Consider the following 110520-nt stretch of genomic DNA (forward strand, 5'->3'; position numbering starts at 1 on the left):
CGCGACGACACCCCTCTTTTCGTCGTCGCCTCCCTCCTCCTCGTTCTCGCGCTGGCGACCTACCCCGCCGTCGACTGGTATCTCCAGTCGGTCGGCGTCGCCCCCCGCTTCGGCTTCTGGGACTTCGGCGCCTACGCCAACGCCGTCGACCGCTGGGTCGCCGGCGACTCCCTCTACGTCCGAAACGAGAGCGGCGGATACCACGGTAGTTACCTCTATCCCCCAATCGCAATTCTCGCGCTCGCCCCCTTCCGCCTCGCTTTCGGCTTCCGGCCTGCCGCCATCCTGTGGACGGCCTGTACGGTCCTTTTCCTCTGGGCCGCGATCCAGCGCCTCGTCGGTGCCCTCGGTGTCACGCTCCGGCGCTGGGAACGGGTCGCGCTCCTCCCACTCGTCGCTGGCTTCCAGCCGGTCTTCCTCGCAGTGAAGCTCGGACAGACCGCCGCCGGTCTCGCCGCCCTCCTCACTCTCGCCGCCTCGGCGTCGCTTCGGGGCCGCTCACGGCTCGCCGGCGGGCTCACCGCCTGCTGTGGCGTGGTCAAACTTCCCTACGCACCTGCCGGTGCCCACCTGCTCGGCGACCGTGATCGCTTCGTCGGCGCCGTCGCCGGCGGCCTCGCCCTTCTCGCGCTCTCGATTTTGCTGTTCGGCGTCGAGGCCCACCGGACCTTCTTGGACGTACTGGCCTGGGGCATCGAAACGGGACGTGTCGCCCGGTCTCCGCGCATCTGGCTCCCGCCGTACTACCGCCCGCTGTACGGCGTGCCGTACAGCCTGGCGCTCCGCCTCCTCGCCAGTCTCGCCATCGTCGCCGGCGCTCTCCGGGCGCCCGCCGACGCCGTCCGCGAGCTCACCGCCCTCGGCTTCGCCGCCGTCCCGCTACTCGCGCCGCTGACCTACACCTACTACTTCGCCGCCGCCCTCCCCGCCGGAATCCTGCTCTTGGCCGCCGAACTGGACCGCCCCGACGGTCGCCCGACCCTCCCTGTCGTCGGCCTCCTCCTGCTTCACGTTCACTCCTACGGACTCCGGGCGGCCGGCACCCTGACCCCCGAGTGGGTCCCCGGTCTCCTCATCCAGCCCGGGCTCTGGGGAAATCTCCTGCTCGTCGGCCTCGCGGCCGTCCGCGTCGCCGCCGCCGCTGACCTCGGCGGGGTGCACTCGCTCGTGCCCGCGGTCGGCCGACACGAGGACTAGCGGAGGAGTTCGGCCAACTGCCGGCGGCGACGGTTGAGGTCGACGTACGGATCGACCGCCTCGTCGCCCGCCAGTCGGTCGAGCGTCAACAGGACGTCCGCCCCCGCCCGTTCGGCGTAGGCACAGCAGTCGTCGACGGCGTCCCGACGGAGGGCAAGCGAGTCCAGCAAGCCGAGCGCGAGCGACAGCGCCGCGCCCGCCTCACCGCTCGGGAAAGTGGCGTGAATCGTCGAGAAGTCCGGGTTCTCGTCGATGACGCTGTCGGTCGCGTGCGTTCGCAGACAGGTCGTACAGACGACAGCCCGCTCGCCCCCACCTGGCGCGTGATCGTTGAGCGTCGCTGGCACGGGGAAGGCGAGCGTTTCGCCGCCACAGGCCGGACACGTCATCTCGGCCCCTCCGACGGGGACGGCCACCGCCGTCGTCGTCCCGGCTCACCGCCTGCGGTCGGATTGGTGCCGTCGTTCACGTTCTCCTTCTCCGCGCGCTGGACGGAAAAGCGTCGGTCCTCAGAGGATGAGCCAGAGGTTGACGCCGACGGCACCGATCCACGGAACGGCCAAGGCCACGAGCGTGAGTCGACCGGAGGGGGTCGGCAACAGAAACCAGCCGGTGACCCCAATCACCAGCGCCGGCACCTTGATGAACGCGAGGGCGGCGTACCCGAACACGTCGAGACCGAACAACAGGATCGGGTTGCGTTCGAGCAATCCCTGTTGCAACCCGTAGACCGTCAGTCCGATGTCTGCCAGCATCGCGGCGATCACGAGCGACCAGAGGTGTACGTCGCGCCGTTCGACCGACCACGAGGGCGACACCTCCCCGACCAGGTCCACTGTATCCATCCCATACGTATCGAGCAGTCGATGGAATAAGTGTTATTGCCGCTACGGGGTGTTTCGAAATCGTCCACCGGCGCGCGCTTCGAGCCTGGGACCCGCGGACGCTTCGGTAGCGCGGCAGGTGCCTCTCGCCGTCAGTCGCCGACTTCGACGACTTCGAGTTCGCTCTCGGCCTCGGTGGCCGCCGCCTCGCTTTCCTCCTCTTCTTTCTTCGCCTTGATCTTCTTCAGGCGGAAAATCTCCTCGCGCTCCTGTTCCTCCAGCTTTTGCTCGATATACTCCTTGTTCTCGTGGAGGTCGGGCAGAAGCTTGAACTCGAGTGCGTTGACGCGGCGCTTGGTGGTCTCGATTTCGGTCAGCATCTTCTTCATCGCCGTCTCCACCTCGGCGGCGAGGATGATCGATTCGAGGAGTTCCTCGTAGGCGTCGGCCGCCTCGTCGATGCGGGCCGAGGAGCCGAGCAGGCCGTAGCCACGCTGATCGAGGCTCTTTCGCACCCGCGAGGACTCGATCTGTGGCACGACCACGCCCATGATGTTCTTCGACTGGGTGGTGATCTCCGGGTGCTCCTTGAGCGCCGCGGCGGCGCCACGGACAGCGACGTCGCCTTCCATCGCCCGCGCCATGTTGATCTTCCGCTGTGCCGTCTCGTAATTTGCGTCGAGGTCTTCGCGGATGTCCTGGGCCTGATCCAGGATGTCCATGAACTCCATGATGAGGCCGTCCCGCTTCTGTTCGAGCGTGTCGTGTCCCCGCTCGGAGAGTTCGATCCGGTCCTCGATAGCCATGAGGTTCTTGCGAGTGGGTTTGACGTCCTCGGCCATTGGGGAATGGTTGTGGACCGAACCTCTTATCCTTTTACTGTTCGGCAGACCGCCAGCCCAGCCCCTTTCGCTCCGTTCGATCCATCCACGCCACCACGACGACGTGTGGTAGCGTCAACACGGCGATGAAGACCAGATACAGCGCCGCCAGTGTCTCGGGAGCGGTGTCTACCCCGGCGACGACGCCGACGCCGACGAGCAAGACGACAGACACGGCGGTCAGCGGAACGGCGTCTCGGCCCGTCCGTCGGAGCGCCGCGACCGGGCCACCCGTCGCGAGCGCGCTCCGTGCCCCTTCGTCCACCCCGACCAGCCGGACGATGTGCCGAAGCGAGTGCCAGACACAGAAGTACACCCCGACGGCGACGAGCGGTGGGACGAGCAAGAAGTACGCCCACAGGAGTCCCGTCTCGGCGGCGTCGCGGCGCCACCCCGCGTCGTCGCTCCGATAGCCCGCCAAGAGCGTCCCTACGGTCAGGGCCGCGAACCCGACTCCGAGTCCAAGACGCACGTCGGGCGCGGTCAGCCACGCCGCATCGAGGCCGCGGCCGAACAGCGCCACCCACGCGTCGATCACCGCGCGGTAGCGCTCGGGGTAGCGAAGCAGGGGAACTAGCATCGGCAGGCCACCCCGGACGAGCAACGTTCCCGCGCGCACGCCCGCGCTCTCTAGATGATCTCCCCCCAGCACGTCGAGCGCGTAGAGGTCACCCTGGCCCCAGTGGAACCACGTCAGGCCGACGAAGAGCGCGGCCGACGCGGCCGGCGCGACGACCCACAGCACGGTGTAGGCACCCCCGAGCAGGAGGTAGCCGAGACCAACCGCCGCCATCGACCGGACGGTCGGCGCCTGCCCCGCGGCCCGCGCCGGCGCTAGGTGGTCTACGGCACCGTGTGGCAACCCGAACAGCAGGAGGCTCGCGGCCAGCGGGAGATAGCGCACGACCGGTGGTAGCGACGCCTCCACGCCGACTGCCGACGCGAGACCGACCCCGAGGGTTAGGACTCCGACGACGACCCAGGCGGGCCAACAGCCCACGGTGCGCATGAACGCCGCCAGATCCGGGGTCGACACCGACTGCGATTCCCTCACGTCTCACCTCGTGTCGATGCCAGTCGCCGTCTCGTTTGCGTACCGGTCACGTACCCACCGGTAGAGCACCAGTCCTTGGACGACAAAGCAGTTCGTCACGAGGAAAAATAGCGCCTCCTCGACGGGAAGTCCCGCGAGTGTGCGGCCGGTCGTGTACTGCGCAGAGAGCACCCAGATCCCGTATTCGATGGCGACCCGGTCGGCCACGCAGAGATACGCCGCCGGCACGAGGACACCGAGCGCGACGAGTCGCCGCCGCGCCCACAGCTGTGGCGCGCCAACGGCCCACTGGAGTGCCAACACCGGTGCCGCCCACACGAGAATCGCCCCAAGGTAAAACGTCGCCGGCGTCCCGAGCGCCGCCCAGCCACCGACACCGATCACAGCCGCGAGCGCGAGGCCTACGAGTCGTGGCCGACGGGTACCCACGCCTGCCGGCCACGCCGGGAGCGACAGATGTGAGAGCCACAGCGCCGTTAGCCACGGCTGGACGACGATGAACAGGTACTCCTCGACGGGTGCGTGGCCGAGCGTTGCGAGCGTACTGCCCGGCGCGTACGACCAGACGCCCCTCGCGATGAGGTAGTTGTCCCACGGCGTCGTGTACACGAGCGCGGCGACGGTGATGACCGCGACGCCGGACCAGTAGTCGCGGCCACGGAGCGGGCGGACGGCGGTTGCCCGCCATCCCGCGAACGTCGTCGCGACCAGCAGGCTCATCGCCGGCAGCAGAAAGGCGAGGTGGAACTGCAGGTAGGTGGGTCCGGTCATCGATGGGTGCGTTTCGCGCCTGCCGCCGAACAGGTCGGCGGGAGTTGGCCCGGTCCGCGTATCGCTTCGGGAGTCCCGTCGTCGGCAAGCGCCCTCCGTCGGAGACACACGCCGTTCGGGGCGGCGCCGAAGTCCGGTGATGGCGGTTAGTCCGCCGTCGCCTCTTCTTCGACGCTCTCGTCGCCGCCGTAGTACTTCTCGATGAGTTCCTCGTCGATCCGGTTGAGCTCCGCCTCGGGGAGCGTCGAGAGGAGGTCCCAGCCGATGTCGAGCGTCTCGCCGATGTCGCGGTTCGTGTTGAACCCTTGGTCGACGAAGCCGCTCTCGAACTCGTCGGCGAAGTCGAGATACTTGTTGTCACGGTCCGACAGCGCCTCGCGACCGACGATGTTCACCAGGTCGCGCAGGTCTTCACCCTCCGCGTACGCGGCGTACATCTGGTCGGAGACGTCGGCGTGGTCCTCGCGGGTGAGGCCCTCGCCGATCCCGTCGTCCATCAGGCGCGAGAGCGAGGGGAGCACGTTCACCGGGGGCTGGACGCCCTGACTGTTGAGGTCACGGTCGACGTAGATCTGCCCCTCGGTGATGTAGCCCGTCAGGTCGGGGATCGGGTGTGTGTCGTCGTCACCCGGCATCGTGAGGATCGGGATCTGCGTGACCGACCCTTCACGGCCCTGGATCCGACCGGCTCGTTCGTAGAGTTGGGCCAGGTCGGTGTACATGTATCCGGGGTAGCCACGGCGTCCCGGGACCTCCTCGCGGGCGGCACCGATCTCGCGGAGCGCCTCGCAGTAGTTGGTCATGTCCGTCAGGATCACCAGCACGTGGTAATCCTTGTCGAAGGCGAGGTACTCGGCGGTCGTCAGGGCCATTCGCGGCGTGACCGTCCGCTCGACAGCGGGGTCGTCCGCGAGGTTCATGAAGACCACGGACCGTTCGAGCGCGCCGGTGCGCTCGAAGTCGTCCATGAACTCGTTTGCCTCCTCGGCGGTGATCCCCATCGCGCCGAAGATGACGGCAAACTCGGAGTCGTCGCCGCCCTCCTCTTCCTCGGGGACACTGGCCTGGCGGGCAATCTGAAGCGCGAGTTCGTTGTGGGGCAGCCCCGATCCGGAGAAGATGGGGAGCTTCTGGCCCCGAACGAGGGTGTTCATCCCGTCGATGGCGGAGACACCGGTCTGGATGAACTCCTCCGGGTACTCCCGGGCGTATGGGTTGATCGCCGCGCCGACGATGTCGCGGCGCTCGTCGGGTTCGATTGGCGGCCCACCGTCGATGGGTTCGCCCGACCCGGACAGCACGCGACCGAGCAGGTTCTCGGTCAGCTTCATCTTCAGCGTCTCGCCCTGGAAGCGGACGAACGCGTTCTTGTCGATGCCGGACGTGCCCTCGAACACCTGGATAGCGACGAGTCCGTCCTCCGATTCGAGCACCTGGCCGCGCCGGATTTCGCCGTCCTCGGTCTCGATTTCGACCATCTCGTCGTAGCCGATGGGTTTGTCGACCTCGGCGAACACCAGCGGGCCACTGATCTCGGTGATCGTCTTGTACTCTTTCATGTTAGTACAGCTCCCGGAGCTGTGCCGCGATGTCGTCTTTCAGTTCGTCCATGTATGCCTCGTAGTCCTCTTGGACGCCGATGCGGTTGATCCGCGGCAGGGCGTCGATGTCCGTAATCTCCTCGACGGGGACGCCCGCTTCGAGGGCGTCGAACGCCTCGTCGTTGAACGTCTTGATCGTCGTGAGGATCAGGTAGGTCTTGTCTGGCTCGCAGTACGTGTCCACGTCGTGGAACGCGTTCTGCTGGAGCCACGCTTCGCGGAGGTACCGTGCTACCTCGAGGGTGAGTTGCTGGTCCTCCGGCAGGGCGTCCTTGCCGACGAGTTGGACAATCTCTTGGAGTTCGCCCTCCTCGTCGAGGGTGTCGACCGCCCACTGGCGGACCTCCGCCCAGTCGTCGGCGACGTTCTCCTCGAACCACGGGTCGAGCTGTTCCCGGTAGAGGGAGTACGACTCGTTCCAGTTGATCGAGGGGAAGTGCCGGCGCTCGGCCAGGTCGGCGTCGAGCGCCCAGAAGCACTTCACGATCCGCAGGGTGTTCTGGGTCACCGGCTCGGAGAAGTCCCCGCCCGGCGGCGAAACGGCGCCGACGACGGAGATGGAGCCTTCGGTGCCGTTGATGTTGTCGAAGTACCCCGCCCGCTCGTAGAACTGGGAGAGTCGCGCGGCGAGGTACGCAGGGTAGCCCTCCTCGCCGGGCATCTCCTCTAGGCGCGAACTGATCTCGCGCATGGCCTCTGCCCACCGCGAGGTGGAGTCGGCCATCAGCGCCACGTCGTAGCCCATGTCGCGGTAATACTCCGCGATGGTGATGCCCGTGTACACGCAGGACTCGCGGGCCGCGACCGGCATGTTCGACGTGTTGGCGATGAGTGTCGTCCGGGCCATCAGCGGGTTCCCGGTCTGGGGGTCGGGCAGTTCCGGGAAGTCCTCGATGACCTCCGTCATCTCGTTCCCGCGCTCGCCACAGCCGATGTAGACGACGATGTCCGCGTCGGACCACTTCGCCAACTGCTGTTGGGTGACGGTCTTCCCGGAGCCGAACGGACCGGGAATCGCCGCCGTCCCGCCCTTGGCGATGGGGAACAGGCCGTCCTGCACCCGCTGGCCGGTCAGGAGCGGCTCCGTCGGCGTCTTCTTGTCGCCGGCGGGGCGCGCCTCGCGCACCGGCCACTCCTGTCGCATCCGGATCTCCTCGCCGCTGTCGAGTTCGACGACCGTCTCCTCGACGGTGAACTCGCCGGCCTCGATGGCGACGACCTCGCCGCCCTCGGAGTTCGGCGGGACGAGCACCTTGTGCTCGATGGTCACCGTCTCCGGCACCGTGCCGACCACGTCACCGGCTTCGACCGTGTCGCCTTCCTCGACCTCGGGGGTGAACTCCCACTCCTTTTCGAGGTCGATCCCGGGCGCGTCGACCCCGCGGTCGAGGAACGCGCTGTTCATCTTCTCTTGGAGTACGTCGAGGGGACGCTGAACGCCGTCGTAGATGGTGTCCAGCACTCCCGGTCCGAGGTCGACGGTCAGCGGGTCGCCCGTGTTCTCGACGGGTTCGCCCGGACCGACGCCGGAGGTCTCTTCGTACACCTGGATGGTCGTGATATCGCCTTCGATCTCGATGACCTCGCCCATCAGCCCTTCGTCGCCCACGTAGACGACGTCGTTCATTCGGGCGTCGAGATCGACGGCGGTCACGACCGGACCACTCACGCTGTCGATGATGCCGTCCTCTCGGACGGTCGTGTCTGCCTGACTCATGTTAGTCTTCCTCCATCAGATCGATACCGATGGCTCGCTTGATCTGCTCGCGCAGGCCGCCGCTGCCGGCGCCGCCACCCAGGGTGACGAGCACCGGTTCGATGCTGCCCTCGACCGCCTCTCGGGCGCTCCGAGAGAGATGCGCCATGTCGTCGTCGTGCATCACGACGATGCCGACGTCGTCGTCCTCCAGCGTCCGCATGACGGCCTCGTCGAGCGCGTCGTCCTTTTCATCCTCCGGTACGTTCTCGAACTTCCGTACGCCCGCGAGTCGAAAGCCCGTGGTGAAATCGGGGCTCCCGATGACGGCAATTTCCTGGCTCATAGGATCACCAGTTCCTCTTCGATCTCCTCCTCGGACAGTCCGGCCTCGCGGCCGCGGGCGATGGCGCGGATGTTGTCGACCTCGCGCTCCTTGGCGAGGATGTAGGAGACGATTGGCGCCACCGACAGCGGGTGGATGAAGCCGAGCCGATCCGAGTATTCGAGCAACGCGACGTCGAGCGCCCGCTCGAACGAGATCAGACTGTCGGCCGCCTCGAACTCGTCGAGCGCGCTGTCGAGGTCGTCGCCGTACGTGCTATCACGAATGACCGCGACGAGTTCCTCGACGTTCCCGCCAATGGCGCTCAACTGACTCGCGCCGAACAGCTGCCCCCCCTCGATGTAATACTCCGAGGGGTCGATGTCGGCCCCGCTTCGGGCCAGACGCAGCGCGTTCCGCGCGTTGCGGAAGTCGATCTCCGCTTCGAGGAACTCGCGGTAGGTCTGATTGGCCTCGCCGCCGGGCAGATCCGACAGGAGCTGTTCGTAGAAGACGCGGTCGACCGCGTTCTCCAACGGCACGAGGACGCCGGTCTCCTCGTACTCCTCCAGCGCCGCGCGGAGCGGGTCCGCGAACGTGGTGCGGTCGAGCAGGTCGATGACCTCCTCGATGGAGCCTGCGTCCAGCAGGCGGTCGAGCAGGCGGTCGTCCATCTCGCCCGCCCGGATGAGGTCCGTCTCGACGTCCGCGCTATCGGCCTCGGAGTAGATCCCGCGAAGCACCGTCTTGACGTTCCACGCGTCGAACTTCCGCAGGTACCGAGCGATCAGGTCGTACAGCCGACCGTCCGCCCAGTCCAGCAGATCGTTGAAGTGCTTCGCCAGGTTCCGGTTGAGCGCGTACTCGATGAGATCAACCCCCGAGTGTCGCGCTCCGAGCGCGTTGATCTCGCGCTCGTACTCCGATTCCTCCATGAAGCGGGCGATCTCCGCCGGCCCCATCCGAATCAGTTTCCGGTAGTCCTCGTCGTTGAACAGCACCGACCGCCGCGACCGAACGCGGGTGGTGACGTACTCCGGATTCGAACTGCCGGGGCTCGTGCTCATCGCTCGAACAGTCGGTTGCTCAGTTCCTTCAAGTTGTCCTCCCAGACCGTCTCGAGCAGCGAGTCGAAGGTGTTGTTCACGCGGACCCGCGACTCCTCGCTCTCGACGACGACGCCACCGAGACAGTCGTAGGTCCCGGCGACACCGAAGCCGTCGTAGTCCTCGAGCAGGTCTTCGAGCAGCGCTTCGTCGTCGGCGCGACCGTACACCGACACCGACTCGCCCTCGCCGAACTCCTCGGCGGCCGCGTCGAGCAGCGACGCGGTGAGCGACCGGCGGCGCTCGCCTTCGAGGTCGGCGAGGGTCTCTTCGACTGCCGTCCGCACGTCTTCGAGTGCGTCACGCCGGGCCTCCAGCCGGGCCTGCTTGGCCTCGAGCTTCGCGCTGGAGACGGCCTGTTCGCGTTGCTGGGTGATCTCCCGCTCGACCGCGGCCTCGCGTTCCTCGCGGATCTCCTCGGCGTCGGCCTCGGCATCCTCGACGATTTCGCTCGCCCGCGTTTCGCCCTCCTCACGGATCTCCTCCGCACGCGCGCGGGCCTCGTCTCGGATGTCCTCGGCGACTGTGTCCAAACTCATAGTGGAGAGAACTGGGGAGAGTTAGCTTGCCGCGCTGAACATCGCCTCGAAGAACTCGGCGGTGTCCCACGGAATCCCCGTCGTGAGGAACAGGGTAACCAGCGCCAGGATCACCAGTGTCTCCGGCAGGACCGTGAGGATCAGCCCACGGACGAACATGTCGTCGTCCTCGGCGACGGCGCCGACGGCGGCCGCACCGATACCTCGCTCCGCGTAGCCCGCGCCGAGCGCCGCCAGCCCGACCGCCAGCGCGGCGGCGGCCTGTGCGGGGATCAGCGGGAACGACGTGGCGTTGTTCTGCAGTACGACCGTCGCGAGTTGTGAAGTAGCTTCGAGCATTGGGGTCACTTCGGGTTTCCGAACAGGCACACGTCCGTATAGACTGGGCATAAAACTTCCCAAAAAAGACGGGCACTGTGGGCGTTGGAACCGCTGATTTCGGCCGAATCCATGAGACTCGTTCACAGCGCTCGCGCCCGTCGAGACGCAGCCACCGCTGGCGAGGCGAACGAAACGCGGCGAACGGAAGGGTGGCCGTCAGTCGTCGGTCGTGTACTGCCGGTCGTAGCCGAGCGGCTCGTACTCGCGGCCACCGCCCTCGTAGAACTTCCCGAAGAACTCGACGTACTCGAGACGCACCGCCTGCAGGCCGGCGCTCGTGACCCCGAGGGCGAGCACGAGCAAGTGACCGACCAGCAGGACGACGATGCCGAGGACCAGCATTCCCGGTCCCATGTTCATGAGCCCCTCGAACATCACCGTGCCGTGTCCGTGGGCCTCTCCCGAGTACATGAAGTGATACGCCCCGTCGCTGCTGGCGTAGGCTCCGAAAAAGAGGAGGTTGACCGTGAAGGCCATCCCCGCCTTCGCGAGCAACACCGCAGCGATCCGGGTGTACGACAGCGCGTTGACGAACACGTTGAGGAACTCGATGGCCTCGACGGGTTCGCCGACGATCAGCAACACGAGGCCGACGGCGAAGAGCACGCCGGCGACAATCCCGACCGTCGGGCCGATACCGAGGCCGCCCTCCAGTCCGACGATCTGCCACACGGAGTACAGCAGTTCCGGCTTGGAGGCCCGGGCGTGCTCGGAGAACACCCACACCCACAGGCCGTTGAGCATCAGCAGCCACGACCCGCTTTCGAGCACCGCGTGCTTCAGGTCGTGCAGTTGCGAGTTCTCGACGAAGTCGAACAGCCACCCGATGTTGAGGTGGAGGACGCCGACGAGGACGCTGATCACGAGCCACGCCTGCGCCCAGAGCAGGTAGGTCGGCTGGAGTCCCTTATGAAGCGGCGCGTGCCCGCCCCAGACGTACGTCGAGACCAGGTGTGTCCCGAAGAGTTCGCCGTAGAGGATGCCGAACAGTACCGTGAAGGCGCCGGCGAAGATGGTCACGCCGCCCATGCTCTGGAAGGCGTCGCTGTCGAAGTTGGTGAGGAGGTAGTAGCCGATCAGCGTGTAGACGACCCCGTAGCCGACGTCGCCGATCATGAACCCGAAGAAGGCCGGGAAGGTCAGAAAGAGCACGACCGTCGGGTCGAACTCGCTGTACCGCGGGCGGCTCACCGCTTGGGTGAGCACCTCGAAGGGCCGGACCGCTCCGGGGTTGTTCTGGACGACCGGCGGGTCGTCGTCGGCCATCACGACGCCGCCACCGTCGGCTCGCACCTCGTCGCCGCCGTCGGCGGTCGCCGCTCCCTCGGCGCCGTCGGAAACCTCCTCGCGAACCGCCTCCTCGCCGTGGGCGTCGAAGGTCGCCCGCTGGAGTTCCTCGACCTCGGCGTGATCCCCGACGGCCTCGGTGATCGCCGCGGCGAAGTCGGTGTACTCGTCGGTCGGAATCCACCCCTCGGCGACGAAGGCGTTGTCCGTCGTCGCAAAGGAGAGCGGGGCCTCTCGCTTCTGAACGTCGATTGAGAGTTTCTCCTCGGCGGCCAACAGGAAGCCCGCGGCGTCGAGTTTCACCTCTTCGAGTTCGTTCTCGGCGGTTCGGAGCTTCGATTCGAGTTGCTGTCGTCGATGTTCGAGCTCCGAGACGTACTCCTCGGGGGAGCCCTCGGCGTCCGGCACTTCGAGTGCGGTGAAGTCGACGCCGACCATGGCGTCCGTGATCACGTCGTCGTCGTCGGCCTCGGTCGGCCGGGCGAAGACGGCGATCACGCCGTTCTCCTCGAACACCTCGACGTCCGAGATGCCGTCCGCGTCGACCATCGCACGCTCGACCTCGTCGACGTTCCCCTCACCGACCGCCACGTCGAGCGTGTCGTAGCCGGCAAGCAGATCCAGGTCGATCCCCAGCGCCGCGAACGGTTCGACAGACGCGAGTCGGTCCTCGACCGTGCTGAGTTCGCTCCGAACCTCGTCGCGCTGGTCCTCGAGGTTGTTGACGCGCTCTCGAATCTCCTCGAGTTCCTCTTCGAGGGCGTCGTCGGTGACGATCCGTGTCGGGCCGGCGTCGGTGTCGTCCACGTCGAGGATGCTCTCGATGGAGCGGACGGTCACCAGCTTCTCGGAGGCCGCTTCGGCGCCGTCAATCGGGTTTCCCGGTTCGAACCCCTCCCAGGTCCCGTCGTACTCGGTGACGTGAAGCAGGTTACGGTCGTGGACCGCCTCGACGACATCGTCCATGACCGCCTTTGCCCCCGTCACCGACACTTTGCTCATCCGCTCAGGTCTGAGCATGCACCGCCTCCTCGAACTGTGCGATGGCGAACTCGACCGCCTCGTCCATGCGCTCCTCGGCCTGCGCGATGAGTTCCTCCCGGGTCGCCTCCCCGTCCTGCCGGATCTCCTCGGCTTCCGCCTCGATTTCGGCGGTCGCCTCTTCGAGACGCCGTTCGGCCATCTCGTCGGCCTCCCGTTCGGCCTCGGCGCGGATCTCGTCGGCCCGCTCCCGCGCCTCGGCGATCCGTTCCTCCCGGTCCGCCTCGGCCTCCTCGACGATCTCTTCGGCCTCGGACTCGGCCGCCTTGATCCGTTCGAGAACCTCTGGTCTCGGCATACTACTGATCCTTTGAACCTTGCAGCATCGGATATAAGGTGTTTGCGGAACGGGCCGGGTCCGGAACCCCCCCTCGCGACTCGGTACGCCGCCGATGGAGGCGTGCCCCGGCTCACGCCGACGTGTCCGCGATCTGTTAGCTAGACAGTTCGATAACCGCCAGTTTGAGGTCTTCCCGCAGGATCCAGATGGCACCGCCGACACCGGAGATCCACAGCCATCTGAAAAACAGCGCGGCGACGGACTGGTAGATTCCGTAGACGATCAGTGCGACCGCAATCAGCTTGAACACCCGCGATAGGGTCCGCTGGAGCCGCTTGTCCCCGTCGTAACAGGACTGACAGACCACCCGAGCGTTGTTCCGACGGGTCACGATGCTGAACCCCGAGAAGTCGAACCCACCGCTGATCCCGCGGAATCGAAGCGTCCCGAGCAGGGCAATCCCGGTCAAGAGGAACGCCGGCTTGAGCCCCAAACGTAGATACAGCGGCTTGCCGGCTACCGACGCCAGTGCGAGCCAGATTCCTCGGGGGAGCGCGTCGAGGAGCACCAGCGAGCCTGCAATCAACAGCAGCCCGACGATGAGCCGACGGACGCCGCCGGCGCCGTAGTCATCGAGTGTCACGTCGGTCACCCGGTTCGAACAGTCGCCACAGAGTGGGTCGCCACACTCGCCACAGACCTGTCCCGCCCCCCGGTCGCCGTGGTTCCGACAGGAGAGGGTGGATCCGCTGGCCATCACATCTCACCCCCGAAGGCTTCCTCGATTGTCGAGAGGAACCGCGAGTTGAGCTCCGCGTCCGCCGAGCGTGCGTCGATATCGAGGGTCGCCCGACCGGCGTCGTCGAGACCCCCTTTGGTCCGACGGACGAGGCGGTCCTCTGTCTCGTCGAACGTCGACACCTGCGCCTCCTCGCTCATCGCGGTGTACCGTCCGGTGATCTCCATGCCCGCGTACACGACCCCTTCGTCGCCGTATTCGCGTCGCACGTCGAGTTCTCCGGCGTCTTCGCCGCTCACATCGTAGACGCCCTCGCGTCCCTCGACCGGCGTTCCGTCGCCGGGCGGCGACCGTTCGGTGATGTTGATCCCGTTCCGGTCACAGACCTTCACGAGTTCGTTGAACAGTGCAACCGGGGTCGTCTGCATGGTGATCCGAGAACTGGATACCTCCTTCGACTCGCCACGGAGTGCCGACGGATCGATCTCCACCTCGGCGGTGATCGTCGTCTTCTCCGAAACCGTCGGCGTCGACTCCTGCCACTGCTGGGTCGACTCGCCGCTCTCGTCGAACAGTTCGGCGACTGTGACGCCGGACAGCGTGCGCCCGCCAAGTGTCGCCTGCAGTCGGGCGTCCAATCGGTCCACCTCCAGCAACTCGGAAATCGGACCGATGATCGCGTACCGCGCCGTATCACCGGGCTGAACGGTACGCGATCCCCACTTCACCTGCCGGCTCTGTGGATCGTACGACGACCCGTGTTCCGGGTCGAACTGGATCTGCGGAAACGTCCGTGACAGCCCGACCTGCAACCCCTCGACCCGAAGCGGCGCGGAGTCGGCTCCCGACTCCGTCCGGTGTTCGATATCGAGCACCAACGCCGCCTGCCCTTCGTACTGTTGTCGTCCCCGAAGGTCGTCGCGCTGTCCGTCCTCCTCGTTGCGAAGCACACGCAAGATCCGCTTGGCGTCACGGTAGAGTTCGGCACGTACGATGATCGGCAACTGGTCGTTCGGCAGCCCCGAGATATCGTAGCGCTCGGTCGCGACCCGAGCCGTGTCGTCCGCCATCGACTCCCGTGCCTCTGCAGCGTCCCAATCGAGATCGACCCCGACCACGCCGTCCTCGGGAATGCCATCCACGTCGATTGCCTTCATGACGTAGTCGTCTTGGAACGCGTCCTCGTCCTGTTCGAGCGGTGGTTCGCGCGCCACGCCGACATACAGCGTCGTCCCCGGATACGCCGACTCGGACTCCCCGCTTACGCCGCCCGTCAGCACACCTAGGGGATGGGCGGGCGGATACTCCCGGTCCCTGATCACTTGGTCGTCTGCTCGGTTGAACACGCGGATCTCCCCGTCCGTCGAGTGCTCGGACTGATAGGCCTCGTCAGTGATCGTGAGATCGAACGAGAGCCGTTCGAGTAACCGCACTTCGGAGACAGTCCGATGTACCTCCGCCTGATACATGCAATCGATGATCCATCCGCTGATAATTATGTTTTTTGACGGTGTCCCCGACGAAATACGCCGACAGCACCGAAAATCACCGATATCCTCAATCTGTCATATAGATAACTATATCAGCTGCCTTCGAGTTACAGATCACGGTGAGATCGGTCGCCCCACAACTCGCGATTCCGGCTGTTTCCCGCCCGGTTCGGATTCGACGGCCCGTCGCGGCTGGTCACTCCGTCAGCGGCATGAGGACGCCGAAAACCAGCGGCGACAGCAAGAACAGACACACGCCGAGCACCTCGGCGTCGAACAGCAGCGTCGCCTCCCATCCCGGAATCCCGAAGCCCATCGCGTGGGCTGCGAGTTCACCGAGCGCGCCGACCGCAAACAGCGCGAGGCCGAGCAGCGTCCCCCGTTTCGTCAGCGTTCCGTAGTCTAAGTCGCCGTACCGTCCGGTCATACGCTCTGGTCGGTCACAGCCGGCAAGAAGGTTCCGTTCCGCGACCGAAAGATCCACTACGGGTGATCCTCCATCGGTAGGTATGAACGCGACCCTGCTTGAACTGCTCCCGCAACTGTTCGAACTGCTGGCCTTCGGCCTCGGAAGCCTCGGCCTGTCGGCCGCTGGCCTCTACTTCGAGCAATTTGCCCTCGCCACCGCCGAGAGCGGACAGGTCAAACTCGGGGCGTGGCTCGGGTTCATGGGTCTCATGGCGTTTTACTTCGCCTACCTCATGGGGACCGACAAGTTCCGGCCGAAACTGGCGGCATTCCGGCAGCGCACCGCCGAGTAAGACGACCGTCCCAGACCCACCGTTTACTCGCTCGCAAAAGCTGGAGCAAAACTTACGCCAACGGTGTCCGCTCAACGACCGTCCCAGTCCCACCGTTTACTCGCTCGTTCGACTCGCTCGCAAACGCTGGAGCAAAACTTACGCCAACGGCGTCCGCTCAACGACCGTCCCGTCGACGGTCGGATACTGCTCGACGATTTCGCCCTCGCCGACGTCGCCCTCGTCGACCATCTCCTCTAGCAGCCACCACGCCAGTTCGACGTGGTCGGATTTGACGGTGTAGAACTCCTCGGGGATGCCCAGTTCCGAGAGGCGTTCCTCGGTCACCCACGTCTTGCCGTAGACGAGGGTACCGTCGTCGGTCACCTCGTCGAACTCCCGGCGGATGCTCCGGGCCATTCGCTTCAGGCGGCGACGGTGCTGGGCGGCGTCCTTGAACACCGAGGTACAGAAGTAGACGCGGTCGTGGTCGCCCATCACCTCCAGAATCTCCTCTTTGGGCGACTCGACGGCGCTCATGTGGCCCTCGCGGAGGTCGTAGCCAGCCTCCTGCATCCGCCGGTAGTTCCCGTCGGACATCTCGAACTCGTTGATGTTGCAGAAGTCCGCGGCGCCCTCGTCCAGAAATTCGAGGAACTCGGGTTCCGCACGGATCCCCGGAATCTCGAACGCCGGGGTGAGTCCCTCCTCGCGGGCGATATGGAGGATCTCTTCCCACTCGGTGCCGTGGAGGTCGCCCCACAGGTCCAGCGGCGGGTGAAAGCGAATCTCGTCGAGACCCGCCTCGGAGAGGCGGCGCATGTTCTCCCGCCCGCCGGTGATCCCGGTGTAGAGATGGGTGTGGTGGTCCTCACCGAACTCGTCTTTCAGCAAGGAGAGATAGTGGCAGGTGCGGTCCAGCGCCTCCTGTGGCTCGCCGCCGGTGATCGACGTGCCCAGCGCGTCCATCCGGTGGGCCTCGGTCAGCACGTCCGCGTCGGATTCGACCTGCCGCTCGTTGGCGTAGACCGTGTCGACGTTCTTGCGATTCTCACCTAGCGGACAGTAAAAGCAGTCGCGCTGATCGCAGTAGCCGTAGACGAACAGCACCATCTTCCCGCCCTTGGCACACTGTTCACAGCCCTTCGAGATCATTCGTTGTCGACAAGTCGCCCCCGACGCGGGAAAACCCGTCGGTCCGGCGTCGGGAGTCGAACCGACGGTTTACTTTCCCTGCCACCGTACCGGCGGCCATGCCGTACGATCCCGACAGCACAGCGGTGGTCGTCGTCGACATGCAGAACGGCTTCTGTCACCCCGACGGGAGCCTCTACGCGCCGGCGAGTGAGGCGGTCGTGGACACGGTGGCGTCGCTGGTCGAGGGTGCCCACGAGGCCGGCGCTCGCGTCGTCTACACGCGCGATGTCCACCCGCCGGAACAGTTCGACGGGACCCACTACTACGACGAGTTCGACCGCTGGGGCGAACACGTCCTCGAAGGCTCTTGGGAGGCTTGCCTCGTCGACGCACTCGACGTACACGCTGCCGATCATGTCGTCGAGAAACACACCTACGACGCGTTCCACGAGACGGAACTCGACGGCTGGCTCTCGGCGCGTGGAATCGACGACCTACTCATCTGTGGCACCCTCGCCAACGTCTGTGTCCTCTACACCGCCGGGAGCGCGGGCCTACGGGACTACCGGCCGGTCCTCGTCACCGACGCCATCGGGTACCTCGACGAGACCGACCACGAGTACGCCGTCGACCACGCCGACTGGCTGTTCGGCGAGACCACGACCGCTGACGCCGTCGAGTTTCTCCCAACCTGCTGACCCGATGGCAATAGTTATTATCTGAGCGTCGATGAGTTAATACATGACGGTGGTCAGCGTCTCGATGCCCGAGGAACTGGTAGAGCGGATCGACGCCTTCGCGGACGAACACGGCTACACCGGGCGGAGCGAGGTCGTTCGCGACGCCTCCCGGTCGCTCCTCGGTGAGTTCGAGGACAAGCGACTGGAGAACCGCGACCTCATGGCCGTCGTGACAGTCATCTTCGACTACGAGACCACGAACGTCGAGGAGCGGATGATGGGACTCCGACACGACTACGAGGGACTCGTCGCCGCCAACTTCCACAGCCACGTCGGCTCCCACCACTGCATGGAGCTGTTCGTCCTCGAAGGGCGTCTGGAGGCCATCTCTACTTTCGTCGGCAAGATCCGGGCGACCCAGGACACCCTCAGCGTCGACTACTCCGTGATGCCAGTCGACGAGTTCGGCCCCGTGGCATCCCCGGAGTGACGAGGGTCGGCGATCAGTTCGACGGTATCACGCCGACCCCGCCCCCGACTCGACGACGATGGCACCCTTCGCGCCGATGGAGCGGTGTGGCCCACAGTCGTAGCGGTAGGTTCCCGGCTCCTCGAAGGTGTGCTCGAACTGGACGCCCGGTTCCGTGTACACCTCGGTTTCGATGTCTGCGTCCTCGAAGCGGATCTGGTGGGGACCGCCCGTCCACACCCAGCGGACGGTCGTTCCGGTCGAGACGCGGGCCGCCGGCGGGGAGAACGTAAACTCGCTTTCCCCCTCGGCGGAGCCAACCGTGACGATGGGTGACTGGAAGTCCCGCCAGTCGACGACCGTCCCGTCGTAGATGTTCACGCCCGCCAACCACTCGTCGACGGCCGGATAGTCGCTCGACGGGGGGTCCGCGACGACGACGGCACCCCGCATGCCCGCGTCACGCGTCGGCTCCGAGACGTAGCGATAGGTGCCCTGTGTCTCGAATCGGTGACTGAACGTCGTCCCGTGAGACCCGACGGGACTGCCGCTATCGAACGTCCCGTCGACGGCGACGACGTTCGCGGGGTCGCCGTGGCCGCTCCACTCCCACGTGACGGTCGTGCCGGGAACGACACGAACCGCGGCGGGACCGAACGCGTCGTGGCCGTTGCCCACCCCGCGGCCGTCGCCCACCGTCACCGTCGGATCGGCGTCGGGGGCGTACCGCTCGACTGCCCCCTCGTAGCCGTTCGCGTCGGCTAGCCAATCGTCGAGACAGCCACAGTTCTGCTCGTGTTCGTGACCGCCGTCTTCGGTCGTCTGCCCTCGCGCCGTACAGCCGGCCATCGCGCCGGTTCCGAGGAGGGCGGTGATCACGAACTCGCGCCGGGACCAATCGGACGGATCGTGCATAGCTAGTACACCTCCCGCCACGCTTCACACGGGGGCGTAAAGTACCCCGGGGCGCGTTCCCGGATTCTCGAAGCGGGTCGGCCCCGCCCGATCCATTTTGTTCCTCCGGGTCCATCTCTCGCGTGTGACCGACCTCCGCTACCTCCCCGACGCCGACGGTGTCACGACGTTCGAGGCGACTGTAACCGAGGTGACCGACGACTACGTCGTCCTCGACGGGACGTACTTCTACCCGGGCGGCGGCGGCCAGCCCCCGGATCAGGGCGACCTGTCGTGGGACGGCGGGCGGGCGGCCGTCGTCGACGCCGAGAAAAACCACGGCGACGTACGCCACAACGTCGCCGACGTCGAGGGGACGCTCCCCGACCCGGGCACAACCGTCACCGGCCGGATCGATGCCGACCGGCGTGACCGACTCCGGCGGACCCACACCGCCCAACACGTCGTCTCGCGGGTCGTCCTCGACGAGTACGGGGCGGCGACGGTCGGCAACCGCGTCTCGGTCGACGGCGCCCGAATCGACTTCGAACCCGCCGACTTCGACGACGACGATTTGGCGACAATCGAACGTCTCACCAACCAGACTATCGAGCGGGACCTCCCCGTCGAGAAGACCGAGCGCCCGCGTGCGGCCGTCGAGGACGCGGTGCCCGAGGGGCGGACACAACTCGACTTGATTCCCGAGAGCGTCGACCCCCTCCGGGTCGTCGCCATCGACGACTTCGACCTGTGTCCCTGTGGCGGCACCCACGTCGACCAACTGGGCGAGGTGGGGACCGTCCGACTCACGAACCGCGTCTCGAAGGGGGCAGACGTCGAGCGGATCGAGTACGTCCTCGACCCGTAGGGGCCACGTATTTCGGGTCGGGGATCGTACCACCGGTATGCTCAGAGCGGTGCTGCACGCGTTCGGCTACGCGGTCGCACACGTCCTCTTTCTCGGTGCCGACACCCCAACGACCGTCGCCCGTCGCCTCCGACTGGCCTACCGCCTCGTCGGCGTCGACATCGTCGAGACGCCGGAAGTCGACGACGTACAACGAACGATCTTTCTCTGTCCCTACCGATCCCTCGGCGCGTCGTGGGTCGGGGAAAAGTGGCTCTGTCACGACGTCCTCGACCGCGTCGACGACGGCTACGTGACCTACCTCCGGCGCCACCGGGACATCGACTACCAGCGCCCCCGCGGCTGTGCCGACCTGGCGTACTGCGACGAGTCGGCGTACTGTTACTCGGAGGTGTCCGAGCGCGGGTAGATGGGCCGTGACCTCCGGGACCGGATCGCCGACCAGTTCTCCGGCCGCGGCGAACGGGCCGACATCTGGCGCGGATTCGACCGCCTGTTCGACACCGACGCCTTCCTCAACCTCGGCTACTCCCCGTGGTATCTCCCCCACGCCGTCGGGTCGAGTCAGTCGCGCCTCGCCGATCAACTCGGCGCCCGACTCACCGCCGCACTCCCGGCGACCGACGGCGTCCGCCTCCTCGACCTCGGCTGTGGGCGCGGTGGCCCCGCCGCCCGCCTCGCCAAGCGGTTCGGCTTCGACGTGGTCGGCGTCGACCTCGTCCCCTACAACGCCCGCCAGGCGACCGACACGGCCCAGTCGGCCGGCGTCGACGCGACGTTCGTCGTCGGCGACGCGACCCGACTCCCGCTTGCCACCGACGCGGTCCCCGCCTGCGTCGCGGCCGACGCGGTCGTCTACGTCCCCGACACCGCCGCCGTCTTCGCCGAACTGCGGCGCGTTCTCGAACCCGGGGGCGTCCTCGTCTGCTCCGATCTCGTGACGCGAGCCGACGACGCCGACGCCCGCCGCACGGTCGATGCCTTCGCCGACGCGTGGGACATGCCGCCGTTGCTTGCCGCCGACGAGTACGAACGTGTCGTCACAGCACACCTCGACGTCCACCGATTCGAGGACATCACGGCACACAGCGTCGGCCGATTTCGGACGTGGACCGCGCTGTACCTGCGACTGGTGGCCCTACTCGGCGGGCGTCCGCTCGCCGCTGCCCTCCGGCGCCTGGGTCTCGACCCGACGGCCGTCACCGAGCGGATCCGCCGGGCCCACGACGCCCTCCCGCATCTCCGGCACGTCGTGGTCGTCGCGCGGCGAGGCGCGGATCGATGAACCCAACACTGACCGCCGTCTACGCTCCGTCGATGGACATCCGGTTTCTGGGCGGCGCTCACGAGGTCGGTCGGAGCGCCATCCTCGTGAACGACGCCCTCCTTCTCGATTTCGGGATGCTGACGGGCAACCCGCCGCGGTTCCCGGTCGAGACACCGGAGCCCGATGCGGTCGTCGTCAGCCACGGACACCTCGACCACGTGGGTGCGATTCCGTCGTTGCTCTCCGGCGACAATCGACCGCCGATTCACTGGACGCCACCGACGTACGAACTCGCACTCACGCTCGCGCGTGACACGCTGAAGCTCCACGGCGGCACGTACCACTGTCCGTTCACGGAGAACGACGTCAAGCGCGTCACGGAAACCTCGCAAACACACGGCTACCGGGAGACGTTCGCGGCGGCGGGCCACGAGGTCACGTTTCACAACGCCGGCCACATTCCCGGCAGCGCCCACGTCACCGTCGACGACGGCGACACCCGCCTGCTCTACACCGGCGACTTCCACACCGACGACCAACGACTCGTCTCGGGGACGACCGCACGACCCGACGCGGACGTCGTCGTCTGTGAGAGCACCTACGCCGACGTCGACCACGACGACCGGGCGGCCGTCGAAAAGCAGTTCGCACAGAGCGTCAAGACGACGCTCTGGGAGGGCGGAACGGTCGTCATTCCGGCCTTTGCCATCGGGCGCACCCAGGAGATGATGCTCGTCTGTGCGGCGCACGACATCCCGTGTTACGTCGACGGCATGGGCAAGCAAGTCACCGAGATGCTCCGACAGTATCCCGCGTTCGTCCGGGACGCCGACGCGTTTCGGCGTGCGGCGTCGCACGCTCGATTCGTCACCGGCCGCGACGGACAGCGCAAGCGCATCACCGACCAGAGCGCCGCGATCATCACCACCAGCGGCATGCTGTCCGGTGGCCCCGCGATGACCTATATCCCCGCAATTCGGTCGAACCCGGTGAACAAGGTCACGATGACCGGCTATCAGGTCGAGGGAACTCCCGGGCGAAACCTCGTCGAGTCGGGGCGTGCCGAAATCGACGGCCGCGTCATGCCCGTGAGTGCACAGGTCGAACAGTACGACTTTTCGGCACACGCGGACCGGCGTGGCCTCCGTGCGTTTCTCGATTCGTACCACGACACACCGATCCTGATCAACCACGGTGACCGCTGTGAGACGTTCGCCGCCGAACTCGCCGACGATGGTGCCGACGCGACGGCGCCCGCCGTCGGCGACGAACTCTCCGTCTGAGCGTCGGGACGGGCCGGTGTCGGCTCGTGGCCGTTGTTTTCACTCCGCTGTAATTGCTGTGTGGTTTAACATGCATCATCTTTCCATAGGGGGATATGACCCAGTCGGGAACATCGAACGGCGGTGGCGGCGGGACGTTGCGCCGGAACTTCCTGAAACTCGTCGGCGGTGCCGCGGCCGGATCGGTCATGACACGGTACAGTTCGGACGTCGCCGCGGCGCTGGATCGGGCGACCAACGGCTCGAAGGAGGTCGTCTGGCTCCAGGGACAGACCTGTTCTGCGTGTACGATGTCGACGCTTCAGGGCACGTCACCGAGTCTCGAGGAGGCAATCACGGAGTTCAAACTGGATGTCACCTACCACCCGGAGTTGATGGCGGAGACGGGCCAGGCGGCAATCGATGCGATGAGCGACTCGCCGGACATCCTGATGATCGAAGGCGCCATCCCGACCAAGATTCCCTCCGCGGCGACGTTCGGACGGGACGAACGTGGTCGGCGCAAACCCATCGTCGACTGGGTGAAAGAACTCGCCCCCGAGGCGGAGTACGTGATGGGTATCGGCACGTGTGCCTGTTACGGCGGGTGGCAATCCGCCGAAAACGGTGCGCCGGCCGTCATGGACGACCCGGAGGACGGACCGTGGATGGACCCCAACGTCACCGGGGCCAAGGGCGTCCAGTTCACCCATCAAGAGGGCGACCAGGGCGTTCTCGGCCCCGACTTCACCTCGAACGCGGGGCTGCCGGTCATCAACGTCCCGGGGTGTATGACCCACCCCGACTACGTGCTGTTGACGGTGGCGACGCTGCTGAACGGACACACGCCCGAGTTAGACGAGTACAACCGGCCGGAGGCGTTCTACGGCCCGCTGGTTCACGATCAGTGTTCGCGCCGGGGCTACTTCGACCGCGGCGAGTTCGTCGACCACGTCGGCGAGGACTCTGAAAAGTGTCTCTACACCGTCGGCTGCAAGGGACCGTACTGCCACTGTGACGACTCGGTTCGGCTCTGGAACGACGGGACGAGCGTCTGTCGGAACGTCGGCGCGCCGTGTATCGGCTGTATGGAACCGGGATTCTGGGACAACATGACGCCGTTCTACGAACCCATCGAGCAGCAGGGTCTCGCGATGACCGACATCGAGACGGCGGGGCTCACGGCCGTCGGGGCCACCGTCGCCGGCATCGGCGCCCACGCCGTCCGCAAGGCGACGGGCTACGGCGACACCGACGACGCCGCGGCCGAGGGCGACCCCGGGGCCGACACCCACGACTGTGACTGTGACGACTGTGACTGCCGGAGCACGGAGGACTGACCGATGCCAGAGATTGAAATCGATCCGACGACGCGCATCGAGGGTCACCACAGCACGACCCTGAACGTGGAGAACGGCGAGGTGACGGAGGCGAAAAGCCACATGGACATGTTCCGTGGCATGGAACTAGTCGTGTTGAACCGGCCGCCGTCCGACGCGCCGGTGTTCACACAGCGGGTGTGTGGGGTCTGCTTTTCGGTCCACCGACAGACGTCGCTGCTCGCCATCGAGAACGCGGCCCGGAACGCGGGCGTGTTCGACGGTATTCCGGAGACCGCTCGGAAGATGCGCAACCTCCTCGAGAGCATGGCGACGCTGTGGAATCACGCGGTCCACATGTTCGCGCTCGTGGGACCGGATTACAGCGACGCTGTCGCCGACACGGGGTTGACGCGCCTCGATCCGATGGAAGGCGAGGGATACACGGCCGCCCTAGAGGCACAGCGAAAACTGCTCCAGGGCTTCGCCGAGTTCGGTGGGAAAGCGCCCCACCCTCTGACGTACGCGCCCGGCGGCATGTCGGCCAACCCCACTATCGAGAAACTCCAACAGATCCGCGACCAGGTGGCGTTTGTCAGCGAGTGGCTCGGCCCGACCGACGCCGTGCCTGACGTCGTCGAGAACGTCCGCAACGGCGAGTTCGACGACTCGCTCGGCGCGGGACTGCACGACATCGTCTCCATCCTCCTGGCCGCCAAGGAGGCCGGCGCCGACGACTTCGGCGTCGGTCCCGGCCGGTACTACTGCAACGGCATCTATCCCGACGCGAACGGCGAGGACAAGATTCCGGCGGGAATCTACGTCGACGGCGAACTCTCTCACCCGAGCGACGCGGAGATCAAGGAGGCCATCACCGAGAGCACGGCACGGTCGTGGTACACCGACGACTCCGGCGGGTCGCCGATGGAGGCGTCCCCGCCCAAACCCGACCCGGACAAGGCCGACGCGTACTCGTGGGGGAAAGCCCCGCGGTACGACGGCATGAACATGGAGACGGGATCGCTGGCGCGCCTGATCGTCACCGAGCGTGACCCGTTCGACCTGCGGGCGACGCTCGGCGGCGACCCCACGAAAAGCAGCACGCTCAACCGCCTGATCGCGCGGGCACAGGAGGCCCTGCTCCTCCGCGATCAGATCCTCGACATCCTCGACGACATCGACCCCAACGGGACGGTCAACGTCGGCTGGAGCGACGACTTCAGCGGCGAAGGCGTCGGCCTCTGGGAGGCGTCTCGCGGTGCGCTCTCCCACTGGGTGAAAGTCGAAGACGGCACCATCACCAACTACCAGATCATTACGCCGACGCTCTGGAATCTCGGCCCACGCGACGAGTCGGGAACGCCGAGCATCTTCGAGACGGCCGTCGAGGGGATGGCGGTCGAAGACGTGGAGAACCCGATCAACGTCATGCGAACGGTGCGGTCGTTCGACCCGTGTCTGGCGTGTTCGGTCCACGTCGAGAGTCCCGAGGCAAGCTACACCGAGGAGATCACCCCGGCGTCGCCGGGCGGCGCGATGACCGGCGTCGGCGACACCCCCGTCGCCGGTGAGGAGGTCGACGAGCCGTGACCGCCTCCGAATCCGGATCGGGTACGGGCGCCGACGACGCGGCGTCGCTCCGCCGACGGGCCGGGGCGCTCGTCCGCGCGGCGCTCGCGTCGCCCGAGGAGGCCGACGACCGGTACCGGCGCGTGCAGGCGCTGAAAGGGCGTGTCACGGTCGAACGCCACAGCCTGGGCGCGCGAATCTCCCACTGGGTGCAGGCGTTTCTGATGTTCGTCCTGATGGCCACCGGCTACGCCATCTGGACGGGCACGTACGGCCCGCTCAACGTCGTCCCGTGGGACGGCTACTACCTCGCGTTCGGCCTCCACCTCTGGGCGGGGATTCTCCTGCTGTCCGTTTTCTTCGTCCTCTTTCCGCTGTATCACGTCTACGTCGACGGCCACCGCCAACTGGCCGAACTGACCGACATCCGCGTCGCCGTCCGGGTCGGTCAGGCCTTTGTCGGTCTCAAGTCGTATATCCCGGGCTATCACGCGGCTCGGCAGACCTACGACGAGACGGACGGCGACTGGGTGGCCTACCACCCTATGCAGAAGACGTTCTTCTGGTGGGTGTCCATCCTGTTCGGCGTCCTCGCGCTGACCGGGTTCGGGATGTACGCGGAGATGCGCACCGACCCCGCCTGGTGGATCGAGCTTCTGGGCGTGCTGGACGGGTACGTCGGCTTCGTGGTGTTGAAACAGATCCACCTGCTGGTGTTTTTCCTCATCGTCGCGATGATCGTCGGCCACGTCTACTTCGCGGTGTTGCCGAGCAACCGGGCGACGCTTCGGTCGATGGTGTTCGGCGACATGGAGGCGTACGTCCTTGGGGGTGAGGATGACGACGAGCAGTGAGCCGGCGCGGGCGTCGACGGACGCGACACAGGCCGTCGTCGGCGTCGGGAGTATGGTCATGCGCGACGACGGCGTCGGCTATCACGCCGTCGAACGCCTCCACGAGCGGTCGCTGCCAGCGGGCGTAACAGCGACCCACGCCGGGACGACGGCCTTCCTGGCGCTGGAGGCGATGAGCGGAACGGATCGGGCAATCGTGGTCGACGCCCTCGCGCTGGACGACGAGCCGGGAACGGTTCGTGCGTTCCGCCTCGACGATCCGGCCACGGAGCCTCCGGAGGTAACGATGCACGACTTCAGCTTCAGCGACGCGCTCAGCGTCGGTGACGCCGCCTACGACCTGCCCGACCGGGTGTCGCTCGTCGGCGTCGTCCCCGCCCGACTCGAACCCGGGGTCGAACTCTCGGACCCCGTCGCGGCGGCGCTCCCCGACCTGGTGTCGCTGATCGAATCACGACTCACGTCAGCATGAACGGACACTGGTACTGCACCGACTGCGAGGAACGGATCGACAAGGACAGCATCGACGACCACGAGGCGCGCGGTCACCACGTCAAGGGGCATTTCCGTCCCGACCGCCTGCTACCGGGCGATCCCGAACTCCTCGGCGCGGAGGTCGGACGCGGCGACGGGGGTGGGCGCTGATGTGTCTCGGCGTCCCCGGGGAGATTCGCGAGATCGACGGCACCGAGGCGGTTGCCGACTTCTGGGGTGTCGAACGCCGCGTCCGACTCGACGTGGTCGGCGACGCCGTCGAGGTCGGCGACTACATCCTCAATCACGCCGGCTTCGCCATCCGGAAGATCCCCGAACGCGAGGTCGAGGAGACGATGGCCATCTACGAGTCGCTCTTTGGCGACGACGTCGACGAGGCGCTCGACGAGATCGGTGCCCCCCGCGGCGCCGACATCGACCTCGGCGGGGAGCAGGGCGACGCGGAGGCGGACGCGGCGGTTCCGGGTGATACCGATGGCGACTGAGGCCGACGACCTGAAGTTCCGCGATCCGGAGGCGGCCCAGGAACTCGCCGCCGACATCGAGCGGCAGATGGAGCGCATCGACCACCCGGTCGAGATCATGCACGTCTGTGGGAGTCACGAACAGGTCATCGCCAAGTTCGGCCTGCGGAGCATGCTCCCGTCCGATCTGTCGGTGACGATGGGACCGGGCTGTCCGGTGTGTGTGACGAACATGCCGGAGGTCGACGAGGCGGTGGCGCTGGCCGAAGCCGGCACGACCGTCGCGACCTACGGCGATATGTTTCGGGTGCCGGGAACCGTCAAGAGCCTCGCGGACGCCAAAGCCGAGGGGGCAGCGGTCGAAGTCGTCTACAGCGCGAGCGAGGCGGTCGAGTACGCGGCCGCCCACCCCGACGAGGACGTGGTCTTTTTCGCTACTGGCTTCGAGACGACCGCCGCCCCCACCGCGGCCGTCCTCCAGGCCGATCCCCCGGAGAACTTCTACGTCCTCTCGGCGCACAAGTACGTCCCGCCCGCGATGGAGGTGGTCGCGGAGATGCCCGACACCGACGTCGACGCCTTTCTCGCCGCGGGACACGCCGCGACGATCACGGGCTACGGCCTCTTCGAGGAGTTCGTCGACGAGTACGACACCCCGGTCGTCGTCGGAGGGTTCGAACCGCTCGACGTGCTCTACGGCGTCCGGCGCATCCTGGAGTTCGTCGAGTCGGGGACGAGCGGCCTCGACAACGCCTATCCCCGGTGTGTCTCGCGTGACGGCAACGAGGCGGCGATGAGCGCTATCGACGAGGTGTTCGCGCTGACCTCGGGTGAGTGGCGCGGCATCGCCGACATCCCGGACGCCAACTTCGTCCTCCGGGAGGCGTACGCCGCACACAGCGCCCGCCGGCAGTTCGACGTCGACCCCGTCTCGGGCGATGGCGACCCGCTCACCGAGGAGTGTATCTGTGGCGACATCATGGCTGGCACCGCCACGCCGGAGGACTGTGCCCTGTTCGGCGAGGAGTGTACGCCACAGAATCCGGTCGGCGCCTGTATGGTCTCCGACGAGGGCACCTGCAAGATCCGACACGAGTACGGGGGCCATCCGGAGCTATGAGCGACGACGCCCGCGACGAGGAGACGGTCACCGTCGCACACGGTGGCGGCACGGGACGAACCCGTGACTTCCTCGAAGACAGCGTTGTCCCGCGGTTTGGCGGCGACGCGGACGGACTCGCGGTCGGCCTCGACGCCCTCGACGACGGCGCGGTTCACGAGGTGGGTGACCGGTCGGTGGTCGTTACGACCGACAGCCACGTGGTCTCGCCGCTCTCCTTCCCGGGGGGTGACATCGGGCGCCTGGCCGTCTCGGGGACGGTCAACGACCTCGCGGTCATGGGCGCGACGGAGCCGCTCTCGCTGACCTGCTCGCTCGTCGTCGAGGAGGGCGTCTCCGTCGGGTTGCTGGAGGACGTTCTTGATTCGATGCAGGCCGCGTGCGAGGCGGCGGGCTGTGCGGTTACGACCGGCGACACGAAGGTGATGGGTAGCGGCGACGTCGACGGCGTCGTGATCAACACGACCGGCGTCGGTGTCCTGCCACAGGGGGCGCACGTCCCCGACGCCGGTCTCTCGCCCGGCGACAAACTCGTCGTCTCCGGCCCGGTCGGTGATCACGGCATCACGCTTCTGGCCGAGCGCGAGGGGTTCGACATCGAGGGCGATCTGACGAGCGACGTCGCGCCGGTCAACGACCTCGTCGCGGCCGCCCTCGACGCCGGCACCGTCACCGCCATGACGGACCCGACGCGTGGCGGCCTCTCGACGGCGCTCAACGAGATGGCCCGGAAAGCCGACGTCGGTGCCCTCGTCGACGAGACGGCCGTGCCGGTGCGCGACTCGGTCGCCGCTACCGGCGAACTCCTGGGGATCGACCCGTTCGACGTGGCAAACGAGGGGACGGTCGTCTTCGGCGTCGACGCCGCCACCGCCGACGCCGTCGTCGACGCACTCCGAGCCACGCCGCTCGGCGCGGAGGCCGCCGTCGTCGGCGAGGCCGTCACAGAGCACACCGGGCGGGTCGTCCTCGACACCGGCTTCGGGCGCCGCTATCTGAGCGAACCGGAGGGCGAACAGTTGCCGCGGATCTGTTGACGATGCACGAACTCAGCGTGGCGGAGGCGTTGCTCGACCACGCCGCCGCGGCGGCCGCCGACCACGACGCCGCCAGCGTCGAGGCCATCACGGTCGAACTCGGGGCGGCGACGCACGTCAACCCGACGCAGTTGCGGTTCTGCATCGAGACTGTCGCCGAGGCGACCTTCGACGCCGACCTCACCGTCCATATCGACCCCGTCGATCCGCGAGCGACCTGCGAGTGTGGTTGGGCTGGCGACCCCCCGTCGTTCGAGGGCACCGCCGCGGTGGTGCCGACAGCGCGCTGTCCGGAGTGTGGCGGCCCGACGGAGTTCACCCGCGGAATGGAGTGTCGTCTGGCGAGTGTCACCGTCCCCGACACGCCGGCGGCGGCCAACGCGACCGACACGGAGGACTAACATATGAAACCTGTTCACGCACACTCGACGCACTGTCCGCCAATCGACCACCTGCTCGCGGCCCTGTTCGGACGCCGTGAGGCGTCGCCTGTCGCCCGCACTCACCGATTCGGACACGACGACGCGGCCGAGACGGCGACGGGCGACGACGTGCTTGCGGAGTTTCGCGCACAGGCGCGGGACCTGCACGAACGACTCGTCCACGAGCACGGCGTCTTCGTCGCCGAGTTCCTCGGGGCGACCGGGAGCGGCAAGACCACCCTCGTCGAGCGCCTCATCGAGCGGGCACCGGCCGACGAACGGATCGGCGTCATCGTCGGCGACGTGGCCGGCGACGACGACGCGAGCCGCTACCGAGACCACGGTGTCGCCGTCACGAACGTCACCACCGGCAAGGAGTGTCACCTCGATCCGGGCCTGATCGAGGACGCCCTCGCCGACTTCGACCTCCACGCGCTGGACACGCTCTACGTCGAAAACGTCGGCAACATGGTCTGTCCCGCGGACTTCCCGCTCGGTGCCCAACTTCGCGTCCTCGTCGTGAGCACGACCGAGGGCGACGACGTGGTGCGCAAACACCCACTGCTCTTCCAGGCCTGCGACGCCGCGGTCGTGAACAAGGCAGACCTCGCGGACGCGGTGGGCGCCGACATCGACCGGATGGCCGCCGACGTCGCGGACGTGGCTCCGGGGTTGGACCTGTTCCGCACCAGCGCCCGCGACGGCGACGGGGTCGAACCGCTGGCGTCCTTCCTCGATGGGGTTCGCGCCGACGGTCACGACCACCACGGCCACCGCCACGGCGCAGACGAACACCTGGGGTGAGGATGTCCGCCGAACGCCGTGCCACCGTTCGCGTCTCCGGTGTCGTTCAGGGCGTCGGATTTCGCCCGTTCGTCTACCGAACCGCCGTCGACGCCGGCGTCACGGGCTACGTCCGCAACGCCGGCGGCGTCGTCGAGGCTGCCTTCGAGGGGACACAGGCCGACGTCGAGCGTGTCGTTACGGCGATCCGAACGGACGCACCGCCGCTGGCGTCGGTCGACGCGGTCGACGTCTCCTGGGGTGTGCCACGCGGCACCGAATCCTTCGAGATTCGGGACTCGACCGCGGGACCGGGAGAGGCGCTCGATACGCCGGTGCCGCCGGATACGGGGGTCTGTGACGCGTGTCTCTCGGAGATGCGGGACCCCGACTCCCGCTATCACGGCTACTGGGCGACGGCCTGTGTCGACTGCGGCCCGCGGTTCACCGTCGTTAGGGACGTCCCCTACGACCGATCCCGGACGGCGATGGACGACTTCCCGATGTGTGCGGCCTGTCGGGAGTCCTACGAGACGCCGACCGACCGCCGCTACCACGGGCAGGCCATCGCCTGCCCCGACTGCGGGCCGACGCTGCGCTTCGAGGTCGACGGCCGGACCGTCTCGCGTGGCCACGACGCGCTCGGTGCCGTCGCCGACGGCCTCGCCGACGGCGAGGTGCTCGCGGTCAAGGGAATCGGCGGCGTCCACCTCGTCTGTGACGCGACCGATCCGGCGGCGGTCGACCGCCTCCGCTCGCGCACGGGCCGACCCGCCAAACCCTTCGCCTGTATGGCCCCCTCTCTCGACGCCGTCGCGTCGTTCGCCCGCGTCGGCGACGCCGAGCGGGCGGCCCTGCGGGACGTTCGGCGACCGATCGTCCTTCTCGACCGGACGGCCGAGGCGGACTGGCTGGACGCCGTCGCGCCGGGGCTGTCGACGGTGGGCGTCATGCTCCCGTACGCCGGCCTGCATCACCGTATCTTCGATCACGTCGACGGGCCACTGGTCGCCACGAGCGCCAACATGCCCGGAGGGCCGATGTGTACGACCGCCGCGGCGGTCCGGTCCCGTTTGGACGGGGTCGTCGACGGGGGACTCTTTCACGACCGCGATATCGTCGCTCGGTGTGACGACAGCGTGCTCCAGGTCGTCGACGGCGCCACGCGGTTCGTCAGGCGCTCCCGTGGCTGGACGCCGCGCGCGCTTCCGAACCCCGTGGCCGGCGACGGCTCTCCTGTGCTGGCGGTCGGCCCGGAGCGAGACGCGACCGTCGCGCTCGCCGAGGGTGACCGCGTCGTCCTCTCCCAACACCTCGGCGACGTGACCGGCCCGGACACGACGGCGTTCCACCGCGAGGCCGTCGCCCACCTGCGCGACCTCACCGGCATCGACCCGGCTGTGGTCGCCCGTGACCGCCATCCCGACTTCCAGACGACGGCGGAGGCGGAACGGTACGCTAGCCAGGGCATGGACGGTCCCGTCGCCGTCCAGCACCACCACGCACACGCCGCGGGCCTGTGCGCCGAACATGGCGTCGAGCGGGCCATCGTCGTCGCCGCCGACGGGACGGGATACGGTCCGGACGGGACCGTCTGGGGTGGCGAAGTGCTCGATGTCACCTACCAGGGATACGAGCGGATCGGCGGTCTCTCGCCGTTCACTCTGCCGGGCGGCGAGGCGGCCGTCGAGTATCCGGCGCGAATCCTCGCGGCTCTGCTCGCCGACCCGGACCGCATCGACGAGCGCCTCGTCGCGACGGACGCCGTCGACTCGCCGTCCGACGCCGCGGTGGTCAGACGGCAAGCCGCCGGCGACGTGAACGCGCCGACGACCACGAGCGCCGGTCGGTATCTCGATGCGGTCGGTGCCCTCCTAGACGTCTGTGATCGGCGGACGTACGAGGGCGAACCGGCACAGCGGCTTGAGGCGACGGCGACCGATGGGGACGCCCACGCGGTGTCTCTCCCGTTCGATACCCAGGCGGGGCGTCGCGTGCTCGATACGCACGCGCTCGTCGGAACGCTCGCCGAGCTAACGGGTGAGCTGTCGGTCGCCGATATCGCCGCGACGGCACAGGACACACTCGCCCGCGGACTCGCGGACATCGCGATTGAGGCCGCCGACGAACGCAGTGTCGACGCCGTCGGCTTCACCGGCGGCGTCGCCTACAACGACGCCATCTCGCGACGGTTCCGCGCGTGCGTCACGGACGCGGGCCACACCGTTCTCGCCCCGGACGCCGTTCCACCGGGTGACGGCGGGGTTGCGTACGGACAGGCCATCGTGGCGCTCGCCCGCCGGCGCGACGGAGCCGTCGACCGCTGACGACGCCGGAGTCGGCCGTCTGTGGGCGACGCCGCCCGCCGAATCACTCCGCCGTGTCCACGACTTCGTAGTTGATATTGCCGTCCCGGAGGCGATCTAGGTGCGTCGAGAGTTCGTCCGCGGCGGCGAGCAACAGGACGTCCAGCCCGCGGGCGGCGGCCGCCCCGACGGCCGCCGGCGTCCCGAAGCGCACGTCGGGGTCGAGGTCGGCCGCTAGCGCCGCCGCGTACGCCTCGGTCCCCGCCGTCGCGACCAGGTCCGCGTCGGCAGCGTGGCCGGCGAACGTCGCCGTCTCCACCGCCGCGCTCCCGCCGTCCTGTACCCGCGGGATCGAGACGGCGGTCACGCGCCCGAGGTCGTAATCGAGGACGCCCTCGAAGTCGGTGACGCCCACGTCCCGCCCCGGATCGGCGCTCGTGACCGCAACCGCGGTTGTGCTCCCGGTCGCGCCGGGGGTTGCCCGGAGGACGCCGTCGCGCATCGACAGCGAGACGGCCTCGCCCTCCATAATGGGCGCCGTGGCGAGTGCGGTCTCGATCTCGACTTGCCCGATCACGTCCTCGGCGACGTGGCCGACGAACTCCCGGAGTTCGTCCGTCCGGCCGATGAGCCAGTCGACGCCCTCTTTGGTCACCTCGTACCGTCCGCGTCCCGGACTCCGGACGTAGCCCTCCTCGATGAGTCCCTGGAGGTAGTCGCTCACCGCCTGTGCGGTGATGCCGATGTCGTCAGCGATCTCCCGCTGACTGACGGCCGGCTGTCGCTCCGCGATTCCGACCAGGATCTGATACCGGGTCGCAGCGCGCTTGCTCCGCAGGACGCCCGCCTCGCGGTCGGCGCTCTCTTCCATCGTCGTCTTTCCGCCCGCGTTCGTCAAGTACTTTTTCCCTAGTCCGGGCGTAGTTGTGGTTTTCGCGCCGATACGGCAAGACAGCTTTGCTCGGCGCAGATCCACTTGTGCGGAGATCAACCACGCCTGCCGTCCTCCTCGTACCGACGAACCTCGAATTCGGCGTAGCCGCCGTACGCGACATCGAGTGCGCCGACCCACCAGTTCCACCGCTCGGCGAGCGACGAGCCTTCGGGGGCGTCGGCGAGTTCCGCGACGAGCGTCTCGGTAGCCAGCGGCGTCCCCCGGTCGGCCGCCAGACGGCCGGCGTCCGTCAGGTCACGGGCCGCCCGGACCACCGCCCGACGCTCTCCCGCGTCGGCGTCGAAGGCGTCGGCGAGCGCGGCGTCGAGGCGGTTCTCGTCCACTATCGCCACCACTCGCTCCGCCGTTCGCGGTAGCTCGCGTCCCGGAACGGCGGGGGTTTCTCGCCGTCGGCCTCGGCGCCGAAGACGTGTGCCAGCCAGTAGCCGACGTGCCACCCCACCGCCTCGGTGTCGAGGCCGACCAGCCGAATCTCGACCCGGGTGTACGTCTCGATGGCGCCGTCGCCGTCCGGATCGGTGCCGTACGTGTTGACACACGAGCCACTCGATGCCCCACAGGCTGGCGTCGCGCCGAACTGGACCCGGACCGTCGCGTCCGTCGCGCTCGTCCGCTCGAAGGAGAGGTTGTCGGGCATCCCCGGCGCACCCGCCTCGTAGTACGACAGGGTGTGTCCGACCTGCTGGTCGACTCCCTCCGGGTCCGAGGCGTTCTCCCGGTCGACCTGGACGGTGAACTCGCCGCCGTCCCACGGGAACGCCCGCTCCGTCGCGTTGGGCTGCGGTTCGGTGTAGATGACCGACCGCGCCTGCATCACCGACTGTGGCTCGTCGTCGTGCCCTCGCCCGAGCGTGTGCCCGAGTTCGTGTTCGGTGACGAGCGTCGTCGAGTCGTTCGACAGCCCCGTTTTCACCCACACCTGCTCCGGGCGCTCGACCATCCGAGGGTCGGTGATCCGCGGGGCACACCCCACCGCGTCGGTCACGCCGCCACAGTCGGGTAGCGTGTCGGTGAACGTGACCACGAGGTCCGGGTTCTCGGCGTCGGGGCGCACCTCGTACCGGACCGGAAAGCCGAGATACTGCTCGTCGTTCGCCTCCCAGAAGGCCGCCGCCTCGCGCACCCGCGGCGCGAACGCTCGCTCGCGCTCACCCCGGTTGCGGACGGCGATCACCACCGGACCGCTCCCCCAGGGGTTTCCGCCCGGCGTCGGCGTAGCGGTCGGCGCCGTCGGCGTCGGCGTCCCGCCTGATCGCGTCGCCGGGTCGTCGGCCGCCGCCTGGACTGGGGTCGGCGTCGCCGTCGTCGTCCCCGGATCGAACGGCGTCGTACACCCCGCGAGGACGAGCAAGCCGACGACCACGACCGTCCGTGCCGTCATACCGCCTTTCGGGGACGAGGGCGCAAAAACCGTTTCCCCCCGGCGGTCGACGCCCGGACGACGATTACTCCTCCGGGTCGACGTTCGCCAGCCGCATCGCGTTGCCCGTGACCGCGAGGCTCATGCCCATGTCACCGATCACGACGGCGTGGATAACGCTCACCAGACCGAGCGGCGCCCCCGCCGCGAGGACTAGCTTCACGCCCAGCGACGACCAGATGTTCGTCTTGATGACGCCGTTCGCCTGCTGGGAGAGCGCAACGAGGTAGGGGAGCCGCGTCAGGTCGTCACCCATCAGCGCCACGTCGGCCGTCTCGATGGCGGTGTCGGTGCCCGCGGCGCCCATCGCGACCCCGACCGTCGCGGCCGCGAGCGCCGGGGCGTCGTTGACGCCGTCGCCAACCATCGCCACGCCGCCATTCGTCCGATTCCACGGCAGGCGAGCGTCGTCGGCCGCGGCGGCCTCGGAGTCGGCCGCGAACTCGCGGATCGCCGCCACCTTCTCGTCGGGCAGGAGGTCGGCCCGCACCTCGTCGACCCCCACTTGCGACGCGATGGCGCGGGCGGTCCGCTCGTTGTCGCCGGTCAGCATGACCACCCGCTCGATCCCGAGGTCGTGCAGACGGTCGACGGTCGCGGCCGCCGCCGGGCGGACCGTATCGGCCACGGCGATCACCCCTTCCAGTTCGTCGGCCGTGCCCACGAGGACGACGGTCTTGCCCGCGGCCTGCAGGCGCGGGACCACGTCGTTCACCAGGTCGAGATACCCCCCCTGACCGTGGTCACAGCTTGCGGGTTCGATGTCGCCGACGGCGAGACCCCCGTCGGTCGCCACGTGAGCGTGTTCGAGGTCGAACCCCAGCGACTCGAACAGCGCCGGCTTGCCCGCGTAGTGAGTGACCCCGTCCAGGTCGGCGCGGACGCCCTCGCCCGTGATCGACTCGAAGCCGGTCACCTCACGCTCCCCGACCCCGGCGTCGGTCGCGTGCTCGACGATGGCCGTCGCGATGGGGTGTTCGCTCCGTCGCTCCATCGCGGCCGCACACGCCAACACGTCGCCCTCGCTCGCTCCGTTCAGGCCAACCACGTCCGTCACGCCGAGTTCGCCGGTCGTGATCGTCCCGGTCTTATCGAGGGCAACGGTGTCCACCTCGCCCATCGCCTCTAAGCGGTCGCCGCCCTTGATGAGGACGCCGTTGCGCGCCGCGCTCGTGATTCCCGAGACGACGCTGACGGGCGTGCTGATGACGAAGGCGCACGGACAGGCGACGACCAGCAGCGTCAGCCCGCGGACGAACCACGTCTCGAACGGCGCGCCGACGAGCAGGGGTGGGACGAGCGTCGTCGCCACCGCCAGCGCCACCACCGCCGGCGTGTAGTAGGACGCGAACCGGTCGACGAATCGCTCGCGCTCGGACTTGTCGCGTTCGGCGTCCTCGACCAGGTCGATCACCTTCGACAGCGTCGACTCCGCCGCGAGCGCCGTCGCCTCCACCTCTAGGTAGCCCTCGGCGACGATGCTTCCGGCGTACACCTCGTCGCCCGGCGCGACGTCGACGGGCACGCTCTCGCCGGTGATCGGCGACTCGTCGACCGCACTCCGACCCTCGCGGACGACGCCGTCGACGGGCACGCGGTCGCCCGGTCGCACCACCACCAGGTCGCCGACGGCCACCTCGTCGACCGGGACCGTCTCCTCGTCGTCTCCGGCGGCTTCGCCGCCCTCACCGGGCGTCCCCGACGCTTCGCGTCGCACCGTCGCCGTGTCGGGCGAGAGGTCCATCAGCTCCGACATCGACGACCGGGCGCGATCCATCGAGTAGCGTTCGAGGAGTTCGGAGACCGAAAACAGCACCGCGAGCGTCGCCGCCTCGAAGGGGAGATCGACCGCGACGGCGCCGACCACGCCGGCGCTCATCAGGAAGTCGATGTCGAGGCTGCGGGTCCGCACCGAGTACCACCCGTTCCGCAAGATGGCCTGCCCAGCCACCACTGCCGCGAGGACGTACAGCGCCCAATCGACGGTGATCGTCCGCCCGAACCCGGACGCGAGCGTCGCGTTCGCCCCCGTGAGAGCGTACTCGAAGGCGACCCCGAGGAGCAACGCGACGGCGCCGAGGCCGGTCTTCAGCGCCCGCCGACTCCGCCAGACCGACGACGACTCACGCTCGCCGTCGATCACCTCGTAGCCGGCGTTCTCCACCGCCGCCACCACGTCGCCGCGGGCCGCCCGCTCGGGGTCGTACCGCACCTCGACGCGGCCGGACGCCGGCCGCGTGTCGTACTCGACGACGCCGTCCAGACCAGCCAGCGCCGACTCGACTTTGCCGGCACACGACGAACAGTCCATCGACGGCACCGCGAACGTCTCCGTCTCGGCATCGGCGACGGTGTAGCCCGCCGTGTCGACCTGCTCTCGAATCGCCGCCGCCGTCGTCGCCTCGGGGTCGAAGTCGACGATCAGCGTCCCCGAGGCCGGTCGGGTCTCGACCGACCGCACCCCCGCAAGCGTCCGGACGCTCCGCTCGACCTTCCCGGCACACGAGGGACAGTCCATCGCCGGAACGGACGCACGGAAGCGCTCGCCCCCGTTTGTCTCCGGGTGGCCCTCTGCCCCCCCGGCCGTACAGTCGCACTCGTCGCTCATTAGGTCGTGCTAGCCCGCACGTACATATTAACCCTCCTGCCAACAAACACGTTCTGGAATGTAATGACTAGTAACTCGAAGCAAATTTATTAATAACTCGCCCGTTGGCCACCGGCGGTCGTCCGGGTCCCGGGCGCGTCGGCCGCGACGCTCGGTTTCGACGTGCTTTTTATCGGCGGCCGTCTGAATCCGGGCATGGCAGACTTCAAGGTCGTCGTTTCGGACCCGGCCACGGGTCGAACGGAGCAGTTCGAGGCCGACGGACAGGACGCGAACCGATTTCTCGGGCGCGAACTCGGTGACGAGGTCGACGGCGGCGCCGTCGGCCTCGACGGCACGACGCTCGAACTGACCGGCGGGTCCGACGACGCCGGCCGCCCCCTCCACGCCGATGTCGCCGGCCCGGCGCTCAAGGAGGTTCTCCTCGAAGGTGGCGTCGGCTTCGACCCCTCCCGTGACGGCGAGCGAAAGCGTGTGACCGTCCGCGGCCGCGAGATCAGTGAAGCGGTGGCACAGATTAACGTGAAGGTCGTCGACGGCGACGCCGGCTTCGGCGAGGACGAGGCCGACGAGGACGCCGACGCCGAGGAGTAGTCGTGTCCGACCGCGTCGCCAGCGACGGGGATGCGGTGACGACGTATCGCGCCGAACTCGCTCGGAGCGGCGGCACCCGTCGGCCCTGTCTCCGCCTCCCCGACGACGCCGCTCTCGACCCCGGCGAGTTCGTTCGCCTCGTTCTCGACGGCGACGAGTATCACGCCCGCGTCGACGCCGACGCGTCCGGACTCCTGCTCCGTGGTGCCTACGACAACCGTCGCCTGGCGCGGAGCGACCGCGAAGGGACGAACCGCCTCGTCGAGTGGGTTCGCGGGACCGACCTCGAGGCCGGCCGGAGCGTGGACTTCGACGAGGTGACGCCGGGACACCTCTACGGCGCCCGCGTGCCCGGTCGCCGGACGGTATATACGGTCACGCGCCAACCGGACGACTCTCTCGCTGCTATCGCCGAGGACCTACACGACGACCAGTAGCCGGAGCACTCCCCCGGCGAGCAACAGCGTTCCCGCCAGCGCGAGCAGAACGATCACCCACGTCGGCCGTTCGCCAATGCCGACCCGTTCGCCGAGTGGGGTGTCCGCGCCGACGACGCTCACGACGCCGACGATCAGGATCCCGACCCCGAAGAGGGCAGTCAGCGCCGAGAGGATGTCCAGCGACCCGCGCAGGTCGACCGCCCCGTCGACCACTAGGCCGGCGCCGAATATCGTGTAGGCCACACCCGAGAGCTGTGATCGGTTCACGGCGGACCGACGGTGACGACCCTCAAAATCCCGTCGACCGTCAGCGGTCGCTCGTCCGGAAACGACTCTTCTTTACGCCTCGACCGCCTGCCGACGGTATGAGCGACCCCGACCTCGCCGCCTTCCTCGCGGGCGACTACCTCGACCACATCGCGCTCTATCTCACCGACGACTACCTCGACGACGACGGCGCACTCGCCGACCACGGCACCCCCGTCGACGGCGGCGTCGTCCTCGTCGTCCCCGGCGAGCAGGGCCGCCGCCTGTTCTCGGCCGGCACCGGCATGGATGCCATGGCCTTCGCCAAGGAGGCGATGGGTGCCGAGGGCGACATCGACTCCGGGTTGACCGGGGGCACCTGCCCCGACTGTGGCGAGAGTGCGGCCTTCGTCCTCGCCTTCGCGGAGGCGCAAAACGAGGAGGTCGGTGGCATCTACGCCGCGGGCGACGTGATCCACGCCTACGCCGCCTGCCCCGACGGCACCGCCTTCTCGGATCGCTGGGTCGTCGGCGAGGCGTAGCTACTCGCCTGCGGCTTCGAGCAACCCGGTCATGTAGCCGACGGCGAACAGCCGTCCGAGTGTGTGATACCCCGGGTTCGAGTTATCTTCGCCGGCCATCGTCGGCACGTGATCGGGGCGCATCGGCCCGTCGAACCCCACCTCCTCGTAAGCGCGCATGGCGGCGAGCATGTCGGTCGGGCCGTCGTCGTGCCACGTCTCGACGAACCGGTCGCCGTCGCCCTCGACGTCGCGGAAGTGGACGAAGTTGATCCGGTCGCCGAACCGTCGAATGGCCGCCGGGATGTCAGCGCCCATGGCCGCGAAGTTCCCCTGACAAAACGTGATGCCGTTGTACTCGCTGTCGTAGCTGTCCAGTACGCGGTCGTACGCCTCGACGCTAGTGATGATCCGTGGCGTCCCGCGCACCCACTCGCGTGGCGGGTCGTCGGGGTGCAAGCCGAGTTTCACCCCCGCCTCCTCCGCGACGGGAACGACCGTCTCGAGGAAGTAGTCGAGTGCCTCCCACAACTGTTCGTGAGTCACCGCCTCGCCGTCGTCGCGTCCCCGCAGTTTCGCGTCGGTGTACCCGGTCACGTAGGAGCCCCCGCGGGACTCGACGTGAGCCTCGGTCCGCGCCCAGCGGAGACCAGCCATCCAGTCGTAACAGACGACCGGAATCCCGACCCGGCCGCAGTCCCGGAGAAAGGTCTTGAACGTCTCGATGTCCTCGTCGCGGCCCTCGTGGCCGAGGCGAATCCGGTCGGAGATGGGGACCGATCCTTCGAGCACCGCAAACTCTAGGCCCGCGTCTTCGAGCCAGTTTCGGAGTCCGAGCAGGTCGTCGAACGACCACTCCGTCCGCCCGTCGCCGATCTCCAGCGGGTGGATGACGGCCTGCGTGACGCCCATCTGTTTGGCGAGTTGCCACCGTTTGTCCGGTTTGGGGGGAAGGATGAGCGCGGGTTCCACCATGCGTGGGGATACGCCCCGGCGTAGATATATGCCAGGGGTGACCCCGACGCCGTCTACTCGTCGGCCGTCTCGTCGTCTTCGAGTAACCGCTTGAACGCCGACAGGATCACCCGCTTGGTCGTGGCTCCCTCGGTGGTCCAGTGGTGGGCGTAATCGAGCATGTCGTCGTAGATGTCGGGCTTACAGCCCGCCGCGCGGGGGTGGCCGCCGCCGTTGACCTGTTCTGCCACCTCGTGACACCGCTCGAACCCCTCGCTGCCGCGGATGCTGGCGCTCCCAGCGGGTTTGACGATCACCGAGGCGTCGGCGCCCTGTTCGCGGAGCGCCTCGGCCACCTCGTTTTGCGAACACCGGCCGTAGGTAACCCCGACCGTCCACGGGCCGACGGCGTGCAGGTCGGCGCGGTCGACCGCTCGTTCGATCAGTCGCTCTTTCTCGACGCGCCGGTGGTCGAGGTAGTCGACGACCGGCTCTGGGAGTGCCGGGCCGTACCGCCCGACGACGGTTACGTACTCCTCGGCGCTCGCCCAGTGGGCGTAGTCCGCAAGGTCGTCGCTCCGGGGGTCCTCCTTGATCCAGAGGTCGTGATCCCGCGTGACCGCCGCGAGGTCGACGAGATGCTCGGGAAAGTCGTCGTCCAGGGAACGAAGCGCCACGTCGGCGGTACACTCCTCGTCGGACGCGCCGATCACGAGGTCGACACCTGCCGCCCGAACCGCGGCCGCCACGTCGTCGTCCCACTGGTGGTGGTCGAACCAGCGAACCGTCGACGCCCGGGCGGTCACCGCCTCGACCGTCTCGGTGATCGACTCGTCGTCCGGACAGAGGTCACAGACGTAGACGTCGACGCCGGGGTCGGCGTAGTCGGCGACACGGTCGAGCGCCTCGGACAGCGAGTGGGGGCTCGCGGTCACGAGACCGACCGGCGAGTCCTCGGTTTCGTCCTCGTCGTTCTCCTCTCCGTCGTTCGATTCCGGGGCCAGCCGCGCCGCGAGCGACGCCTCGAACGGTGCCACGTCGAGTGCGGCGTCGTAGCGTTCCCGCAGGAGGGCCACGCAGGCGAGGCCGTCGGCGTCACCGTCGGCGACCACCACCGCCTCCGCGCCCTCGATGGCCTCACGGGCGCGGCGGTCGGCGTACTCCTCGTCGAGCGAGTCGGGGTAGAAAAAGCCCGCCCCGGGCAGTCGGGACTTCCGCGAGAGGGAGATGTCGTCGTCGTCGATCAGGTCGTCGTCCATATCGACTGGATGCGGGCCGTCCCGAAGTATCCCGCGATTCGGCCCGTGACGGCCGAACGCCGGCGGTCGCCCCGATCAGGCGCTCGCGGCCGCGTCGCCCACGCCGTCCGCGTCGTCGCGTTCGGCCTCGTCGAGTTGGCGGACCGTCAGCACGGGCACCGGACAGGTGCGGACGACCCGCTCGGCGACGCTGCCGATGAGAAATCGGTTTTCGCCGTGGCGGCCGCGGGTCCCCATCGCCACCATGTCGGCGCCGTGTTCGGTCGCGTACTCTCTGATCTCCGTCGCGGGTCGCCCCTGACGGGCGGCGGTCCTGACCGGACGGTCGGCGGCCGATTCGACGTCCTCGAGGGCCGCCTGCCCGGAGTCGTCGAGAGCGGCGCGCATCTCCTCGCGCACCTGTTCCGGTGAACTCTCCACTTCCCCCTCGTCGACGACGTAGAGCGCGTGCACCGTCGCGTCGAAGCGCTCGGCTAAGTCGAGGGCGACGCTCACGGCCCGGCGAACGCTCTCGGAGCCGTCCGTCGCGATGACGATGGTGTCGAACACGCTCGCGGCTTCGCCCGGTCGGAACATAAACCCGTGGTCCGGGGGCACGGGGCGGGCCTTGGGGGAGCGTTTTTGCCCGTGGCCCGCACAGACCCGCCCATGACCGATCCGCTCTCGCCGTCGCTCGTACTCGTCCCCGTAGACGGGAGCGAGGAGTCGCTCGCGGCCGTCGAGTATGCTGCGGCCATCGCCGAGGAGTACGACGCCGCGGTCCACGCGCTCTACGTCGTCGGCGACGACGTCGCCCGCGCCATCGACACCGGGGCGGTCGACGACGAGACGCTCGCGGCCGACTCCGAGGCGTTCCTCGAGGCTGTCGTCGACACCGTGGCCGAGGCGAACGCTCCGCTTTCGACGTCGATGGCCCACGGCTTTTCCACCAGTCGCCTCTCCCGGCATCCGGGCAACGTCGTCCTCGACACCGCGGAGGAACTCGGTGCCGACTTCGTGGTCGTCCCCCGTGAACCGCTCTCGGGTGAGACAGATGACGTCCTAGCGAAGGCCGCGGAGTACGTCCTCCTCTACGCGAGTCAGCCCGTGCTCTCGGTCTGATCGGCCAACCGGATCGACATCTCGTGTTCGAAGCTCTCGGTGTCGCTGGCGCGAAAGCCAACCTTCTCGTAGAGGCTGATCGCCGGATCGTTCCATCGCTCGACGCTCAGCCACACGCGCTCGAAGCCCACCGCGGCGCCGGCACCGAGAAGCGTCTTCAGTAGCCGGGTGCCGATGCCCGCGTGCTGGTAGTCCTGCAGGACGAAGATGGCGAGTTCCGCGGTGTTCGCGGGTTCGTCGGGGACGAGCGTCGCGTGGCCGACGGCGCTGCCCTCGTGGACCGCCACCACGTTCACCGTCTCCTCGCCCGTAATAGCATCGAGCCACTCGGTGATGCGCTTCTCGCTCGTCGGCGGGATGCCTTGGGCGCGGTCCGCCGGATCGAACGCCTCGTACATCGCCGTCAGCGCCTCGCGGTCCTCGGGGTCGTATCGTCGGATGGTGATCGACCGCCCCTCGCGGTCCTCGAACGTCGTTGGCGGTCGGGGGAACGGCCCCGCAACCTCGTCCGGATAGTCGTCGGTCATCGGACCAACGTCACCGAGACGTGGGAGTTCAACAGGACGAACTCGGCGATGCCGCCCAGTTTGATCTTGCCCATGGGGCTGGTTTCGCCGCCACCGAGGACGATTCGGTCGTACTCCTCTTGCTCCGCGAGTTCGACCAGCCGACTCCCCGGGTCGCCATCGAGGTGTCGAACCGACGCGGAAGTGGCCGCGTCGTCGAGGACTGCCCGTACCCGCTGTTCGATCCCTTCGGGGTCCGCCTCCGTTGCCGGGTTCCGGAGGATGGCGACCGTCAGGTCGTCGCCCGTCTCGGCGACGCGGGCGACGGTGCGCTCCAGTGCGCGGATCGAGTCGTCGCTCCCGCCGATGCCCAGCAGTAGCTTCATAGGCGGTTCCTCGGAACGCCGAGTGAAAAAGGTACGCGCCACGCCGTCAGACGGCCGGCGGACGGCGACGGAACGCTTTTGACTCGGCGACCGGAACGCCGGCACATGAGCGACGACGCGCCGGCGACCGAGGACGGCGTGGAACGGGGGGCCGCCGACGACCGGAGCGGCACCCACGGCGCCGATCCGGCGGACGACGCTACCGCGACTGGGGAGACCGACGCCGACGACACGGGGTCGGTTCCCGCCGACGTGCGCAAATACGAGCGCTTCAAGAAGATGGACGGCGCCGAGTACGAGCGTGTCAACTCCTTTCTTCGCGACCGGACGTACGTCACGGCCCGCGAGTGGGCCATCGCACGGCTCTGTGTCGACTTCCGCACCGAAACCGGCGTCGAGATGACCAAGATTGGCGAGAACCTGCCACGACTCGTCCCCTTCATGACCGACACCTACACGCCACAGGCGGTCAACCAGGCCCGCTCCTCCTTCGAGGATAAGGTCCAGAAGGCGGGCGCGACCTTCCTCTACGGCGCGATGTCCGGCTTTTTCACCGCCGAGGAACTCGACGAACTGATGTACGAGGTGACGGAAGTCGCGAAGTTCTTACTGGAGGTGGAGGGTGTCGACCTCTCGGTCGCCGAGGAACTCGACGCGGAGGACCGCGTCTCCGAGGCCATGCGCGAGGTCCGAGAGTCGAGTGCGGAACTCCGGGACGACCTCGACTAGCCGATGTTCTCGCCGGCGGCGGTTCCGAACGTGTCCATGATCGCGTCGTAGGCTCGATCCCCGCGCACCGTCGTCCACTCGGGGAAGACCCCCTCGAACCCCTCGAAGGGGGTCCAGCCGCACTTCGAGTGGAGTCGCGCCCCGTCTATCGGCCGTGTCTGTGCTACATCGTACAGCGCTAGATCGGCGTCCATCCCCGCCTCGATCCGCCCCTTGCGATCCAGGCCGAAGGTCGCGGCCGGCGCCGCGGCCGTCAGGTCGCGAACCCGTTCGACCGTCAGCGGGCCGTCCCGGGTTTCCGCCAACAACAGCGGCACCATCGTCTCGACGCCGGGGACGCCGCTCGGCGCCGCGAGCAGCGGCGCCTCCTTCTCGGCGCGGGTGTGTGGCGCGTGGTCCGTCGCCACCAGATCGACCCGACCGTCGACCACCCGTTCGTAGAGGGCCGCCCGCCGCGTCTCGCTCCGAAGCGGCGGGTTCATCCGCCCGAAGGTGCCCAACTCGTCGAGGTCCGCTCGGGAGAGCAGGCAGTGGTGTGGCGTCACCTCGCAGGTCACCCGGTCGGGGGCGTCGGCGACGATATCCACCGCCTCCGGCGTGCTGGTGTGGGCGACATGGAGGTGAGCGCCGGCGTCGGCGCCGACCTCGACCGCCCGTTCGACGGCCGCAATCTCGGCCTCAGGGGTGCGGTACGCGCTCCAGGCGTCGGCGTCGGCGTCCTTACCCACCCCGTCGCCGGCGGCGTCGCGAGCGTCGGTGTCGAAGCGGGTCGCGTCCTCGGCGTGGACGGTCACGGGGACGCCCGCCTCGACGGCTCGGTGGACGGCGTCCTCGAATAGGTCGCCGTCGATCCCCATCTCGCCCGTGGAGTCGGCGAGAAACACCTCGCCCAGTGCGACGAGTTGGCGGTCGAACAGCGTTTCGGGGTCCCACGACTCGGTGACGCCGCCGTTGATGCCGTAGTCGACGAGCGAGTCTCCGGCACACAACTCCTTCTGGTCGAACGCCGCGCCGGTCGTCGTCGCCGGGTCGGTGTTGGGCTGGTCGATTACCGCCGTCACCCCGCCGGCGGCGGCGCTTCGTGACCCCGACCGCCACGTTTCCTTGTGCGGCGCGCCGGGTTCTCTGAAGTGGACGTGGACGTCGATGGCGCCGGGGAGCAACAGACGCTCTCGGGCGTCGATCACCTCCCCCACGGCGTCGAGACCGGTTCCCACGGCCGTCACCTGCGTATCCTCCACCCGGACGTCGCGAACCCGGCCGTCGGCTAGCCGTGCGTTCCTGACGAGCATACCCCCACCTGTCACCCGGTCGCCGTAAGTCTCCCGCTCACACCGCCTGCCGGCGAACGGCCGTATCGTCGCCGATCAACGCCCGTTCGACCGCCGTCCGGACCTGTTCCGGATCGGCCGGCCCGCCGGCGGCTGCGACGCTTCCGACGCTCGACGGATCGAACGGCTGGCCGAGGGCGTCGTACACCGGCGCGAGGACCCCTGCCAGCGTCTCGCGGTCGGCCACCACGACACATCCGGCCACCAGCGCCGCGTCGGGTCGCACCCGCTGGGCGATTCCGACCACCTTGCCGCCCGCCTGCAACGAGTGACTGCCGGGGCAGAAGGAGGCTGACGGCTCCCCCGGTGTCGCCTCGACGCCCACTTCGGCCAGCGCCCGCCGCACCTGCTCGGTCGTCGTCTCGTAGCGAGCCGTCATCCCGGCACGAGGGTCCGCTACTGGCATCGAGCGGGCGAACGCGACTGTTGACGCCGTGTGCGCGACGGCCCGGCCGCCGACGCGCCGCTCGACCGGTTCGTACCCCTGCTTTCTCGCCACCGCGCGGGCACGCTCGTATCCCGGTTCTGCGGCGTCGCGCCGGCCGAAGGCAACCTGTCGGTGGGGAGTCCACACCCGCACCGCCGGTTCGCCCGTCTCCCCCGTCCGCGCGAGCATCGCCCCGGTCCGCTCCCGGTCGGCCTCGACCGTCGCCGCCCGGCCGCACAGGACACGCATGCAGGGTCGTTGGGGTGGATGCACATAATTGGCGAGGCCGAGCGACCGACGGGAGCGAGGCCTCGGGACGGAGCGGCGAGGTGGTGGTGAGTCGCCCGGCGGCGTGCGCCCACAACCCGGCGACCGGTGGCGTCTTCGCCCGAGATATCAAGGTATATCCCTCGCCTCACCCGAATCTCTCCATGACCGCCGACGCGATGAGTCGAGACGAGATCGACGGCGCACTCCGTGACACCGGTGCTGGCGTCCTGTCGCTGACCGACGGGGCGGAGACGTACGCGGTGCCCGAATCATTCGGCTACGACGGTGACGCCGTCTACTTCCAGTTCATGAACGGGGCGGACAGCGACAAGATGCACTTTGTCGAGACGACGGAGGTGGCAACGCTCACCGCGTTCACCCAGGACCCTGCGCGTAGCGTGATCGTTCGCGGCGGGCTTTGCCCCGTCGCCGACGCGGACGAACCGATCGCGATGCGAGCTATCGCGGCCAACGCAACTATTCCGACCGTCGACGTGAGCCTCGACACTAATCCCGACGAACTCACGTTCGCGTTCTATCAGCTGTGCCCGGACGAGCGCTCGGGCCGAGCGTTCGGCGTCTCGCCGCCTGTTCCCGGCGCCTGATCGTCGCCCGCACCGGCCGACGAACGGCGGTGTGTGCATATAAGGCCGTCCGCCCCAACCCCGGGTATGGTCACCGTTCCAGCCTCGGCGCTGTCGCACTTTCGGCGGTTCTCCCTGTTTAACTCCCCGTACGCCGCCCACGACCGCGGGTGTGCCATCGACCTCTATCCGGCGAGCGACCGCGCGCCGTCGCCCGTCGCGGGCGTCGTGACAGACGTTCGGAGCGTCCGTGCGCCACCCCAGCCTTATGCCGTCGCCGAGGACCACCTGATCCTGATCGACACCGGCGACCGGGTCGCCCGCATCCTGCACGTCGACCCCGCGGTCGGTCCGGGGGACCGCGTCGCGGTCGGCGACACCCTCGGTGAGACGATCCGCTCGGGGTTTTTCGCCCCCTGGGTCGACGATCACGTCCACCTCGGCTTCCGGGACCCGGACGCGAACCCCTACCGCGCCGCCGGATCGTTGCCGGTCACGGTCGACGTGCCCGTCCGCGCACTCGACTGGGACGGGAGCGGGACCGTCCGCGAGGTGGGCGAGACGTACGTCGTCCTCGACCGACCCCGACACCCCGATCCGGGGTCGTGGGTCGGTCTCGCCGGCGCTCCGGGCGTCGTCCTCGACGGCGGGTGTCCACACTACGACGGGGGTGGCGTCCTCCCGGCCGCCGGAGACGCCACGGCCGTCTCGGTGGCCGGGGACCGCGTCGGCATCGCCGCAGACCGGACGGTGACCTGGGACGACGTCACCCTCCGGGCGAACGGCCGCCCGCTCACCGGTCTGTCGCTGTTTGTCGCCCGCGACGCCGGGTTCGGCGCGAAACTCGTCGCACCGGACCACGAGTTCGCGCGCGGTGATCGGGTCCGGGTGTCGGTGACGCCGTCGTGAGCCGCGGTTCGACGCACGCCCGCGAGACACTTTTGGGTATGCTCGCCAAACGGACGGTACGATGAGCGACGACTCCGATGTGCCCGGCCGCCCGGCGGACCGAGAGTCGCCGGTCGGCGAACCGGTCGTCCGCGCCGACCCGTCGGTGACGGGCGAACGGGCGAACGAGGCCGTGGGATTCGACCCCGACGACCCCGAAAGCGTGCAACTCGCCGCGGACGTGGTCCGCTCGTTCGCCGAGGACACCGTCGGGTCCGAGGACCACGTTTACATGCTCCGCGGGGCGGCGGCGTGTGCCGCGCTGGTCCGCGGCGTCGGCTCGTATAAGGCCGCCGCCGAGCGCGCCGGGGGTGACGTGTCGGTCGCCTTCATCCGCAAGTGGGCGCGGGTTCACGACCTCCCGCAGGCGATCCGCCGTCACGTCGCCCGGGGAACCATCGCCCCCACGGCGGCAAAACACATCGCCCGTGTCGGTGGCGACGACCGCTATGCGCTGGCGTGGGCGACGCTCGAACACGGTCTCACCGTCCGCGAGATTCGTCGCCTCGCGAGCGAGGTAAGCGACGGCCGCTCCGTCGACGCGGCCCTCGACGACCGTGGCCTCACCTTTGGCCGCATGGGGCTGACGCTCCCGCCCGCGCAGTATATCGAACTCCGGCGCCGGGCGTCAATCGAGAACCGTGAGCCGGACGACCTGGTGGCCGAGGCGCTCTCGACGTATCTGGACTTGTGACCGGCGTTCCCTCCGCCGGCGGCCGTCGTCGCTGAAAACGCTTATACGTGTGCCAACGATATTTTTCGGTGAGGGCCGGTAGCTCAGTCAGGCAGAGCGTCTGGCTTTTAACCAGACGGTCGGGGGTTCAACTCCCTCCCGGCCCGTGAGAAATCCGCGAGCGACAGCGAGCGGTTTCGAACGACCCGTGGAGGAGTTGAATCGGGGAACGGAGCGAAGCGGAGTGACCGTGGTTCACCTCTCTCCCCGCTTCTTCGGCAAACGAGAGCGAGAAGCGACGAGGCTACTGAAGGCCGCTCCACGAGCGGGCGGCGACACGCTTCACCGCTCATCCGACGACGACCAGTCGTGCCTCGACCGGCCGGCGCCCGTTGACGACCACGCCGACCGTGTGGTGGCCGCCGGCCGGATTTCGGGTGACACCGTACTCGACGAACAGGGTGCAGTCGGTTGGTGGGTCGGCGAACCGCGCGACGAGCGCTCCGTCGGTCGTGACCTGCCACGACGTCGCCTCAACGGTCCGGTCGTCGTCGGTCCGAACTTGCAGGTCGCGGGTTCGCGCCGCCGCGGCATCGAGCGATCCGTAGTCGACCCGGACGGTTCGTACGGGGGTGGTAGCCCCCAGTACGAGCGTATGCTCGACGGGTCCGCCGGTGTCGCCCGGTACAGCAGGATCCGCGAGAAGCGTCGCTGTCGGGGGGCGGCCACCCTCGGCGTCCGCCCACCCGGAACGGGGCTGTCCCTCGGCGAGCGGCGTCCAGCACGCGAGATCAACGGCATCCGGCCGCGTCGATGGTGCCACGGTCGGTCCCGTGTTCCCGCCGGTGTCGACCGATCTGTCTCGAACCCGGGGTGGCGGCGGGCTGACGAGGGCTTCGAGCGCCGCACGTGGTGACCGCTGACTCTCTCGTGGATGCATAGCCGTCGGTGTACGGGTGAATTCCTGTCAGTAACCGCTCCCTGTGGGTCGGGTAAGCGAGGCTTACCCCAACCCGCCCCAGGGTACGGGACGTCACTCCAGGTTCTCGCCCTGGTAGCTCCCGTCGTAGGTGCCGTCGTGGTTCGCCTCCGCGAGAACGAGCTGTGCCACCCGTGCGCCCGGCTCGATTTCGATTCCGGCGTGGACGGCCAACAGTCCCTCGCCGCGGCCCTCGTAGCCGGCGTCCCAGACGGCGGTGTGGAGCATGGCGGCGTTGCGCATCAGCGACGACCGCGGGTAGACGAATCCGATGTGACCCTCGGGAATCTGAAGCCGCTCGCCGTACTGAAGAACGTACCCGCCGGGCGACAGCGCCCACGCCTCGGCGTCGGCGTCGGGCTCTACGGGGTCGCGTTCGCCGATCCGCTTGTCGTCGCGGCCGATCCGGCCACCCGTGGGTTCGAGAATCGCTTCGGCGGTCAGATCGAGGCCGTTCGGTTGCACCTGTTCGGGGGCCACCGGCGTCGCGTGTTCGGCGACGAACGAACCGGAACGGAACATACCGGACTGTCGCCGACGGTGGACAAAACCGTGCCGATGGACGGCTCATCGCCGGAATCTCGGGACTCCTCGTCACCAGGTGCGCCATATATATTCATACAGAGATGGCCTAAAACTTGTGGTAGACGCCCCGGCGAACGGATTTAGGGTCAGCGAAGGCGCGGGATTTATGTCCATCGGCGAGCGATGCCCGGACGTTATGGGACAGACGCTCACAGAGAAGATCCTCGACGACCACCTCGTTGAGGGGGATCTCGAACCCGGCGAGGAGATCGGGATCGAGATCGATCAGGTGCTCACACAGGACACGACTGGGACGATGGTCTGGCTCCAGTTCGAGGCGCTCGAACTCGACGAAGTCCAGACCGAACTCGCCGCGCAGTACTGTGACCACCAGACCTACCAGTTTGACTTCAAGAACACCGACGACCACCGCTTCCTCCGGTCGGCCGCCGGCACCTACGGCGCCTACTTCTCCCGGCCGGGCAACGGCATCTGCCACAACGTCCACAAGGAGAACTTCGCCGCACCCGGGAAGACGATGCTCGGATCGGACTCCCACACCCCGACGCCGGGCGGCCTCGGCGAACTCGCCATCGGCGCGGGTGGGCTAGACGTCGCCGTCGCGATGGGCGGTGGCCCCTACTTCGTCGAGATGCCCGAAGTCGTGAACGTCCGCTTGGAGGGCGAACTGCCCGAGTGGGCGACCGCCAAGGACCTCATCCTCGAGATGCTCCGTCGTCTGTCGGTCAAAGGCGGCGTCGGCAAGGTCTTCGAGTACACCGGGCCGGGCGTCGAGAGTTTGACCGTCCCCGAGCGCACCACGATCACGAACATGGGGACGGAACTCGGCGCGACCACCTCCATCTTCCCGACCGACGAGCGCACGAAGACCTACCTCGAACGACAGGGTCGCGGCGAGGAGTACGTCGAACTCTCGCCCGACGAGGACGCGGAGTACGCCGACGAAATCGTCGTCGACCTCTCGGAACTCGAACCGCTGATCTCCGCGCCGTCGATGCCGGACAACGTCGTCCCCGTCCGCGAGGTAGCGGGCGAGGACGTCGAACAGGTCATCGTCGGCTCCTGTACCAACGGCGGCTACGCCGACATCCTGCCCGCGGCGAAGATGGTCGCGGACCGCGAGATCAAAAAGGACCTCGAGATGATCGTCGCGCCCGGATCGAAACAGGCCGGCGAACTCCTCGCCCGCGAGGGCTGGACCGCCGAGATGATGGCCGCCGGGGTCAACGTCTCCGAGTCGACCTGTGGCCCCTGTATTGGCATCGGGCACGTTCCCGCCTCTGACTCCGTCTCCCTGCGGACCTTCAACCGCAACTTCGAGGGCCGTTCGGGAATCGAGGACGACTCCGTCTACCTCTGCTCGCCGCAGGTCGCCGCCGCGGCGGCGCTCAAAGGCGAAATCGTCGACCCGCGGGATCTGGCCGAGGAACTCGGCGACCTAGAGTCGCCGGGTGTCGAACTCCCCGACCAGTACGACGGCTCGAAAGCCGACATCATCGACCCCGACGATGCCGTCGACGACGACCTGATCAAGGGGCCGAACATCGGTGACGTCCCGCTCAAGGACCCCCTGGGTGCGGACATCGCCGGTGAGACGCTCCTGAAGATGCCCGACAACATCACGACCGACCACATCATCCCGGCCACGTCGGACATCCTGAAGTACCGCTCGAACATCGACAAGCTCTCTGAGTTCACCCTCTCCCGGGTCGACGAGTCCTTCGCGGAGCGCGCCAAGGCGTCGGACCACGGCGTCCTCGTCGCCGGCGAGAACTACGGTCAGGGGTCCTCGCGTGAACACGCCGCGATGTGTCCGATGTATCTCGGCGTTGAGGCCGTTCTCGCGCAGTCGTTCGCTCGCATCCACAAGGCGAACCTGTACAACTTCGGTCTCCTGCCGCTGACCATCGACGAAGAGACCTACGAGCGGATTGAGCAAGGCGACCACGTCGAAGTCGTCGACGACGTGGCCGCCGCGGTGGAGTCGGGCGCCGAGGAGTTCACGGTGCGCGTCAACGACGAGTGGGAGGCAACCGCCGAGTTCGACGCCTCCGAGCGCGAACGCGAAATCCTCGCGGCCGGTGGCAAGCTCACGCTGACGAAACAGCAGTACGACGAGGACGCGGGCGGCGCGACGCCAGCCGACGACTGAGACGGCCCGTCGCGACTGTCTCCGCGTCGTCGCTTCCGTGACGCCGTCCGGGCCGTTCGACTCTCGATTTTTTGCGGTACGGAGAACGTCGACCCGCGCACTCGCTAGGAACCGAGACGCAAGCGGCCCGTGAGATGGCGGTTACTCCTCGGTCACGACCGTGCCGCCCACGGACGGCTCGTGGTCGGCCGGGCGTTCGATGCGCGGGCTTTCGGGCCGCACACCGTCGAAGAGATCGATCTTCTCGGGGGGCAACCGAAGGGAGAGGGTATCGCCCTGTTCGACTGCGAGGTCGGGGTCGATTTCGGCCAGGAACTCGGTGTCGTCGAGGACGATGTGGACGATCTGGACGTTCCCCATCAGTTCGACCACGTCGACGGTCGCCTCGAAGGTGTACTCGTCGGGGGAGTCGACGATCTGGACACTCTCGGGGCGGACGCCGAGCGTGAGCGGAGTGGCCGTCGACGCGTCGGCGAGGCCGTCGGGGACGCGAACGGACACGTCCCCGGCGTCGGCGTGGAACGTTCCGTCGGACAGCGATCCGGTGAGGAGGTTCATGCTCGGACTGCCGATGAACTCCGCGACGAACCGGTTGGCGGGCCGCTGGTACACCTCCTTCGGTGGGGCGAGTTGCTGGATCTTCCCTTCGTTCATCACCGCGACGCGGTCGCCCATCGTCATCGCCTCCTCCTGGTTGTGTGTCACGTGGACCATCGTCACCCCGAGGTTCTGCTGGAGACGGACCACCTCCGTTCGCATCTCCTTGCGGAGCTTCGCGTCGAGATTCGCGAGCGGCTCGTCCATCAGGAACGCCTGTGGGTCGCGAACGAGCGCGCGGCCGAGCGCGACCCGCTGTTGTTGCCCGCCCGAGAGGTTCGCCGGTTTTCGGTCGAGTAGCTCCGTGATGTCGAGCATGGCCGCGGCCTCCTCGACGCGGCCGTCGACTTCCGCGTCGGGCACGTCACGGGCCTCCAGCGGGAAGGAGATATTCCCCCGGACGGTCCGATGTGGATAGAGCGCGAACGACTGGAACACCATCGCGATGTCGCGGTTCTGCGGCTGGACATCGTTGACGCGAATGCCGTCGATGCGGACGTCGCCGCTGGTCGGGGCTTCGAGGCCGGCGATCATCCGGAGTGTCGTCGACTTTCCGGACCCCGACGGCCCGACGAGGACGACGAGTTCGCCGTCTTCGATGGTCAGCGATACGTCGTCGACGGCGACGATGTCGTCGCCGAACTCCTTGCGTACCGTATCGAGTTCGATAGTAGTCATTGTGTCAGGTGGTGAGGCTGGTGGGTGGCTGCGTTGCGCTGTCCGTCCCCGGACAGACGGACGGGGGTCGTCGCGGCGGTCATCCTTTCACCGCCCCGAGGGTGAGCCCGCGGACGAGCCGTTTCTGCATCAACAGCGAGATGACGATGATCGGGATCATGGCGAGCACCGATAGCGCGGCGACCTGGTTCCACAGGGTCGCGTGTCCGCCGACCAGCGACGGGATGATGACCGGGTAGGTCTGGGCGGCGTTGCGCGTAAACACGAGCGCGAACTGGAACTCGTTCCACGAGAAGATCCAGACCAGTAGCGTCGTCGTGACGATACCCGGCGAGACGAGCGGTAACGACACCTTGAAGAACGCTTCGAGCCGCGAGTAGCCGTCCATGATCGCCGCCTCCTCGACGGCCTGGGGGATGTCCTGGAAGAAACTCCGCATCAGCCAGACGACGAGCGGGACGTTGAACGTCAGATACAGCAGCATCATCGTCGGATACGTGTCGATCATGCCGACCTGCCGGAACATGAAGAAGAGTGGGAGGATCGGGGCGATTGGTGGGAACATCCGAAGCGAGAGAATCCAGAACGCCAGATGTTTTCCCCCGACCTTGCCCGGATTCCGGGCGTAGGCGTACCCCGCGGGCACGCCGATGAGCATGGCGATGGCCGTCGCGCCGACGCTGACGATGACGCTGTTTACGAGCACCGACGAGCCCGCACCGGTGAGGATATCGACGTACGGCGAGACGGTGAACGTCTCGGGGACGAACGTCGGCGGGAACGTCTGGGTTTCGGGCGCCGGCTTGAACGACGTGTTCACCGTCCAGTACAGCGGGAACAGCGTCGTCACGAGAATGACGCTGACGAGGGAGGTGACCCCGATGGTACGGAAGGCTCCCCGAAGCGAGACGGGGTCCTCGGTGGCGCCGAACAGTCGGTGGCGAGTCCACTCGACGACGCTCATACGACCCGATCACCCCCCTCGCCCCGTTCGAGCACGGATAGGAACACGTTCGCGAGGACGACTGCGAACAGCAAGAGAAGCCAGCTCATCGCGGTTGCCTTCCCCATCGAGAAGGAGTCGAATCCGAGCAGGTAGTTGTAGTACGTCGCCAGTTCCGACGAGGTGCCGGGGCCGCCGCCGGTCATGACGAACATCTTATCGAAGAACTTGAACGCGTCCATCGCCCGCAGCAGAATCGCGATGGCGATGACACCTTTCATCTGTGGGAGCGTGACGTGACGGAAGGTAAACCACCGGTCGGCGCCGTCGATACGTGCAGCCTCGTAGAGGTCCTCGCTGATCGACAGTCGCCCGGTATAGAGGATGAGGATCATGAACGGCGTCCACTGCCAGATGTCGGCGATGAGGACGCTGTTCAGCGACATCGCCGTCGACGACAGCCACGGCGGTTGGCCCACACCGACCGCCCCCAGTAGGTAGTTGATCGGCCCGAACGACTCCTGAAAGAGGAGCCGCCAGATGAGTCCCGCGACGATAGGGGCCATCATCATCGGGAGCAAGAGCAACGTAAACAGGACCGTCGTCACGCGACCACGCGTGTAGTTCGCCATGAACAGCGCGATGGCGAAGCCGAGTGTGAACTCGATGGCGACGCCGAAGCCAACGTAGTAGGCCGTGTTGCCGATGGTCGTCCAGAACCGCTCGCTCGTCAGCAGATCCGCGTAGTTCGCGAGGCCGACGAACGCACCGTTGCGTGTTGCCACAGAGAGGTTGAGGTCGGTGAAACTGGTCCACAGCGACCAGAGCATCGGAAAGATGACCAGCGCGAGCAGGATGAGTAGCGCCGGAATCGCGAACCAGTATTCGAGGTGTTCGTTTCGGACGTAGCTACTGAGGCCGGTCGAGCGATGTGCCTGCGTATCGTCGGATGATGATGCCATCGATGATTACCTCCGTCGTCGCGTCCGCCCGGACCGGTACAGTCTGGCGGGGACCGGGCTCGCTCGGCGCACTGCCATCTCCTCACTCCCAGATGCCCGCGTTCTGCCAGGCCTCGATGACGTTGCTGTAGTACTCCTGTTGCTGTTCGCGACCGAGGTCCTCGACGATACTCTCCCACTCGCTCTCGACGTTCTCGAGGGTCTCCTCGACGCCGGTTTCGCCGCTGACGAACCGCGAGATTTCGACGTCGAGGGCGTTGATGTAATCCTGTGATCCGGGCCAGTACGGCACCGGGTACCCCTGTTCGAGGGTCGCCTGCACGGCCGAGGTGTACTGCTCCGCGCTCTCCATATCCTGGAAGGCGACGGACTCCTCTGGGGCGTCACGGTACGGGTTCTCCTGGGTGAACGGTTCGGGATCGGAGAGTTGCGAGGTGCGGAACGGGTCCTCGCCACAGCCGGGGTCGGAGACCATATGCGTGCTGTACTCCGGCAGCGTGAACGTCTGTGCGAAGCGGTAGGCGGCGAGTTTCTGTTCGTCGCTGACGCCCGACGTGACACCGAGGACGCGCCCGACCGGCATCGAACTGGCGGCACGACCGTCCTCCCAGCCGGGGACGGCCGCCCCACCCCAGTTACCCCGCGTCGCCTCCGACACCGCCGCCTTCTTCGGCACGTCCGTCCACTGGATGACCATCGCGACGTTGCCGCCGGTGAACGCGTCCCGAAGCTCGGGGTAGCCGTAGCTTGCCGTATCGTCCGGGGAGTACTGAATCGTCTCCTGCCACGACTCTAGGGCGCGTCGCCCCGCCTCGGTGTTGATCTGCGGGTTCATCTCTTCGTCGAAGTACACCCCGCCGAGGCCGCCAAAGCGGGTGAGGAACCAGCCGTAGGCGTTGCCCCGCTTTCCGTAGGTGGCGACGCCGTGGTCGATATCGTCGGTCTCCTCGGTGAAGTAGCGCGCAACCTCGTTGAACTCGGCCCAGGTTTCTGGCACCTCGATGTCGTGTTGCTCGAAGAGGTCCCGGCGGTAGACGAGCATCAACACGTCGCCGTCGATGGGGAGCGCGTACGTGCTCCCACCCCACTGGGTGTACATATCGCGATACGGCTTGAGCAGGTCGTCGAACTGGGGATTCCAGCCCTCGATTTCCATCATGTCGTCCAGCGGCTGGAGGTGGCCGTTGGCGGCGAACGTTCCCAGATACTGCGGGTAGAAGCTCACGAGGTCGAACGCCCCGGAGTTGCTCGTGAACTCCGTCATCAGATTCGAGTACAGGTTGTTGAACCCGAAGCCGTTGATCTCGCCGAGTTCGACACCGGTGTCCTCCTGAATCGAGTCGCTGAACCACTGGAAGGGGTTCGTGTTGTGTCCCTCGTCGATGGCAAGCGAGATGGACGTCCCGTCGACCGCCGAATCAGGGTCGTCCGGAATGCTCATCTCACCGCCGCCGCCACCGCCACCACCACCGATACAACCCGACAGCCCGGCCGCCGCGGCAGCGCTCGCCGCGCTCATCCCGCGGATGAACCGCCGCCGGCTCATCCCGTCGGTTTGGTTGTGAGTGTCAGTCATGCCGTCCTTGACGATCACGACGATTACTAATAAAAATTGCCGACGGTTCTCTCGGGTGACACCGCGGGTCCCGTCCCGGCGTCGCCGGCGGGTCAGTACATGACGACCCCTGCGGTGACGTTGAGGTCCTGTCCAGTCACGTGCCGAGTTCGCTCGGAGCACAGGATGAGGACGGTGTCAGCGACATCGTCGGGCGTGACGAACTCGTCCATCGGTGAGGCCGACCGGAACTCGGCTTCCACCGCCGCGACGGAGCGGTCCTGTGCGGCCGCCTGCCCCTCGATGACGGCGTCGAGGCGTGGCCCCTCGACACTTCCCGGGCAGACGGCGTTGACGTTGACATCGTGGTCGGCCAGTTCCACCGCGAGCGTCCGGGTGAAGCCGATCACGCCCATCTTCGAGGTGGTGTAGGGTGTCCGGTCCTCGAGGGGGCGCTTTCCGCTCATCGAGGAGATGTTGACGACGCGCCCGCCCCCGCGCTTGAGGTGGGGAATCGCGGCCGACGTCGTGTTGAAGAGACTTCCGAGGTTCACCGACAGCGTCGACATGAACTCCTCGTGAGTGAGGTCCTCGCAGGACTTCGTCGGGCCTGCAATCCCGACGTTGTTGACGACGATATCGAGGCCGCCGAACGCGTCGGCTGCCGTCTCCACGAACGCCGCGGCCGCCTCCGGGTCGCTCGCGTCGGCCTCGTGGGTGAGCAAGTCACCGTCGGCGTCGTCGAGCGTTGCTTCCGCCTCGGCGAGGGCATCCGCGTCGACGTCGTTGACCGCGACGTCGACGCCGGTGTCGAGAAATGCCGCCGCGATGTGTCGACCGATGCCCCGTCCGGCTCCGGTCACGACTGCCGACTCCCCGGTGAGAGAGAGGTTAGTGGCTGGCATGGCGATGGTGTGTCCGTTCGCCGATGTGTGTGCTCCGCGCCTTAGCTGTACTGGTTAGATTACAAACACGATGTGGGCGGAGACGTCGGCCCTCGCCGGTCGCCATCCGCGATAACCTGCCCCGAATTTCATTACAGACCGGGCCGTTAGGGTGGACGATGCAGTTCGACTGGATGGTCCAATGTTATCCGGGAGCGGGGGTCCACCGCGACGCGCCGTTGTTGGATGATCTCGACAGGGAGACGACGATGGCCGGCGTCGACGCCGTCGAGGCGGCGGGTCTCAAAGGGTTGTGGGCACCCGATCACTTCATGCTCGGACCGAAACACCAGGAGTACGAGGTCTGGACGCTCCTCTCCGCGCTCGCCGAACGAACCGACGACATGGAGATCGGGCCGCTTGTCGGCTCCGTCACCTACCGCAACCCCGCCCTGCTGGCGAAGATGGCCACGACGGTGGACATCCTCTCCGGGGGAAACCTTCGGCTCGGCCTCGGCGCCGGCTGGCACGACGAGGAACACCGCGCCTACGACTTCGACTACCCGGACATCGAGCAGCGCATCGAGATGCTCGACGAGACCATCCGCGTAGCGAAGGCGATGTTCACCGAGGACGAGCCGAGTTTCGACGGCGAGCATTACCAGATCGAAGACGCGTACAACGAGCCGAAACCCGTTCAGGACCCGCACCCACCCATCGTCGTCGGGGGTGCCGGGCCGAAGCTACTCCGCGTGGCCGCCCGCCACGCCGACGAGTGGAACGTCGAGATCAGCGGCCGTGCCCGTGGACCGCCTATCGACTTCAAAGTCGAGAAGTTCGACGAGTATCTCGAAGAGGCGGGGCGTGATCCCGCGGACGTCGAGCGGTCGTGGCTCGCACACATCCTCGTCCGCGAGGACGAAGCCGAACTCCAGCGGCTCTGCGACCAGATCTTCCCGCTTCCGTGGGGCGAGGAAGGAGATATCGACGAGAACCTCTCGAACGCCCAGGAGGCACGGGAACGCGGCGACTTCCTCATCGGCACGCCCGCCGAGGTGATCGAGGCAATCGAATCGATCCGCGACCTTGGCTTCGAGAAGCTTCAACTCATGTTCCTAGATTTCCCCGATACGCGCGGCATCGAGTTGTTCGGCGACGAGGTCCGGCCAGCGCTCCAGTGACCGTCACTTCGCCCGAACATCTATGTGGTGATCGGTCGCCCACACGAGTATGAGCGAGTGGATCGACCTGACACAGACGCTCGCGGAGGATAGCCCGACGCTCCCGCCCCTGCATCCGAAACCGGAGTTCGAGGCGTACGCCACCCTCGACGAGGACGACTACAACTCCACGCTTCTGCATCTAGAGACCCACTGTGGAACGCATATGGACGCGCCGACGCACTTTCTCTCGAAAGACGAACATCGCACCATCGACGAAATCACCGTCGACGAGATGGTCACCGAGGGGGTGATCTGCGATTTCAGTCACAAGGACCCCGGAAGCGGCGTCTCCCGCGAGGAGTTGGCCGACCAAGCCGAACGGTACGACCTCTCGGCGGGTGACTACCTCATCTTCGACTGCGGGATGGCGCCGGCGGATACGGACCACTACCTCCGGAACTTCGTCTACCCCGAGGCGGAGGCCGCCGAGTACATGGTCGAACAGGACATCGCGTGTTTTGCAATCGACGCGCTGTCGGCGGACAGACCGGGCGCCGAACTCGCGGAACACCACGTCCATTATACGCTCCTCCCCGAAGATATCCTGATCATCGAGGGCGTCGCCAACCTCCAGGCTGTCAGCCCCGGACGATACGACGTGATTGCGACGCCGATCCCTTACGAGAACCGCGACGGGTCCCAGATCCGACTGCTCGTCCGCCCACAGGGGTAACTCCCCGCTCGCCCGAGGGCTTTTGCTCCCGTCGGTCGTATCCGTCGGTGTGGCCGTCCCGACACAGCCCGCAGACGTGACGGTTCGCGACGCCGAGCAGTCGGACCTGGGCGCTATCGTCCGGATCGAACGGGAGTCGTTCGGTCAACCCTGGCCCTACACGGCCTTCGAGCGTTTCCTCGACGAACCCGGATTTCTGGTCGCCACCCACGAGGGCGGGGTCGTCGGCTACGTCGTCAGCGACGTGACGCCCAACTTCGGGCGTGACATCGGACACGTGAAGGACTTGGCTGTTGCCGAAAGCGCTAGGCGCCGGGGCATCGGCCGGTCGTTGCTCGTCCGCTCGCTCGTCGCCCTCGCCGTCGAGGGGGCGGCACTCGTGAAGTTGGAGGTCCGGAGAGGCAACGACCCGGCACAGGCGCTCTACCGAGATATCGGCTTCGAGACGGCACGACATATCCCCCGGTACTACCGCGACGGCGAGGACGCTCTCGTGATGATCCTCGACGTTCCCGAGTGGCAGGAGCGGCGCTAAACGTTTTACTCGGGAGTTCGAACAGTGGCTATGGGATACGCCTGTCCGGTGTGCGAGACGCCCCAGCGCGACGCCGAACATCTCGCCAACCATCTTGCGTTTACCGCCATGCTCCACGGTGACGCTCACGAGCGATGGCTCGACGAGACGGTGCCCGGGTGGGCGTCCGAGGGTGCCGCGGAGTTGGCACCCATCGTCGCGGATCACGCCGAGGAGACGCCCTACGACGAGGTGTTCGAGGAGTCACTCCCCGCGGACCGACACGACCACGCCGACCACGCTCACGACACCCCGGCGGGCGGCGCCACGGCCTTCGAGGCCGACGACCTGGACGCCGAAGCTCAGCAGACTCTCGCGGCGGCCAAGGAGATGACGCGGGCGATGCTCGGAGGGGACGGCGACACGGGCCGGGACGGTGCCGACGACCCGGACGGCGACGGAAAGGCGTAAACCCCGGCCCCGGGAGGCACACGTATGGAGACAGAGGGTGTCTTCGATCCCGAGACGCTCGATGCGGCCCGCGAGGCCTACGAATCGGTCGGCCCGGCGGCCCAAACCGCGGTCCGCGAGACGGCGACAGCCATGGAGTTCGACCGCGAGGAGTACACCGACCGCGTGACGAGCGAGGTGGTAGAGACGGCTCGCGACGCCATCTTCGCCTCGTTGCTGGTCGTCCGGGTGGCCGACCGCGACGCCTTCGAGGCCTGGCGGGCCGACGCCGACGTCGACGTGACGGTGCTTGGGAGTCCGGACGTCTCCCGGGTAGTCTGGCACGTCGCCCCCTTCGCCGACGCCGCCGTCGCCGCCACCTTCGAGGCGGAGCGCGACGCCGCGGTCGCCACCCTGCGCCGGCAGGCGTTCGGGCGGCTCTATCGCGACCGACTGTAACCGGGTCGAAATCGCTTTGCCCGCCCCGGCCCAACTCCGGGCGTGCGACAGATCACGCGCCGCGCGATTGTCGGCTTCGCGCTCGTCGTCCTCGCGCTCCTCGCTCTCGGCGCCTTGCCCTCGTTTCTGGCGTCCGGCGAGCCTTACTACCTGACGGCGACGCCGACCGACGCCGACGGCCCCGCCGTCGACGTCACGAACCTCACGGAGCGTCGCTACCCCTACCTCGTCGAGGCTATCGACACCGGACGGTCGGCCCCCTACCGGCGCGGGCCGGTCGGCCTGAAGGAGTCGTTCTCGCACTCACCGTTCGACGAGCGACAGGGATTGGTCGCCCGCAACCCGGACGCCCGCCGGGACGGTGCCGTCCTCGTTGCCGACGGCGAGGACCGCTACCTCGTGGAAGTGACCCGGTCGTGAGCGATGGCCGAGGCCACGACTGGCCGGTCATCGAGTCGGTCGCCGAGTACGAGAACGGCTGGTACACCGGCGGCTATGACCTCGTGGAACAGCCGGACGGCTCGACGAAACGCTACTACTGGGCGGAACTCCCGTCCGCCGTCGTCGTCGTCGCCGTCGCCGATGGGAACGTGCTTTTCGTCGAGCAGTATCGGCCGACGATCCGCGAGACCCACTTCGAACTCCCCGCAGGGATCGTCGAGTCCGGCGAGTCGTTCACGACGGCGGGGGCGCGCGAACTCCGCGAGGAGACCGGCTTCGACCCCGACGGGACCGCGCTCCTTCAGGAGTTCTGGACCTGCACCGGGATTCTCAGACACCGCCGCGGCATCGTCTTCGCGGAGGGCCTGACGCCGACCGACCGCGATCTCGACGGCAACGAGTTTCTCTCCCCTGCCCCGATCCCCGTCGAGGAGGCCATCGACGTCGCCCGCAGCCAGCCCACCAACGACGCCACGGTCGAGGGGGTGCTGCTGGCCCGGGAGGAGGGTCTCCTGTAACGCGGGTCCCCGACTGCGTGGCCGGACGACATCGCCGCCACCCCACGGTATAAGTTCGCTCGGCATCCAGTCTCCGGTGATGGTCCCCAACCACGCTCTCTGCTCGTCTCGCCCTCCCACTGCCGACGGCTCCCGGTGGCGGTGCCATGCCTGATCGGTCGCCGTACTCCGCTCTCCTGTTGGTCGTCGTGTTAGCGACCAGCGCGGCCACGCTCGGCATCGGTGTCGCGACGGCCGACAGTCAGGTAGCGATCCAGTCCGCGACCGTCGACCCCGGGTCGCCGAACGTCGGTGAGGACGTGACGATTCGGACGACGATCCGCAACTTCGAGAGCGCCACCACGGCCGCCCAGATCAACCAGGTGTCGCTCCGGCGGGGCACCCGCACGCTCACCACGACGAAAGATCCCGGAACCATCGGGACCGGTGGCTCCATCGAACTGCCCCTGACGACGACCTTCAATTCGCCCGGGCGCAAGCAGCTCTCGGTCCACGTCTACGGCGTGAGCGCCGACGGCGGCGTGTTCAACATTGAGTATCCGGTGGCGGTGACGGTCAACGAACGCGACAGCGACGTGCAACTGTCGCTGGAGACGCCGACCGATCCCTCCACCGAGAGCCGGGTGAACGTCACCATCGCCAACGGTGCGACCACCAACATCTCGACGCTCCAACTGGCGCTCTCGGGGCCGAACGCGACAGCCGAGGAACCGAGCCGCGTGATTGCGTCGCTTCCTGCCGGCCGCGAGCGCGTTATGGAGTACGACGTGACCTTCGACGGCGCCGGCTCTCGCCCGCTCACCGCGACGCTCGAGTACCGTGACCCCGATGGGAACCGCGAAACGGTCACCGAGACCCGCACGTTCGTCGTCGACCCTCCGCGGGTCGACGCCGAACTCGACGCGGAGGTGGTCCGTGAGAACGGTACGGCCCGCATCGACGCGTCGCTCACCAACTTCGGCAACGTCCCAATGGAGGAGGTCCGCCTGCGTGCCGTCGCGGACGACGAGACGGTCGCGCGAAAACTCGTCGACGACGTGGGAATCGAATCCACGCGGAATCTCTCTATCGGCGAGTCCAGCCTGCCGGCCGGCGAGGTGACCCTCCACGCGGTTTACGAGGCTGTCGGCGACACCCACGAGACGACGACGACTGTCGACTTCGCGCCGACGACCGACGGGCGGATCGCCCTAACCGGTATCGAGGTGATTCCGGCCGGCAACTCGATCAGACTCGCCGGGAGCGCCTCGAACACCGGTGAGACGGCCGTGACCGGCGCCGTCGTGAGCGTCGTCGGCAGCGACCGCGTGACACCCGTCTCGCCGGCGAAAGACTACTTTGTCGGTAACGTGCCCGCCGGCGAGTTCACCTCCTTCGAGTTAACGGCGCGCCTGCAGGGCAACCGCACGGACGCGGTACCCGTTCGCATCAGCTACATCGCCGACGGCCAGCAGTACTCCCGGGTCGTCGAGGTGACCCTCGCCGACGCCGGTGGTACCGCCGCCGGCTCGGGGGCAGGCGATCAGGAGTCCGAGGGACCGCCCGGTGGCGGCGGCTTCCTCGGCATCGGCCGGATCGACGTGGTCGGCATCCTGCTTCGTCTCGCCGCCGTCGTCGCCGTGGGCGCCGGCGTGGTCTACTGGTGGTCCCGTCGCCGTGGCGACGAGCGATGACCGACAGTCCCCACGACGCCGCCGAGACCGAGTCCGGCGCCACCGCTTCGCCGGAGCGAGCGGCCGGCCACGTCGCCGAACTCGACGGCGTGACCAGGGAGTACCGGAGCGGCGGCGAGACCATCGCCGCACTCGCAGACGTTAATTTCGCGGTCGATCCCGGCGAGATGGTCGCCGTCATCGGCCCCAGCGGCTCCGGCAAAAGCACGCTCCTCAACGTGCTCGGCCTCCTCGACGTGCCGACCGCGGGGACGGTTCGCCTCGACGGCGACGACGTGACCGACTACGACGACGAGGCGCGCACGATGGCCCGTCGGCGCACCATCGGCTTTGTCTTCCAGTCGTTTCACCTCGTCCCGATGTTGACCGCCGTCGAGAACGTCCTCGTTCCGACGATGTTCGTTGAAGGCGACCAGCGCCCGCGGGCACGCGACCTTCTCGAACGGGTCGGTCTCGGTGACCGCCTCGATCACCGCCCCGATCAGCTCTCTGGCGGCCAGCGTCAGCGCGTCGCCATCGCCCGCGCGCTGGTGAACGAACCGCGCCTCCTCCTAGCCGACGAGCCGACGGGCAACCTCGACCGCGACACCGGCCGCAACATCTTAGACGAGTTCGAGCGCATCAGCGCCGAGGAGGAGGTCGGCGTGGTCGCGGTCACCCACGACGAACTGGTCACGGAGTTCACCGACCGAACGGTCGAACTGATCGACGGGGTGATCCAGTGATCGACCTCCTCGAGTTCCCGGCGCTCCGGATGGCGTGGCTCAACCTCCGGCGGAACACCCTGCGTACGGGCCTGGCGACCCTCGGTATCGTCATCGGCGTCGTCGCCATCGCGGCCATCGGCATCACGGGCACGGCGCTTCAGTACGGCGCGACTCAGGAACTCGGCGGGCTGTCGAACACGGTGACTGTCTTCCCCGGCGAGGAGAACGCCGACAACGTCATCACCGACCAGCAGGTCGACTCCATCGAGCGGGTGGCGACCGGCGCAGTGGTCGCCCCCCAGCGCTCGGACACGATGGAGGTGGCCTCCCGCTCCGAGCGCCGGCAAGTGAACGTCGAGGCCGTCTCCCGACCCGCCGCGCTCTACGACGCCGCCGAGGGGACGATCCCTTCGCCGATGCGAAGCGGCGTCTTACTCAACGCCGACCTCGCGGACGAACTCGGCGTCGAACTCGGCCAGACGGTCTCCGTCGGCGGGCGGTCCTACCGGATCATCGCCATCCTCGACGAACCCGGCGGCTTCGGGCAGGGCGTCTCGGTCGTCATCCCGCTTGACGACATCGACCAGGACGGCTACGACCAGGTGACCGTCGTCGCCGAGGACGGCGACGCCGCCCAGCGACTCGCCGAGGAGATTCCGGCGGAGGTGAATCAGCGCGACGAGGTGGTCGATACGTTCACGCCCGCCGACATCCAGGAGAGCGTCAGCGGCTTTTTCGCCACGCTGAACGCCGCACTCCTCGGTGTCGGCTCCATCTCGCTGGTCGTCGCCGGCGTCAGCATCCTGAACGTGATGCTGATGAGCGTCATCGAACGGCAGGCCGAAATCGGGGTGTTTCGGGCCGTCGGCATCCGCCGACGCGAGGTGATGCGGATGGTCGTCGCCGAGGCGACGCTCTTGGGCGTTGTCGGCGGGGTCCTCGGTGTCGTCCTCTCTTTGCTGATCGGCTACGCGGTCAACGGCCTGCTCAACGGCCAGCCCATGCTCGTCTTCCAGCCTCGGAACCTCGAGTTCCTCGCGCTCGGGTTCGGCTTCGCGGTGCTCGCGAGCACGCTCAGCGGCGTCTACCCTGCGTGGAAGGCCTCGACGGCCAATCCCGTCGAGGTACTCCGCGGGTAATCGCCGGGGCACCCCGTTACCGGAGGAAACGGTTATGTGACACAGTCTGCAAGCCAACCTACTATGGGACGGACGCTCACGGAGAAGATACTCGCCGATCACCTCGTCGACGGCGACATCGAGACCGGCGAGGAGATCGGCATCGCAGTCGACCAGACCATCGCCCACGACCTGACGGGGACGATGGCGTGGCTCCAGTTCGAGGCGCTCGGCCTCGACGAGGTGCAAGTCGAGGTGGCTGGCCAGCACTGTGACCACCAGACCTACCAACCGGACTTCAAGGTCTCCGACGACCACCGGTTCCTCCGGTCGGCGGCGGGCACCTACGGGGCCTACTTCGCGCGGCCCGGCACCGGCATCCTCCACCAGGTCCACAAGGAGAACTTCACCGCGCCGGGGAAGACCCTGATCGGCGCCGACTCCCACACCCCGACCGCGGGGGGCTTGGGATCGCTCGGCATCGGGACCGGCGGCCTCGACGTGGCCACCGCGATGGGTGGCGCGCCCTTCTACCTCGACGTGCCGGAGGTAGTGAACGTCCGCCTCGAGGGTGAACTCTCCGCGTGGGCGACCGCGAAGGACGTCATCCTCGAACTCCTCCGCCGGTACTCCGTCAAGTTCGGCGTCGACAAGGTGTTCGAGTACACCGGCCCGGGCGTCGAGAGTCTCTCCGCCCACGAGCGGACCGTCATCACGAACATGGGGACGGAACTCGGCGCCACAACCTCGGTCTTCCCGAGCGACGAGCGCACGAAAGCGTTTTTCCAACGGTTGGAGCGCCCCGAGGACTACGTCGAACTCGCGCCCGACCCCGACGCCGAGTACGACGACGAAATCGTCGTCGACCTCGGAGAGATCGAACCGCTGATCTCCTGCCCGTCGATGCCGGACAACGTCGTCCCCGTCCGCGAGGTGTCGGGTATCGCGGTCGATCAGGTGCTCGTCGGCTCCTGTACCAACGGCGCCTACGAGGATATCCTCCCGGTGGCGAAGATGCTCGACGGCCGCGAGGTGGCCAAACGGACCGAGGCCGTCGTCGCCCCGGCGTCGAAACAGGCCTCGGAGATGCTTGCGCGCAACGGCTTCACCGCGGAACTGATGGCCGCCGGCGTCAACGTCTCCGAGGCGACGTGTGGCGCCTGCATCGGCGCCGGCCACGTCCCCGCCAGCGACTCCGTGAGCGTCCGCACCTTCAACCGCAACTTCGAGGGTCGTTCGGGGATGGAGGAGGACGCCGTCTATCTCTGCTCGCCCGAGGTGGCTGCCGCGACGGCGCTGACCGGTGAGATCACCGATCCACGGGACCTCGATATCGACATCGAGGCGCCGGGCTTCGAGTACCCCGAGCGCTACATCGGTGCCAGCGAGTCGGACATCATCATGCCCGACGAGGCCGTCGACGACGGACTGGTCAAGGGGCCGAACATCGACGAGGTGCCGCTGAAGGACCCGCTGGGCGCCACCCTCGGCGGCCCCGCGCTCCTGAAGATGCCCGACAACATCACGACCGATCACGTCATTCCAGCGACTCAGGAGGTGTCGGTCTACCGGTCGAACGTCCCCAAACTCTCCGAGTTCACGCTCAAGCGGGTCGACGAGACGTTCGCCGCCCGCGCCGCCGAAGCCGACGGCGGCTTCCTCGTCGCCGGCGAGAACTACGGCCAGGGGTCCTCGCGTGAACACGCCGCGCTCTGCCCGATGTATCTGGGGGTCCACGCCGTCCTCGCGCAGTCCTTTGCCCGCATCCACAAGTCCAACCTGCTCAACTTCGGGCTCTTGCCGCTGACCATCGACGAGGCGACCTACGAGCGGATCGACCAAGGTGACGAGATCGAAATCGTCGACGACGCCGTCGACGCCGTCGAGAGCGGGCAGGAGACGCTGACGATCCGCGTCGACGACGAGTGGGAGGCGACGGTCGGCCTCGACGCCAACGAGCGCGAACGGGACCTGCTCGCGGCCGGCGGGAAACTCCCGCACACCCGCCAACAGTTCGCCGACGCTGGCGAAAACGCCTGACCCTCACGTCAGCAGGTCTTCGTCGCACTCGGGGCAGACCTGCATGTCGTTGACCGAACGGGCCGCCGGGTTCTCGCCACAGATTTCACACGTCGGGACCGACCGCTCGGCGGGCATCACGCGTGTGTCCCCGCTTCCGTCCTCGTCAACGCCACCCCCTTCTCCACCCTCGGTCATCGCCGCCTCGTGCGGGAGGGAGGGGCCCCGAACCCGCGTGAAGTAGAGGACGACCCCGAGGATGGCGAGCGACCCGATGAGGAAGCCGAGTTCGAAGGCCATCAGCCTCACTACGCGCTCGACGGACGTTAGCTTTTCCCACGAACTCCGCTCGATCACCCTCGGAAGTCCGCTCGCAGCGCCGTTCGTCAGTGCGTGCCCGTCTTCACGAGCGCTCGGCGCCGCGTCTGTCCGGCCTTCGCGCGGTGGTGGCTCCGGACGTGTCTCGTTGGACGGATCGTCCGACTGTGACGGCGAACAGTCCCTTCAGCAGTGGAGTCGCGGGTCCCCCGCGACACGGCGGCGGGACCTATTCGAGGTCGGGCCGCGAGAGTTCGGTGTACTTGGCGGTGAGGAACTCCAGCAGGACCGGGGTGCCCTCCTTGGTCTTCTCGACGCCGCGTTCGATGGCGTCGGCGACGTTGTCGGGGTCCTCGACACGCTCGCCGTAGCCGCCCATTGACTCGGCGAAGTCGGCGTAGTGGCCCGAGAACGGCGTATCGTAGCTCGCCATCTCGAAGTTGTTGAGGACGATTTCGAGAACTGGGATGTCCTCGCGAGCGGCTGTCTCGAAGTCCATGCCGGTCATGCCGATGGCGCCGTCGCCCATGACGTGGACACAGACCTTCTCGGGGTGTGTGAGCTTCGCGCCCATCATCAGCCCGAGACCGTAGCCGAGCTGCGTGGTCTTCCCCCAGCCGAGGTAGGAGAGCGGTTCGGTCACCTCGAAGAAGGGGGCCATGAAGTCGCGGGCGTTGCCGGCGTCGGCGGTGGCGACGACTTCGTCCTTGTCGACGGTTTCGTTCAGTTCGTGGACGACTCGGTAGGGGTTGATCGGCGTCTCGTCGGATTCGAGCACGTCGGCCCAGTCGTCGAGCCACTCGGACTCGATTGTCGCAATCTCCGTCGTCACGTCATCGTACCGGCCGAAGTCGGTGTCGTCGACCCGGCTCCGGACCTCGTCGACGATTGCCTCGAGGACGAGTTTCGCGTCGCCGATGACCGCGAGGTCGGACTTGTAGTCCTTGTCCACGTCGCCGGGGTCGTTCGTCGAGTGGATGAGGGTGTTGTCCTCGGTGGGCGGCGTGATGCCGTAGGCGGTCTTGGTGAAGCTACACCCAATCCCGAAGAGCACGTCGGCCTCGTGGATGAAGTGGTTGAGCTGACGGGGTTCGCTCTTCGATCCGGCGCCGAGCGAGAGTGGGTGATCCTCGGGGAAGGCGCTCTTGCCGTTGAGCGTGGTCGCGACCGGCGCCTCCAGCAGTTCCGCGAGTTCCTGCAGCGGCTCCCAGCCCTTCGCGTAGTGGACGCCCTGCCCGGCGTTGATCACCGGCAGGTCGGCGTCAAGCAACGCGTCCACGGCGTCGGAGACGGCCTCGGGGTCCGGTCCCGAACGCGTCGATGTGGTGGGTTCGTAGTCGAGGTCGTCGACCTCCTCGTAGAAGACGTCCTTCGGAATCTCGACGAGTCCCGGCCGCTGGCGCCCGTTACGGGCCGCCTGGAACGCCCGGCGGATCGTCTCCTCGGTCGCCTCGGGATCGGTCAACTGCTCGGTCGTCTTCGTGACCGCCTGGTAGTTGACGAGCGAACTGAACTTGGGGTCCGTGTTCGTCTTCGCCCGGGAGTAGCCCGCCGGGAGTGCGACGATAGGCGCCGACTCGGCGTAGGCCTGGGCGATCCCGCCGACGGAGTTCTCCGTCCCCGGCCCGTGCTGACAGGCGAACGCCTCGACCTGATCTCCCGAGGTGATCCGGGCGATGCCGTCGAGGATGTGGGCGCCGGTTCGCTCCTGCCGAACGACGATGGGGCGGATGCCCGCCTCCTCGGCGGCGTTGTCATCGAACAGGGGGTTGCTCGGGAACCCGATCAGGTGTTCGACGCCTTCCTCGGCCAGTATCTCCGCGACTGCATCTGTTACGTTCATCCTACCGTCTATCCATTACCTCGGGGGTTGTAAAGTTAATTTTTATTAAAGATAAGGACAGATACCTAATAGCCTATCGTCGATTGTCGATAATTCGAGGGACGGACGTCCAACCGCCAGTCGTCATCTGTCGAAACGTTGAATAGCGATACTCCGGATTGCGGACACATGCCCGAGAGATCGCAGCTCGAACGACTCTGTGTCCACGAGTCCGTATCGACAAAGATTCCGGTCGAGGGGTTCGCCGAGGCTTTCGCCGACCTCGACGTCCCCGTCGAAATCGTCGGCGACGACGAGACGTTCGACCGGACGGACGCAGTCGCGTCGTTCCGTCCCCGCGATGCCTTTCTCGATGCCGGGTGGGTCCACTGTATCCGCGCCGGCTACGACGAGTTCGACACCGAGGCCTACGAGGCCGAGGGCGTTCCCCTCACCAACAGCACGGGCATCCACGACACGACCGTCGGTGAAATCGCCGTCGGCTACATGGTGTCGCTGGCGCGCATGCTCCACGTCTATCGCGATCACCAGAACGAGAACGATTGGTTCGAACCGACCTACGAACGGCCCTTCACCGTCGAAGACGAGCGGCTCTGTGTTGTCGGCCTCGGAACGCTCGGCCGCGGGATCGCCGAGCGCGCCGACGCCCTCGGGATGGACGTCGTCGGCGTCCGCCGCTCTCAGGAGTCGGTGCCGGGCGTCTCGGAGATCTATCACCCCGACGACCTCCACGAGGCTATCGCCGACGCCCGCTTTGTCGCCATCGCTGTCCCCCACACGCCGGACACCGAGGGAATGTTCTCGGCCGCGGAGTTCGAGACCATGCGCGACGACGCCTATCTGATCAACGTCGCCCGCGGCCCTATCGTCGACGAGGCCGACCTGATCGACGCTCTCGATGCCGGGGCCATCGCCGGCGCCGGCCTCGACGTCTTCGAGACCGAACCCCTCCCCGAGGACAACCCGCTCTGGGACTTCGAGGAGGTCATCATCTCCCCGCACCGTGGGTCCGCGACCAACCGGTACCACCTCGACATCGCCGATCTGGTCGCGGAGATTTTCGCCCAGTATCAGGCCGGCGAGGACATCCGCAACCGCGTGGCATAACCCCCCGGCCGCCGTACCGACGCTCGATGGACGGCCGCCCGTTCGACGCGTTCGCCCGCACCCTCGACCGCGCCGGCGTCATCGACCCGCGTCGCCTCGACGAGACGCTGGATCTGGCGTGGCCCCGGATCATCACCGGCCTCGCCATCATGTCCAAGAGCACGGTCGACCTGGCGATGGTCGGGTGGGACGTCGGCGCCGCGGCCGTCGCCGGCCTCGCCTTCGCCAACGTCTACTGGCAGGTTGGGAAGTACCTCGGCATCGGCCTCGCGGGCGGGACCGTCACCCTCGTCTCGCAGGCCTACGGCGCCGACGACACCACGCGGGCGAGCGCCGCCGTCGCCGTCTCTCTCGTCGTCTCGCTCCTGATCGCGGTCCCCCTTGCCGCCGTCTACGCCGCCTTCGCACCCGAACTGGTCGCGGTACTTGGCTCCGAGCCGGCACCCCTGCGACACGCGGCCACCTACCTCGCTCTCGTTGCCCCCGCCCTCTGCTTCGAGTTCCCAAATCTGATCGCCAGTCGCACCTACGCCGGCGTCGGCGACACGCTGACGCCCATGGTTGTCCGTGCCGGCGGCGCGCTGGCGAACATCGTCGTCTCGGCGACACTGATCTTCGGCTACGGCCTCGGCGTCGCCGGCGCCGCCATCGGCACCTCACTCGCCACGGGTGCCGTCACCCTCGTCTTCGCGTGGGGACTTGCCGGCCGTTCCTACGCCGGCCGCGGCGCCTGTCCCGTTGCCGTCACTCGCGCGACGCTCGGCTTCGACCTTCCGCTCGTCCGGCGACTCCTCGCCGTCTCCGCGCCGCTGATGGCCCGCCGTACCGCCGAGATGCTCGTCGCCTTCCCGCTGGTGGCCATCGCCGCCACCTTCGGCCCCGCCGTCGTCGCCGCCTACGAGGTGGCTCGGCGCGTCCGCACCCTCGTCGACAGCCTCTCGTGGGGCTTTTCTATCGCCGCGAGCACGCTCGTCGGCCAGCGCCTCGGTGCCGGCGACGCGGCCGACGCCGAGGCCTACGCCCGCGCCATCGTCCGCCTCTCGGCGACGGTGTATCTCGTCGTCGGGTCGCTCGTCCTCGCGCTCTCGGGGCGGGTCGCCGGACTCTTCGTCGACGACCCAGCCGTCGTCGGCGTCGCCGGTCCCTTCGTCGCCGCCGCGGCTGTGAGCGTCGTCTTCCTCGGCATCGACGGCTCCGCTACCGGGACGCTCCGGGGTGCCGGCGATACGCGCTATCCCTTCCTCGTCTCCCTGTTCGGTCGGTACGCCTGTGCGCTCCCACTCGCCGCGCTCGGCCTCGTGACGCCTCTCGGCGCCGCCGCCTTGCTCGCCGCGATGGTCGTCGAGTCGGCGGTGCCCGCCGCGCTGAACGTCTCCCGCGTGCGGTCGAACCGCTGGAAGGCCGTCGGCCGGGCACACGTCGCCGCCGATGCGGGTGATTGACGACTCCCTGCGGGTGTGGTCGACTCTCGACGCCTTTCGTCCGTGCTGTTTTGTCGCTCCGCGCGTACTGTCGGTATGACCGATATCGGCATCGTGGGCGCGGGGGCGGCTGCCGCGGCCGCCACCTACGTCCTCGACGGCGCGCTTCCCGACGCATCGATCACCGTTCTCGAGAAATCGGGCGGTCTCTGTGGCCGCGCGGCGACGCGTCGCCGCGGCGACGTGACCTACGACTACGGCGCCAACTACATCAAGGACGACGACGACCGGGTGGTCGACCTCGTCTCTACCTTCGACGACGGTCTCGTCGAGGTGGCGGGCGACGTCCACGTCTTCGACCGTTCGGGCACGGTGAGCGAAGGGCGCGACGCCGACGAGCGCAAGTGGACCTACCGGACCGGGCTGACGCGCCTGGCGAAACACCTCTTCGACGCCAGCGACGCGACGGTTCGCCGGCGGACCCGCGTCGAACACATCGCCCGCGCCGACGACACGTGGACGCTCACGGACGCCGAGGGCAACGCCCACGGACCCTTCGACGCCCTCCTGTTGAACCCACCGGCGCCACAGACGGCGACGCTCCTAGAGACGGCCGACTGGGACGCCGACGCCCGAACCGACCTCCTCGATGCGACCCGCGAAGTCGACTACCGCACGATATGGACGGCTGTCTTGGGCTACCCCTTCGAACTCGACCGGCCGTACTACGCCCTCGTGAACACCGACAAGGAACACGCGGTCGGGTGGGTCGCCCGCGAGGCGTGTAAGCCGGGCCACGTCCCCGACGGCGAGTCGGTGTTAGTGGTACAGGCCAACCACGAGTGGTCAGTCGAGCGCTACGACGCGGATCCGGAGCGAAACGTCGCCGACCTGGCCGACCACACGGCCGCCATCCTCGACGACGACCGATTGGCCGACCCCGCGTGGACCGACCACCAGGGCTGGCGGTACGCGCTCCCCGAATCGGGGCTTCGCCGCGGCGCCCGGACCCCCGCCGAGGACGCCGGCTGCTACGTCGTCGGCGACTGGGTCGCCGGCGAGGCCCGTCTCCACGCTGCCCTCCGGAGCGGCCTCGACACCGGTGAGCGGATGGTCCACGCGCTGTAGTCGATTCCACATAGTTGTAACTCGAATCACAAATCGGCGTGTTTATTGGGTCCATCAGCTTACGGTCTCGGAATGAAGACGCCCGCATCCGTGACAGTTCTCGTGACGGCGTTCGTGGTGCTGTCGGTGGTCGGCGCCGGCGTCGCCGTCGAGGAGACGGGAACGACGCCGGTTGCGCCAGAGACGGCAGCACAGCACTCCCAGACGAGCGGCGCGAGCGCGCTTGCGCCCCGCGGTCGGTGGAACCCCGCGACGAGTCGCGGCGAGATCATCCTCGACGCCGGGAGCTACCACCGGGTCTATCAGGGCGAACGCGACGTTGACCGGTGGCGACGCGCCGCCGACGACGGCGACGTGACGGGGTCGTCGTTGGTCGGCGAGAGTGGGGCCGCCGAGGGTGAGGGACTCGACCTCTCGGGATCGATCCCGCGCAGCCAGCCGACCGGCCGGTACTCCGACGGCGGCCTCTCTGCACGGGTCGTCGAGCCACGGATCACCTCGCTTCGCCTGCTCAACCGCCGGGGTGTCGCACTCGGGTCGAACGCCACCGTTCCTCGTGACAGCCGACTGCTCCTCCGGGCCGACTGGAACTACGTCGAGGCCGAGGACGTACAGATCGACCTGCTCCGCAATGGGGTCCGCTACGAGCGTGAGGTGTTGTCGACCGACGCGTCGAGCGAGCAGTCGGCGGCGTTGCCCAGCGGGTTCCCGACCGCAGATCTGGTCCACGAGATCCAGGGATCGGGAACTACCGGCCGCTCGACCGCCGCGTGGCTGCTCGATTTCTCCGATCTGAGCACCGGCACCTACACCCTGCGGGTCGAGGGCGTCGACGACATGACCGAGGGGGAGGCCGCCCGGACCCTGACGGTCCGAATCAGCGCGGAGTCGTCGCCGACCCTCGGCCTCGACAGCCGGGACGTGACACGCGGTGAGTGGTCGCGGTACACCGTCTCTGGCGCCGACCCCGGCGACTACCACGCCGTCTCCGTCGAGCGGTCCCGGCTCCGGAGTTCGTCGACCGATCCGACTGGCCTGTTCCGTTCGGTCGGCGACGTGGTGGCGACCGGCGCCACGAACCGAGCGGCCTACGCCGTCGTCCGTATTCCCGAGAGCGGGCACGCGGTGGGTGTCGTCGACACCGGATTGCTCGACACCGGGCGGACGACGGTGCGACTGCACGCGGCCCGGCCGACCCGTGACGAGGCGGTCACGACCGTCGACGACCGGGTCGGCGGGGTGCAACAGGTCACCGTCGACGTTGCGGCGGGCGCCCTCTCGACGAACGTCGGGGAACTCACCTACACCATCGGCTCCGAAATCGACGTGCGTGGGACGGGCGAGGGCGCGGACCGGGTGGCGCTGTACGTCCGCGACGGCGGCGACTGGTACCTCCTGACCCTCGACGGCCGTGCGACGACGCGAGTCGGCTCCAACGGCGTCTGGGAGGCGCGGCGGGTCGTCCTCTCGCGGGAAGGCGACGGCGGCCGACTGCTGAGCATCCCCGGCACCCACCGGCTTGGCGTCGTCGACGCCGACGAGTTGGAGAGCGACCCGCCCCGCCGCATCTCGCGGTCGGCGTTCGCCCGCCTCCGGAGCACCCAGAAGAACATCCGGAGCGTCGCGCCCGGCCTCGCCGCCCGCCCGACCACGTACGGCGGTGAGGTCGCCGACGTCGACGACGTGACCGTCAGCGGGACCGCTGCCGGTGCGACCGAGGTTGCGGTCGTCCTCGTCGACGAACGGGGTGGGGTTCGAACCGAGCGGGTCCGTGTCGACCGCGATACCACCTTCGAGCGGACGTTCTCCCCCGACGGAATCGAGCGGGGCCGCGTCACAGCCCTCTTTGTGACCCCTGGGCGCGACGGCCGGTTCGGGAGCGGGAGCGTCCGTACGCCCGACGGGACGACGATCACCCTCGACTCCGTGAGTGCCTTCCTGCGTTACGTCGAGTCACAGCGTAACCGCGGGTTGACCGGCCAGCAGATCCTCGCCCGTCTCGACGGGCAGGTGCTGGGCGTCGCCGGCGGCGACGACCTCGCCGTCCGGGAGTCGTTCCGTCTGGCCGGACCGCGGACGACGGTGACCGACGTGGTGCCGGCGTCGACTCCCGACGCGACCGGCGTGCAAGCCGTCCCGCCCGGCGAGACGATGCTCGTGCGCGGGCGGACGAACCGGAACCCCGATGACGCCACCGTCGTCGTTGAGGTGATCGAAGGGCCGTCGGCGGCGTCGTTCCCGATGGTGACCGCGTCGTCGTGGTCGACTGACGGCGTCTGGACGGCGCGGCTGGCAGTGCCAAGCGGCGCCACGCCCGGCACCTACACGATTGAGGTCGACGACGGCGAGAACACGGTCACCCGGGCGGTCGTGGTGGAGCGGACGCCGACGGCCACCCCGACGCCGACGCCGACGGAGCGTCCGACCGCCACCGCGACGGCGACACGGACGCCGACGGCGACGACACAACCGGCCACTTCGACCGCTACCGCGACGACGGCCGCATCCCCGACGAGCGGCGGTGGTCCCGGCTTCGGGCCGCTCGCGTCCGTGGTGGCGTTCGCGCTTCTCGCGCTGGCGGCGGCGGCCCGGCGGCGCTGACGCCGTCACGCCCGGCCGAGTTCGACACCGAATCGGCGGAAGGCGGGAAGCGTCGCCGCCGCGAGCGTGATTTCGAGACCGCCGACAGCCAGGAACGCGGCGCGGTAGCCGTAGGCGTCGGCGACGAGGCCGCCGGCGACGATGCCGACGAGGAAGCCGACGCTCCCGGCGATGTTGAAGCCGGCCATGGCGACGCCGCGTCGCTCCGGGTCCGCGAGGTCCGTCACCAGCGCCAGCGTCGCCGGCGCCATGAACGCCCCGAGAACGCCCACGAGCACCATCCCCGCTTGGGCGGCCCGCAGCCCCGGCACGACGCCGACGAGAATCACTGCCCCACCGTACAGCGCCGACCCGCCGACGATGGGCAGCGTCCGGCCGATCCGATCCGAAACGACGCCGAAGGGGTACTGCAACAGGGCGAAGGGGGCGAAAAACAGCGCGAGCGTCAACCCTGTCGCACCCGGACTCAGACCGAAGACGGTGCGGAAATAGAGGGTGCCGACCAGCGAGAAGAACCCGGCGGTGAGCCGATCAGCGAAGCCGAAACAGTAGGGGAGCGCGAGCCGCGGCGTCCGGCGGAGGCCGGCAAGCGGCGACGCGCGCTCGCGGGCGTCGGGCGCCCGATCCACCACGAACGGCACACAGAGCGCCACCAAGACGAAGACGCCGCTCGCCACATACAGGGGAACGAACGGCCCCAGCGCGTAGAGTGCGCCGCCGACGGGGGCGCCCGTGGCCGTCCCGAGGCCGATAGCGATGCCCGCGGCGCCCATGTTGCGCCCGTGTGATCCTTCCAGGTCCATGAGCATCGTCATCGACAGGGAGAAGGCGCCGACGACGACTGCCCCTTGGAACGCCCGAAGCGCCAGCACGGCGGCGAAGGTCAGGCCCAGAACGCCGGGTAGGACCGCGAGCAGGGCGTAGCCGAGGGCGCCGAGCGTGGCGCCCGCGGCCACGAACGGCACTCGACGCCCGGCGGCATCGCTCGCCACGCCCCAGGGCACCGCGAAGACGACGAACGCCGCAAACTCGACAGCCAGGAACCACATGCTCGCGTCGAGGGCCGTCGTGGCGCCGAGCGCATCGACGAGCGCGTCGATCCCTGGATAGAGGAGGACCTGCGCGAACAGTGTCGCATAGACGACGCCGGCGAGCGCGACGCGACTGCGGGTCCGGGACACGACTCTCCGTCGTCGAAACGCAGGCGCCCACCGTCTACTGTCTTTCGGGACGGCGAGTTGTGACGAACTCTAGACGGAGTTCAGTCGGAGCTTGAAAAACCCATTACCCGGTGGCACACCTCGATTCGGGTATGCGTCCACCGACTCGCCCCGACACGTCCGGTCGCGCGCCGAACCACTGTCCCCGCCCGAGGAGGCTGCCATGATCCCCGCCGCGTGGCGGGCCCGCCTGGCCGCCGCCACCGTCGCGCTGACGGGTGGAATCGCCGCCGTCGCCGGGTCGTACGCCGTCGTCGGCGGCACGCCGACCTTCGTCGCGGCACCGGTCGCCAACCTGACCAACACGCTCGCGCCCGCCGCTCTCGTCACGTTCGCCATCACCGTCCTCGGTGATCTGGGGAGCAAACTGGCCTACGCGTCGGGGCTGGCGGCGACGGCCGCCCTCCTCGGTGTCGCGGTTGCGCTCGGACGGACCGCTGCGACGCGGGCCGGCCAATCCCTGCTCGCGCCAGCCGCCGTCGCCGTCGTCGTCGGCGCCCTCGCCGCCATCCTGGTCGGCGCGGCCGACTCAGCGGTCGGCGCGGCCGTCGGCGCAGCGCTGGTGACGACTGTCGCGGGCTTCGGGGCCGGTGCCGACGCCAGCCCTCGCACCGACACCGACGCCGGTGCCGCCCCCGACGACGCACGCCGGGCGCTCCTCTCGTCTGCCGCTGCTCTCGCTCTCGGCGTCGTCGGCGTCGGCGGCCGGCGGGTGCTCGCCCCTGCCGATCCCGTCCCGAGGCAACCCGTTCCGGACGACGTGGCAGCCCTGCTCGACGAGGCCGCGACGAAATCGCTGGACGTCGAGGGGTTGGAGCCGCTGGTCAGTGACCGCTTCTATCAGGTCGACGTCGCCAACGTCGACCCCGACCCCGCCCGTGAGGACTGGTCGCTCCGGATTCACGGCGCCGTCGACGAGGAGGCGACCTACGACATCGACGACGTGGAGGCGATGGACCACGACCACCGGTTCGTCTCGCTTCGGTGTGTCGGGGAGAACCTCAACGGCCGGAAACTCGACACCGCGCTCTGGACGGGCGTCCCTCTGTCCGAGATACTCGACCCCGTCGACCTCCAAGGTGAGTACGTGATGCTCCGCGCCGCCGACGGGTTCTACGAGGAGTTCCCCGTCGAAGCGCTGAGGGATGGCTTTCTGGCCGTCGGCATGAACGGTCAGCCGCTCCCACGCGGTCACGGCGCGCCGGCGCGGGCGCTGATTCCCGGTCATTGGGGCGAGATCAACGTCAAGTGGCTCACCGAAATCGAGATTCTGGACGAACCGGCGACGGGCTACTGGGAAGAGCGCGGGTGGCACGGCACTGGCCCGGTCAACACTGTCGCGAAGCTCTGGGCGCGGAACCGCCTCGACGACGGGCACATCGAGGTGGCTGGCCCGGCCTACGCCGGGACCCGCGGGATCCGGGCTGTCGAGGTGTCGACCGATGGCGGCGACACCTGGACCCAGGCCGACCTTTCAGAGCCACTCCCCGGCGAGGACGTGTGGCGGCAGTGGGTCCACCGCTACGACGCCGCCGGTCCCCACGAGGTGGTCGTCCGCGCTATCGACGACACCGGAACCGTCCAGCCGGCGGACGAGGCCGACGCCTTCCCCAACGGACCGAGCGGGTGGGTGTCCGAATCGGTCGACCCCGCGTCCCTGTGACGGGCGAACGGTTTTCCCCGTGCCACCCACACCACTCTACGGCCGCTGATGGAGAAGGCACTCTGGTACTTACTCGCCGGGACGCGCGGCGGGAAAAACCGCGCGCGGATCATCCGTCTCCTCGACGAGCGGCCGCGCAACGCCAACCAACTACACGAGGAACTCGGCCTCGATTACAACTCCGTCCGCCACCACCTCGACATGCTCGAAGATCACGACGTGATCGAGAGCGGCGATCAGGAGTACGGTCGGCTCTACTTCCTCACCGACCGCTTCGACCGACACCGAGACCGTTTCGAGGAGATCACGGAACACGTCTAACATGCCACTAATGACCCCCACGCTGTCGATAGCGAGCGCCCTCTCGGGGCTGAACATCGCGCTGCTGGCCGCGCTGCTGGTCGTCTGGTGGCGCAACTACCGACAGTTCGGCACGCCGCTTACGCTCGGACTCGTCGCCTTCGCCGTCGTCCTCGCCGTCGAAAATGTCGTCGCCATCGGCTTTTTCTTCAGCTCCGGTATGCTGTACGCCGCCGATCAGACCGCCCAGATGGCCGTCCTCACCATGCGTGCCCTGCAGTTCGTCGCGCTCGCGTTCCTCACCTACGTGACCTTGCGGTGAACATAAGTCGTCTGCGTGACATCCCTCCGTATGGCCCGCGATGCCCTCCTCGACACCGAGACGAAGATCATCGTCCTGTTCATGCTTCTCGGGCTCACGTCGTGGTATCTCGCTCAACAGGTAACGACGAGTCGCGTCGTGAGCTTCGCGGCGCTGATCGGCGTCGGCGTCCTCGCACCGACGCTGATCAACGAGTGGCGGCGTCGGCAGTCGGCGGACTAGCTCGTATCGAACGCCCCGTGATCCTCCGACGCGAGACGACTCCGCTCGTCGCCGGCGGATCGACACGGCAGCCGGTAGGCGGTGAGCGCCGCCGCCGCCGACACGAGGAAAAACTACCAACCGGGACCGACCGACTGGTCGCCGATCACTGCGTCGGCTCGACCGTCAGGTCGCTCGCGATCCAGCCGTCGGTGTTGTCGCTCTCCATGAAGACGGTGCGGCCGGGACAGCTCTCACAGACCGACACCGTCGGCCGGTCGGGAAACTCCGGTTCGGGCGCTGACTCCGACTCGTCGTCCGTCCCCGACTGGGTTCCAGTGGTCATCGCGAGTCTTTAGGGAGACCTAAAATAAAAAGGGTGTGGTTCCGACACCCCGTCTCTCACGTATCGTGACCGCGACGCATTTGTACCCGTGGATGGATCGCCCAGATATGTATCGGGACGTGCTCGGCTGGGTCGCCACGCTCCTCGCGGTCACGGTTTTCGCACCGATCTTTCTGTATCTGATCACCGGTGCCGCCGTCGGCTTTCTGGTCTCCTGTTCGGGTGGTCCGGCAGGGACGATGGTCGTCGGCGCCTCCGGCGCCGAGAGCCTGCAACTCTCCTGTTCGGCGGTTCGGACGCTGGTGAAGACGGCGGTTGCCGTCGGCGGCGGTGCCGCGGCGACGGTTGGCGTCGCCATCGTCGCCGTTGCGGATCTCGTTCGAAGCACCCGCCACTGATTCGGTGCGGCGTTTTGTGGCGTAATCGTCTCCGGCGAGTCGAAACCGGTGTGTGCCTGACTTGGCGGGGTGGACGGTCGAACCGGTGGCTCACCGGCGACTCATCTCGGATCGGGGTGGCCACCGGTCGCCGACGAGTCTGCTGTTACGCGGGTGATGATACCGGATGTACCTCCCAGCAGTCCGGACACTCCGCGTGGGTCGGCCGTTCGTCCTCCGGAGCGACAATCCGTCGCCGCGGGATCCTGGTTCCGCAGTTCGGACACCGTAACATAGGGGAGTGGGGAGCGTGTGACACTGTCCCCACTGGCGGTACGCGTTCGCCGTCGCATAGTTAATCGGCCCTTACCGGGTTTCGGGGAGTACCTGAATCGGCTTCAGAGCAGGACTCCGCCGATGACGAGCAAGCCGACGCCCGCGACGGCCGCCGCGGTGAGAAATGGCGTCGCCGCCCGTGCCGGCTCTCGGACCTTCCGCTCGTCCAGTCCATCGACGAGTCGGCCCGATCCGACTTCGATCAGGCCGCTCATGCCGAACCAAAGCACCACCATCGCGACGACGAGGTAGCCACGCGGCGAGCCCAGTAGGCTCTCGGCCGTATACCGCGTTCCCGCGAGGTGCCCGCCGGTCAGCAGGAGCACCAGCGACGAGACGCGCGACCACGTCCGAAACCGGCCGATCAGCGACCGGAGCGGCGCCGCATCGAAGTCGCCGTCCCGCGCCGCGGGCAGCAGCCCCCGCGCGAGGAAAAGTACGCTTCCAGCCCACAGCCCGGCGAACAACAGGTGTATCGCGTTTATCGCCGTGTCGATGGTCGCCATGCCCACCGCTGGGAACGCGGGTGACTTGAATCCGGGGAATCCCGCGAGCGCCGGGATCGACCGCCCGCGGTGAACCGAAACGGATTAAACGCCCGCTCTCCCATCAATGGACGAGCCGAGGTAGCCTAGCCCGGCCAAGGCGGTTGCTTCGAGAGCAACTGTCCGTCAGGACTCGTGAGTTCAAATCTCACCCTCGGCGCTTTCTTCGAACGTCCACTCGGTCGTCACGTCCGGCGAGTCGACGAGCGTCCGGTAGACGACGCAGTATCGCTCGGTCGCGTCCCGGATCGACGCCGCCGTCTCCGGATCTATCGCCCCTCGCAGCGTCACGTCCATCCGGAGCGCCTGAAATCCGACCGGCACGTCGGCGACACCCATCGTCCCCCGCAGGTCAAGGTCGCCCTCCACCGCGACCGACACGTCGGCCGCGGCGCCCATGTTTTCGATCACCGCCTGCGCGGTCAACTGCGAACAGGCCGCGAGTGCGCCGAGCAGTAGGTCACCCGAGCACGCCGCCGTGCCCGACCCGCCGGCACCTTCGTGGAGTTGTGCCTCGTAGACGGCTTCGCCAACCTCGACGCTACAGCTCGTCGTGTCCGCCCGTTCTCCCGTCGCCGTCAGCGTCACCTGCGCCGCCTCGGGGTCCCGCTCGTACGTCTCCTTCAGCGGTGCCTGTGTCTCGCGGAGGTTCTCTGTCATATGTCGACATGAAACACACAAGCTCAAAAAGGGTTCCCGCCCGCTCGGACCAGGGATATATGCCCTCTCCGCACCCACGCGCCGGTATGACACTCGGACGCGGCGTCGTGCTCCCCGACGGGCCGGTGCCCGACGCCCGCGACTTCGCCGTTCGGTGTGAGTCGCTCGGCTACGACGCCTGCTGGGTCGGCGAACTCTGGGGACGGGACGCCTTCGTCACGCTGACCGCCGTCGCCGGTGCCGTCGACGACCTCACCCTCGGGACCGCCATCGTCAACGTCTTCTCCCGATCCCCGGCGACGCTCGCGGCCGCGGCGTCGTCGCTCGCGGCTGTCGCACCGGCGGGCGTCCGCCTCGGGGTCGGACCGAGTACGCCGACGGCGGTCGAGGGCCTCCACGGGCGCGACTACGGCCGCCCGGTACGGCGTCTTCACGAGACGGCCGAACTCGTCGCCGCCCTCGCCGGCGGTTCGGGCCGCGTCGACTACGACGGCGAAACGGTCTCAGTCGCCGACGTTCCGGCGCTCGATTCCGACGTCCCCGTCTACACCGCGGCGCTCGGTCCCGCGGCCCGCCGGGCGACCGGTCGCGTTGCCGACGGCTGGCTGCCGCACAACGTCCCCTTCCAAAACTTGGCCGAGGCCTTCGAGACGGTGGCTGCGACGGCCCGCGAGGCCGGCCGCGACCCCGACTCGATCACCGTCGCCCCCTACGTCCCCGCGGTGGTCGACGACGACCCCGCCGTTGCTCGTGACGCGATTCGCGACCACCTCGCGTACTACGTCGGCAGCGGCGAGGGATACCGACGCGCCGTCGCAACGGTGTTTCCCGACGCGGCCGAGCGGGTCGCTGCGGCGTGGGCGGACGGGGATCGCGACGCCGCGCGGGCGGCCGTCACCGCCGAGATGGTCGACGCGCTGGGGGTCGCTGGCCGGCCCGAGACGGCGCGCGAGCGGTTTCACGAGGTGGCGTCACTCGGCGTGGTCGACCACCCCATCGTGGTCATCCCGGACGGCGTCGACGACGCGACGGCCGAGCGAACCGTCGCGGCGCTTGCCCCTTAGGCGGGGTTCTTCCGCGAGAGGTCGCTTCCGCAGATCGGACAGCGGTCGCGGTGGTCGTCAAACTCGCGGCCACAGCCCTGACACTGGAAGCGCCACTCGCGCTGTTCGGAGATACCCTCGCGGGCGATCACCTCGACGACGACACCGAGGTGTTCCGCGACGTTCTGCATCGCGTAGTCGTCGGTGACGAGCGTCCCGTCGAGTTCGAAGGCGGCGGCGATCAGGCGCACGTCGGTGTCGGAGAGTTCCTCGGCGTCGCCCGTCTCGACGGCCGCGCGTTCGATGGTCTCGACGGTGTTGTCGGCCGGGATGTGGATGTGCATCCCCGCGCCCTCCATCGCGTCGTAGCGGTAGGCGCTCTCGTCTTCGAGTTCCTCCTCGACGGCGGGAATCGAGGCCATCTCCTCGGTGGTGTGATACTCGTGGATGAACGCAGAAGAGTCGAGAACGTGCATCTACCGGTCGATGACGATGTAATCTTTCACGGCTTGCACGCGCGAGACGGAGACGTGGAGTCGCCCCTGTTCGTCCTGTTGGAATCGGGAGTCGGCGGCGGGAAACTCCTCGTTCGGGGAGACCAGAAGGTCGTTCAGGGCGCCCGTCTTCAGGTTCATGGTGATGTTGTACAGCATGCCGAGTTCCGTCCCGTCGGAGCCCATCACGGACTTCCCCGAGAGATTTTCGGCGAGTACGTCGGACATGAGTGGGACATTCGCGGGGATGACCTTAAACGCCACGGGGTCGTCGGCCACCCGTCGGACACCGGTGCCACGCCGGCATGTTGAAAGACTTAACTTCGGTCCACGGCTTTCCGGGAACAAGCAACGTTCTGCCGGGGGATATCATGTCAGATTCGGATACACGCGACCGACCGGACGCGCTTCGCACCCCCATCGTCGCCGTGCTTGGGCACGTCGACCACGGGAAGACCAGCCTGCTCGATAAGATCCGCGGCTCGGCCGTCAGCGAGGGGGAGGCCGGCGCGATCACTCAGCATATCGGCGCGACGGCCGTCCCCCTCGACACCATCTCGGGCATCGCCGGCAGCCTCGTCGACCCCGACGACTTCGACCTGCCGGGTCTCCTTTTCATCGACACGCCCGGCCACCACTCCTTCTCGACGCTTCGCTCCCGCGGCGGTGCGCTCGCCGATATCGCCGTCCTCGTCGTCGACGTGAACGACGGCTTCCAGCCACAGACCGAGGAGGCCATCGACATCCTCAAACGCACGGGCACGCCCTTCATCGTCGCCGCGAACAAGATCGACACCACGCCCGGCTGGAACCCACAGGAGGGTGAGCCGATCCAAGCCTCCTACGAGGCTCAGAGCGACCGCGCTCGCTCCCGTCTCGACGAGAACCTCTACGAGATCATCGGGCAACTCTCGGATGCGGGCTTCTCGGCCGATCTCTACTGGCGCGTACAGGACTTCCAGGGCAACATCGGCGTCGTCCCCGTCTCCGCCGTCACCGGCGAGGGCGTCCCCGACCTCCTGACCGTCCTCATGGGCCTCTCACAGCGGTACATGAAAGACCAGATGGCCATCGACGTCGAGGGGCCGGGAGCCGGGACCGTCCTCGAAGTCAAAGACGAGAAAGGCTTCGGGACCACTCTCGACGTGGTGATGTACGACGGGACGATACGCGAGGGCGACGAGGTGGTCGTCGGTGGGATGGGCGACCCCATCGTCACCGAGGTGCGGGCACTGCTCCAGCCCAAGCCGCTCGCGGAGATTCGCACCGAGAAGCGCTTCGACCGGGTCGATTCCGTCGCCGCCGCGGCTGGGGTGAAGATCGCCGCCCCCGACCTGGACGACGCCATGGCCGGCGCCCCCGTCCGGGTCGTCCGCGACCGCGAGCGAGCGCTCGTCGTCGCCGACGTGGAGTCCGAACTCGCAGAAATCGAAGTCGAGACCGAAGAGGAGGGCGTCGTCGTGAAAGCCGACACCCTCGGCAGCTTGGAGGCGATGGCCAACGCCCTCGTCGAGGCCGAGGTCCCCATCCTCCGCGCGGAGGTCGGCGACGTCGCGCCCCGCGACGTGGCCGTCGCCAGCACCGCCGCCGAAGCCGAACACCAGGTCATCCTCGGGTTCAACGTGGACGTTCTCTCGAACGCCGAGGCCGAGGTCGAGGAGACCGACGTGCGCCTGTTCCGCGACGACGTGATCTACCAGTTGGTCGAGGATTACGAGGCGTTCGTCGAGGAGCGCCAGCGCGCCCAGCAGGAGACGGTCCTCGATAAGATCATCCGCCCCGCTCGCTTCCAGATCCTCCCCGATCACGTCTTCCGGCAGAACAACCCCGCCGTCGTCGGCGTCGAGGTGCTGTCGGGGACGCTGAAAAACAACACCTACGTCGGCCGGTTCGATGGCAACGAGTTCGAACGCCTCGGCCAACTCAGCGGCATCCAGAAGAACAGCGAGGACGTCTCCGAGGCTCGCGCTGGCGAACGTGTCAGTGTCGCCATCGACGGCCCGACCGTCGGCCGACAGATCGACGAGGGCGACGAACTCTGGGTCGACCTTCCCGAGAAACACGCCAAGATCCTCGAACAGGAACTCGACGGCGAGATTCCGGCCGACGAACTCGAAGCACTCCAAGGCTTTCTCGACAACCACCGCCGCCGCGACCCCTTCTGGGGCAAGTAGGCGTTTTGTGTATCCGTCTGTGTAGACAATTTCGAGACTATTAGCCGCGAGTCGGGGCGACACCGCCAGATCGCTCCATCATTCTGGCATGTAACCTCCTCGTCCCGCTATGGAATTACGTACAATCACTACAATGCGGGTCGATTGAGGCCCCCCGCATCAAAATTAGGTTGCGGGGGAAGGTTACGGAGGGTCCACATGGGGGGGCAATCACGCCCCCCATGCGATTGTCCACACATATATCAAATTCTCCACCCCCCCTGTCGCGGGTCCCATATCTATTTGAGTCGCAGATATTCAGACAAAAGGGCGACCCCGCCTATTCCTCGGGTTTGGTGAGGATTAGAATATTCTCCTCAACGTCGTCGTAGTCCGCAGTAGTCGCCGCCATGTTCCTCCAGAGGCGGATTTGAGGATCTGCAAAGCCTACACGCTCCTCGGCCAGTTCTGCGAGGATTTCAGCAGTCTTCACCTCCACCTGCCAATAGCTCCCCGAGTCACCCACCACGTAGGCCGCTTTCCCACCCTCCGCCATCAAGTCGTATACCTGTTCAAAGTGGTGGAGCATTCCCGCGAAGTATTCCTCTATGACCCTGGGGTAGTATTGGCCGAAGCCGTGAGAGATGTTATCCTCCTCAATGATGTTCTCCATCTCGGAAATGATACCATCAATACGGTTATTCTCACGGATGTTGGTTTGCTCTCCCTCATCGTCAGCCACGTAGATATTCTTCGTGTGGCTTCGGATGTTCATTTTCTTGATTTTTTGAAGATCCTTGTTATCGTCACACACCCCAAGCCAAATCAGTTCGAGACGTTGGTTGCGGGTGTAATCATGTTCCGCAGGGTAGGGTGGAGACGTAATCAGGTAATCAATCTCGCCCCCGTGTTTGTCGGTGTTTAGCAGTCGGGATTCACTTCTGAGGGTGTCAGCCAACTTACGGGCATCTGCCCGAAGAATCTCCGTTTCACCAGGTCCGACTTTCCCGCTCTCAATAGCCTCCTGTACCTGCTCAAGATCCTGTTCCATTTTGTCGAGCTTCTTCTTGAGAATCGAATACACGTCCTTGTCGCCCTCTTGCTTGCGGTCGCGTGTAGCCTCGGGGCCGAATCTGACGTTCCCCACATTCTCGGGCAGAATGGCAATCATCGCCAAACGGAACAGGTCTGTAACTTCGTCGTCTGGCATCTCCTCGATGTGATACCGCAGAACCTTCATCTTCTTGAGTGGCTTCTCGGAGAGCCACCCCTTCGGTGTCTTCTCTGGCTCAGAGAAGTCGTATTTGCTCAGATCAATCTCCTCACTCGTAGAATCACCGAACGAGTCGAGAGTAGTGTTCCCCTCTGAAGAGATCTGCTTGAATATCGGCTGGATAGTAGATAGGAGTTCAGACCGCCGTTCGCGGAACTCATCAAGATCAACGTCCCAGTTGGTCTTCGTTCGGGCAGAGAGAACGCTTGCGGGACTTGTGTCCGTCCCGATTGCGTCAATCCCGAACTTCTTCGTCGCCAGAGTTGTGGTCCCAGTTCCGTTGAATGGATCTATGACAAGATCATCCTGCGTGATTCCGAACTCATCAACGAGACCAGTAATTATCTGGTCGGAGTAGGCGTATACAAATCGATACCAGTCGTGAATTGAGAGGTCCTTAAGCCGCGAGAGATTGCTTTGGTGTTTCAACGTTTCTGCCTCGTTGTCTTGTGAGAGGGTCATGGTTGGGATAGGCTTTTATCGTTCGCCTCTTTGCAACTGATTTGCTCTACACTTTGTATCTTCAAAGATACTCGACTTATATCTATGGACAAGTTCGACTTCGGGGTAGGAGATATGTTCATCCGCTTTGAAGCGTGATTAATGGCTGATATCGACTACAAGGAGCAAGTCAAGGTGTTCAAAGCCTTGAACTCCGAGGTCCGCCTTCGCCTTTTACGCAGAGCTACGGAAGAGAAGGCTATTTCTGCCCCCGATCTTGCTCAGGAAGATGAATTTGAAATCACCCCTGAGAGCATCGTTAACAACCTCAACCAGCTTGAGGAAGCAGGGTTCTTGGAGTCCTCCGACGTTCGGGGTCCAGGCAATCGCCCCCGAAAGGAGTTCAGTCTGAAGGGTAAGGGCCGAAGCCTCGTCTTTGAGGTCATAGAGGACGACTACTTGTTTACCTTCGAGGAGGCGGACGTAGCCAACTATTGATTTTCTTTTCCGTACGTCGAGTATCTTCAAAGAGTTCCGTTAATAGCTTGCGTAGAAACATCAAAATGACGATACGTTTAGCCGCCCCCGAGGTGGATCGGTATGTATCGATGGCGAAGTACGAACCAATCATCAAGTGGGTTTTCGAGACACAGGCCGAAGAATATGGGACAGACGAAGAAATCCCATTCAGTCGAAGCCACATTGAGGATGCAATGGAGGAACTGGAGATCAGTGTTGGAAACGTGCCAGACATCCCGTATGCGTACAGAAGCCGACGCCCTCTCCCCGACGAGATTGCTGAACACGGTTACACCGCAGTCATCATTGACGACACTCGGGAGGGAGAAGATCCCACCTACATGTTCACCAAGACGGAGCAACTGATCCCGATCCCCGAGGTCGTGGATCAGACCCATCAAACTAGCACCTCTGTTCTGCCCGAAGCAGTACAAAAATACATCGGGAAAGACGAACAGGGTGCCCTCACCCAAGTTCGCTATGCTGGTCTGCTAGACGACTTCACAGAACTGGACACGTACCATCTTCAGTCACACCTTCGTATGAGGGTGAAAGGGAGAGAAGCCGAACTTGACGACTTGTATGTAGGTGTGGACCACGATGGTGACCATCATGCGCTAGCCGTTGAAGCCAAGGGGGAAGGCGAGACTCTGAACAAGAACCAACTGATTCGGAACACGCGCGGCATAGAGGAAAAGAATAGGTACCCCGATTCGGTTCGAACCCTCGCCGTCAAACTGGATGACGACGGGTTCTTCTACCTCTTCGAGTTCGATATTTCCGAGGATAATGAAGGCAACGACAGGGTAGAGACAAACAGAGTGTGGAAATACGAGTTCAGGTCGGAGTAGGCGTACGCGAACGGATACCAATTGTGGATCGAGCGCTCCTTTAGTCGTGCGAGACTGCTGTTTCAGCGTTTCCAGCTTATTGTCTCCTGCCAGGGTCACGGTCGGGATCGTGGTTGTGAGTAATCGTCGCTTGACGCCGCCATCCCACCTCGCTGTCTCTGGATATCCAGCTCATATTATTCGGAAAACTTTCAAAGATACTTCCTTGGGGTTCTCACGAGGTTCGCTAGACGCTTTCGGTACACTCGGAGAAACTTTTTAGTTCAAAAGCCGACGAATATCATACGAGGTGAGCATCGATGAGCGTCCGAACGACTCCGAGTGAGGGTACCGCCGTGCCGACCACGCCGACACGGTACGACCTGTTGTTGTTACTGTTGCCGCTCCCCTTGCTCCTCGGGGCGGCGCTCTCGGTGGTAACGTCGGTGCCGTTAAAAGTGGGAATCGGCGTCGGGAGTCTGCCGTCGGCGCTGGTGTTCGTCTACGCCATCTGGTTTGCGGCGCCAACGCGGGCCGGCGTCAACGGGCGGTCGGCGTGATACCGTCGCCGACGGCGTCCATCACTTGGAGGGCGGCGCTGGCGGCCAACCCGCGGGCGACTTCGTCACGTTCGTCGGTCCCGATTCCGGCGTCGAGGTCGTCGACGTCGGGCGTGAAGCCGGCGCTGACCGGGTGACCGGCCGGCGGGCGGACGGCGACGGTGGCCGTCGGGCCGTTCGAGCCATAGGACAGTTCCGAGCCTACAGTGTAACTGTCGGGAAGGTACGAGCGGGTCTGGGAGACGATTCCCGCGACGGCTCGCTGGAGGGACTGCCGTTGGTCCTGTGTCAGTTCGACGTCCGTCGATAGCTTGCCGGCGTCGACGACTCCGGGTGCGCCTCCGTACGGCGTGTTTCCGTTCATCCGAGTCGATATTGATACGCGGAGCCTGGGTAAAAAGCCGTCGGAGCGTGTGACTCGATGACAGCCGGGGGTTCAGTACTGGTAGTCGGTGAAGGCCATGACCGGTCCCGCGTCCTCGTTGTCCTCGATTTTTGCCTTGGCGTCGAGGAAGTCGGTCATCCGGACCTCGGTGCGGTCGTCGCGGATGGCGAACATCCCCGCCTCGGTGGCGAGGGAGGCGAGGTCGGCGCCGCTGTACTCGTCGAGGTCGTCGGCCAGCGCGATGAAATCGACGTCGTCGGCGACGTTCATATCGCGGGTGTGGATGCGGAGGATCTGTGCCCGGCCGTCGCCGTCGGGTTTCGGCACCTCGATGAGGCGGTCGAAGCGGCCGGGCCGGAGGATAGCCTCGTCGAGCATGTCGAAGCGGTTCGTCGCGGCCATGATCCGGATTTCACCCCGGTCGTCGAAGCCGTCCATCTCCGAGAGCAGTTGCATCATGGTCCGCTGCACCTCGGCGTCGCCGGAGGTCTTCGAGTCCGTCCGCTTGGCGGCGACGGCGTCGATTTCGTCGATGAAGATGACCGCCGGCTGGCGCTCTGCGGCGAGTTCGAACAGGTCGCGGACGAGCCGCGATCCCTCACCGATGAACTTCCGGACCAGCTCCGACCCGGCCATCTTGATGAAGGTCGCGTCGGTCTCGTTGGCGACCGCCTTGGCGAGCATCGTCTTCCCGGTGCCCGGCGGGCCGTGAAGCAGCACGCCCGAGGGCGGGTCGACGCCGACCTCCTCGAACAGTTCCGGCGTCAGGAGGGGGTCCTCGACGGCCTCGCGTACCTCGCGTACCTGCGCGTCGATGCCGCCGATGTCGTCGTACGTGACCGTCGGCGACTCGTCGACCTCCATCGCCTGGGCACGGGAGTCCGTCTCGTCGTCGAGGACGGTCTGGACGCTGAAGGAGTCGTTGACGGCGACGCGGTCGCCGGCCGCGAGTTCCTTGCGGATGCGCGGCGAGGGTTCTGTGAGCACCTCTTGATTGTTGCCGTGCTGTTTGATGATCGTCCCCTCGTCGCTCACCTCTTCGACGGTGGCGACGTACAGCGACGAGGTTTTCAGCACCTCGTTGCGCCGCTTGAGGTGGTCGACCTCCTCCATGAGTTCCTCACGCCGGTCGTCGGTCTCGTCGAGTCGCTCCGAGAGCTCCTCGTTGACGCGGACCATGCGTTCGTAGTGCTGGCGGATGGCGTCGAGACGCTCCGCGTCTGACATCTCCGGATCGAGGTCGAGGCGCGGTCGATCCGGAAGCGACGGACTCCGTGACATTGGTTACGCTTCCTAAGAAGCGGGCGTAAATGTGCCTTTGGGTCGCGGACCCCCCGTATTCCGACGTGCCGTCGGGCGACCCCGGACGGGCTACCCGGGCACGCCGTCGCTCCCGCGTTCAACGCTCGCTGATCAGCTGTTCCATCTCGTCCAGTGTCTCACCGTAGGTCGACAACGCCGTCTCGATGTACGTGGCGTCGGTCGTGTCCACGCCCGCTCGCTCCAGGACCTCGGCCGGGTACGCGGACCCGCCCATCCGCAGAGCCTCGCGATAGTCCGCCGCGGCGGCCTCGCCCTCGGTCTCGATCCGGTCGACGATGGCTGTCGCCGCGCTGATGCCCGTGCTGTACTGGTAGACGTAGTAGCCGTAGTAGAAGTGTGGAATCCGCATCCACTCGCGGGCGATGTGGTCGTCGACGACCGCGGGTTCGTAGAAGTCCGCCTTCAGGTCGCGGTAAAGCTCGTCGAAGCGGTCCGGGGTGAGTGCCCCGCCGTCCTCGATCACCTCGTGGATGCGGAGTTCGAACTCCGCAAACATGGTCTGACGGAACAGCGTCGACCGGAACCGTTCGAGATACTCGTCGAGGACGTGCCGGCGGACCCGTTCGTCGTCGACGGTCTCCAGCAGATGGTGGGTCAGGAGCGTCTCGTTGACCGTACTCGCCACCTCGGCGACGAAGATATCGTAGCTGCTGTACTGCCACGGCTGGGCCTCGTTCGTCAGTTCCGAGTGCATCGAGTGGCCGAGTTCGTGGGCCAGCGTGAACATCGAGGCCACGTCGTCCTGGTAGTTCATCAGGATGAACGGCTGGGTGTCGTAGGTGCCAGCCGAGAACGCGCCCGACCGCTTCCCGCGGTTCTCGTAGACGTCGACCCACCGCGAATCCAGCCCCTCGGCCATCCGCTCCTGATACGCTTCGCCGAGCGGGGCGACGGCGTCGACGACGTACTCCACCGCCTGCTCGTAGGGAATCTCCGGCGGGTCGCCCGCCGCCATCGGCGCGTAGAGATCCCACATCTGCAGGTCGTCGACGCCCAACGCCTCGGCTTTCAGGTCGGCGTGACGATGGAGGTATCCGAGATTCTCCCGCACCGTTTCGACGAGGGTGTCGTACGCGTCGATTGGGACGTTCGGTCCGTCGAGCGCCGCCTCGCGGGCCGTCTCGTAGTTGCGGGCGCGGGCGAGTTTTACGTCCTTGATCACACTCTTTTTCAGCGCCGCCCCCACGCCGTTTCGCACGTCGGTCCACCGGTCGTAGAAGGCCTCGTGGACCTCGCGTCGGAACTCGCGGTTCGGCCGCTTCTGGAGTTTCGTGAAGTTGCCGAGCGAAATCTCGACGTCCTCGCCGTCGGGGTCCTCCACGGTCGGGAACTCCATGTCCGCGTTCGAGAGCATCGAGTACACCTCGCTCGCGGCGTCGGTCACGTCCGTGAGGTCCGCGAGCAGTTCCTCCACCTCCTTCGACCGGGTGTGTGGCTTCCCCCGCAACACGTCGTCGAAGTAGTGTTCGTACTCGGCCAGCGCGGGTTCGGCCTCGACGAACGCCTCGATCTCGGATTCGTCGAGTTCCTGCAGTTCGGGGTCGACAAAGCTCGCGGCGCTCCGGGCGTCGGCCGCCAGCGACTCCGCGCGGGCCGACATGGCCTGGTACTCGCTCTCGCGGGTGTCCTCGCTGCTCCGGAGGTTGGCGTAGGTCGATACTGTCGCCACGTCCCGGAGGAGTTCCTCGCGCAGTTCGAGCAGTTCGTGGAGCGTCTCGGGGCTCTCGGTGACCCGCCCTTCGTAGGCCGCGAGGTCGTCGATGCGGTCGCCGACGTCCTCGAAGGCCGCCTCCCAGTCCTCGTCGGTGACGAAGATGCTCTCCAGATCCCACTTGTCCTCGGCGTCGATTTCGCTGCGTTCGGGAACCGAACTCATCGCCAGCCCGTAGGGTGGCCCCCGCCGTAAGGGTTCGTACTCCGGCTGTCGTCGGACTCGAACGCGTCTCTTTCCGTACCCAACGTTTACTACACGTGGCGAAGTTCTCGGCACACGATGGTCGACTACGCCAGTCTCCGCGACCCGAACGCGGAGTATACGATGCGCGATCTGTCGGCGCCGACGATGGGCCTCACCGCGGACCGCGGCCCTCGCGACGTCGAGATCACCGATGTACAGACCACGATGGTCGACGGCAACTACCCCTGGATTCTCGTCCGTGTCTACACGGACGCGGGCGTCGTCGGCACCGGCGAGTCCTACTGGGGCGGCGGCGAGACGGAGATCATCGAGCGGATGAAACCCTTCGTCGTCGGCGAGAATCCGCTCGACATCGACCGTCTCTACGAACACCTCGTCCAGAAGATGAGCGGTGAGGGGTCTATCGCCGGCAAGGTGATCTCGGCCATCTCCGGGATCGAAATCGCGCTCCACGACGTCGCCGGCAAACTCCTCGAGGTTCCGGCCTACCAACTTCTCGGCGGCAAGTACCGCGACGAGGTGCGCGTCTACTGTGACTGTCACGCTGGCGACGAATCGGAGCCCGCATCGAACGCCGCCGAGGCCGAGCGCGTCGTCTCGGAACTGGGCTACGACGCGATCAAGTTCGACCTCGACGTCCCCTCGGGCCACGAGAAGGACCGCGCCAACCGCCACCTCCGCGGTCCGGAGGTCCAGCACAAGGTCGACATCGTCCGCGAGGTGTGTGAGACCGTCGGCGACCGTGCCGACGTCGCCTTCGACTGTCACTGGTCGTTCACCGCCAACTCCGCGCAGCGACTCGCCGAGGCCATCGAACCGTACGACGTCTGGTGGCTCGAAGACCCCGTCCCTCCGGAGAACCACGAGGTCCAGAAGACGGTCACGCAGTCGACGACGACGCCCATCGCCGTCGGGGAGAACGTCTACCGCAAGTTCGGCCAGCGGACGCTCATCGAACCGCAGGCCGTCGACATCGTCGCCCCCGACCTCCCGCGTGTCGGTGGGATGCGCGAGACCCGAAAGATCGCCGACCTGGCCGACATGTACTACGTGCCCGTCGCGATGCACAACGTCTCCTCGCCCATCGGCACGATGGCCTCGGCCCACGTCGCCACCGCCATCCCCAACTCTCTCGCCTTGGAGTTTCACTCCTACCAACTCGGTTGGTGGGAGGACCTCATCGAGGAGGACAACCTCATCGAGGGCGGTCGCATGGCGGTGCCCGAGAAACCCGGTCTCGGCCTGACGCTCGACCTCGACGCCGTGTCGGAACACATGGTCGACGGCGAGACGTTGTTCGACGAGGCGTAGTCGTCGAGCAGGCGAATCTTCGAGTTGCGTTGTTCGACGAGGCGTAGTCGTCGAGCGGGCGAATCTTCGAGTTGGGTCGTTCGGCGAGGCGTCGTCGGTGCCGGTCGCCGGGCGACGCTCCGTCCCCACGCCGTCGGTGGGAAGCTTTTCGAGGCTCCCGTACCCAGTGGCAGATATGCCCTCACTCGACGACCGGACGCGCGCCCGCCTCCGGGCAGTCGTCGTCGTCCTGCTGGTGTCGGGGATCGGTCTCGGCGTCGGCGCCGGCCTCGCGCTCGGTCTCTCACTGCTGTTTGTCGGCCTCGGCGCGGAGCCTTCGCCCTTTGTCCTCCTGGTGATTTCGCTCGTTTCGATCCAGGGAGTCGCCTTCGGCGGTGTCGCCGTGGGATACGTCCTAGTCCGCGGGTGGGGTCTCGACGACCTCGGTGTCCGGCTCCCCTCGATTCGTGACCTCGTGTTCGTCGTCGGGGGGTACGTGACGGCGCTGGTGGCCGCCATCGCCGGCGCGCTCTTCGTCAGTGTCGCCGGCGCCCCCGCCGGCGAGAATCAGGTCGCCGAGTTCGCTAGCGCCGACCCGAGCGTCCTCCTGTGGCTCATCCCCGGCTCCTTCCTGCTCATCGGCCCCGGCGAGGAACTGCTCTTCCGGGGCATCGTCCAAGGTCGCCTCCGCGAGACGTTCGACCCGATTCCGGGTGTCGCCCTCGCCAGCGCCTTCTTTGCCGCGGTCCACTTCGTCGCCCTGACCGGCGGCACTGGCGGTCGCTTGGTGACTGTGACCGTCTTATTCTTCCCCGCGCTGGTGTTCGGGACCGTCTACGAACTCACCGACAACCTCGTGGTGCCGGCGCTCGTCCACGGCGCCTACAACGCGACGCTGTTCTCGCTGGCGTACCTGGCGATCCAACTCTCCGAGTCGGGTGGGTTGGAGGGACCGGAAGCGGCGACGGAGGCGGTCGCGGCGCTGCTCGTCGGCGTTGTCGCCCTGCCGGCGTAGGCCGTCGGAACGGAACCCTTACCGCGCCGGCCCGAACAGTGGCGGTATGCGCGATTGCTTCGAGACCCGTCACAGCGACGTGCTCGGTCGGATCGGGGAGTTGACCGTTCCCCGTGCCGACCAGACCGTCGAGACGCCGGCCCTCCTGCCCGTCATCAACCCCAACATCCGGACGGTGTCGCCGGCCCGCCTCGAAGCCGAGTTCGGCGCCGACGCCCTCATCACCAACGCCTACATCATCCGCGGAACCGACGACCTTCGCGAGCGCGCCCTCGACGAGGGGCTACACGAGATGCTCGGATTCTCGGGCGCCATCGTCACCGACTCCGGCTCCTTCCAGTTGGCCGAGTACGGCGACATCGACGTGACGACCCGCGAGATTCTCTCCTTCCAGCGGGAGATCGGATCGGACGTCGCCACGCCCGTGGACGTGCCGACACCGCCCGACGCGGCCCGCGAGCAGACCGAGGCGGACCTGGCGACGACCGAACAGGCGCTCGCGGACGCCGAGGCCGTCGATACCGGCGAGATGCTGGTCAACGCGCCGGTCCAAGGATCGACCCACCTCGACCTCCGCGAAGCCGCCGCCCGCCACGCCGACGCCACCGACCTCGACGTCTTCCCCGTCGGCGCCGTCGTCCCGCTGATGAACGACTACCGGTACGCGGACGTGGTCGACGTGCTCGCGGCCGCCAAGCGCGGCCTCGGCGCCGACCGCCCGGTCCACCTCTTCGGTGCCGGTCACCCCATGATGTTCGCGCTCGCGGCCGCCATGGGAGCCGACCTCTTCGACTCCGCCGCGTACGCCATCTACGCCCGCGACGACCGCTATCTCACCGTCCGCGGGACGCGCCACCTCGACGACCTCACGTATCTCCCCTGTGAGTGCCCGATCTGTACCTCGCATACGCCCGCCGACCTCCGGGGTGCGGCCGCCGACGAGCGCGAACGACTCCTGGCGGAACACAACCTTCACGTCTCCTTCGGCGAACTGCGCCGCATCAAGGCGGCCATCCGCGAGGGGAACCTCCTCGAACTCGTCGAGACGCGCTCCCGCGCCCACCCCGCGATGCTCGACGGCTACCGCGCGCTCTTGGATCACGCCGCCCAACTGGAGCGTCACGACCCTACCTCCAAGGGCACCTTCTTCTACTGCTCGGCCGAGAGTGCCCGTCGTCCCGAGGTGGTCCGTCACCACGACCGACTCGGTCGACTCGATGCGCCCGCGACGCTGTTGCTCACCGAGGGGTCGTCGCCTTCGGGCGACCGCTTCGACGCGGCCTGGCGGCTCCTGCCGCCCTTTGGCCCCGTTCCCCGGGCGCTCTCGGAGACCTACCCGTTCACGGCCGAACTCCCCGACCGAACCGACCGACCCGCCCAGGAGGCTGCCGCACGCGGGGTCGACCGCCTCGTCGACGCCAACCCCGACACCGACGTCACGGTCGCCCACGACGACTGGGCGGCGTCCGCCCTCGACCGATTGCCCGCGTCGGTCCGGGCCGAACCGCTCGGTGCGCGCCCGGACCGGGACGACGCCTGACGCTCGTCGGCGGGGGTGGACCGACGATTGATATGATAGTGGCCCATCAGTTACGACCGACAGATGATCGATCAGCCGCGCTCCGATGGGGTGACCGACCGCGAGTCAGGGACACAGCCCGGCGACGGAACGGCCGACGAGTTCCGACTCCCGGCCCCCGTCGCCGGGGCGCTCCGGTCGCTCGGCGACCGCATCGACACGCTTGCCGACTCACTTCCAATCGGCCCCGCACGCCACCACGCTAGGCAGGCCGCCGTAGCCACCCGCACCGCGGCCGACGACGACGCCGACCTGGTCGCCCGGCGCGTCGCGCTCGGTGAACTCGTCACGAAACTCCGACTGGCCGCCGACGAGGCCGCCGCCAGCCGCTCGCAGTACGAACTCCTCGAACTCCTGTACGAGGAGGCGCTCCCGGCGACCCGAGCGGCGAGCGACGTTCTCTACGGCTGAGTCGCGTGGTCACGGGCCGAACCGACGGTAGCCGCTTTGCAGGAGTTGACCGGCTCCGAGGACGGTAAAGACGGCCGTCCCGGCGGCGACGCCGGCGCAGACCCCCCGGCAGGCGTGGCAGGGGGGTGTACTCGCCAGCCATCAGGAGCACCACTGCGAGAAGCCACAGACCGTACGCACCGAGCGCGGCTCGACGGAGGGACAGCACATCCTCGATCCGTGTCGCGAGCCACCTCACGCTGGCGGTTCACTCCGCCGTCGCGTCGTCCATCCGCTCGGTGAAATCCCAGGAGTAGACGCGTGCGGGGTCGATCCGAATCGCCACCTCGTCGCGGTCGGGATCGAGCAGTTGCCGGGCCAGCGCCGAGTCGGTGCCCCCGAGATAGCGGTCGAGCAGGCCACGGAGCGTCGACTTGTCGTCGTCGGGGACGATAGTCGCCGACCCGCGTCCCCGGACTCCGCGGTACGGCGGGTCGTTGGTCGACACCTCGAAGGCGACGCCGTCGTCGTCGCGGAGGTAGCCGACGACGTCGGCGTCCGCGGCGGTGGCACAGACGAACTGGCCGGCGTCGGGGTCGAAGTCGTACCACAGTGAGAGCATCCAGAGGCCGCCGCTGGGCGTCCGGCAGGCCACCCGGATGGGCACCTGCGCGTCGGCCAGGAACGCGGCGACCGACGCCCGGTCCCACTCACCGGTGTACTCGGTCATGGCCCGCGTTGGGCCGCGGTTGGCTAAAGGCCGTGGGTGGGCCGGACACCGGGGAACGACTTTGCTGGTCGGCGTTCGACCCCCACGTGTGTCCCTCCCACTGCAGTTCGGCGTGCCCGGTGGCCTAGAACTACTGATCGTTCTGTTCACGCTGGTGTTCTCGCTTGTCGTTCCGCTCGTCGTCTCCGCCCTGATCTACCGGGATGCGGCGGGCCGGAACAGTCGCCACGCGCTCGCCTGGGCCGTCGGCGCCTTCTTCGGCAGCCTCGTCGTCTGGGTACTCTACTACGTCGTCCGCGACGAGGTCGGCCCGTCGCGGCCCGGGAACGAAACGTAGTTCCGCGCCCCCCTCCACCAACGCCTATGACCGAATATTTCGAGGTCCACGCACGGGACGGGGCCGCCCGTCTTGGCGAACTCCGCCTGCGTGACCCCGTAACCACGCCCACTCTCGCCGACGCCGTCGTCGTCGACGGCGGGAGTCTCTGGGGGACCGACCGTGACCTCCCCGAAGGGAGTGAGGCCGAACTTACGGTCCTCCCCCATCGAGCGTTCCCCGCGGGCACCGACCCGACCGTGCAGGACTCCTTCGCCGTCGACTACCCGGACGTCGACTACCCGAGTGCGGGCGTCGTCACCGCGGAGACGGCCGCCGACTACGGCTGTGACGCCTACGTCCTCTCGAACGCCCAGGGAGTCGCCGGCCACGGCGCCTCCTTCCGCGACGAACTGATCGCCGTCCGGGAGGCGGTTCCGGCCGACACCGCGCTCTACCTCGCCGGCGTCGCCACCCCCCGCAACGTCGCGACGCTCGTCGCCGCGGGTGTCGACCTCGTGGATACCAAACGCGCCCGGGTGAAAGGCCGGCAGGGACGCTATCTCACCCCGGAAGGCGAGTATCACCTCGACGAACTCGACGAACTTCCCGGCGCCCACCCGCGCGACCCACCGCTCGCGGAGTTCACCCGCGAGGACTGTGTCGCCCACAACGTCGCCGCCCTCGAAGCCGAACTCCGCACCGTCCGCACCCGGATCCGGCGGGGGCGCCTCCGGGACTACCTCGAAGGCCAGGGCCGCCACGAGAACTGGCTGACCGCCTCGTTTCGCGAGTTCGACCAGGAGTACCGCTATCTGGAGCAACGGACGCCGGTCATCCGCGATACGGAACTCAGCGCGGCGAGTGAGGATACGCTGAACCGGGTGGAGATCCAGCGGTTCGCCGACCGGGTCACCAGCCGCTATCGCAACCGGTTTTCGAACCCGCTCGTGCTCGTGCCGTGTTCGGCACGCAAACCCTACAGCGACTCCCAGAGCCACGCCCAGTTTCACCGCGCCATCGGCTACCGCGGCCACGTCGCCTCGATGACATCGCCTATCGGCGTCGTACCCCAGGAACTGGAGTGTACGTACCCCGCCCAGCACTACGACGCGGTGGTCACCGGCGACTGGACCGAAGGCGAGAAGGACTTCGTCGCCACCGTACTGGAGCGGTATCTGGAGCGCAACGACTACCCCCGGGTGATCGCTCACGTCCCCGGCGAGGGCTATCGCGACATCTGCGAGCGGGTGGCCGACCGGGTGGATACGCCCTTCGAGTTCACCGCCGTGGACCACCCCACCACGTCCGCGTCGCTGTCGAACCTCGACGCGGCGCTTTCGGGCGAACTCAAATACTCGAAGCGAGAGCGCCAGCACAACACGATTCGGGCCATCGCCGACTACCAGTTCGGCCCCGGCGCCGGCGACGACCTGTTTCCGGATCTGCGGACGACGAGCCGCCATCCCAAACTGCAGGTCCGCGACGGTGACGACACCCAACTCGCGGCGCAGGTCCCCCAGTACGGCGTCCTCGCGTTCACCCTCGCCGGCGCCCGCCACTGGGCCGCAAGCCCCGCGCCGACCAAGCGCGTGGAAATCGACGGCTTCGTCCCCCACGGGAGCGTCCTCGCCCCCGGCGTGACCGACGCCGACGCCGACGTCCGCGTCGGCGACGAGGTGGTCGTCGAGGGGCCGGCGGCCTTCGGAGTCGGCCGGGCGACGATGCACGGCGCGGAGATGCGGGAGAGCACCCGCGGTGTCGCCGTCGAGATGCGCCACGTCGAGGCGACTGAGGACAACGCTTAACACAGTCTCCCGACTACGTGTGTCGATGTCACCGCCCGTTCGACGCGACGTACTTCGGGTCGACCTCTCGGCCGGGACCGTCACTCGCGAACGGGTTCCCGACGACTGGCGACGCGACTTCCTCGGCGGCAAGGGCCTCGGCGCCCGCTATCTCTACGAGGAACTCGATGCCGGCACCGATCCGCTCGGTCCGGACAACCGCTTGGCGCTCCTGCTCGGCCCGCTCTCGGGCTATCTCCCCGGTGAATCGCGGTACGCGGCGGTCACCAAGTCACCCCTGACCGGCGCCTTCCTCGACTCCTACAGCGGCGGGTCCTTCGCCGACGCCCTCGCCGGTGCCCTCCCCGAGGCCTTCGGCCTGCTCATCGAGGGAACCGCCGACGAACCCACCGTCCTCACCGTCCGAAACGATGAGGTGACCCTGACCGAAGCGGGGGACCTGTGGGGAGCCGACACCGTCGACACCGACGCCGCCCTCGACGGCGCCGTGGCCTGCATCGGGCCGGCCGGTGAGCGACAGGTCGCCTACGCCACCATCGCGTGTGACGCCGGCGACCACCACGCGGGCCGCGGCGGTGCCGGCGCCGTCATGGGCGCGAAACGGCTGAAGGCCGTCGCCGTCCACAGCGACCCACCCGATCCGCCGCCGGCGCTCGCCGACCTCCGGGACCGATACGGCGCCGCCTACCGTGACGACGACACCGGCCGCTGGCAGGCCGCCGGCGAGACAGTCGAGAGTGTCGACTTCGCCAACGAGGTGGGTGTCCTCTCGACCCGGGGCTGGCAGGGCGGCCGCTTCGAGGATGCAGGCGATATCGGCGTCGAGGCGGTCCGCGAGGCGGCGACCGGCCGTGAGAACGCCGACGACGCGGTGCCCGGCGGGTTCCGCGTCGACGTCCCGGACGGCGACTCCGTCCCCCGTGGCGGCACGCTCATGTCTCTCGGCGCTGGCCTCGGGATCGACGACTTCGACGCCGTCGCTCGCTTGGGCGCCGCCTGTGACCGCCTCGGGATGGACGTCATCAGCGCGGGCAACGCCGTCGCCTGGGCCACCCGCGCCGCCGACGCGGGGGCCATCGACCCCGCCCTCGACCCGGACCTCGCGTTCGGCGACGCCGACGCGGCCGAACGCCTGCTGTCGGCCATCGCCACCCGCGGGACCGACTTGGGCGATACCCTCGCCGACGGGGTGGCGGCCGCCCGCGAACGCGAGGGTGCCGACGCGGTGCCGACGGTGAAGTCGATGGAACTCCCGGCCTACGACCCGCGGGGCGCCGCGGGGATGGCCCTCGCGTACGCCACCAGCGACCGCGGGGGCTGTCACCGCCGTGCCCGCCCGGTCGAGCGCGAGGCTTTCGCCCGCGACACGTGGACGACCGCCGACCGCGTCAGGACCGTCATCGGCGCCCAGAACGTCCGCTCGACGCTCTGGAGCCTCGTCGTCGACGACTTCGCCGGCGAAACTATGTGGGAGGACCTCGGCGCCGAGTGGCTGGCGGCCGTCGGCCTCGACCACGACCCCGAGTCGCTGGCCCGTGCCGGTGAGCGGATCTGGACGCTCGTCCGCCTGTTCAACGTCCGCGAGGGCTTCGACCGTGCGGACGACTCCCTCCCGTCCCTGTTCGAGGACCCCCTCCCCGACGGGCCGGCCGCTGGCCGTACCGTCGACCGCGAGGCGTTCGAAGCCATGCTCGACGGCTACTACGCGGCCCGCGGGTGGTCGCCCGACGGCCGCCCGACCGCGGCGCTCGTCGAGCGACTGGGCCTCGTCGCCGACGACGAAACGCCGCTGGCCGAGGTGGCCGTGACCGCCGGCCGAGAGAGTGGGAGCACCGACACCGCCCCCGACGACGGAACCGGCCGACGCGACCACCACCCTCACAGTCGGGAGCCGTGACCGGATCGAACCCCGCCCAGCCACACGACTGTCACCGCTGTGGCGAGACCATCGAACCCGGCGACGTCTACGGTGCCCTCGACCTCCTCGACGCCGACGGCGACCTCCAGGTGATGCTCTGTCGGACCTGTTCGGCGGCGTTGCGCGACTTTCTCGACTGACCGAGAGCCGACTCGGACGGCGACCTATGGGCCGCTGTCGGGAGTCTTTTACCCCTCGCGAGCCGCCCAACTGTATGGACGAATTCGACCTCGGTGTTCCCCGACAGATCCTCGACTCGCTGCCGGACGACGACGACGCGGCCCGGCAGGACATGCAGCGGGCCGTCGCGGGCCTCGAAGGGCGGCTCAATGGTGCCGTCGAGGCCGCAGACGACGAGCGCGAGGCCGCACAGAACGTCGTCAGCGCCCTCGAACGCCTGGAAGAACAGCTCGAACAGTACGACGAGTTCGTCCCCGAACTCCGGGCGTGGGGGCAGTCGCCCATCTACGCCATCGCGTGGCGCAACCTACAGGCGGACCTCCTCATGCAGATTCAGGAGGTCGGCTGGGTCGCCGAGCGCATCGACCGCGAGCGCAACTACCGATCCGTCGAGGACGGTATCCGTCTGAACGACCGGTAGGACGACCGCCTCTCCGTGTCGCGTGACTTTTTACCGCTGCGCCCCCAGCAAAAGACATGGATTTGGAACTGCGATTTTTCGCCACGTTCCGCGAGGCGGTCGGCCAGAAGACCCTCGAACGCGAGTTCGATGACGACGCTACTGTCGGCGAGATTCTCCTGACGCTCGAATCGGCGTATGACGGCCTCGAAGGCAAGCTGATCGACGATGGTGGGGACCTCCAGCCGAACCTCAACATCCTGAAAAACGGGCGGGAGGTGCTCCACATGGAGGGCACGGAGACGGTGATGGAAGACGGCGACACACTGTCGATTTTCCCGCCGGTGGCGGGCGGCGCATGACCGACGAGTGGATTCGCCGGGAACGCTCCTTCCGCGGCATCTCGACGCGGCTGGCGATCAAATATCTCGAAACGCTCGGCGGCGAGCAGACGAGCGACACCCGCGTCGAGGCCGATGACTGGGCGGTCGACCTCTCCGCACAGACCGTCGGTGTCGGCCCCTCGGTGTCGCTGACGCAGGTCGACCTCGTCTTCGAGGGCGACCCGGAGGCCCTCGACCCGCTCATCGAACGGTTCGCACAGAAGGCGATGCGCGCGGGTGGCTGACGTGTCCGGCCCGCAGGACTCCCCTATCGATGGGCAGGTGTTCATGCTCGCCTCCGCCAAGGCCAGCGTTGGCCCCCAACGACTGTCGGAGCTACTGGTCCGCGTACAGCGTGACCTCGGCGACCGCCGCGGCGCCTACCGCCGCGAGTTCGAGCGGGTCGTCGACGCCGAGGACCGCGAGGTGTTTCTCGTCCCGACGGATCACTGGGAGGCGGTCGGCGACCGCCTCGAACTCGACCGCCGAGCGACGGAGGCAATCGCCCGCACCCACGCCGAACAGCTCCGGCGGATCGGCTCCCGGACCGACCGCCGCGAGGAGTTCGACACGGCCCTAGAGATCCGCGAAGCGGTCGTCGTCGGTCGGTGATCGTCACCCGGAACCGAAAGACCGTTGCGGGTGCCCGGTCCACAGTCTGACATGCCTACGGTTCCCGACGACTTCGTCGCCGGCGTCCGGGCGACGCTCCCCCTCCTCCTCGGGCTGATCCCCTTCGGGCTTGTCGCCGGCGTTGCCGCGGTCGACGCCGGCCTCTCGCCCGCCCAGGCGGTCGGGCTGTCGGCGATTGTCTTCGCCGGTGCCTCACAGCTTGCGACCGTCGACCTCCTCGCGAAGGACGCCTCACTCCCGGTGGTCGTCCTCACGGCCGTCGTCATCAACCTCCGGATGAGCATGTATTCGGCGTCCATCGCCCCCTATCTTGAGGCGCTCCGCCGACGCTGGTCAGCGCTGTACGCGTTCGTCCTGACGGATATGTCCTACGCGCTGGCTATCGCCGAGTTCACGGACGAGACGGGGGACGACGCTCCCGACGCCGCCGACCAGCCCGCGCCGGACGGCGGCGCCGACGGATCGGGCCACCGGTGGTACTACCTCGGTGCCGCGGTGTTCATGTGGCTAGTCTGGCAGCTCGCCACCATCGTCGGCGTCGTCCTCGGAGCCAGCATCCCCGAGAGCTGGGGCGTTTCCTTCGCGGTGCCGCTCGTCTTCCTCTCGCTGCTCGTCCCCGAACTGTCGGACCGTCCGCGGGTCGTCGCGGCACTCGTCGGCGGGAGCGTCGCCGTCGCCGGCGCCGCGTGGCCGCTGAATCTCGGCCTGTTGGGCGGAGCACTCGCTGGCGTCGTCGCGGGCGTCGCCGTCGAGGGGAGGGAGGCGGCGTGACGACCACTTACGGCCCCCTCGCCGTGTGGGCTGTCGTCCTCGTCGTCGGCGCACTCACGTTCGCCATCCGGTACTCGTTCATCTACCTGCTCGACCGCGTCTCGGGAGTCCCCCCGCGACTCGAACGGGCGCTTCGCTACGTCCCCGCGGCGGTGCTCGCGGCCCTCGTCGCCCCCTCCTTCGTCGACCCCGGACCGACCGTCGCCGCGACGCTTCTCGACGGGCGCCTACTCGCCGGCGTCGTCGCCGCGGGCGTCGCTTGGATCACCGAGAACATGTTCGCGACGCTCGTCGCCGGGATGCTCACGCTCTGGACGGTCGGGTTCGTCCTGTAACACACGACGCCCCCACCTCAGTCGCGGTTCTTGGACGCCTTCAGCATCGAATCCGCGTGTTGGCACGGTCACGGTCGGAGACCTGGGGCTTGCAGTGCGAGTTCGTCGTCGGGGCCGCGCGAGCGGCGTATCCATCGGGACCGTCCGAACCCCCGAAAGCGCGGGACGGTCAACGACCAGCACTACTCTCCGAGCCCTGACCCGTGGTGTGGTATCAGTCCCCGTTCCGACTTCACGGGGCTTAATTCCGTCCGGCGCGGTGGTTTCGGTAGATGGAAGCCGCCATAGAGATCGACGACCTCCGGAAGCGATACGGCGACGTGACGGCGCTAGATGGCGTTTCGCTGTCGGTGCCCGAAGGAAGTTTCTTCGGTCTCCTCGGCCCGAACGGCGCGGGCAAGACCACCTTCATCAACATCCTCGTGGGGCTGGTGCGGAAAAGCGGCGGCGAGGCACGGGTCTTCGGCCACGACGTGGAGACGGAGTACCGCGAGGCCCGGGACCGGATCGGCCTCGCCCCCCAGGAGTTCAACGTCGACCGCTTTTTTCCGATCCGAGAGGTGTTAGAGCACAAGGCGGGCTATCACGGCATCCCTGCCGACGAGGCCCGCGAACGGGCTGACGCGGCCCTGAAACAGGTCGGCATCTACGAGAAACGCGACACGCGCTTCGACTGGCTCTCCGGTGGGATGAAGCGGCGCTTTCTCATCGCGCGGGCGCTGGTCACCGACCCGGACCTGCTAATCCTCGACGAACCCACCGCGGGCGTCGACGTGCAACTCCGGCACGACCTCTGGGAACTCATCACCGAGTTGAACGAGGGCGGCACGACGATTCTTCTCACCACCCACTACATCGAGGAGGCCGAACGCCTCTGTGACGAGGTGGCCATCCTCGATCAGGGACAGGTCGCGACCGTGAGCACGCCGGACGAACTCATGGACCGCGGCACCGACCGCATCACGGTCACCTTTCGCGACCCGATCCGGTCGCCACCCGACATCGCCACAAACGGACAGGTCGACGCCGTCGGCGTCGAGGACGGCCGTCTCGTCATCTCGGCCTCTCGCGGCGGCCTCGTGGCGCCCGACCTCGTCCGCGAACTCGACGCCGCAGGCTACGAAATCGTCGACCTCGACGTCTCCCGGACCTCGCTCGAAGAGGTGTTCGTCGAGATGACACGCAACGGCTCGTCCGTCGCCGACGGAGGGGAAGCGTGAGTCGACGCTCCGTCCAACTGAAGACGCTGGTCCACCGAGAGATTCTGCGGTTCGTCCGGCGACCGTACAACACGTTCCTCCCGCCGATCATCACGAACACGCTGTATTTCGCCGTGTTCGGCGTGATTCTCGGGAACCGGATTGGCGCCATCGCCGGCGTGAGCTACATCCAGTTCGTCCTTCCCGGCCTGGTCGTCCTCGGGGCCATCTCCGACGCCTTCGAGAACGCCTCCTTCTCGATTTTCCACGGCCGGTGGAACAACTACATCGACGCCGTCATCGTCACGCCCATGTCGAACTTCAACATGGTCGCCTCCTACGCCATCGCGAGTGCGACCCGGGGTATTCTGACTGCCGCCCTGATCGTCGGCGTCGGACTGGTCTTCACCTCGGTCCCCCTCTCGCATCCGCTGTATCTGGTCGCGTTCATCTTGGTCATCACCACGCTGTTCGGCGGCCTCGGCATCATCGGGGGGCTGTGGGCCGACGACTTCGACTATCTCACCGTCATGAATCAGTTCATCCTCCGGCCGCTGGTCTTTTTCGGAGCGGTGTTTTACTCCCTCGAGGTGTTGCCGCCGCTCTGGCGGGACATCTCCCTGCTGAACCCGATGGTGTACATGGTCAACGGCGTCCGGTACGGGATGATCGGCGTCACCGAAATCGACCCGAACGTCTCGCTTGTCGTTCTCACCGCCGCCACAGTCGTCGTCCTGTTCGTCGATTTCCTCCTGTTCAGGCGGGGATTCGGCCTGACCGAGTGACGACCTGACAAGGTACAATACTCGTTTTCGTCAAGCGAGCTTATTACCCGACGCAGGGGCGAAAGGGGAGTGCACTATGTCGAACAGTCCCGATGGCGGCTCACTGACCCAAGCGCAGTCGTACGCTCTGGTCGTGGTCGCCGCCGTCCTGTTGAGCGCGATCCTCGCACCGGTCGCCTACGACCGGGCCACCCAGCCCGACGGCACCGTCGCTGTCGTCACCATCGAGGGGCCGATCACCTCGGGCTCGGCGACGGCCGTCCAGAAGGACCTCCGCGAGGCCCGCGAGAACGAATCGATCGATGCGGTCGTACTGAACGTCGATAGCCCCGGCGGCGGTGCGGCCGCGAGCGAACAGCTCTACCTCTCGGTCCAGCGCACCGCGGCGGAGATGCCCGTGGTCGCGAGTGTCACATCCACTGGCGCGTCCGGCGCGTACTACGCAATGCTCCCGGCCGAGGATATCTACGTCACACCCGCGTCCATCGTCGGTAGCGTCGGTGTCCGCGCCGCGGCCCCCGGCCCCTCGCTCCCCGGCGAGGTCAAGAGCGGCCCCGACAAGGCCAGCGCGACCGCCGACCAGCGACGCACGCAGGTCGAGACCCTCCAGAATGCCTTCGTCGGCAGCGTCATGAAACACCGGAGTGACGACCTCGAACTCTCCCGCACCGAGGTCGCCCACGCGAAGGTGTACTCCGGCGCCCGTGCCGTCGACAACGGGATGGCCGACGACATCGGGTCGACCCAGGACGCCATCCGACAGGCCGCGAATGCGGCCGACCTCGACGACTACGAGGTGTACCGGAAGGAGCCGCCACAGACCGGCGGACTGCTCCTGCTCAGCGCCGACGACGGCGGTGGAGTCGTCGTCGAGCGCAGTCCCGTCGGCTACGAAACCGTCGACACCCCGACGCTGTTGATGGTGTACGGCTCCGTGCAGACCGAAAGCGAGGTGATCGGTAATGTCAGCGCCTAAGTCAAGACTCGTCGCCGTGTTCGTGATCATCGTCGCTGTCCTCGTCGGTGCCGCGGCCGTCGCGCCGTACGCCCTCGGCTCCGCCGGGGACACCAACGACACCGCACCCATCGAGAACCAGCAGTTCCAACCCGGAACCGTCCTCCCGTCTGAGGACCCCGAAGACGGCGAGATCACCATGGAGAGTTCCCAGCGCGGCAAGACCGTCCTCGTGGATGTCGGACACGCCAACGGGGTTTCGGAGACCGACCTCGAACCCCTCCTCTCGACGCTCGTCGAGAACGGACACGAGATCCGGTTCTACCGCGGCCAGCGACAGGAGCTTAACGAGTCGCTTCGCTCGGCCGACGCCTTCGTCGTCGCCAGCCCGCAACAGCGGTTCTCGAACGACGAACTCGCGGGCGTCGAGGCCTTCACCGACGCCGGCGGACGCGTACTCGTGATGGGTGGGCCACCCTCTGTCGAAGCCTCCGGCGGTCTGTTGCTCGGCCTTGGCGGCTTCGCACCGACCGCCCCCCGGACGGCCGACCTCGCTTCGACCTACGGCATCGCCTACGGGTCGGGCTATCTCTACAACATGGAGGACAACGACAACAACTACAAGAGCATCTACGCCGAGACGGCGTCGAGCGGCCGCCTCGCCGACGGCGTCGAGCGCGTTGTGGTCCGCGACGCGGTGCCGATTCGGACCAACGGCGGCACGCAGGTGCTCGTCGGTTCCGAGGGAACGACCCTGTCGACGACCCGTGACGCCGGCCGGTACGCCGTCCTCGCGCGCAGCCAGGGTGGGAACGTCACCGCCGTCGGTGACACCTCCTTCGTGACCCGTGAGAACGCCTACGACGCCGACAACGAGGTGCTGATCGGCAACCTCGCCGACTTCCTCGTGACCGGCGACAAGGCCGAGGGCGCTCCGACCCCGCCGGGCGCCGACTCCCCGTCCGAATCCGGTAGCGGTGCCGGCCCTGCTCAGCCCCCGCGCGAACCGACGCCCGCACCGTCCTGACCTGCCGTCGTCCGGTCGGTCGCCCGTCGGCCCCCCTAATCGTAGCCTATTTCGTCGTCGGCCGTCGGTAATACAGTATGTCACCCGCCACCACATCGCGCCGCCGACTGCTTCGCCTAGTCGGGGCAGCGGGGGCCGCCGGTATCGCCGGCTGTGCCGGCGGGTCCGGTGGATCGGGCGGCCCGGAACTCGTTGCCACCCTCGGCGCCGACGTGAAGACCTACGATCCGACGCTGGCGAACGACACCACCTCGCGCAAGGTTATGAACCTCGTCTACGACCCTCTCCTCTCGGTCGACTTCGAGGGGGAGGTCCGCCCGACGCTCGCCACCGACGTCGAACGACTCGACGACCGCACGTGGCGACTCTCGCTCCGCGAGGGCGTCACCTTCCACGACGGGAGCGACTTCACCGCCGCCGACGTGGTCGCCACCTTCGAACGCTACGCGGGCACCCCCCGCGAGTCCGACGTGTCCCTCTGGTACGACGACGCAACCGTCGTCGACGACCACACGCTCGACGTGACCCTTCGCGACCGATACGCACCGTTCGAAACCTCTCTCGGGGGCGTTCCAATCGTTCCCGAGGCGGCCGCCGCCGGCGACCTTGATCTCTCGGAGGCGCCGGTCGGGACCGGCGCCTACGCCTTCGAGACACACGAACCCGACCGGCTCTTCCGGCTCACCCGTGCCGACGACCACTGGTACGACGGCTCGGGCGAGGCGCCCGCCACCCCGCCCATCGAGACGCTCACCTTCCGTATCATCGTCGAGGGCCCGTCGCAGGTGGCCGCGCTCCAGGCGGGCGACGTCGATATCGCGAACAACCCGCCGGCCGACGCCGTCGCCGACCTCCGGGACGACGACGCGATTACGGTCGACGAGCGCCTCGCCGGCGGCTTCGAGATGCTCGTGTTCCCCCTCGCCTCGGAGCCGTTCTCCAACCGCGAGGTACGGCGGGGCATCGCCCGCCTGATCCCCCGCGAGGAGATTCTCGACTCGGTGTTCGCGGGGGTCGGCCGCCCCGCGTACGCTCCTATCTCCCCCCTTCTCGGCGACTACTCCTCCGAGTCCTTCCAGGCGGAGATGCGCGAGGAGCACCAGGGGTACGACCCGGAGCAGGCCCGCGAACTGCTCGCGTCCGGCTTCGACGCACTCGGGATCACCCCACCCTACGAGACGAGCATCGTCACTAACGAGACGCCCGAGCGGGTACGCTGGGCCCAACTCGTCCGCGACGAACTCGACGCCACCGACTTCTTCGACGTCTCCCTCGATCAGTTCGAGTGGAACACCTACACCTCCCGCGTACTGGCCGGCGACTCCCACCGCTCGGACTCGATGATGGCGCTCGGCTGGACCGGTGGCTGGGACCCCGACACCTTCCTGCGCAACCTCTTTCACGGCGGGCAGGCCACCCCCGCCTGCTGTAACGCCGCCCACTACGCGAACGACGAGGCCGACCGCCTGCTCGACGAGGCGCTCGCCACCTACGACACCGCGGAGCGGCGTGCGCTCTACGAGGACGCCCAGCGCCGG

The 110520-nt window shown here is 67.4% G+C and carries 121 protein-coding genes, 2 tRNA genes and 1 pseudogene (2 of these 124 running past the window's edge); 74 read left to right on the plus strand and 50 right to left on the minus strand.

Annotated features, from left to right (window positions below; translation table 11 throughout):
• Window positions 1-1197, plus strand: the 3' portion of a protein-coding gene (locus NO878_RS11070) for a glycosyltransferase family 87 protein (RefSeq protein WP_256406055.1). The gene continues 30 nt to the left of window position 1, outside the view; only the last 1197 of its 1227 coding nucleotides appear in the window; its start codon lies off the left edge, out of view; it ends in the stop codon at window positions 1195-1197.
• Here the strand turns inward: NO878_RS11070 and NO878_RS11075 are convergent.
• From NO878_RS11075 to NO878_RS11150, 16 genes are all read right to left on the minus strand, one after another.
• The gene (locus tag NO878_RS11075; RefSeq protein ID WP_256406056.1) at window positions 1194-1586 is read right to left on the minus strand and encodes a DUF6276 family protein; all 393 of its coding nucleotides are present in this window, start codon (window positions 1584-1586) and stop codon (window positions 1194-1196) included. The genes NO878_RS11070 and NO878_RS11075 overlap by 4 nt on opposite strands.
• 120 nt (window positions 1587-1706) lie before the next feature.
• Window positions 1707-2042 carry a hypothetical protein gene (locus NO878_RS11080; RefSeq protein ID WP_256406057.1) on the minus strand — a complete coding sequence of 112 codons (336 nt, stop codon included), beginning with the start codon at window positions 2040-2042 and terminating at the stop codon, window positions 1707-1709.
• Window positions 2043-2173: 131 nt separating this feature from the next.
• Window positions 2174-2863, minus strand: a complete 690-nt coding sequence (locus tag NO878_RS11085) for a V-type ATP synthase subunit D (protein ID WP_256406058.1) — start codon at window positions 2861-2863, stop codon at window positions 2174-2176.
• A 34-nt stretch (window positions 2864-2897) separates the two neighbouring features.
• The gene (locus tag NO878_RS11090) at window positions 2898-3956 is read right to left on the minus strand and encodes a Brp/Blh family beta-carotene 15,15'-dioxygenase (protein WP_256406059.1); all 1059 of its coding nucleotides are present in this window, start codon (window positions 3954-3956) and stop codon (window positions 2898-2900) included.
• Between the two features lie 3 nt (window positions 3957-3959).
• Window positions 3960-4727, minus strand: coding sequence for a lycopene cyclase domain-containing protein (locus tag NO878_RS11095; protein ID WP_256406060.1), 768 nt, complete (start codon window positions 4725-4727; stop codon window positions 3960-3962).
• A gap of 146 nt (window positions 4728-4873) precedes the next feature.
• Complete coding sequence (locus NO878_RS11100) at window positions 4874-6286, minus strand: ATP synthase subunit B (RefSeq protein ID WP_256406061.1); 1413 nt, start codon at window positions 6284-6286, stop codon at window positions 4874-4876.
• 1 nt (window position 6287) lies between these two features.
• A complete protein-coding gene (locus tag NO878_RS11105; RefSeq protein ID WP_256406062.1) occupies window positions 6288-8045 on the minus strand; it encodes an ATP synthase subunit A in 1758 nt (585 codons plus the stop codon).
• A gap of 1 nt (window position 8046) precedes the next feature.
• Window positions 8047-8370, minus strand: a complete 324-nt coding sequence (locus NO878_RS11110) for a V-type ATP synthase subunit F (RefSeq protein ID WP_256406063.1) — start codon at window positions 8368-8370, stop codon at window positions 8047-8049.
• Complete coding sequence (locus NO878_RS11115) at window positions 8367-9416, minus strand: V-type ATP synthase subunit C (RefSeq protein ID WP_256406064.1); 1050 nt, start codon at window positions 9414-9416, stop codon at window positions 8367-8369. The genes NO878_RS11110 and NO878_RS11115 overlap by 4 nt, the downstream gene beginning before the upstream one ends.
• Complete coding sequence (locus tag NO878_RS11120) at window positions 9413-9994, minus strand: V-type ATP synthase subunit E (RefSeq protein ID WP_256406065.1); 582 nt, start codon at window positions 9992-9994, stop codon at window positions 9413-9415. The genes NO878_RS11115 and NO878_RS11120 overlap by 4 nt, the downstream gene beginning before the upstream one ends.
• A gap of 21 nt (window positions 9995-10015) precedes the next feature.
• Window positions 10016-10333, minus strand: a complete 318-nt coding sequence (locus tag NO878_RS11125) for a F0F1 ATP synthase subunit C (RefSeq protein WP_256406427.1) — start codon at window positions 10331-10333, stop codon at window positions 10016-10018.
• 198 nt (window positions 10334-10531) lie between these two features.
• Entirely contained in the window at window positions 10532-12682 is a 2151-nt protein-coding gene (locus NO878_RS11130; RefSeq protein ID WP_256406066.1) for a V-type ATP synthase subunit I, read from the minus strand.
• Entirely contained in the window at window positions 12669-13001 is a 333-nt protein-coding gene (gene ahaH, locus NO878_RS11135) for an ATP synthase archaeal subunit H (RefSeq protein WP_256406067.1), read from the minus strand. Before ahaH ends, NO878_RS11130 begins: the two co-directional genes overlap by 14 nt.
• 136 nt (window positions 13002-13137) lie before the next feature.
• Entirely contained in the window at window positions 13138-13740 is a 603-nt protein-coding gene (locus NO878_RS11140; RefSeq protein ID WP_256406068.1) for a hypothetical protein, read from the minus strand.
• Window positions 13740-15191 (minus strand): hypothetical protein, encoded by a 1452-nt coding sequence (locus NO878_RS11145; RefSeq protein ID WP_256406069.1) that lies wholly within the window; start codon window positions 15189-15191, stop codon window positions 13740-13742. Before NO878_RS11145 ends, NO878_RS11140 begins: the two co-directional genes overlap by 1 nt.
• Window positions 15192-15408: 217 nt before the next feature.
• Window positions 15409-15639, minus strand: coding sequence for a DUF7860 family protein (locus NO878_RS11150; protein ID WP_256406070.1), 231 nt, complete (start codon window positions 15637-15639; stop codon window positions 15409-15411).
• Window positions 15640-15721: 82 nt separating this feature from the next.
• Here NO878_RS11150 and NO878_RS11155 point away from each other — a divergent pair, with 82 nt between their 5' ends.
• A complete protein-coding gene (locus tag NO878_RS11155) occupies window positions 15722-15973 on the plus strand; it encodes a DUF8151 family protein (RefSeq protein ID WP_256406071.1) in 252 nt (83 codons plus the stop codon).
• Window positions 15974-16111: 138 nt separating this feature from the next.
• Here the strand turns inward: NO878_RS11155 and NO878_RS11160 are convergent, their stop codons facing one another.
• Window positions 16112-17107 carry a radical SAM protein gene (locus tag NO878_RS11160; protein ID WP_256406072.1) on the minus strand — a complete coding sequence of 332 codons (996 nt, stop codon included), beginning with the start codon at window positions 17105-17107 and terminating at the stop codon, window positions 16112-16114.
• A gap of 98 nt (window positions 17108-17205) precedes the next feature.
• Here NO878_RS11160 and NO878_RS11165 point away from each other — a divergent pair, with 98 nt between their 5' ends.
• Window positions 17206-17787, plus strand: a complete 582-nt coding sequence (locus NO878_RS11165; RefSeq protein WP_256406073.1) for a cysteine hydrolase family protein — start codon at window positions 17206-17208, stop codon at window positions 17785-17787.
• Window positions 17788-17830: 43 nt separating this feature from the next.
• A complete protein-coding gene (locus NO878_RS11170) occupies window positions 17831-18259 on the plus strand; it encodes a CopG family ribbon-helix-helix protein (protein ID WP_256406074.1) in 429 nt (142 codons plus the stop codon).
• A gap of 27 nt (window positions 18260-18286) precedes the next feature.
• Here NO878_RS11170 and NO878_RS11175 read toward each other — a convergent pair whose 3' ends face one another.
• Window positions 18287-19153, minus strand: coding sequence for a halocyanin domain-containing protein (locus tag NO878_RS11175; RefSeq protein WP_256406075.1), 867 nt, complete (start codon window positions 19151-19153; stop codon window positions 18287-18289).
• A gap of 124 nt (window positions 19154-19277) precedes the next feature.
• On the opposite strand from NO878_RS11175, the gene NO878_RS11180 reads away from it, so the two are divergent.
• The 15 genes from NO878_RS11180 (at window position 19278) to hypF (ending at window position 32919) form a co-directional block, all read left to right on the plus strand.
• Window positions 19278-20000: an alanyl-tRNA editing protein gene (locus tag NO878_RS11180; protein WP_256406076.1), complete on the plus strand. Its 723-nt coding sequence runs from the start codon at window positions 19278-19280 to the stop codon at window positions 19998-20000.
• Between the two features lie 37 nt (window positions 20001-20037).
• Window positions 20038-20409: a hypothetical protein gene (locus NO878_RS11185; RefSeq protein ID WP_379823147.1), complete on the plus strand. Its 372-nt coding sequence runs from the start codon at window positions 20038-20040 to the stop codon at window positions 20407-20409.
• The gene (locus tag NO878_RS11190; protein ID WP_256406077.1) at window positions 20410-21285 is read left to right on the plus strand and encodes a class I SAM-dependent methyltransferase; all 876 of its coding nucleotides are present in this window, start codon (window positions 20410-20412) and stop codon (window positions 21283-21285) included.
• 32 nt (window positions 21286-21317) lie between these two features.
• Entirely contained in the window at window positions 21318-22550 is a 1233-nt protein-coding gene (locus NO878_RS11195; protein WP_256406428.1) for an MBL fold metallo-hydrolase, read from the plus strand.
• A 95-nt stretch (window positions 22551-22645) separates the two neighbouring features.
• Window positions 22646-23869 carry a hydrogenase small subunit gene (locus NO878_RS11200; RefSeq protein WP_256406078.1) on the plus strand — a complete coding sequence of 408 codons (1224 nt, stop codon included), beginning with the start codon at window positions 22646-22648 and terminating at the stop codon, window positions 23867-23869.
• Window positions 23870-23872: 3 nt separating this feature from the next.
• On the plus strand, window positions 23873-25438 hold the full coding sequence (locus tag NO878_RS11205; protein ID WP_256406079.1) for a nickel-dependent hydrogenase large subunit: 1566 nt from the start codon (window positions 23873-23875) through the stop codon (window positions 25436-25438).
• Window positions 25435-26271, plus strand: coding sequence for a cytochrome b/b6 domain-containing protein (locus NO878_RS11210; protein ID WP_256406080.1), 837 nt, complete (start codon window positions 25435-25437; stop codon window positions 26269-26271). Before NO878_RS11205 ends, NO878_RS11210 begins: the two co-directional genes overlap by 4 nt.
• Window positions 26255-26743, plus strand: a complete 489-nt coding sequence (locus NO878_RS11215) for a hydrogenase maturation protease (protein WP_256406081.1) — start codon at window positions 26255-26257, stop codon at window positions 26741-26743. Before NO878_RS11210 ends, NO878_RS11215 begins: the two co-directional genes overlap by 17 nt.
• The gene (locus NO878_RS11220) at window positions 26740-26916 is read left to right on the plus strand and encodes a hypothetical protein (protein ID WP_256406082.1); all 177 of its coding nucleotides are present in this window, start codon (window positions 26740-26742) and stop codon (window positions 26914-26916) included. The genes NO878_RS11215 and NO878_RS11220 overlap by 4 nt, the downstream gene beginning before the upstream one ends.
• Complete coding sequence (locus NO878_RS11225) at window positions 26916-27251, plus strand: HypC/HybG/HupF family hydrogenase formation chaperone (RefSeq protein ID WP_256406083.1); 336 nt, start codon at window positions 26916-26918, stop codon at window positions 27249-27251. The genes NO878_RS11220 and NO878_RS11225 overlap by 1 nt, the downstream gene beginning before the upstream one ends.
• Entirely contained in the window at window positions 27241-28350 is a 1110-nt protein-coding gene (gene hypD / locus NO878_RS11230) for a hydrogenase formation protein HypD (RefSeq protein WP_256406084.1), read from the plus strand. The genes NO878_RS11225 and hypD overlap by 11 nt, the downstream gene beginning before the upstream one ends.
• Window positions 28347-29387, plus strand: coding sequence for a hydrogenase expression/formation protein HypE (gene hypE, locus NO878_RS11235; protein ID WP_256406085.1), 1041 nt, complete (start codon window positions 28347-28349; stop codon window positions 29385-29387). Before hypD ends, hypE begins: the two co-directional genes overlap by 4 nt.
• Before the next feature lie 2 nt (window positions 29388-29389).
• Window positions 29390-29788: a hydrogenase maturation nickel metallochaperone HypA/HybF gene (locus NO878_RS11240; protein WP_256406086.1), complete on the plus strand. Its 399-nt coding sequence runs from the start codon at window positions 29390-29392 to the stop codon at window positions 29786-29788.
• A 3-nt stretch (window positions 29789-29791) separates the two neighbouring features.
• A complete protein-coding gene (gene hypB, locus NO878_RS11245; protein WP_256406087.1) occupies window positions 29792-30613 on the plus strand; it encodes a hydrogenase nickel incorporation protein HypB in 822 nt (273 codons plus the stop codon).
• Window positions 30614-30615: 2 nt separating this feature from the next.
• Window positions 30616-32919, plus strand: coding sequence for a carbamoyltransferase HypF (gene hypF, locus NO878_RS11250; protein WP_256406088.1), 2304 nt, complete (start codon window positions 30616-30618; stop codon window positions 32917-32919).
• Window positions 32920-32962: 43 nt separating this feature from the next.
• Here hypF and NO878_RS11255 read toward each other — a convergent pair whose 3' ends face one another.
• The 4 genes from NO878_RS11255 to NO878_RS11270 all read right to left on the minus strand — a co-directional run bounded on the left by NO878_RS11255 (window position 32963) and on the right by NO878_RS11270 (window position 37881).
• Window positions 32963-33769 (minus strand): DUF7839 domain-containing protein, encoded by an 807-nt coding sequence (locus NO878_RS11255; protein WP_256406089.1) that lies wholly within the window; start codon window positions 33767-33769, stop codon window positions 32963-32965.
• Window positions 33770-33885: 116 nt separating this feature from the next.
• A complete protein-coding gene (locus NO878_RS11260; protein WP_256406090.1) occupies window positions 33886-34176 on the minus strand; it encodes a WNWW family protein in 291 nt (96 codons plus the stop codon).
• On the minus strand, window positions 34176-35234 hold the full coding sequence (locus NO878_RS11265) for a zinc metalloprotease (protein WP_256406091.1): 1059 nt from the start codon (window positions 35232-35234) through the stop codon (window positions 34176-34178). Before NO878_RS11265 ends, NO878_RS11260 begins: the two co-directional genes overlap by 1 nt.
• A 64-nt stretch (window positions 35235-35298) precedes the next feature.
• Window positions 35299-37881 (minus strand): heavy metal translocating P-type ATPase, encoded by a 2583-nt coding sequence (locus NO878_RS11270; RefSeq protein ID WP_256406092.1) that lies wholly within the window; start codon window positions 37879-37881, stop codon window positions 35299-35301.
• A 195-nt stretch (window positions 37882-38076) separates the two neighbouring features.
• On the opposite strand from NO878_RS11270, the gene NO878_RS11275 reads away from it, so the two are divergent.
• The gene (locus tag NO878_RS11275) at window positions 38077-38475 is read left to right on the plus strand and encodes a 30S ribosomal protein S6e (protein ID WP_256406093.1); all 399 of its coding nucleotides are present in this window, start codon (window positions 38077-38079) and stop codon (window positions 38473-38475) included.
• 2 nt (window positions 38476-38477) lie between these two features.
• Entirely contained in the window at window positions 38478-38912 is a 435-nt protein-coding gene (locus NO878_RS11280; RefSeq protein ID WP_256406094.1) for a DUF7112 family protein, read from the plus strand.
• Here the strand turns inward: NO878_RS11280 and NO878_RS11285 are convergent.
• Window positions 38895-39182: a hypothetical protein gene (locus NO878_RS11285; protein WP_256406095.1), complete on the minus strand. Its 288-nt coding sequence runs from the start codon at window positions 39180-39182 to the stop codon at window positions 38895-38897. The genes NO878_RS11280 and NO878_RS11285 overlap by 18 nt on opposite strands.
• 98 nt (window positions 39183-39280) lie before the next feature.
• Between NO878_RS11285 and NO878_RS11290 the strand changes: the two genes are divergently transcribed.
• Entirely contained in the window at window positions 39281-39703 is a 423-nt protein-coding gene (locus NO878_RS11290) for a DUF5807 family protein (RefSeq protein WP_256406096.1), read from the plus strand.
• Here NO878_RS11290 and NO878_RS11295 read toward each other — a convergent pair whose 3' ends face one another.
• The 3 genes from NO878_RS11295 to NO878_RS11305 form a co-directional block, all read right to left on the minus strand.
• On the minus strand, window positions 39704-40657 hold the full coding sequence (locus NO878_RS11295; RefSeq protein ID WP_305882706.1) for a mannonate dehydratase: 954 nt from the start codon (window positions 40655-40657) through the stop codon (window positions 39704-39706).
• Between the two features lie 53 nt (window positions 40658-40710).
• On the minus strand, window positions 40711-41895 hold the full coding sequence (locus NO878_RS11300; protein ID WP_256406097.1) for a DHH family phosphoesterase: 1185 nt from the start codon (window positions 41893-41895) through the stop codon (window positions 40711-40713).
• 75 nt (window positions 41896-41970) lie between these two features.
• Window positions 41971-42444, minus strand: coding sequence for a universal stress protein (locus NO878_RS11305; RefSeq protein ID WP_256406098.1), 474 nt, complete (start codon window positions 42442-42444; stop codon window positions 41971-41973).
• 99 nt (window positions 42445-42543) lie between these two features.
• Between NO878_RS11305 and NO878_RS11310 the strand changes: the two genes are divergently transcribed.
• The gene (locus NO878_RS11310) at window positions 42544-42996 is read left to right on the plus strand and encodes a universal stress protein (RefSeq protein WP_256406099.1); all 453 of its coding nucleotides are present in this window, start codon (window positions 42544-42546) and stop codon (window positions 42994-42996) included.
• Here NO878_RS11310 and NO878_RS11315 read toward each other — a convergent pair.
• Complete coding sequence (locus NO878_RS11315) at window positions 42975-43523, minus strand: GNAT family N-acetyltransferase (RefSeq protein WP_256406100.1); 549 nt, start codon at window positions 43521-43523, stop codon at window positions 42975-42977. The genes NO878_RS11310 and NO878_RS11315 overlap by 22 nt on opposite strands.
• Window positions 43520-43888, minus strand: a complete 369-nt coding sequence (locus tag NO878_RS11320) for a universal stress protein (RefSeq protein WP_256406101.1) — start codon at window positions 43886-43888, stop codon at window positions 43520-43522. Before NO878_RS11320 ends, NO878_RS11315 begins: the two co-directional genes overlap by 4 nt.
• 105 nt (window positions 43889-43993) lie before the next feature.
• Between NO878_RS11320 and NO878_RS11325 the strand changes: the two genes are divergently transcribed.
• Window positions 43994-44617 carry a DUF5806 family protein gene (locus NO878_RS11325; protein WP_256406102.1) on the plus strand — a complete coding sequence of 208 codons (624 nt, stop codon included), beginning with the start codon at window positions 43994-43996 and terminating at the stop codon, window positions 44615-44617.
• Here the strand turns inward: NO878_RS11325 and NO878_RS11330 are convergent.
• Window positions 44614-45909 carry a dihydroorotase gene (locus NO878_RS11330; protein ID WP_256406103.1) on the minus strand — a complete coding sequence of 432 codons (1296 nt, stop codon included), beginning with the start codon at window positions 45907-45909 and terminating at the stop codon, window positions 44614-44616. The two genes, NO878_RS11325 and NO878_RS11330, sit on opposite strands and share 4 nt — an antisense overlap.
• A 37-nt stretch (window positions 45910-45946) precedes the next feature.
• Complete coding sequence (locus tag NO878_RS11335; protein ID WP_256406104.1) at window positions 45947-46624, minus strand: lipoate--protein ligase family protein; 678 nt, start codon at window positions 46622-46624, stop codon at window positions 45947-45949.
• A 182-nt stretch (window positions 46625-46806) separates the two neighbouring features.
• Here NO878_RS11335 and NO878_RS11340 point away from each other — a divergent pair, with 182 nt between their 5' ends.
• From NO878_RS11340 to NO878_RS11355, 4 genes are all read left to right on the plus strand, one after another.
• Window positions 46807-47250, plus strand: a complete 444-nt coding sequence (locus tag NO878_RS11340; protein ID WP_256406105.1) for a pyridoxamine 5'-phosphate oxidase family protein — start codon at window positions 46807-46809, stop codon at window positions 47248-47250.
• Between the two features lie 66 nt (window positions 47251-47316).
• Window positions 47317-48138, plus strand: a complete 822-nt coding sequence (locus NO878_RS11345) for a DUF8155 domain-containing protein (protein WP_256406106.1) — start codon at window positions 47317-47319, stop codon at window positions 48136-48138.
• Between the two features lie 61 nt (window positions 48139-48199).
• Entirely contained in the window at window positions 48200-48871 is a 672-nt protein-coding gene (locus NO878_RS11350) for a DUF7119 family protein (protein WP_256406107.1), read from the plus strand.
• Window positions 48872-48943: 72 nt separating this feature from the next.
• Window positions 48944-49017 (plus strand) — tRNA-Lys (locus NO878_RS11355).
• 182 nt (window positions 49018-49199) lie between these two features.
• On the opposite strand, the gene NO878_RS11360 is transcribed toward NO878_RS11355, so the two are convergent.
• Window positions 49200-49790: a hypothetical protein gene (locus tag NO878_RS11360; RefSeq protein WP_256406108.1), complete on the minus strand. Its 591-nt coding sequence runs from the start codon at window positions 49788-49790 to the stop codon at window positions 49200-49202.
• A 93-nt stretch (window positions 49791-49883) separates the two neighbouring features.
• Window positions 49884-50357, minus strand: a pseudogene (locus tag NO878_RS11365) (deoxyuridine 5'-triphosphate nucleotidohydrolase); the annotation flags it as partial.
• A gap of 193 nt (window positions 50358-50550) precedes the next feature.
• Between NO878_RS11365 and NO878_RS11370 the strand changes: the two are divergent.
• Window positions 50551-52527, plus strand: a complete 1977-nt coding sequence (locus NO878_RS11370; RefSeq protein ID WP_256406109.1) for an aconitate hydratase — start codon at window positions 50551-50553, stop codon at window positions 52525-52527.
• Between the two features lie 141 nt (window positions 52528-52668).
• Here the strand turns inward: NO878_RS11370 and NO878_RS11375 are convergent, their stop codons facing one another.
• The 5 genes from NO878_RS11375 to NO878_RS11395 form a co-directional block, all read right to left on the minus strand.
• Complete coding sequence (locus tag NO878_RS11375) at window positions 52669-53802, minus strand: ABC transporter ATP-binding protein (RefSeq protein ID WP_256406110.1); 1134 nt, start codon at window positions 53800-53802, stop codon at window positions 52669-52671.
• A gap of 79 nt (window positions 53803-53881) precedes the next feature.
• The gene (locus tag NO878_RS11380; protein ID WP_256406111.1) at window positions 53882-54766 is read right to left on the minus strand and encodes a carbohydrate ABC transporter permease; all 885 of its coding nucleotides are present in this window, start codon (window positions 54764-54766) and stop codon (window positions 53882-53884) included.
• The gene (locus NO878_RS11385) at window positions 54763-55707 is read right to left on the minus strand and encodes a carbohydrate ABC transporter permease (RefSeq protein WP_256406112.1); all 945 of its coding nucleotides are present in this window, start codon (window positions 55705-55707) and stop codon (window positions 54763-54765) included. Before NO878_RS11385 ends, NO878_RS11380 begins: the two co-directional genes overlap by 4 nt.
• Window positions 55708-55789: 82 nt before the next feature.
• Window positions 55790-57283, minus strand: coding sequence for an ABC transporter substrate-binding protein (locus NO878_RS11390; RefSeq protein ID WP_256406113.1), 1494 nt, complete (start codon window positions 57281-57283; stop codon window positions 55790-55792).
• A 92-nt stretch (window positions 57284-57375) separates the two neighbouring features.
• Entirely contained in the window at window positions 57376-58167 is a 792-nt protein-coding gene (locus tag NO878_RS11395) for an SDR family NAD(P)-dependent oxidoreductase (protein WP_256406114.1), read from the minus strand.
• A gap of 158 nt (window positions 58168-58325) precedes the next feature.
• Between NO878_RS11395 and NO878_RS11400 the strand changes: the two genes are divergently transcribed.
• The 11 genes from NO878_RS11400 to NO878_RS11450 all read left to right on the plus strand — a co-directional run bounded on the left by NO878_RS11400 (window position 58326) and on the right by NO878_RS11450 (window position 67962).
• Window positions 58326-59327, plus strand: a complete 1002-nt coding sequence (locus tag NO878_RS11400; RefSeq protein ID WP_256406115.1) for an LLM class flavin-dependent oxidoreductase — start codon at window positions 58326-58328, stop codon at window positions 59325-59327.
• Window positions 59328-59376: 49 nt separating this feature from the next.
• Window positions 59377-60042, plus strand: a complete 666-nt coding sequence (locus NO878_RS11405) for a cyclase family protein (RefSeq protein WP_256406116.1) — start codon at window positions 59377-59379, stop codon at window positions 60040-60042.
• Between the two features lie 49 nt (window positions 60043-60091).
• On the plus strand, window positions 60092-60577 hold the full coding sequence (gene rimI, locus NO878_RS11410; RefSeq protein ID WP_256406117.1) for a ribosomal protein S18-alanine N-acetyltransferase: 486 nt from the start codon (window positions 60092-60094) through the stop codon (window positions 60575-60577).
• Window positions 60578-60607: 30 nt separating this feature from the next.
• Complete coding sequence (locus NO878_RS11415) at window positions 60608-61027, plus strand: DUF5810 domain-containing protein (RefSeq protein ID WP_256406118.1); 420 nt, start codon at window positions 60608-60610, stop codon at window positions 61025-61027.
• Window positions 61028-61051: 24 nt separating this feature from the next.
• Window positions 61052-61465, plus strand: a complete 414-nt coding sequence (locus NO878_RS11420) for a DUF5809 family protein (protein WP_256406119.1) — start codon at window positions 61052-61054, stop codon at window positions 61463-61465.
• Between the two features lie 42 nt (window positions 61466-61507).
• Window positions 61508-61885 carry a hypothetical protein gene (locus NO878_RS11425; RefSeq protein WP_256406120.1) on the plus strand — a complete coding sequence of 126 codons (378 nt, stop codon included), beginning with the start codon at window positions 61508-61510 and terminating at the stop codon, window positions 61883-61885.
• The gene (locus NO878_RS11430; RefSeq protein ID WP_256406121.1) at window positions 61882-62424 is read left to right on the plus strand and encodes an NUDIX hydrolase; all 543 of its coding nucleotides are present in this window, start codon (window positions 61882-61884) and stop codon (window positions 62422-62424) included. The genes NO878_RS11425 and NO878_RS11430 overlap by 4 nt, the downstream gene beginning before the upstream one ends.
• 146 nt (window positions 62425-62570) lie before the next feature.
• Entirely contained in the window at window positions 62571-64097 is a 1527-nt protein-coding gene (locus tag NO878_RS11435) for a COG1361 family protein (RefSeq protein WP_256406122.1), read from the plus strand.
• Entirely contained in the window at window positions 64094-64822 is a 729-nt protein-coding gene (locus NO878_RS11440) for an ABC transporter ATP-binding protein (protein ID WP_256406123.1), read from the plus strand. The genes NO878_RS11435 and NO878_RS11440 overlap by 4 nt, the downstream gene beginning before the upstream one ends.
• The gene (locus tag NO878_RS11445) at window positions 64819-65943 is read left to right on the plus strand and encodes an ABC transporter permease (protein WP_256406124.1); all 1125 of its coding nucleotides are present in this window, start codon (window positions 64819-64821) and stop codon (window positions 65941-65943) included. The genes NO878_RS11440 and NO878_RS11445 overlap by 4 nt, the downstream gene beginning before the upstream one ends.
• Window positions 65944-66006: 63 nt before the next feature.
• Entirely contained in the window at window positions 66007-67962 is a 1956-nt protein-coding gene (locus NO878_RS11450; protein ID WP_256406125.1) for an aconitate hydratase, read from the plus strand.
• A 3-nt stretch (window positions 67963-67965) separates the two neighbouring features.
• Here the strand turns inward: NO878_RS11450 and NO878_RS11455 are convergent, their stop codons facing one another.
• The gene (locus NO878_RS11455) at window positions 67966-68241 is read right to left on the minus strand and encodes a hypothetical protein (protein WP_256406126.1); all 276 of its coding nucleotides are present in this window, start codon (window positions 68239-68241) and stop codon (window positions 67966-67968) included.
• A 247-nt stretch (window positions 68242-68488) separates the two neighbouring features.
• Entirely contained in the window at window positions 68489-70102 is a 1614-nt protein-coding gene (locus NO878_RS11460; RefSeq protein WP_256406127.1) for a thiamine pyrophosphate-requiring protein, read from the minus strand.
• Between the two features lie 168 nt (window positions 70103-70270).
• Between NO878_RS11460 and ddh the strand changes: the two genes are divergently transcribed.
• From ddh to csg, 4 genes are all read left to right on the plus strand, one after another.
• Window positions 70271-71209 carry a D-2-hydroxyacid dehydrogenase gene (gene ddh / locus NO878_RS11465; protein WP_256406128.1) on the plus strand — a complete coding sequence of 313 codons (939 nt, stop codon included), beginning with the start codon at window positions 70271-70273 and terminating at the stop codon, window positions 71207-71209.
• Window positions 71210-71235: 26 nt separating this feature from the next.
• Window positions 71236-72651 (plus strand): MATE family efflux transporter, encoded by a 1416-nt coding sequence (locus NO878_RS11470; RefSeq protein ID WP_256406129.1) that lies wholly within the window; start codon window positions 71236-71238, stop codon window positions 72649-72651.
• A gap of 75 nt (window positions 72652-72726) precedes the next feature.
• Window positions 72727-73758 carry an NAD(P)/FAD-dependent oxidoreductase gene (locus tag NO878_RS11475; RefSeq protein WP_256406130.1) on the plus strand — a complete coding sequence of 344 codons (1032 nt, stop codon included), beginning with the start codon at window positions 72727-72729 and terminating at the stop codon, window positions 73756-73758.
• Between the two features lie 72 nt (window positions 73759-73830).
• Window positions 73831-76359 (plus strand): HVO_2072 family ArtA-dependent S-layer glycoprotein, encoded by a 2529-nt coding sequence (csg, locus tag NO878_RS11480; RefSeq protein WP_256406131.1) that lies wholly within the window; start codon window positions 73831-73833, stop codon window positions 76357-76359.
• Between the two features lie 5 nt (window positions 76360-76364).
• Here csg and NO878_RS11485 read toward each other — a convergent pair whose 3' ends face one another.
• Window positions 76365-77540 carry an MFS transporter gene (locus NO878_RS11485; protein WP_256406132.1) on the minus strand — a complete coding sequence of 392 codons (1176 nt, stop codon included), beginning with the start codon at window positions 77538-77540 and terminating at the stop codon, window positions 76365-76367.
• Window positions 77541-77742: 202 nt separating this feature from the next.
• On the opposite strand from NO878_RS11485, the gene NO878_RS11490 reads away from it, so the two are divergent.
• Genes NO878_RS11490 through NO878_RS11505 form a run of 4 tightly spaced genes read left to right on the plus strand, consistent with a single transcriptional unit; the run spans window position 77743 to window position 80086 of the window.
• A complete protein-coding gene (locus NO878_RS11490; RefSeq protein ID WP_256406133.1) occupies window positions 77743-79242 on the plus strand; it encodes a molybdopterin-dependent oxidoreductase in 1500 nt (499 codons plus the stop codon).
• 48 nt (window positions 79243-79290) lie between these two features.
• A complete protein-coding gene (locus NO878_RS11495) occupies window positions 79291-79563 on the plus strand; it encodes an ArsR/SmtB family transcription factor (protein ID WP_256406134.1) in 273 nt (90 codons plus the stop codon).
• Window positions 79564-79573: 10 nt separating this feature from the next.
• The gene (locus NO878_RS11500) at window positions 79574-79864 is read left to right on the plus strand and encodes a DUF8036 family membrane protein (protein WP_379823204.1); all 291 of its coding nucleotides are present in this window, start codon (window positions 79574-79576) and stop codon (window positions 79862-79864) included.
• A 30-nt stretch (window positions 79865-79894) separates the two neighbouring features.
• On the plus strand, window positions 79895-80086 hold the full coding sequence (locus NO878_RS11505; RefSeq protein ID WP_256406136.1) for a DUF7987 family protein: 192 nt from the start codon (window positions 79895-79897) through the stop codon (window positions 80084-80086).
• 145 nt (window positions 80087-80231) lie between these two features.
• Here the strand turns inward: NO878_RS11505 and NO878_RS11510 are convergent, their stop codons facing one another.
• A complete protein-coding gene (locus NO878_RS11510) occupies window positions 80232-80411 on the minus strand; it encodes a hypothetical protein (RefSeq protein ID WP_256406137.1) in 180 nt (59 codons plus the stop codon).
• 107 nt (window positions 80412-80518) lie between these two features.
• Here NO878_RS11510 and NO878_RS11515 point away from each other — a divergent pair, with 107 nt between their 5' ends.
• Complete coding sequence (locus NO878_RS11515) at window positions 80519-80809, plus strand: hypothetical protein (RefSeq protein ID WP_256406138.1); 291 nt, start codon at window positions 80519-80521, stop codon at window positions 80807-80809.
• A 377-nt stretch (window positions 80810-81186) separates the two neighbouring features.
• Here the strand turns inward: NO878_RS11515 and NO878_RS11520 are convergent, their stop codons facing one another.
• Window positions 81187-81630: a CopD family protein gene (locus NO878_RS11520; protein ID WP_256406139.1), complete on the minus strand. Its 444-nt coding sequence runs from the start codon at window positions 81628-81630 to the stop codon at window positions 81187-81189.
• Window positions 81631-81744: 114 nt separating this feature from the next.
• On the opposite strand from NO878_RS11520, the gene NO878_RS11525 reads away from it, so the two are divergent.
• Window positions 81745-81829 (plus strand) — tRNA-Ser (locus NO878_RS11525).
• Here the strand turns inward: NO878_RS11525 and NO878_RS11530 are convergent.
• Complete coding sequence (locus NO878_RS11530; protein ID WP_256406140.1) at window positions 81811-82329, minus strand: OsmC family protein; 519 nt, start codon at window positions 82327-82329, stop codon at window positions 81811-81813. The two genes, NO878_RS11525 and NO878_RS11530, sit on opposite strands and share 19 nt — an antisense overlap.
• An 86-nt stretch (window positions 82330-82415) precedes the next feature.
• Here NO878_RS11530 and NO878_RS11535 point away from each other — a divergent pair, with 86 nt between their 5' ends.
• Window positions 82416-83393: an LLM class flavin-dependent oxidoreductase gene (locus tag NO878_RS11535; RefSeq protein WP_256406141.1), complete on the plus strand. Its 978-nt coding sequence runs from the start codon at window positions 82416-82418 to the stop codon at window positions 83391-83393.
• Here the strand turns inward: NO878_RS11535 and NO878_RS11540 are convergent.
• Window positions 83390-83848, minus strand: a complete 459-nt coding sequence (locus NO878_RS11540; RefSeq protein WP_256406142.1) for an NOB1 family endonuclease — start codon at window positions 83846-83848, stop codon at window positions 83390-83392. The genes NO878_RS11535 and NO878_RS11540 overlap by 4 nt on opposite strands.
• Window positions 83849-84094, minus strand: coding sequence for a PRC-barrel domain-containing protein (locus NO878_RS11545; RefSeq protein WP_256406143.1), 246 nt, complete (start codon window positions 84092-84094; stop codon window positions 83849-83851).
• Between the two features lie 143 nt (window positions 84095-84237).
• Here NO878_RS11545 and infB point away from each other — a divergent pair, with 143 nt between their 5' ends.
• Window positions 84238-86040, plus strand: a complete 1803-nt coding sequence (gene infB, locus NO878_RS11550; RefSeq protein WP_256406144.1) for a translation initiation factor IF-2 — start codon at window positions 84238-84240, stop codon at window positions 86038-86040.
• A gap of 319 nt (window positions 86041-86359) precedes the next feature.
• Here the strand turns inward: infB and NO878_RS11555 are convergent, their stop codons facing one another.
• Window positions 86360-87754 (minus strand): site-specific DNA-methyltransferase, encoded by a 1395-nt coding sequence (locus tag NO878_RS11555; protein ID WP_256406145.1) that lies wholly within the window; start codon window positions 87752-87754, stop codon window positions 86360-86362.
• A gap of 141 nt (window positions 87755-87895) precedes the next feature.
• On the opposite strand from NO878_RS11555, the gene NO878_RS11560 reads away from it, so the two are divergent.
• The 3 genes from NO878_RS11560 to NO878_RS11570 all read left to right on the plus strand — a co-directional run bounded on the left by NO878_RS11560 (window position 87896) and on the right by NO878_RS11570 (window position 89642).
• Window positions 87896-88231 (plus strand): winged helix-turn-helix domain-containing protein, encoded by a 336-nt coding sequence (locus NO878_RS11560; protein ID WP_256406146.1) that lies wholly within the window; start codon window positions 87896-87898, stop codon window positions 88229-88231.
• Between the two features lie 110 nt (window positions 88232-88341).
• Window positions 88342-89103, plus strand: a complete 762-nt coding sequence (locus tag NO878_RS11565; protein ID WP_256406147.1) for a hypothetical protein — start codon at window positions 88342-88344, stop codon at window positions 89101-89103.
• A gap of 299 nt (window positions 89104-89402) precedes the next feature.
• A complete protein-coding gene (locus NO878_RS11570) occupies window positions 89403-89642 on the plus strand; it encodes a DUF8015 family protein (RefSeq protein ID WP_256406148.1) in 240 nt (79 codons plus the stop codon).
• On the opposite strand, the gene NO878_RS11575 is transcribed toward NO878_RS11570, so the two are convergent.
• The 3 genes from NO878_RS11575 to pepF form a co-directional block, all read right to left on the minus strand.
• Complete coding sequence (locus NO878_RS11575; protein WP_256406149.1) at window positions 89623-90006, minus strand: DUF5811 family protein; 384 nt, start codon at window positions 90004-90006, stop codon at window positions 89623-89625. The genes NO878_RS11570 and NO878_RS11575 overlap by 20 nt on opposite strands.
• 72 nt (window positions 90007-90078) lie before the next feature.
• A complete protein-coding gene (pan2, locus tag NO878_RS11580) occupies window positions 90079-91308 on the minus strand; it encodes a proteasome-activating nucleotidase Pan2 (protein ID WP_256406150.1) in 1230 nt (409 codons plus the stop codon).
• A 118-nt stretch (window positions 91309-91426) separates the two neighbouring features.
• The gene (gene pepF, locus NO878_RS11585) at window positions 91427-93226 is read right to left on the minus strand and encodes an oligoendopeptidase F (protein WP_256406151.1); all 1800 of its coding nucleotides are present in this window, start codon (window positions 93224-93226) and stop codon (window positions 91427-91429) included.
• 117 nt (window positions 93227-93343) lie between these two features.
• Between pepF and NO878_RS11590 the strand changes: the two genes are divergently transcribed.
• The 4 genes from NO878_RS11590 (at window position 93344) to NO878_RS11605 (ending at window position 97563) form a co-directional block, all read left to right on the plus strand.
• Complete coding sequence (locus NO878_RS11590; RefSeq protein ID WP_256406152.1) at window positions 93344-94579, plus strand: mandelate racemase/muconate lactonizing enzyme family protein; 1236 nt, start codon at window positions 93344-93346, stop codon at window positions 94577-94579.
• A 175-nt stretch (window positions 94580-94754) separates the two neighbouring features.
• Window positions 94755-95573: a CPBP family intramembrane glutamic endopeptidase gene (locus NO878_RS11595; protein ID WP_256406153.1), complete on the plus strand. Its 819-nt coding sequence runs from the start codon at window positions 94755-94757 to the stop codon at window positions 95571-95573.
• A gap of 46 nt (window positions 95574-95619) precedes the next feature.
• Window positions 95620-97113, plus strand: a complete 1494-nt coding sequence (tgtA, locus tag NO878_RS11600; RefSeq protein WP_256406154.1) for a tRNA guanosine(15) transglycosylase TgtA — start codon at window positions 95620-95622, stop codon at window positions 97111-97113.
• Between the two features lie 63 nt (window positions 97114-97176).
• Window positions 97177-97563, plus strand: coding sequence for a hypothetical protein (locus tag NO878_RS11605; protein WP_256406155.1), 387 nt, complete (start codon window positions 97177-97179; stop codon window positions 97561-97563).
• Window positions 97564-97810: 247 nt separating this feature from the next.
• On the opposite strand, the gene NO878_RS11610 is transcribed toward NO878_RS11605, so the two are convergent.
• A complete protein-coding gene (locus NO878_RS11610; RefSeq protein ID WP_256406156.1) occupies window positions 97811-98272 on the minus strand; it encodes a pyridoxamine 5'-phosphate oxidase family protein in 462 nt (153 codons plus the stop codon).
• Window positions 98273-98360: 88 nt separating this feature from the next.
• Between NO878_RS11610 and NO878_RS11615 the strand changes: the two genes are divergently transcribed.
• From NO878_RS11615 to NO878_RS11685, 15 genes are all read left to right on the plus strand, one after another.
• Entirely contained in the window at window positions 98361-98609 is a 249-nt protein-coding gene (locus tag NO878_RS11615) for a hypothetical protein (protein ID WP_256406157.1), read from the plus strand.
• 26 nt (window positions 98610-98635) lie between these two features.
• A complete protein-coding gene (gene arcS, locus NO878_RS11620; protein ID WP_256406158.1) occupies window positions 98636-100396 on the plus strand; it encodes an archaeosine synthase subunit alpha in 1761 nt (586 codons plus the stop codon).
• 25 nt (window positions 100397-100421) lie between these two features.
• The gene (locus NO878_RS11625) at window positions 100422-102293 is read left to right on the plus strand and encodes an aldehyde ferredoxin oxidoreductase family protein (RefSeq protein WP_256406159.1); all 1872 of its coding nucleotides are present in this window, start codon (window positions 100422-100424) and stop codon (window positions 102291-102293) included.
• Window positions 102290-102454 carry a hypothetical protein gene (locus tag NO878_RS11630; RefSeq protein ID WP_256406160.1) on the plus strand — a complete coding sequence of 55 codons (165 nt, stop codon included), beginning with the start codon at window positions 102290-102292 and terminating at the stop codon, window positions 102452-102454. Before NO878_RS11625 ends, NO878_RS11630 begins: the two co-directional genes overlap by 4 nt.
• A 74-nt stretch (window positions 102455-102528) precedes the next feature.
• Entirely contained in the window at window positions 102529-102915 is a 387-nt protein-coding gene (locus NO878_RS11635) for a DUF7971 family protein (RefSeq protein ID WP_256406161.1), read from the plus strand.
• Between the two features lie 56 nt (window positions 102916-102971).
• Complete coding sequence (locus NO878_RS11640; RefSeq protein WP_256406162.1) at window positions 102972-103256, plus strand: ubiquitin-like small modifier protein 1; 285 nt, start codon at window positions 102972-102974, stop codon at window positions 103254-103256.
• Window positions 103253-103522 carry a MoaD-like domain-containing protein gene (locus NO878_RS11645; RefSeq protein WP_256406163.1) on the plus strand — a complete coding sequence of 90 codons (270 nt, stop codon included), beginning with the start codon at window positions 103253-103255 and terminating at the stop codon, window positions 103520-103522. Before NO878_RS11640 ends, NO878_RS11645 begins: the two co-directional genes overlap by 4 nt.
• Window positions 103515-103889 (plus strand): DUF8048 family protein, encoded by a 375-nt coding sequence (locus NO878_RS11650; RefSeq protein ID WP_256406164.1) that lies wholly within the window; start codon window positions 103515-103517, stop codon window positions 103887-103889. Before NO878_RS11645 ends, NO878_RS11650 begins: the two co-directional genes overlap by 8 nt.
• Window positions 103890-103940: 51 nt before the next feature.
• Window positions 103941-104681, plus strand: a complete 741-nt coding sequence (locus NO878_RS11655) for an AzlC family ABC transporter permease (protein ID WP_256406165.1) — start codon at window positions 103941-103943, stop codon at window positions 104679-104681.
• Window positions 104678-105016 carry an AzlD domain-containing protein gene (locus tag NO878_RS11660; protein ID WP_256406166.1) on the plus strand — a complete coding sequence of 113 codons (339 nt, stop codon included), beginning with the start codon at window positions 104678-104680 and terminating at the stop codon, window positions 105014-105016. The genes NO878_RS11655 and NO878_RS11660 overlap by 4 nt, the downstream gene beginning before the upstream one ends.
• A 272-nt stretch (window positions 105017-105288) precedes the next feature.
• Window positions 105289-106236, plus strand: a complete 948-nt coding sequence (locus NO878_RS11665; protein ID WP_256406167.1) for an ABC transporter ATP-binding protein — start codon at window positions 105289-105291, stop codon at window positions 106234-106236.
• Window positions 106233-107000: an ABC transporter permease gene (locus tag NO878_RS11670; RefSeq protein ID WP_256406168.1), complete on the plus strand. Its 768-nt coding sequence runs from the start codon at window positions 106233-106235 to the stop codon at window positions 106998-107000. Before NO878_RS11665 ends, NO878_RS11670 begins: the two co-directional genes overlap by 4 nt.
• Window positions 107001-107076: 76 nt before the next feature.
• Complete coding sequence (locus NO878_RS11675; protein ID WP_256406169.1) at window positions 107077-107976, plus strand: S49 family peptidase; 900 nt, start codon at window positions 107077-107079, stop codon at window positions 107974-107976.
• Entirely contained in the window at window positions 107963-108982 is a 1020-nt protein-coding gene (locus NO878_RS11680; protein WP_256406170.1) for a DUF4350 domain-containing protein, read from the plus strand. Before NO878_RS11675 ends, NO878_RS11680 begins: the two co-directional genes overlap by 14 nt.
• Before the next feature lie 77 nt (window positions 108983-109059).
• Window positions 109060-110520, plus strand: the 5' portion of a protein-coding gene (locus NO878_RS11685) for an ABC transporter substrate-binding protein (RefSeq protein ID WP_256406171.1). 165 nt of this gene lie beyond the right edge of the window; 1461 of the gene's 1626 nt are visible here — the first part of the coding sequence; its start codon is at window positions 109060-109062; its stop codon lies beyond the right edge, outside the window.

Origin of the sequence: Haloplanus ruber (assembly GCF_024494725.1) — an archaeon.
GTDB lineage: Archaea > Halobacteriota > Halobacteria > Halobacteriales > Haloferacaceae > Haloplanus > Haloplanus ruber.

Excerpts from the sequence above, each read along its gene's own strand:
- NO878_RS11385 (WP_256406112.1), bottom strand. The coding sequence starts at position 55,707 with ATGGCATCATCATCCGACGATACGCAGGCACATCGCTCGACCGGCCTC.
- NO878_RS11665 (WP_256406167.1), top strand. The coding sequence starts at position 105,289 with ATGGAAGCCGCCATAGAGATCGACGACCTCCGGAAGCGATACGGCGAC.
- NO878_RS11515 (WP_256406138.1), top strand. The coding sequence starts at position 80,519 with ATGTATCGGGACGTGCTCGGCTGGGTCGCCACGCTCCTCGCGGTCACG.
- pepF (WP_256406151.1), bottom strand. The coding sequence starts at position 93,226 with ATGAGTTCGGTTCCCGAACGCAGCGAAATCGACGCCGAGGACAAGTGG.
- NO878_RS11240 (WP_256406086.1), top strand. The coding sequence starts at position 29,390 with ATGCACGAACTCAGCGTGGCGGAGGCGTTGCTCGACCACGCCGCCGCG.
- NO878_RS11325 (WP_256406102.1), top strand. The coding sequence starts at position 43,994 with ATGAGCGACGACGCGCCGGCGACCGAGGACGGCGTGGAACGGGGGGCC.
- NO878_RS11185 (WP_379823147.1), top strand. The coding sequence starts at position 20,038 with ATGCTCAGAGCGGTGCTGCACGCGTTCGGCTACGCGGTCGCACACGTC.
- NO878_RS11645 (WP_256406163.1), top strand. The coding sequence starts at position 103,253 with ATGACCGACGAGTGGATTCGCCGGGAACGCTCCTTCCGCGGCATCTCG.
- NO878_RS11115 (WP_256406064.1), bottom strand. The coding sequence starts at position 9,416 with ATGAGCACGAGCCCCGGCAGTTCGAATCCGGAGTACGTCACCACCCGC.
- NO878_RS11570 (WP_256406148.1), top strand. The coding sequence starts at position 89,403 with ATGAGCGTCCGAACGACTCCGAGTGAGGGTACCGCCGTGCCGACCACG.
- NO878_RS11575 (WP_256406149.1), bottom strand. The coding sequence starts at position 90,006 with ATGAACGGAAACACGCCGTACGGAGGCGCACCCGGAGTCGTCGACGCC.
- NO878_RS11500 (WP_379823204.1), top strand. The coding sequence starts at position 79,574 with ATGACCCCCACGCTGTCGATAGCGAGCGCCCTCTCGGGGCTGAACATC.
- NO878_RS11420 (WP_256406119.1), top strand. The coding sequence starts at position 61,052 with ATGGAGACAGAGGGTGTCTTCGATCCCGAGACGCTCGATGCGGCCCGC.
- NO878_RS11145 (WP_256406069.1), bottom strand. The coding sequence starts at position 15,191 with ATGTATCAGGCGGAGGTACATCGGACTGTCTCCGAAGTGCGGTTACTC.
- NO878_RS11640 (WP_256406162.1), top strand. The coding sequence starts at position 102,972 with ATGGATTTGGAACTGCGATTTTTCGCCACGTTCCGCGAGGCGGTCGGC.
- NO878_RS11460 (WP_256406127.1), bottom strand. The coding sequence starts at position 70,102 with ATGAACGTAACAGATGCAGTCGCGGAGATACTGGCCGAGGAAGGCGTC.
- NO878_RS11100 (WP_256406061.1), bottom strand. The coding sequence starts at position 6,286 with ATGAAAGAGTACAAGACGATCACCGAGATCAGTGGCCCGCTGGTGTTC.
- NO878_RS11555 (WP_256406145.1), bottom strand. The coding sequence starts at position 87,754 with ATGACCCTCTCACAAGACAACGAGGCAGAAACGTTGAAACACCAAAGC.
- NO878_RS11625 (WP_256406159.1), top strand. The coding sequence starts at position 100,422 with ATGTCACCGCCCGTTCGACGCGACGTACTTCGGGTCGACCTCTCGGCC.
- infB (WP_256406144.1), top strand. The coding sequence starts at position 84,238 with ATGTCAGATTCGGATACACGCGACCGACCGGACGCGCTTCGCACCCCC.
- NO878_RS11395 (WP_256406114.1), bottom strand. The coding sequence starts at position 58,167 with ATGCCAGCCACTAACCTCTCTCTCACCGGGGAGTCGGCAGTCGTGACC.
- NO878_RS11415 (WP_256406118.1), top strand. The coding sequence starts at position 60,608 with ATGGGATACGCCTGTCCGGTGTGCGAGACGCCCCAGCGCGACGCCGAA.
- NO878_RS11330 (WP_256406103.1), bottom strand. The coding sequence starts at position 45,909 with ATGCTCGTCAGGAACGCACGGCTAGCCGACGGCCGGGTTCGCGACGTC.
- NO878_RS11255 (WP_256406089.1), bottom strand. The coding sequence starts at position 33,769 with ATGGAAGAGAGCGCCGACCGCGAGGCGGGCGTCCTGCGGAGCAAGCGC.
- NO878_RS11190 (WP_256406077.1), top strand. The coding sequence starts at position 20,410 with ATGGGCCGTGACCTCCGGGACCGGATCGCCGACCAGTTCTCCGGCCGC.
- arcS (WP_256406158.1), top strand. The coding sequence starts at position 98,636 with ATGACCGAATATTTCGAGGTCCACGCACGGGACGGGGCCGCCCGTCTT.
- NO878_RS11110 (WP_256406063.1), bottom strand. The coding sequence starts at position 8,370 with ATGAGCCAGGAAATTGCCGTCATCGGGAGCCCCGATTTCACCACGGGC.
- hypE (WP_256406085.1), top strand. The coding sequence starts at position 28,347 with ATGAGCGACGACGCCCGCGACGAGGAGACGGTCACCGTCGCACACGGT.
- NO878_RS11075 (WP_256406056.1), bottom strand. The coding sequence starts at position 1,586 with ATGACGTGTCCGGCCTGTGGCGGCGAAACGCTCGCCTTCCCCGTGCCA.
- NO878_RS11350 (WP_256406107.1), top strand. The coding sequence starts at position 48,200 with ATGAGCGACGACTCCGATGTGCCCGGCCGCCCGGCGGACCGAGAGTCG.
- NO878_RS11080 (WP_256406057.1), bottom strand. The coding sequence starts at position 2,042 with ATGGATACAGTGGACCTGGTCGGGGAGGTGTCGCCCTCGTGGTCGGTC.
- ddh (WP_256406128.1), top strand. The coding sequence starts at position 70,271 with ATGCCCGAGAGATCGCAGCTCGAACGACTCTGTGTCCACGAGTCCGTA.
- NO878_RS11470 (WP_256406129.1), top strand. The coding sequence starts at position 71,236 with ATGGACGGCCGCCCGTTCGACGCGTTCGCCCGCACCCTCGACCGCGCC.
- NO878_RS11105 (WP_256406062.1), bottom strand. The coding sequence starts at position 8,045 with ATGAGTCAGGCAGACACGACCGTCCGAGAGGACGGCATCATCGACAGC.
- pan2 (WP_256406150.1), bottom strand. The coding sequence starts at position 91,308 with ATGTCACGGAGTCCGTCGCTTCCGGATCGACCGCGCCTCGACCTCGAT.
- NO878_RS11390 (WP_256406113.1), bottom strand. The coding sequence starts at position 57,283 with ATGACTGACACTCACAACCAAACCGACGGGATGAGCCGGCGGCGGTTC.
- NO878_RS11375 (WP_256406110.1), bottom strand. The coding sequence starts at position 53,802 with ATGACTACTATCGAACTCGATACGGTACGCAAGGAGTTCGGCGACGAC.
- csg (WP_256406131.1), top strand. The coding sequence starts at position 73,831 with ATGAAGACGCCCGCATCCGTGACAGTTCTCGTGACGGCGTTCGTGGTG.
- NO878_RS11160 (WP_256406072.1), bottom strand. The coding sequence starts at position 17,107 with ATGATCTCGAAGGGCTGTGAACAGTGTGCCAAGGGCGGGAAGATGGTG.
- NO878_RS11340 (WP_256406105.1), top strand. The coding sequence starts at position 46,807 with ATGACCGCCGACGCGATGAGTCGAGACGAGATCGACGGCGCACTCCGT.
- NO878_RS11195 (WP_256406428.1), top strand. The coding sequence starts at position 21,318 with ATGGACATCCGGTTTCTGGGCGGCGCTCACGAGGTCGGTCGGAGCGCC.
- NO878_RS11675 (WP_256406169.1), top strand. The coding sequence starts at position 107,077 with ATGTCGAACAGTCCCGATGGCGGCTCACTGACCCAAGCGCAGTCGTAC.
- NO878_RS11205 (WP_256406079.1), top strand. The coding sequence starts at position 23,873 with ATGCCAGAGATTGAAATCGATCCGACGACGCGCATCGAGGGTCACCAC.
- NO878_RS11130 (WP_256406066.1), bottom strand. The coding sequence starts at position 12,682 with ATGCTCAGACCTGAGCGGATGAGCAAAGTGTCGGTGACGGGGGCAAAG.
- NO878_RS11170 (WP_256406074.1), top strand. The coding sequence starts at position 17,831 with ATGACGGTGGTCAGCGTCTCGATGCCCGAGGAACTGGTAGAGCGGATC.
- NO878_RS11520 (WP_256406139.1), bottom strand. The coding sequence starts at position 81,630 with ATGGCGACCATCGACACGGCGATAAACGCGATACACCTGTTGTTCGCC.
- NO878_RS11335 (WP_256406104.1), bottom strand. The coding sequence starts at position 46,624 with ATGCGTGTCCTGTGCGGCCGGGCGGCGACGGTCGAGGCCGACCGGGAG.
- NO878_RS11450 (WP_256406125.1), top strand. The coding sequence starts at position 66,007 with ATGGGACGGACGCTCACGGAGAAGATACTCGCCGATCACCTCGTCGAC.
- NO878_RS11505 (WP_256406136.1), top strand. The coding sequence starts at position 79,895 with ATGGCCCGCGATGCCCTCCTCGACACCGAGACGAAGATCATCGTCCTG.
- NO878_RS11595 (WP_256406153.1), top strand. The coding sequence starts at position 94,755 with ATGCCCTCACTCGACGACCGGACGCGCGCCCGCCTCCGGGCAGTCGTC.
- NO878_RS11590 (WP_256406152.1), top strand. The coding sequence starts at position 93,344 with ATGGTCGACTACGCCAGTCTCCGCGACCCGAACGCGGAGTATACGATG.
- NO878_RS11120 (WP_256406065.1), bottom strand. The coding sequence starts at position 9,994 with ATGAGTTTGGACACAGTCGCCGAGGACATCCGAGACGAGGCCCGCGCG.
- NO878_RS11380 (WP_256406111.1), bottom strand. The coding sequence starts at position 54,766 with ATGAGCGTCGTCGAGTGGACTCGCCACCGACTGTTCGGCGCCACCGAG.
- NO878_RS11610 (WP_256406156.1), bottom strand. The coding sequence starts at position 98,272 with ATGACCGAGTACACCGGTGAGTGGGACCGGGCGTCGGTCGCCGCGTTC.
- NO878_RS11315 (WP_256406100.1), bottom strand. The coding sequence starts at position 43,523 with ATGACCGACGACTATCCGGACGAGGTTGCGGGGCCGTTCCCCCGACCG.
- NO878_RS11400 (WP_256406115.1), top strand. The coding sequence starts at position 58,326 with ATGCAGTTCGACTGGATGGTCCAATGTTATCCGGGAGCGGGGGTCCAC.
- NO878_RS11220 (WP_256406082.1), top strand. The coding sequence starts at position 26,740 with ATGAACGGACACTGGTACTGCACCGACTGCGAGGAACGGATCGACAAG.
- NO878_RS11680 (WP_256406170.1), top strand. The coding sequence starts at position 107,963 with ATGTCAGCGCCTAAGTCAAGACTCGTCGCCGTGTTCGTGATCATCGTC.
- NO878_RS11175 (WP_256406075.1), bottom strand. The coding sequence starts at position 19,153 with ATGCACGATCCGTCCGATTGGTCCCGGCGCGAGTTCGTGATCACCGCC.
- NO878_RS11490 (WP_256406133.1), top strand. The coding sequence starts at position 77,743 with ATGATCCCCGCCGCGTGGCGGGCCCGCCTGGCCGCCGCCACCGTCGCG.
- NO878_RS11215 (WP_256406081.1), top strand. The coding sequence starts at position 26,255 with ATGACGACGAGCAGTGAGCCGGCGCGGGCGTCGACGGACGCGACACAG.
- NO878_RS11310 (WP_256406099.1), top strand. The coding sequence starts at position 42,544 with ATGACCGATCCGCTCTCGCCGTCGCTCGTACTCGTCCCCGTAGACGGG.
- NO878_RS11535 (WP_256406141.1), top strand. The coding sequence starts at position 82,416 with ATGACACTCGGACGCGGCGTCGTGCTCCCCGACGGGCCGGTGCCCGAC.
- NO878_RS11265 (WP_256406091.1), bottom strand. The coding sequence starts at position 35,234 with ATGACGGCACGGACGGTCGTGGTCGTCGGCTTGCTCGTCCTCGCGGGG.
- NO878_RS11475 (WP_256406130.1), top strand. The coding sequence starts at position 72,727 with ATGACCGATATCGGCATCGTGGGCGCGGGGGCGGCTGCCGCGGCCGCC.
- hypB (WP_256406087.1), top strand. The coding sequence starts at position 29,792 with ATGAAACCTGTTCACGCACACTCGACGCACTGTCCGCCAATCGACCAC.
- NO878_RS11165 (WP_256406073.1), top strand. The coding sequence starts at position 17,206 with ATGCCGTACGATCCCGACAGCACAGCGGTGGTCGTCGTCGACATGCAG.
- NO878_RS11085 (WP_256406058.1), bottom strand. The coding sequence starts at position 2,863 with ATGGCCGAGGACGTCAAACCCACTCGCAAGAACCTCATGGCTATCGAG.
- NO878_RS11360 (WP_256406108.1), bottom strand. The coding sequence starts at position 49,790 with ATGCATCCACGAGAGAGTCAGCGGTCACCACGTGCGGCGCTCGAAGCC.
- NO878_RS11225 (WP_256406083.1), top strand. The coding sequence starts at position 26,916 with ATGTGTCTCGGCGTCCCCGGGGAGATTCGCGAGATCGACGGCACCGAG.
- NO878_RS11495 (WP_256406134.1), top strand. The coding sequence starts at position 79,291 with ATGGAGAAGGCACTCTGGTACTTACTCGCCGGGACGCGCGGCGGGAAA.
- hypF (WP_256406088.1), top strand. The coding sequence starts at position 30,616 with ATGTCCGCCGAACGCCGTGCCACCGTTCGCGTCTCCGGTGTCGTTCAG.
- NO878_RS11125 (WP_256406427.1), bottom strand. The coding sequence starts at position 10,333 with ATGCTCGAAGCTACTTCACAACTCGCGACGGTCGTACTGCAGAACAAC.
- NO878_RS11440 (WP_256406123.1), top strand. The coding sequence starts at position 64,094 with ATGACCGACAGTCCCCACGACGCCGCCGAGACCGAGTCCGGCGCCACC.
- NO878_RS11435 (WP_256406122.1), top strand. The coding sequence starts at position 62,571 with ATGCCTGATCGGTCGCCGTACTCCGCTCTCCTGTTGGTCGTCGTGTTA.
- hypD (WP_256406084.1), top strand. The coding sequence starts at position 27,241 with ATGGCGACTGAGGCCGACGACCTGAAGTTCCGCGATCCGGAGGCGGCC.
- NO878_RS11405 (WP_256406116.1), top strand. The coding sequence starts at position 59,377 with ATGAGCGAGTGGATCGACCTGACACAGACGCTCGCGGAGGATAGCCCG.
- NO878_RS11295 (WP_305882706.1), bottom strand. The coding sequence starts at position 40,657 with ATGGTGGAACCCGCGCTCATCCTTCCCCCCAAACCGGACAAACGGTGG.
- NO878_RS11320 (WP_256406101.1), bottom strand. The coding sequence starts at position 43,888 with ATGAAGCTACTGCTGGGCATCGGCGGGAGCGACGACTCGATCCGCGCA.
- NO878_RS11345 (WP_256406106.1), top strand. The coding sequence starts at position 47,317 with ATGGTCACCGTTCCAGCCTCGGCGCTGTCGCACTTTCGGCGGTTCTCC.
- NO878_RS11150 (WP_256406070.1), bottom strand. The coding sequence starts at position 15,639 with ATGACCGGACGGTACGGCGACTTAGACTACGGAACGCTGACGAAACGG.
- NO878_RS11095 (WP_256406060.1), bottom strand. The coding sequence starts at position 4,727 with ATGACCGGACCCACCTACCTGCAGTTCCACCTCGCCTTTCTGCTGCCG.
- NO878_RS11140 (WP_256406068.1), bottom strand. The coding sequence starts at position 13,740 with ATGGCCAGCGGATCCACCCTCTCCTGTCGGAACCACGGCGACCGGGGG.
- NO878_RS11560 (WP_256406146.1), top strand. The coding sequence starts at position 87,896 with ATGGCTGATATCGACTACAAGGAGCAAGTCAAGGTGTTCAAAGCCTTG.
- NO878_RS11370 (WP_256406109.1), top strand. The coding sequence starts at position 50,551 with ATGGGACAGACGCTCACAGAGAAGATCCTCGACGACCACCTCGTTGAG.
- NO878_RS11545 (WP_256406143.1), bottom strand. The coding sequence starts at position 84,094 with ATGTCCGACGTACTCGCCGAAAATCTCTCGGGGAAGTCCGTGATGGGC.
- NO878_RS11200 (WP_256406078.1), top strand. The coding sequence starts at position 22,646 with ATGACCCAGTCGGGAACATCGAACGGCGGTGGCGGCGGGACGTTGCGC.
- NO878_RS11530 (WP_256406140.1), bottom strand. The coding sequence starts at position 82,329 with ATGACAGAGAACCTCCGCGAGACACAGGCACCGCTGAAGGAGACGTAC.
- NO878_RS11455 (WP_256406126.1), bottom strand. The coding sequence starts at position 68,241 with ATGGCCTTCGAACTCGGCTTCCTCATCGGGTCGCTCGCCATCCTCGGG.
- NO878_RS11635 (WP_256406161.1), top strand. The coding sequence starts at position 102,529 with ATGGACGAATTCGACCTCGGTGTTCCCCGACAGATCCTCGACTCGCTG.
- NO878_RS11155 (WP_256406071.1), top strand. The coding sequence starts at position 15,722 with ATGAACGCGACCCTGCTTGAACTGCTCCCGCAACTGTTCGAACTGCTG.
- NO878_RS11605 (WP_256406155.1), top strand. The coding sequence starts at position 97,177 with ATGATCGATCAGCCGCGCTCCGATGGGGTGACCGACCGCGAGTCAGGG.
- NO878_RS11300 (WP_256406097.1), bottom strand. The coding sequence starts at position 41,895 with ATGGACGACGACCTGATCGACGACGACGACATCTCCCTCTCGCGGAAG.
- NO878_RS11565 (WP_256406147.1), top strand. The coding sequence starts at position 88,342 with ATGGCGAAGTACGAACCAATCATCAAGTGGGTTTTCGAGACACAGGCC.
- NO878_RS11540 (WP_256406142.1), bottom strand. The coding sequence starts at position 83,848 with ATGCACGTTCTCGACTCTTCTGCGTTCATCCACGAGTATCACACCACC.
- ahaH (WP_256406067.1), bottom strand. The coding sequence starts at position 13,001 with ATGCCGAGACCAGAGGTTCTCGAACGGATCAAGGCGGCCGAGTCCGAG.
- NO878_RS11275 (WP_256406093.1), top strand. The coding sequence starts at position 38,077 with ATGGCAGACTTCAAGGTCGTCGTTTCGGACCCGGCCACGGGTCGAACG.
- NO878_RS11270 (WP_256406092.1), bottom strand. The coding sequence starts at position 37,881 with ATGAGCGACGAGTGCGACTGTACGGCCGGGGGGGCAGAGGGCCACCCG.
- NO878_RS11510 (WP_256406137.1), bottom strand. The coding sequence starts at position 80,411 with ATGACCACTGGAACCCAGTCGGGGACGGACGACGAGTCGGAGTCAGCG.
- NO878_RS11655 (WP_256406165.1), top strand. The coding sequence starts at position 103,941 with ATGCCTACGGTTCCCGACGACTTCGTCGCCGGCGTCCGGGCGACGCTC.
- NO878_RS11290 (WP_256406096.1), top strand. The coding sequence starts at position 39,281 with ATGAGCGACCCCGACCTCGCCGCCTTCCTCGCGGGCGACTACCTCGAC.
- tgtA (WP_256406154.1), top strand. The coding sequence starts at position 95,620 with ATGCGCGATTGCTTCGAGACCCGTCACAGCGACGTGCTCGGTCGGATC.